Genomic DNA, 115,343 nt, shown 5'->3' with positions numbered 1-115,343 from the left:
CCGTTATGGTGATCCTCGCGCCAAGCATTTAAAAGAAATGTCACGAGAGTTAACGCATATTACTGGCCAGCCAAAATGGTATAACATGTCAGTGGACATAGAAGAATATATTAAAGAAGAAAAAGGCTTGCCGGCAAATGTAGATTTCTACTCTGCATCTGTCTATCATAGTCTCGGAATTGAACATGATTTGTTCACGCCTATCTTTGCGATGAGTCGAGTGGCAGGCTGGTTGGCACATATTCTTGAACAGTATGATAATAACCGATTAATTCGACCACGAGCAGACTACTCAGGTCCACAAACACAAGCGTATGTACCAATTGAAGATCGTTAAATCAAACATCTATTCTATGAATCTATGAGGCTGTTACATCAGTTTAATCTCTTTTGTATCAGCCTTATGTAATGATTTCTAATATAATTTGTAACGTGCAAATGATGAATTAATGGAGGTATTTTAATATGACACAAGGTGAAAAAATTATCGTTGAAAATGGAAAAATGAATGTCCCTAATCGCCCAATTATTCCATTCATTGAAGGTGATGGTACAGGACCTGATATTTGGGCAGCAGCACGTAAGGTCATCGAAGCAGCTGTTGATAAAGCTTATAACGGTTCAAAAGCCATTGAATGGACAGAAGTGTATGCTGGGCAAAAGGCTTTTGATAAAACAGGAGAATGGCTTCCTAAAGAAACGTTAGATATGATAGATGAGTTCAAAATTGCGATTAAAGGACCGTTGACGACACCAATTGGTGGCGGCTTTCGCTCATTAAACGTGGCACTACGTCAGGAGCTTGACTTGTTCACATGCTTGCGCCCTGTACGTTACTTTGATGGTGTTCCATCTCCTGTAAAGCGTCCAGAAGATGTAGACATGGTTATTTTTCGTGAAAACACCGAAGATATCTATGCTGGTATTGAATGGCAAAAGGGAACCGATGACGTCCAAAAAGTCATTCAATTCCTTCAAGACGAAATGGGTGTACATAACATCCGTTTTCCAGAAACGTCTGGTATAGGGATTAAGCCTGTTTCCGAAGAAGGAACGAAGCGTCTTGTAAGAGCAGCAATTGATTATGCAATTAATGAAGGGCGTCGCAATGTAACGCTCGTTCACAAAGGAAACATTATGAAGTTCACTGAAGGTGCTTTTAAAGCATGGGGCTATGAAGTAGCTGAAGAAGAATATGGTGATAAAGTCTTTACATGGGCTGAATATGATCGCATTGTCGAGAAAGACGGTAAAGAAGCAGCTAATAAAGCTCAAGACGCTGCAGAAGCTGCTGGGAAAATTATTGTTAAGGATGCGATTGCGGATATTTTCTTACAGCAAATTTTAACGCGCGCCAATGAGTTTGACGTTGTAGCAACGATGAATTTGAATGGGGACTATATATCTGATGCATTGGCTGCTCAAGTTGGTGGCATTGGTATTGCACCAGGTGCGAACATTAACTATGACACAGGCCATGCTATTTTTGAAGCAACCCATGGTACAGCACCAAAATATGCAGGATTAGATAAAGTGAATCCGTCATCGGTTATTCTTTCAGGTGTGTTGATGCTTGAGCACCTTGGATGGAGAGAAGCTGGTGACCTCATTACAAAAGCGATGGACAAAACAATCGCATCAAAAGTTGTGACGTATGATTTTGCCCGCCTCATGGACAACGCGACTGAAGTGAAGACATCAGAGTTTGGTGAAGCGCTCATTAAAAATATGGGCTAATGAATAAACACAAAGGGGAATATTCATGGGGATCACACGAAAAAAAATATCTGTTATCGGTTCTGGCTTCACGGGTGCAACGACAGCATTAATGGTTGCACAGAAGGAGCTTGGGGATGTTGTGCTTGTAGACATTCCAGATATGGAGGACCCAACAAAAGGTAAAGCGCTCGACATGCTTGAAGCAAGTCCTGTACAGGGGTATGATGCAAACATTATTGGGACATCGGATTATGCAGATACAAGAGATTCCGACCTCGTTATCATTACAGCAGGTATTGCTCGAAAACCAGGTATGAGTCGCGATGACCTCGTTAATACAAATGCGAAGATCATGAAGACAGTCGCCAAGCAAATTGCTGAGTTCTCACCGAACTGTCTCATCATCGTCCTTACCAATCCAGTCGATGCAATGACATATACTGTATTCAAGGCATCAGGGTTTCCTAAAGAACGTGTTATCGGCCAATCCGGTGTTTTAGATACGGCTCGCTTTCGTACGTTTGTTGCTCAAGAACTGAATGTATCGGTAAAGGATGTTACTGGATTTGTTCTTGGTGGCCATGGTGATGATATGGTACCACTCCTTCGTTATTCATATGCTGGCGGTATCCCATTACAATCATTGCTTTCTGAAGAACGGTTAGATGCAATTATAGAACGGACGCGAAAAGGTGGAGGCGAAATTGTTGGACTCCTAGGTAACGGGAGTGCTTATTATGCCCCGGCAGCATCATTAACCGTGATGGCAGAAGCCATTTTAAAGGATCAACGGAGAATCTTACCGTCAATTGCATATCTTGAAGGGGAATATGGTTATGAAGATATGTTTCTTGGCGTGCCGACCGTTATAGGTGGCAAAGGTCTTGAGCAGGTGATTGAACTTGATTTAACTGAAGAAGAACAGACTGCGCTCGATACATCTGCTCAATCTGTCAAAAAGGTCTTAAACCTTCTTAAATAAGAACCGATCATAAAAACTTCCTTCTCCATACACTTGGGGAGGGAGTTTTTTTACATAAAGCGTAAAATATAGCGTAAAATGGTATTTGTAAATTTTTCTTAACACACAATCGGTTCACTTTACGTCTTCTTCATTGTAATATGAGAGTAGAATGCCAAGTTGGGAGTGGTAACGATGACACAGACAGTATTAATCGTTGACGATGAAGAGTCCATTGTAAAATTACTTGAATTTAACCTGGAACAAGCAGGGTTCACAACAGATGTCGCTTATGATGGTTTACAAGCGATTGAAAAAGCTGACCGATATGATTATGACTTAATCATTTTAGATGTTATGCTTCCCGGCATGGATGGCATCGAGGTTTGTCATTATCTACGTAATAAACAGGTATTGACGCCCATCCTTATGCTAACAGCAAAGGACTCGGTAACAGATAAGATTGATGGCTTAGATTCAGGGGCAGACGATTATTTAACGAAACCTTTTAGCCCTAAAGAAGTTCTTGCTCGTATTAGAGCTGTGTTACGTCGATCAAGTGATTTATCTTCAAATCAATCAAATGTTATTCAAATTGGCAAATTATCAATATATCCAGATCGTTATGAGGCAACAATGGATGGACGTGAATTGGCATTTACGAGAAAACAATTTGAACTGCTATACTTTCTTGCCACACATAAAGGTAAGGTGCTTTCAAGAGATCAGCTATTAAAAGATGTGTGGGATTATGAGTTTGCAGGGGATACGAGAATTGTTGATGTACATATTAGTCATTTACGTGAAAAAATCGAGCCCGATACAAAAAATCCTGCCTACATTAAAACGATAAGAGGCTTCGGATATAAATTGGAGGATTTAACATCATGAAAAAAACACCGATCATGTACGGCTTAGGCTTATTTATCCTTCTGGCTGTGACAGGCGGAATATTAAGTACGGTTGTCGAAAATTACTTTATTCTCGTTCTCGTATTAATCGTTCAGTTTATAATATTGTTTTTAGTCGTTCTGCATTTCCTTGATCGTTATACAACACCTGTTCAAAAAGCCATTCATACGGTTGATCAGCTCTTAAATGGCAATTTTAGAGCACGGGTTCATCATCCAGCAAGCGGACTCGTTAATGAACTACATATGAATATTAATAAGCTCGCTCGCAATTTGAGTGAATTGTCTTTTCAAGAGCAAATTCAATCAGAGCAGCTTCTAACAGTTGTAGACAATACAGTAAGTGGTTTAGTACTCGTAGATGAAAAAGGCTATATTCATCTCGTGAACCGTAAATTTTTATCTATGTTTGGTGGAACAGCCGAAGACTATCGCGGATTCTTATATTATGAAGTTCTAGAAAGTGAAGTCATTCATGAAACGGTTCAAAATACATTTTTATACGAGCAAAATGTGAAAAACTCATTTGTAAGGCAGAATGAAACAGATAAAACATATATGGAAGTTGTTGGCGCACCTATTTTTAACGAACGAAAAATGGTCAAAGGCGCTGTGCTCGTTTTTTATGATATTACGGAGCTTAAAAAGCTAGAACGCATGCGTAAAGATTTTGTGGCAAACGTCTCTCATGAATTAAAAACACCAATTACATCTATTAATGGCTTTTCAGAGACATTACTCGATGGTGCGATGAACGATCCTGAAGTGCTTGAAGAGTTTTTACAAATTATCTTTAAAGAAAGTAAACGTCTACAATTGCTAATCCAGGATTTATTAACGCTATCTATGCTGGAGAAGGACGATTTTATTCCAGTTAAAAACAATATTGATATCGATCAGCTCGTTATGGATATTGAACCAATGATAGAACGCAAAGCAGCACAAAAAAATATCACATATACGAAAAACATTCAGGCAGGGCTTTTATTAGAAGGGAATAGCGCGCAAATCAGACAATTGTTTATTAATTTGTTGGATAACGCTGTTTCATATACACCTGAACAGGGCGATGTGACCTTGTCGGTATCAGAGGAAAATGATGATGTTATCATTCGTGTAGCCGATAATGGGATCGGTATTAGCAAGTCTCAGCTGGAACGTGTATTCGAACGCTTTTATCGGGTTGACAAAGCGAGAAGTCGTAATACAGGTGGCACAGGACTAGGCTTGGCGATTGTTAAGCATATCGTTGAAGTGCATAAAGGGCAGATCAATATTGATAGTGAAGAACAGAAAGGCACGACTGTCACGGTTAGATTTCCTAAAAGGACTGTGTACGACGTTCAAAATTAATGCTCACTCTGTTTGGTTTAATGATGGAGATCGTGTAAAATAAATACAATATACGGTGAAATCATAAGGCTAAGATTGAATGGAGGAAAAGGTTTTGACAAACAAACTCGTCCTGATTGATGGAAATAGTATCTTATATCGGGCTTTTTTTGCATTACCATTATTAAACAATGATAAAGGTGTCTATACAAATGCTGTGTATGGCTTTACGACGATGCTTTTTCGTATTTTAGAAAAGGAAAAGCCAACACACATACTCGTTGCATTTGACGCTGGTAAGACGACGTTTCGCCATGAAACGTATCAAGAATATAAAGGGGGGCGTCAAAAAACGCCACCTGAGTTATCTGAACAGTTCCCTGTTATGCATGAAGTACTTGATGCTTTCGGTATATCGCATTATCAATTGTCTCAGTACGAGGCTGATGACATTATTGGTACACTGGCATCCCAAGTGGACAAAGACTGGAAAGTGACAATTGTTTCTGGTGATAAAGATTTATTGCAGCTCGTAAATGACAATGTCGAGGTGACCTTAACTAAAAAAGGGATTAGCGACGTTGAAACGTACACCCCTGAATATATGATTGAAAAGATGGGAATACGGCCACATCAAATTATCGACTATAAAGCACTTATGGGTGATAGCTCTGATAATATCCCAGGCGTTCCAGGCGTAGGCGAAAAAACGGCTATCAAGCTTTTAAAGCAATTTGATACGCTTTCAGCGGTTTATGATGGTCTTGACCAGGTTAAAGGCAAAAAGCTTAAAGAAAATCTTGATACCCATAAAGCAGATGCATTTATGAGCCAAGAACTTGTTACGATAAAGCGGGATACGCCAATTGATATCCAGCTTGAAGATATTGTTTACAACACATATGATTCCAATAAGGTGAATCATATGTTTAAAGAACTCGGTTTTAAATCACTGTTAACGAAGACAACAGCGGCGCAAACTGAAGGACAGGAACAGGATAAGCCCCTTACGGACATTGATTATAACATTGTCGACACACTTGAACCGGATATGTTAATGGATCATAGTGCTCTTGTTGTTGAAATACTTGAAGATAATTATCATACAGCACCTATTATAGGTATTGGTGTTGTTAATGAGGCGCATAAGCTGTTTCTTCCAATAGACGTTATCAAACGATCGGACGTGTTTCAAAAATGGGCTGAGGATGCAACAAAGACAAAGCTCGTATTTGATGCCAAGCAGACGCTCGTATCACTGTTAAACAACGATATCCATATAAAAGGCATTACGTTTGATGCGTTACTTGCATCTTACTTGATTGATCCATCCGAAAATCATCATGACATTCCATCGATTGCACATCGTATGGATGTTGCTGACATCCGTTATGATGAGGAAGTGTATGGTAAAGGTGCAAAATTAAAGCGTCCAGAGAATGAAGTGCTTAGCGAGCACATTGTTCGTAAAGCAGATGCGTTATATCGACTGGAAGTGAACATGACTGACGCATTAAATGAAAACAACCAATATGAGCTTTTGAAAGAGCTCGAAATGCCACTTGCACTCATCCTTGGTGAGATGGAGCACACAGGTGTCTATGTCGATATTGAACGGTTGAACAACATGGGTGAAGACTTAAAGCAACGCCTTGAAGATCTTGCCAATGATATTTATGATCTTGCCGGTGAATCGTTTAATTTGAATTCACCAAAGCAGCTAGGGCCAATTTTATTTGAAAAATTAAAGCTACCCGTTATTAAAAAAACGAAAACAGGTTATTCAACGGCTGCTGATGTGCTGGAGCAGCTTGAGCAAGAGCACGATATTATTCCTAAGCTGCTTATGTACAGACAGTTAGGTAAATTGCAGTCCACTTACATTGAAGGCTTGTTAAAAGTCGTGAATAAAGATACACATAAAATTCATACACGATTCAATCAAGCCCTTACGCAAACTGGACGTCTTAGCTCGATCGAACCTAATTTGCAAAATATCCCAATCCGGCTTGAGGAAGGACGGAAAATTCGTCAAGCTTTTATTCCATCGGAAAAGAATTGGGTTATGTTTGCGGCTGACTATTCTCAAATTGAACTGCGTGTTCTCGCCCATATGGCACAGGATGATAAGTTGATTGCTGCATTTAAAGAAGGTGCAGACATTCATACACAGACGGCGATGGATGTCTTTCACGTTTCTAGTGATGAGGTTACGTCTGATATGCGCCGTCAATCAAAGGCAGTAAATTTTGGGATCGTCTATGGGATCAGTGATTACGGGCTCTCACAAAATCTCGGTATCACACGAAAAGAAGCGAAGACGTTCATCGATCGATATTTTGCCAGTTATCCTGGTGTTAAAGACTATATGGACAACATTGTAAAAGAAGCCAAGCTCAATGGATATGTGACGACATTGAAAAATCGTCGGCGTTATTTGCCAGATATAACGAGTCGTAACTTTAACAGACGCAGCTTTGCTGAACGGACGGCAATGAACACACCAATCCAAGGTAGTGCAGCTGATATTATTAAACAAGCAATGATTGATTTGAGAGAGACCTTAAGACAAGAACAATTACAGGCACGAATCCTGCTACAAGTTCATGATGAACTCATACTTGAAGCACCAGAAAATGAAATCGAACAATTAAAACAAATTGTACCTGCTACCATGGAGCAAACAGTGGCGTTAGATGTGCCACTTAAGGTTGAATATGCTTATGGGTCAAGCTGGTTTGATGCAAAATAAGGAGAATGACGTATGCCTGAGTTGCCAGAAGTTGAAACGATAAAAGAAACGTTAAAGTATTTGGTGCTGGATAAGGACATTATCGACGTTGACATATTTTGGCCGAAAATGATTAAGCAACCTGATGATTGTGCGGTATTTAAAAGCATTTTAACAGGACAGACGATACAGGATGTGACGCGGAAAGGGAAGTTTCTGGTATTTCATCTAAATGATCATGTTCTCGTCTCACACCTTCGTATGGAAGGGAAATATTCTGTCCATCCATCAGATGCTCCGATAAAAAAACATACGCATGTTATTTTCCATTTAAGTACTGGTGAAGATCTAAGGTACAATGACGTTCGTAAATTCGGAACGATGCACGTATTTCCTAAAGGTGATGAATTGACACAAAAGCCATTAATGACTTTAGGACCAGATCCTTTTGAAACTGATTTTACGGTTGATTACTTGTATGGGAAACTACAAAAAACGAATCGATTGATCAAAGTGGCCTTGCTTGATCAATCGATCGTTGCGGGTTTGGGCAACATTTATGTAGATGAGACTTTATATAGGGCGCAAATTCATCCGTTGCGTCGTGCCTGTACCTTGACGAAGCTAGAAGTGGGTGCGGTGCACGAACATGCCATTCAAACTTTGGAAGAAGCGGTATTGCAAGGTGGAACAACCATTCGATCTTATGTGAACACCCAGGGTACAATGGGCATGTTCCAACAAAAGCTTGCAGTTTATGGTCAGACAGATAAGCCATGTCCATCATGCGGAACACCAATTGTTAAGCTGAGAGCTGCTGGACGAGGGACCCATATTTGCACAACATGTCAACCATTTCAGGAGGAACGTTAAGATGACACTCGTAATCGGACTAACGGGTAGTATTGCCAGTGGGAAAAGCACGATTTCGCTCATGTTTGATGACTTTAACATACCAGTTATTGATGCTGATAAATTGGCACGAGACGTTGTTCGCCCAGGTGAACAAGGCTATCATGACATCGTAGAAGCATTTGGGGATTTGATATTACGAGAAGATCGAACGTTGGATCGGAAAAAGCTCGGCAGTATCGTTTTTGCTGATGAAGAAAAGCGGCTTTTGCTGAATCGAATTGTCCATCCTGCCATTCGTAAAAAAATGATCGAACGCCGTGATGCATGTATTCAGTCAGGTGTGCCGGCAGTTGTACTTGATATTCCATTGTTATTTGAGAATGACTTAGTCCATCTTGTTGACCGGACAATCGTTGTAGCGGTTGACCCAATGACACAGCTCGAACGGTTAATGGCACGAGATGGCTTTAATCAAGAAGAAGCCCAACAACGTATTAACGCCCAAATGTCCATTAAAGAAAAAGCGTCTCTCGCTGATGCCATCATTCAAAATGACGGTACGAAGCTTGAATCATATGAACAATTACAACGGCTCTTACATCAATGGCACGTGATTTAACAGACTTAAAAAACACCATTTGTCGTGATGATGCATGTTTCCTATCAATCTATTAAGGAATTGCATAATAAATTACAAATAAACGACACATTTCCTGTTTAATATGCTATACTAATCATGAATATAATCCAAATAAGTGTGACATATACAGGAGGATTAAAAAATGACAAAAACACGCATTGCCATTAATGGATTTGGTCGAATTGGCCGAATGGTTTTTCGCCAAGCGATCAATGATGACCAGCTCGAGGTTGTAGCTGTCAATGCAAGTTACCCACCCGAGACACTGGCTCATCTTATCACATATGACAGTGTGCACGGTAAGTTTTCCAGTACAATTAAAGCGCATTCAAACTTTCTTGAAGTAGATGGCAAAAAAGTATGGCTTGTAAATAACCGCGATCCTAAACAGCTGCCATGGGAAAAGTTTGAAATAGACATTGTCATTGAAGCAACAGGGAAATTCAATTCAAAAGAAGGTGCTAGTGGACATCTTGAGGCAGGCGCTCGCAAAGTTGTAATTACTGCACCAGGTAAACAAGTAGATAAGACAATTGTAATGGGGGTCAATGATGACGAATATGATCCTGACAGTCATCACGTCATTTCCAATGCATCCTGCACAACCAATTGTCTTGCACCGGTTGTAAAGGTACTTGATGACAATTTCACGATCAACAACGGTCTTATGACGACTGTTCATGCATTTACGAATGATCAAAAGAACCTTGATAATCCGCATAAGGATTTACGTCGTGCAAGAGGGTGTACACAATCGATTATTCCAACCTCAACCGGAGCTGCTAAAGCGTTAGGAGAGGTTATGCCACACCTTGATGGAAAGTTACATGGGATGGCACTAAGGGTACCGACTCCAAATGTATCTCTTGTAGATTTAGTTGTTGATGTTGAAGAAACGGTCACCGTACAACGAATTAATGAAGCATTTCGACATGCTGAACGTGTAATGCCAGGCATTATAAAATATAGTGAAGAACCACTTGTATCGATTGATTACACAACAAATGAGCATTCAGCAATTATAGATGGATTATCCACAATGGTAATGGAAGATAAGAAAGTTAAAGTATTGGCATGGTATGATAATGAATGGGGCTATTCAAAACGCGTCATCGATTTAACATCCTATATCGGATCTTTACTTCATGCAGAGCAAACAGCAACCTTATAAGCCTCTTTAATTAAAACGAGTCATCCTTTTATAGATGGCTCGTTTTATTTTTTTGAATAATTGCCGCGCTGCTAAACGCTAACTCAATATAGTAAAATCAGACATAATCGAACCCCATTTTTGTGTTGATAGATTAAACTATAAAACGGTATTAGTCGATTTAAAGAAAACATGTTAAAATAAAGACAATCTATATTAAAATAAGTCACTTTCGAGGTGGATATACATGTCTTTTCGACAAACGATCGCTAAATACTTTAGTAATCATGCAGAAACGCGCGATAAACATGAGGACCCAGCGTTGCAATCACATTATTATAAGGCGACGAAGGATCAAGCGCTTGCGAAACTAGAAGAACTGTTTTCTAATAAACAACTTTATGACTTAAACGCTATTTCAAAAGAGCATGGGGAAATCAGTGTTTATACTAAAAAAGGAAAAAAAGTATTTATTATTACGACCGTTATTATGGTTAGACCTTTTCAAACTGCAATTGATTTATCTGTCACATCTGAATCTGTTCTTCCTTTTGACTTTGGCTACAGCAATAAAGTGATTAAACAGCTATATGATACGTTAGATCAACAATTGCCAAAACTAGACCGTAACTAACGAAGGAAATGAGGTCGAATAGATGAGATGTTCAAATTGTCATTCTAAAAGTACGAAAGTTCTAGATTCAAGACCAATAGAAGAAGGCCGTGCCATTAGACGGAGGCGCGAGTGTGAAGATTGCGGTTTTCGCTTTACAACATTTGAGCGTATAGAAGAAGTACCGCTTATCGTCGTTAAAAAGGATGGTACGCGTCAGGAATTCAGTCGCCAAAAAATTACAGGTGGTTTAATTAAGGCATGTGAGAAACGGCCTGTTTCGCTTGATACAATTGAAAATATCGCCGTACAATGCGAAAAAGAACTACGCAGTGCAGGGTTTTCAGAGGTTGATAGCGATCATATAGGGAAAGTGGTCATGACCCATTTATCAGAGGTTGATGAAGTTGCTTATGTTAGGTTTGCATCGGTATATCGTCAGTTCAAGGATCTTAGTGTTTTCCTTGACGAATTAACAGACCTAATTAAATCAGATAAGCATGAATCGTAATCTATCTCGTTTCACCATGTTGTGGGAGGAACAATGATGAACTATATAGGTAAAATATTACCTGTTGACGGTTACGCAGTCCGTTTAGATGCTTCTATGCCGATTGATTATACAATGTCTTTAACACATTTATATCAGCCATTAATCGGTATTAATGCAATAGCACTTTACCAGACATTGCTCGTCGACAGACAGATGCAAACGAAAGATACACCCCATACGCACCATACGTTAATGAGCTATTTAAATATGCCTCTCGATGACATATATAAAGCAAGATTGAAGCTAGAAGGTATCGGTTTATTGAAAACTTACAAAGTTAAGCGTGCAGAGAACGTGTATATGTACGTTCTTCAACCACCTTTTTCCCCAGCTGACTTCTTTAAAGACGCGATGCTGTCACAGCTGTTATATCACCACCTTGGTCGTGATCGATTTAGCGTCTTAAAGCAACAAGTTGGCTCTCATCAGACTGTACAAGAAGGAGAGAATATTACAGCTTCTTTCCACGATGTTTTTCAAACGTTTGAACCTGGAAATGACGCAATTGACAGTCTCCCAAGCATTGATGCAGTTGATTCATCGCCGCCTGTTGACAAGATTGATTTTACTTGGATGTCCCACATGCTAAAACAACGCATGATTCCAGTTAAGCACGTGTTAACAACACAAAACAAACAACTCATTACTCAGATGCTTGCATTATATGATTTGCCACAGCATGATGTGGAGAAAGCGTTATTGTGGGCATTGACGGAGGACAACCAAATTGATCAAGAAGAATTTAAGTCAGCCTGTCATGATCTCTTTAAAGCAACTTATGCTGAAAAAGCAATTAAACTGACGGAAAAACCTGCACAGCCCAAACCTAGTGAGAATCATCAACAGTTGAAACGGGCAGAAACTAAAGAGTCTCAGTTAATTCAAAGACTGGAGATCATGTCACCTAAGCAATTGCTTGAAGATTTGTCTAGCGGACAACAGGCGAGTGAACAGGATATGAAGATTATTCGTGAAGTGATGACAACGCAAGGCTTGCCATCTCCTGTCATGAACGTTTTAATTCATTATGTTTTATTACAGTCAAATATGAAGCTCTCCAAAAATTACTTGGAAAAAATAGCGAGTCATTGGTCGCGCGCAAAGCTAACGACTGCAGAAGAAGCCATGGCGTTCGCCAAGCAGGAATTAAAGAAATTTGGCCAACAATCAAATAAACGGCCATCATACCGGAAAACGTATAATCAAGAAGTGATACCAGACTGGTTTAAGGCACGTCAGCAAAAGAAGCAACAGCAGGTCAATCAAGAAAATGCCGCTCACGTTCATGAAAATGATGAAGAGAAAAAAGAAGAATTGGCAGAGATGCTTCGGGCCTTTTCTCAAAGCTCAAAGAAATAACCGACAGCTCCGTAGTTGTTCATTGAATGGTATAAGCGGGTTTACTTAAATTTTTGGACGCAAGGATGATCGTAATGAAAAAAATACAGTCTGCATTACAAAAGTGGATGAAGGATAACGAAAGCTTTAAAGAAAATTATTTAAAGATGAAACAGGCCGTATTGAATGACCCAGAAATTAAACAGTTTCTTGCTGGTTATCCAGACTTGCCCGAATCGGTTATTGAAAAAAATCTGATAAAGTTATATGAATTCAGCACCCAATCAAAGCAATGCGATCAATGTGCATCATATCAATCGTGTAAAAACATTCTTAAAGGGTATTCTCCTGTTTTGCATATTGACAACGACGATATACATCTGTCCTATGAAAAATGTCATACGATGATCGCTTATGAACAGGCGCAAAAGCAGCGAGAGATGATTCAAAGCTTGTATGTACCTAAAGATATTTTAGAGGCGACAATGGATAAGCTAGAACCAGAAGCCGCAAGAAGCGATGCAATTACCGAGACGTTGCGTTTTTTACATGATGCTCAGACTGACTTACCTAAAAAAGGTATCTTCTTTTCAGGTCCTTTTGGTGTTGGTAAAACATACTTTCTCGGGGCAATTGCGAATAAACTAAAAGAAAATAACATTTCATCTATGATTATTTATATGCCAGAACTCGTTCGTGAAATGAAGACGTCCATCAAGGATGATTCAATTAATTCTAAAATAGAATACTTCAAAACAGCTGATGTACTCATGTTAGATGACATTGGTGCAGAAACACAATCTGCTTGGTTTAGAGATGAGATTCTCGGCACAATTCTTCAATATAGGATGATGGAAGGCCTACCTGTGTTCTTTACATCAAACTATACACTCGATCAATTAGAAGAGCAGCTCGCTTTTTCAAATCGAGGTGGCATTGAAAAAGTAAAGGCCGGAAGAATGATTGAACGTATCCGCCAAGTGAGTAAAGAAGTGAAACTATACGGCGAAAATCGCCGAGAAGGCTAATTGTTAAACGATTATTTTTCATTGTTCCTAAGCATCTTTGACATCATTTTATACCCCTATCAATACTAGTTTTGTTAGTTGATACATGTTTCATCTTGATTGTCCATATAATGTATCAGTTTGCATATTGGTGAGGGTGATGGTGTTGCTTGAAGTATACTTTGAATCAGACCAGGAGGTCATCAGTTTTTGTGAATGTTTATTTAGGCATAATAAACGAATTGAACTGACTTGGGGAACAAATGAAGAATGGGGGAATCGCATATCATTTGATGATGACATGCCAACGGTTGAGCGGATGGATACCGTAGCAAAATCGATGGTGGATGTATTTATACATCATCGACTATCAAGGATGATTACCGACATTATTAAGTCCGATTATTATTACACAAGTACTGTTGAACTGGAACGTATTCTCGCTTTAACCCACTGGATTTTTGCTGGAGAAGATGAAGACAGTTTGCGTGTTAGAAATTATAAGGATCCGACACAGGTGCTAAAAACGATATTTATGGCAAATATGAAGCAGACTGAAGTGATTCACTTTGATTCCATCGTTCACTTTCGACTTCAAGTGTTCAAGGAGCAGCTCGTTCACTATGTTGGTTTGGCAATCGACGAGTTTAAGAGAGAAGAAGAGCATCAAGCATTTGTCAACTCATTACGTGAGTATGTGATTGGGAAAAAAACAACGTATCCAGTGTTACATGTTGTTCAAGGATCTCGATTTACATTTTTTAAACCGAGTGGTAAACAGTTTTCAACGATGGAATTGAGAATGATGATGCATCAAGAGCCGTTGTATATCGTAGGTCTTGATATTGATGAATTTAACTTAGCACCACTAATCGCAATGGCACCGGAAAAAATTCGTATTTATGGTGATGATCCTTCCGAACCAAAAACGTTAACCGTTATAAATGTGTTCCAGGAACGCGCTCAATTCGAACCATTGGAGAATTTCCCATTTACACAAGAACTGAAAAAGTAATTGACAATACTTGCTTTTAAGTTGTATGATCGCTATAATATTTATAAATCTTTATGAACCACATGTCATGATAAGGACAAGATCAATCGGTTTAGATGTAGATTAGAGAGGGAGGCCATGGGCTGAAAGCTTCCTCTACACAATCATTGATTACCACCTTAGAACACCGTTATGAAAAGTGACGGCGACTCACCTCCGTTAAAAGGTGTCAGAGCCACTGTGTTTTCAGTGGAAATGAGGGTGGAACCACGAGATAACAGCTCGTCCCTTTGCGTTATGCAGAGGGATGGGCTTTTTTATTTATTTTTAAAAGGAGTGTTACCCATGTCAGATATTGAATTCATCTTTCCAGACGGAAATGTAAAGTCCTTTCCAGCTGGAACAACAGGAGAAGCTATTGCAGCATCCATTTCTCCAGGTCTTAAAAAACAAGCATTGGCCATTAAACTCGATGGACAACCAGTAGATCTTCGTCGTGAGTTGAACGAAGGGGGAAAGATTGAGATCTTGACCTATCGTGATCAAGAAGCAATTGAAATTATGCGACATTCAACCGCTCATTTAATGGCACAGGCCATTAAACGGCTTTATAAAGACGTGAGCTTCGGTGTTGGTCCAGTCATTGAAGAAGGTTTTTATTATGATTTCGATATGGCGCATCACATTACACCAGATGACCTTCCGAAAATTGAGAAGGAAATGAAACGCATTATTGATGAAAACCTTGAAATTGAACGCATTGAAGTTTCGCGAAATGAAGCGAAGCAATTGTTTACCGAGATTGGTGATGCCTTCAAAGTAGAGCTTATTGATGATATTCCTGAGGATGAACAAGTGACCATTTACAAGCAAGGGGAATTTATGGACCTTTGCCGCGGTGTCCACGTACCATCAACAAGTAAAATAAAAGCCTTTAAACTGTTGACGATTTCTGGTGCCTATTGGCGTGGGGACAGTAATAATAAGCAACTGCAGCGTATCTACGGAACAGCGTTTGAAAAACAGAAACAGTTGGATGAGTATTTGCATATTCTTGAAGAGCGTAAGGAACGCGATCACCGTAAGCTCGGTAAAGAACTTGACATTTTTACTGTTTCGCAAAAAGTTGGACAAGGTCTACCGCTATGGTTACCTAAAGGCGCGACAGTACGTCGAATGATTGAGCGCTATATCGTTGATCTAGAGGAAAGACTTGGGTACGACCATGTTTACACGCCTGTTCTAGGTAGTGTGGAATTGTATAAAACAAGTGGCCACCTTGACCATTATCAGGATGACATGTTCCCAATTTTAGAGATGGATAATGAAGATTTAGTGCTTCGACCAATGAACTGTCCACATCATATGATGGTTTATAAAAATCAGCTTTACAGCTATCGTAACCTACCTGTCCGTATTGCCGAGCTCGGTATGATGCACCGTCATGAAATGTCAGGCGCACTTGCTGGATTACAGCGTGTCCGGGCGATGACACTTAATGATGCGCATATCTTCGCACGTCCGGATCAATTAAAAGAAGAATTCATTCGTGTTGTTGAGCTTGTCCAGCATGTTTATAAGGATTTTGGTATTGAAGATTACTACTTCCGCTTATCATATCGTGACCCAGAAGATAAAGAGAAATATATTGATAATGATGAGATGTGGGAAAAGGCACAAGCAATGCTTAAAGAAACAATGGATGATATGAACCTTGATTATGTGGAAGCAGAGGGTGAGGCAGCGTTTTACGGACCGAAGCTCGACGTTCAAGTTAAAACAGCCCTCGGTAAGGATGAAACGTTATCCACTGTCCAGCTTGATTTCCATTTGCCTGAGCGCTTTGACCTCACTTATATTGGTGAAGATGGTAAGCATCATCGTCCAGTCGTCATTCATCGTGGTGTCGTATCAACGATGGAGCGTTTCGTAGCATTCTTGATTGAAGAATATAAAGGTGCATTCCCAACATGGCTTGCCCCTGTACAGGTAAAAATGATTCCTGTATCACTTGAAGCTCATCTTGACTATGCAAAGGACATAGAAGATAAGCTTCGTTATGAAGGTATCCGAGTTGAAGTCGATGAACGCGACGAAAAAATTGGCTACAAAATCCGCGCAACCCAAACAGAGAAAATCCCATTCACCCTCGTTGTCGGTGACGCAGAGATTAAAGACGGCAGTGTCAACGTAAGACGTTATGGGGAGAAGGACTCTGAATCAATGTCATTTGATGCATTTAAGAGCATGATTGATACTGTTATTACAAACAAAGAGTCTGTGAAACGATAAGTCTAAGAGAACATAACTGATAAACACCTTGTAATTAGGAAAAGCATGACGACCTAGTTATAAGGTGTTTTATTAAAAAAGGAAAGAGTATTTAACTTCACACCAAAAGCAGAAGGAATCCTCAAACTTTGAAGACTCCCTTCTAACTTTCTGACTTTATACTAATTTCTAGGACAAAACCCCAGCTGGAAAATTATGGTATAATAGATTCAGGCATATTGCGCAGGCAGGGTGACGCTCAAATCCTCCATCGAGAGAGGAGGGGATGAGTATGAGTGGAAATTTCGATTTGCCGACGGCGGTTTTCGTCGTCATGTTCATTTCGCTCATAGTTGCGCTTATCGAAGCACTAAAAAAGTAACCCACCCTGCCCGACAGCTTGTGTGAGTTACTTTTTAGGATCTCGCCCAACTGATGGAAGACCGTTAACCCGGTCTAGCGCAATATGCCACCATCAATAAGGCCTACCAATAGCTTATTCAAAGCCTATCTCTCTAATACATATTATAAGTGATATCCCCCTTTAAAACAAGTAAATACTTAATGTCACCCCATAGAGAATAAATGCCACAAAGCCAGGAAAATAAGAGATGGACTTGATGATGAGGTTCAAAGAGAAAACACCTTGTAATTAGGAAAAGCATAATGAACTAGTTACAAGGTTTTCTTATCGAAAACAAAAATATTAAAATATTGACATTTTATTTTTTTTGATATTTTATTAATAGGCGCCAATATTTAAAAAAAGAGGGTGATTTAATGAAAAAAATGCATCTATAGTTGTAATACTCGCATTATTTTTTGGGGTAGGAGGAATTAGTGTTAGTGCTGCGGCGCATATCAGTCCTCAATATCAAGAGATAGAAGGTTCTTATGCGAAAGCATCATGGACACTATCTTGGTCAGGGGGCAGTTCACCGTGGACTATATCCTTTAATCCAGGTGATGGTTCTGGATTCAAACACAGGTTTCACATCTATGAAACACTCACATCTATATAAAAACAATTCTAGTTGGAAAAATTATTATCCAAGTTTGAGGGTTATGGATAGTAACTTTGTTATTACAGGGGTTGATTCAGCTACAGTGTATCAAGTATGTGCACCTGTATACTAGTGAATTATATATGTACCCTCCATTAATTGGAGGCTCTTTCTTTAAATGGTTCCTAAAAGGAGGCGGAAGTGTATGCATATCAACGTTGAGGGTGCTTCAGTAATATTTGGTGATAATCAGCCAATACAGGCATTAAAAGATGTCTCTTTACAAGTAGCGCCTGGTGAATGGGTTAATATTTTAGGGCCTTCGGGTTCTGGGAAAACAACGCTTTTAAACGTGATCGGTGGACTTGAACAGTTGTATAGCGGATCTATTAAAGTAGATGGAAAAGATATTCATCAACAAACAATTGCTGACAAACAAAACTATAAACGGACGAGCACAGGGTACATATTTCAGGATTATCGCTTGTTTGATCAATTTACTGTTTTAGAAAATGTGATGCTTCCGCAATGGCCATATGAGGATCGTAAAAAAATTGAAAAGCGATCAGAGGAATTGCTCGAACAATTGCAAATGAGTCATCGTAAAGATGCCTTGCCTGAACAACTTTCCGGTGGCGAAAAACAACGGACTGCAATTGCAAGGGCATTATTAGGGAACCCTAGTATTCTGCTTTGTGATGAACCGACTGGTAATCTTGATGAAGCTAATCGAGAGACCATTTTACATATTCTTTTTAATTTACAGTCTAACAACGGTATGACGATTATATTGGTGACACACGATCCAGAGGTTGCCAAGTGGGGGGACCGTAACATGTACATTAGAGACGGTTGTCTTCAAGGAGCTGTCAATATATGAACCGGTTAATTATCAATCAGTTGAAACGAGGGAAGTTACCGAGGCTAATGCTTTTCTTGGCGCTCGTTGTTATTTTTGTCATCATACCATTTGCGGGAGCTTCTTTGGAAACGGTCCAGACTGAAGTTGAATCTGATGTTACGTATTATGCGAGAGGCGTGTATGACATTCTTGTTCGTGCCCCTGGTCATGAACACCCAATGGAACAAGAGCTTGGCTTGGTGCCTGAAAACTATCTTGGTGTTGGTGATGGAGGGATATCGCTTAATCAGTGGGAGCGTATTAAGACAAGAGCAGACATTGAAATTGCGGCACCGGTGTCGTCACTCGGTTATTTTACCGGCCTCTTTACAACAATGGGGGTTTTCCCGCCTGAAACAGCATCACGATACTTGATGCAGTTTCAAACGACTGATGGAATCAATGATTATGATGTTGGACCTGAGTATGCATGTATACAGCTTGACTCTCCTTTGGAGGAGGGCGAATTTCAAGCCATTTACAATGATGATGAACTAAGGAATCGATGTAAAGACAATGTTGTTCAATTTAAGATGCCACCGATATATAGTTTATTAGCGGGTATCGACCCTGAGCAAGAGGAGCGCTTGACAGGTCTACAATTTGAGGGGATTTATCCAGATGCCACTAAAAGTGGTTGGGGCAGGTCTTGGCGCAATGAACATTATCAAGATGCAGCTGTTATCCCTGTACTTGAGGTAGCAGGCCCTGACATTCCGCTTATGAGCACACTTTCTGTGGATCGGTTGGATATCAGTATGGAGGATATTAAAGGATACAGACAGGGCTTAAAACTTGATGTGCCTGATGAAGAAACTCATATTGTTTTTGATCATTATATATATAAATGGTCTGAACCAGAGTATCACAAATTGGTATCTGAGCTGTTGGCTTTAAAAGAAGATAAGAGACGGACTATGGAATTAGAGGTGGGGTCTTTTATAACTGGTTTTAACCAAACAGAGTTTGTCCCTTTTGTAACACAAGAAGGACATATTCAGTCTTTGCTAGACGATCAGTCTGAAATGTTTCGGGAAGGATATTCGCAATTAATTGGATCCAACTATTTAAACGTCCATTATTTTACTGGGTATCCGCAATATAATATTACAAGTGATGAGATTAAAATCCCTATCTTAGGTCATGATGAGGGTGTTCCAACCTATCGACCGATTGAGCAAAAAGGCATTAAAATGACCGATGCTCATTTTGAGGAGAATCGTGATGAGCTGGTCTCTTATATCATTGATCCAATCGGAGAAATTGATGCAGGACGTCATGAAGAGACGCTTTCTTCAAGTCCGCTCGGCATTTACCAATATGCGCCTGTTTTTTATAATGGGGATGAAGGCAAGAAAAAGGAGATCGTGCCTACCATTACACCGGGCAGCTTTGTACCCGCACCCGCTCGAGGTGTTACGAACATTGAAAGTGCTGCGATTATTAAGGGAGAACAGCCAATTGATGCCATTCGTGTGAGAGTGGCAGGGATTGATGGGTATACGAAAGATGCTGCCGAGAAGATTAACCAAGTAGCCCAAGATATTGAAAAAATGGGGTTAAAAGCAACTATTGTGGCGGGAGCATCTCCTCAAACTGTCGAAGTAAATGTTGAAGGGGTAGGGCTTGTAGAACAATCGTGGACAACACTTGGCGCGGCAGGAACTATTATTGAGGAATGGCAAGTTACAAACATCATTTTAGGTGTGCTTCTTATCGTGGTGGCCGTGTTGTATGTGCTCACCCGCTTGTCGTTCTGGCAGGTAACCCATCAAGGACATGTCCGCTTGATGTATCAACTTGGCTGGCAACAAAAACATATCTTTAGATTTTATGTGAATGATTTGTTTCTCGTTATTGGACTAGCGTATGTCATATCAGTACCAGCATTGTTCGTGCTAAAACAAAGCACAGGGCTTTCTGGACACCCGTTTATTTGGCAACTTTCAGGTATGTTGCTTGCTGCTTTGTTTATGTTCGGAATTGTTCGTAGGAGTATTAGACAAGTCGTGTTCACTAATGGTTCAAAGGTATCGAAAACCAAAATACGCAATCATAGGATTCGTTTCCTTGTTGTTAAAAATATGATATATTTTAAGGCTTTTATTCGTGTGCCATTTGTTCAGTTAATCATAGTTAGTATTTTGGCATCGTTTGTTTACCTATCACTAACTGAAACAGTCAATGAAACAAGTGTAACGCTGCTCGGAAATTATGTGAATGTATCTGCCAGCGGTTTGCACGTGCTAGTCATCATAGCCACGTACACTTTGGCGACGTTGACATTAAGTGAAAGTCTGTTATCCTTGTTAAACGTACGGGAAAAAGAAATGATTAAATTTCGTTCCATCGGATGGGAAACACGTCACATCCTCAGCCATTATATGAGAGAGGTTCTATTATGGAGTGCTTTAGCCGTGTTGATTGGAACTGTAATCAGTGGCGCTCTCTATAGTGTTCTGTTTCCGTTTAAAGGAATGGTGCTCGTCATTCTACTAATATCATTTGCAGGCTTTTACCTGTTTCTAGCCTTAGTGTCTTGGTTAATCATCCGACATCATTTAAGAAAAACAATTACGTCCGGTCAAACGGAAAAACGAAAAGCAACATTGTTTTAGAAGGTATAGTCAAAAAACATTCTATGCTACGAACAAAGTGTCTCAGTTAATCTAGTTGAGTAGAGGTTATTCTGGGCGCCTTTTTGTCGGAAGCAGCGAGCCAAGTCCCACTGCAATATCTTATTGATCTATACGCTTTAAAATCAAAGAAGAGATGGTGTTCGTAACGACCTTACAAACCTTCTTTTTCCACGCAAGTCCTTGACAGCCTAACTAGAACATGTTAAGCTATACAAGCTGAAGTTAATATTGATCTCGAGACAAGTAGAAGCACCCGCTTCTCACCTGATCAACGCATATGTGCAGTTGACTGGTTAAATTCTTTTTCATGATAAAAAATGGGAGAAGTGTGGGTGCATGATTGTACCGACACTTTTTTTATGAGCATATGTCACTTGTCAGGATCAGTAACCAAATTATATGGAGGTGGCTGGCTATTAGCAAAGATATGAATGTCAATGAGAAGATTCGTGCACGAGAAGTGAGACTCATTGATTCAAACGGTGATCAGCTTGGCGTAAAATCACGTCAGGACGCATTGGAAATTGCTACGAAACGCAATCTTGATCTTGTTTTAGTTGCACCTAACGCAAAACCACCCGTGTGCCGAATTATGGACTACGGGAAGTATCGTTATGAGCAACAAAAGAAAGAAAAAGAAGCACGCAAGAACCAAAAGATCATCCAGGTGAAGGAAGTCCGTTTTACCCCTGGTATCGGTGATCACGACTTTAATACGAAATTAAAAAACGCACGAAAATTCCTTGAAAAAGGCGATAAAGTAAAAGCTGCTGTTCGTTTCCGTGGGCGTATGATTACGCATAAGGAACTCGGCCGTGAGGTTCTTGATCGTCTTGCAGAAGAAGTAAAGGATATTGCAACGGTTGAATCAAGACCTAAAATGGAAGGTCGTAATATGTTCATCATGCTTGCACCAATTAACGAAAAGTAATTGAACCACATACTAGGAGGAAATGGTTATGCCTAAAATGAAAAGCCATAAAGGCTCACAAAAACGTTTTAGAAAAACAGGAACTGGCAAACTGAAGCGTGCCCATGCGTACACAAGCCACATGTTTGCTAACAAATCACAAAAACAAAAGCGTAAATTACGTAAAAATTCAACTGTTTCGGAAGCAGATTACGGTCGGATTAAAACAATGCTTCCTTACAAATAAACACTACGAAAATTGAAATGGTTTCTATCTAGGAGGGTATAAATATGGCACGTGTCAAAGGTGGTACCGTTACGCGCAAACGTCGTAAACGCGTCCTTAAGTTAGCCAAAGGATATTATGGTTCGAAGAGAACGTTATTTAAAACAGCAAAACAACAAGTAATGAAATCAGGTCAGTATGCTTATCGTGACCGCAGACAGAAAAAACGTGAATTCCGTAAACTATGGATCGCACGTATTAATGCTGCAGCGCGTATGAATGACTTGTCTTACAACAAGCTTATGCACGGTTTGAAGCTTGCTAACATCGATGTTAACCGTAAAATGCTAGCAGATCTAGCTGTTAACGATGAACAAGCATTTGCACAACTCGCTGAAAAAGCTAAAGCTGCACTAAACTAATTTAGGATAGAGTCGGATCATTTGATTGATTCGGCTCTATTTTTGTATAAAGGAGCCTAAGTCATGACATTGTCTTCATTATTCATATACATAAGTGTTGTTTCAGTTTTGTTATTATTAATCATGGGAATTGATAAATATAAGGCGATCCACGGACAATTTCGCATTAGAGAGCGTACAATCTGGATATATGCTGCTATGGGAGGCGCATTAGGTGGTTGGCTGGGCATGTATTTATTTCGCCATAAGACGAAGCATACGTTATTTGTATTAGGACTGCCAGCTCTGACCATTATCCAGTTTATCGGTGTACTTTTCTTGATAAATCAGCTTCAATTGTCATAAAGGCTCGTCTTATGTCATATACATAGGACGTACGTCACCTTAGATAAAGGGGGTAGAGCATGGAAGTGGCCGGTAGCTATTTGATGGCTTTTGTAGAAACGGGTGGTTTATTTGCGCCCATTTTATTTATTGGCTTTCATCTGTTACGTCCATTGTTTTTTCTACCTGTCGTCATCATTTGTATATCAGGCGGTGTGTTGTTTGGAGCGGTGGCTGGCACAGTATATTCCATCATCGGTATCACGTTATCAAGCGTGTTCTTTTACGGTGTTATTCGCTGGATGCCACAGACATTAAATAAATTATTAAACGTGAAAAAAAAGCTACTCGGCGAACATTCACGTTTTACAATGCCACAAATTACCTTGCTGCGCCTCGTTCCGTTTATTCACTTTCATCTCTTGTCTTTATGCTTGATTGAAATAACTGGAGGCTTTAAAGACTATGCCAAATCCTCTCTGTTATCAAACATCCCGCTGGCGCTCATTTATACGTCCATTGGCCAATCTCTCTCCCAGCTTTCTCCTGTGCATATTATGGCCCTATTAGTTGCGATATTATGTTTGCTGTACGTATTAAGGCGGAAGGAAATCATCATTAAATGGCATGATTTCTTTCAAGTTAGCACATAAAAAAAGAGCTTGATCCGGCCTCATTACGGAATCAAGCTCTTTTTTTATTCATCTTTTTTAATAAGCAATTGGTTTATCGGGTGCTTCCATTCAATTTTGGCGTACGGATAACGGATTAGGAGCTCTTTTTCCAAAAAGTAAAGGTCATCCCGAGACAGCCCTCTCAGCTCCATTGGTTCCCGTACAATGACTTGAATGTTGACGACTTCAAATGCATCCTCTGTTGTGCCGAGGTATTTCTCTCCTTCGAAATAACAGCCTTTATAGACGAAATGCATATTTTTAATGTTGTTCTGTGGTTCATCAAGCAGATAAAAATCTTGTGAACGACGCGCCAGATCAAGTTTTCGCTGTGGATTGCGAAAATATTGCAAGATTGTATAAAACAATACGATTAATGCGATGAAAATGAGCATTTGAAACAAAAGGATGATCATAATCAAACCGTCTCCCTGACTGTGTTTATTCTTTGTACGAAAGAGCGGGTAAATAGGTTTCATTATTCAACAGTTTTCTATTCATGCTATAATAATGGGCAATAGAAAGGTGGCATCAATGATGAATTGGTCAGAATTGTACACAATGCAAAAACAATTGGATACGTATATAGAAAAGAATCATAGCTTGTCAAACGCTAATTTGGAAAAGGAAAGAATGCTTGCCTTGTTAGTAGAGCTAGGAGAATTAGCAAACGAAACGAGATGTTTTAAGTTTTGGAGTAACAAACAACCGAGCGGTATTGAAACAATTCAAGAAGAATATGTGGACGGCATTCATTTCCTCATGTCCATCGGTCTTGATCAAGGGTATGAATATCATGAAGAACACGTTACAACACCGACTGTGGATCTAACGACACAATTTAATTTGGTGTTCTCAGGTTGCATCTATTTTAATGAAGCGCCGACGTCCCAGAACTATCAAAAAATGTTTGAGCGCTATATTGAGCTTGGAAAGCTGCTCGGAATTGGAGAAACAGATATTTATAACGCGTATATGGCAAAAAATAAGACAAACTATACAAGGCAACAGCAAGGTTATTAATGCACAATAGTTTGAAAGTGATTTGAAAAGGAGTATAATTATTAGACATAAATATGAGGAGGTTCGATTTACATATGGCAAAATTAGACGAAACAGAGCTAATGCTTAAAGATCTAACGGATGCTAAAGGTATCCCTGGTAACGAAAAAGAAGCACGTGATGTTATGGAGCGCTATATTGCACCATTTGCTGATGAGGTCACAACGGATAACTTAGGCAGCTTAATCGCTAAAAAAACTGGTGATGAATCAGGTCCTAGCATTATGGTGGCAGGGCACCTTGATGAGGTCGGCTTTATGGTTACACGTATTGATGACAAAGGATTTGTTTATTTTCAAACTGTTGGTGGCTGGTGGAGCCAAGTAATGCTTGCGCAGCGCGTTACAATTATGACGTCTAAAGGTGATGTAACTGGTGTTATCGGTTCAAAACCACCACACATCCTGTCTGCAGAGGCGCGTAAAAAGCCAGTTGACATTAAAGATATGTTTATTGATATTGGTGCATCAAGCAAGGATGAAGCAGCTGAATTCGGTGTACGCCCTGGTGATTCAGTCGTGCCTTATTTTGAATTTACGAAGATGAATAACGAAAAAATGCTCCTCGCTAAAGCGTGGGACAACAGAATTGGCTGTGCCATCGCTATTGAAGTGCTTAAACAGTTAAAAGATACAGATCATCCGAATGTTGTTTATGGCGTCGGTGCGGTTCAAGAGGAAGTTGGTTTACGTGGTGCAAAAACAGCTGCACATACAATAAAGCCGGACATTGGCTTTGCTGTTGACGTAGGTATTGCTGGAGATACGCCAGGCGTGAGTGATCATGAGGCTGATAGCAAGCTTGGTGAAGGTCCACAAATTATCTTATACGATGCATCAATGGTCTCCCACAAGGGGTTACGTGACTTGGTCGTCGATACAGCAGAAGAGAACAATATTCCTTATCAATACTCTGCAATAGCTGGCGGTGGTACAGATGCCGGATCAATTCATTTAACGGCAAATGGTGTACCGTCTTTAGCAATTACAATTGCAACACGATACATTCACTCGCACGCTGCGATATTGCATCGTGATGACTTTGAAAATGCCGTTAAATTGATTGTTGCAACAATCAAGAAGATGGACAAAGAGACTGTTAAACAAGTTACATTATCTTAATTGCATGATAAAAAGGGTGCCACTCTATGGTTGGCACCCTTTCTGTTTAACTGTTGTAATATGCTGTCAGTACTTTTTCTACATATGCTTGTGTTTCTTTAAAAGGCGGAATTCCGTTATGTGAATCGACATTACCTGGACCTGCGTTGTAAGCAGCTAGCGCAAGTTTGAGATCACCATCATACCGGTCGAGCATTTGTCTTAAATATTTCGTTCCACCAGCAATGTTTTGCCTAGGATCATAAGGATCTGTTACACCTAGTCCACGTGCTGTTCCTGGCATTAATTGCATTAAGCCTTGTGCGCCTGCATGACTTTTAGCGAAGTTGTTATAATTTGATTCCGTTTTTATAACAGCGCGAATTAATGCTTGATCGACTTGATGTATATGTGATTGCTCCGAAATAATCGTGTCAAAATCAGATTGTGATTGCAAAACGTTCGGTTGAAAGGTGCTACGTGTCATGCCATTATTCAAGTTGACACTGTTTCCTTGTGTGGTTGGCGTTGTGTTCATCGCGCTCGCGAGCATTTGTTCAAATGTGATGTCAAACAGTGGCGAATGCTTGCTGAATGTATTTCCATTTGCCAAAATGGACATTGCTTGTGACTGCATTATCATTTGTAAAGATCTAATATCCATGTTCGAGGCCCCCAACATTACTTGTCCTTCTATTTTACTATAAATGGCATAGAAGGCAAATATTAAAAAAGACAGATGCGCACGGCATCTATCCTTTTCTTAAGTGTTTTGTTGTTGGACGCCTTGCTCTAGTGCATCAATCATTTCCTGGCGGTCATTGTCATCTGATTGATTCCATATAATCTCAAACAATACACCAAGTCCTGGTAGCATTTTTTCTTCGCCACTTTGAATGGCATCGACGATCGTCGCTTCAAGTTGCTTCTGGTCATTGGAAGCAATATTTGATATGATGGCTTTACGTAAATTGAGATCCACACTCATCACCCTTTCGGTCAGTTTAACGTTATTGTGACCAATAAGGGTATGTTTATGTAGTGGACATAAAATAAATCACAGGACTGAAGCAGAATGATTACTTCAAAAAAGAACGAACACATTAAGCAATGGAAAAAGCTCCAAACAAAAAAAGGTCGTGAACAACTACAAGCCTTTTGGATAGAGGGGTTTCATCTCGTAGAAGAGGCGATCACAAGTGAATGGCCTGTTAAGCACATCGTTATTGGCGAACACATACAGGTGCCAACAGTGTGCGCAGATTATCCACTTACAGTTGTATCTGATCACGTGTTTGATTATTTGACGACAACGAAACAACCTCAAAGAATCGGCGCAATTATTGAGTTCAAGGAACCATCTCAAGTAACTGGTCATCATATCTTACTGATTGACGCGGTTCAAGATCCAGGTAACTTAGGTACGATGATACGAACAGCAGATGCAGCTGGCTTTGATGGTGTCATAGTAGGAAATGGCTCTGCTGATGTTTACAATGATAAAGTCATTCGCTCAACGCAAGGGTCGTTGTTTCATATACCAGTTATTCAAGCAGACCTTCACGATCAAGTAAACGCATTACAAGCGGACGGATTTGCTGTTTGGGCAGCTGCGCTAGAACATGCCCATACGTATACGACCGTTCAGCCAGAAGAAAAAGTGGCGCTTATCGTTGGTAATGAAGGGGCGGGTATTTCCGAAGATTTGATTAAGCAAGCAGATCAAATTGTCTCGATCCCAATTCGAGGTCGCGCTGAATCTTTGAATGTGAGTATTGCAGCGGCCATTTTAATGTATTATATTAAAGGATAGCTTGCAACTTCATCTTAATTTAACTATAATAAAGTAAAATTTAATATCATTTGCGTTGAAGGAGCAGGATGGTAGCTATAACCAGATAAAGGGAGGTCATGCCTTGACTGAAAGTATGACAACTGGATGTTATCGTCATTTCACTCTGGAGTAGGCACTTGGACTCTTGTGTAGAGGAAAGGTGTACCGGATTTAAGATCCGTTATCAATCGAAAGTGGACACAATAACTGTGTCAATAAGGGTGGTACCGCGACGAACAGCCTCGTCCCTTCTTTTTAGGGAGTGGGCTTTTTTTATTGGCATAAAAGCAGTGTTAATAGTCGATCGCAAAAATGGATTACTGATAGACGTCAGTCATAAAATGAGGAGGTTTTTAACAGTGAAGGAACAATTGCAGGCACTTCAAAAAGAAGCACTGGATAAGATTCAAACAGTTGAGGGTTCACAAGGCCTACAAGACGTTAAAGTCGCTTATTTAGGCAAAAAAGGATCTCTAACAGGTATATTACGTGGGATGGGTAAGCTTTCAGCGGAAGAAAGACCAGTTGTTGGTGAAATCGCAAACCAAGTTCGCCAAGCGATCACAGAAGCAATTGAAGAGAAGCAGGACCAATTAGAGCAGGTCGCTATGGAGCAAAAACTTGCGAAAGAAGCGATTGATGTTACGTTACCAGGCCGCCCAGTCAACGTTGGTGGAAAGCATTTGTTAACGCAAATGATCGAAGACATTGAAGATTTATTTATCGGGATGGGCTTTGAAGTCAGAGAAGGTCCTGAAGTAGAGACGGATTATTTTAATTTTGAAGCGTTAAATTTACCGAAAGATCATCCTGCAAGAGATATGCAAGATTCATTCTACATAACGAATGAGCTGTTACTCAGAACACATACATCTCCTGTTCAAGCACGAACGATGCGGGAATATGAAGGACAGAAACCTGTGAAAATGATTTGTCCAGGCAAAGTGTATCGCCGAGACACAGACGATGCAACCCACTCGCACCAGTTTACACAAATTGAAGGACTTTATGTCGATAAAAATGTCCGGATGAGTGATTTGAAGGGTGTCCTTGATACATTTGCCAAGCATATGTTTGGTGAAGACCGTGATATCCGCCTAAGACCAAGCTTTTTCCCATTTACTGAGCCATCTGTAGAGATGGATATATCATGTAAAATGTGTGATGGAAAAGGATGCTCAGTGTGTAAACAATCTGGCTGGATTGAAATTCTTGGCGCGGGCATGGTGCATCCAAAAGTGTTAGAAATGGCTGGTTATGATCCGTCAGTTTACACTGGCTTTGCATTTGGCATGGGGCCTGATCGAATTGCCATGCTTAAATACGGCATTAGTGATATCCGTCATTTTTACATTAATGATAAACGATTTTTGACACAATACCATCAAGCTTAATGGAGGGAAATAGATATGCAAGTTTCACTGAATTGGCTCAGTAACTATGTTGATATAAGCGGGCACACCCCTGAAGAACTCGCTGAAAAAATTACGAAATCAGGGATTGAAGTCGATGGCATAGAATACGTGGCAGAAAAAAGTGACCACGTTGTTGTTGGGTATGTTGAAACGTGTGAACAGCATCCGAATGCTGACAAGTTAAATCTTTGTCAGGTGAACGTTGGCACAGAGACATTACAGATTATCTGTGGAGCACCGAACGTCGCTCAAGGGCAAAAGGTTGCTGTAGCAAAGCCTGGTGCTGTGTTACCAGGAAACATGAAAATTAAAAAAGTGAAGCTACGCGGTGTAGAATCCAATGGAATGATCTGTTCATTACAAGAGCTTGGGATTAATGAGCAGTACATTCCAAAAGATGTAGCTGAAGGGATTTTTGTGTTCCCCGAAGATGTGACAGTCGGTGAACCGATTGAATCGCTGTTAAATTTAAACGATGCCATTCTGGAGTTTGACTTAACACCGAACAGAGCAGACTGTCTAAGCATGCTCGGTGTCGCTTATGAAGTGTCAGCAATTTTAGAGCGTCCATTGAATTTACCGGATGAACAGTTACAGACCATTCCAGAACGAGCAGAAGACCTCGTTCGTGTTGATGTGAAGGACCCTGATTTAAACCCTTATTATGCTGCCTTTATAATAAAAAATGCTGTCGTAAAGCCATCTCCGCTTTGGATGCGTAATGCTTTAATGGCTGCCGGCATTCGTCCTATTAACAACGTTGTTGATATCACAAACTATGTGTTAATGGAATATGGTCAACCGCTTCATGCTTTTGATCTTGAGCGATTACAGTCCGATCAAATTGTTGTGAGACGTGCAGAGGATAAAGAAACCATTGTGACACTTGATGGACAAGAGCGTGTTCTATCAAGCGAAAATCTCGTCATTACAAATGGTCAAAAACCAGTCGCATTGGCGGGTGTCATGGGTGGTGCTGACACTGAGGTTCACGATGGAACACAGCATATATTACTTGAGGCTGCTTACTTTAATCCAATTACCGTGCGCCGAACGGTAAAGGAAACGGGACTGCGGAGTGATTCAAGTACACGCTTTGAAAAAGGGATAGATCCAGAACGTGTGTATCGTGCCGGTGTGAGAGCGTGTCAGCTCCTACAAACATATGCCGATGCAGACATCCTTACAGGTGCTGCTGTATTTAATGAATTGGATATTCAACCAAAAACGATCGCTGTAAATATGGATACCGTCAATAAACGACTTGGAACAGAAATAGATCATAGTGAAGCTGGCCATATTTTTGATCGATTACAGTTTGAATATGAACAAAATGAAGCGGATTTCACCGTAACGATTCCAACGCGCCGTGGTGATATTACAATTTTTGAAGATATGCTTGAGGAAATTGCTCGAATTCATGGCTATGACAATTTGCCTTTTACACTTCCAGGAGGAGCCTCGCAATCTGGTCGTCTCACAAATCGTCAACACCTCAAGAGACAGATGAAGGCATTCATGGAAGGCGCCGGCTTAATGGAAACCATTACGTATTCTTTAACAAATGAAGCGGCTGCTACCCGCCTTGTTAGCCCTGAAAATCGTGATGAAGGGTATAAGCCGGTTCGCTTGGCAATGCCAATGACAGCCGATCATGAATACTTACGTCTAAGTATTTTATCAGAGCTGCTTCATTCCTTCTCATATAATGTGGCGCGCAAACAGACGGATATGGCTTATTACGAGCTTGGACGTGTCTTTTTGTCCAAAGAAAGCGAATTGACAGAACAGCCTCAAGAGCAAGAACGGTTAGCTGGAGCGCTAACAGGTCTTTGGTTGAATCAGCCGTGGCAGAACGAGCAGAAGCCAGTTGACTTCTATGTCGTTAAAGGTATTATCGAAGGCTTATTTGATTTTCTAAATTTACCAGTCACGTTTAAAGCGCTGAAGCTAACTGATATGCATCCAGGCCGATGTGCTGCCATTTATGTTGGTGAGAAAACAGTCGGATTCCTTGGCCAAGTTCATCCTAAGCTTGCAAAGGATCTTAATTTAAAGGATACGTATGTATTTGATGTTAACATCGATACGATACTTGAGATGTTCACACATACGTTGGCCTATGAACCGATCGCTAAATATCCATCTATTGCTCGTGATGTTGCTTTTGTTGTTGATGAATCTGTTCAGGCTGCTGATATTAAGCAAACAATCGTACAAACAGGTGCCCCTCTTGTAAAAGATGTATCCGTATTTGATGTTTACCAAGGTGAGCATTTGACAGCAGGTAAAAAATCAATCGCTTACCATCTCATTTACCAACATCCTGAAAAAACCTTGAAGGATGAAGAGGTAGAAGCATCGTTTCAAAACATCATTAAAACAGTTAATGATATGTATAACGCTTACGTTCGTACTTAATATAGTCTGAAGACAAGAAACGAAGAGCAGCTTTCCACGCATTTTAGGAAAGCTGCTCTTCGTGGCTGAATAGATATCTTTTTAACTTTTTACGGTTTCTTTTCTTGTAGGCTAAACCTTATGAATTTTATAGTGTTGTTGTTTCCCAAACCGTCAAGTTCATGTTAATATGAAGTGAGTTATTTTTTGTTTTAGGTGCGGCGAAACCGCATATGTGGCATTTTTTTCACGAAGGAGGAATTCGTGTGACCAGAAACAATCATGAGCGCATTACAGTTGAAATTTATAATCGTACTTATACTATAAAAGGAACGGAGTCAGCACAACACGTGAGACTCGTTGCCAGTCTGGTCGATCAGAAAATGCGGGATATTCAAAATAGAAATCCTGGATTAGACACGACTAAGCTAGCTGTTCTCACAGCTGTTAATTCAATGAATGATTATATGAAACTCAAAGAAGATTATGCGACATTGATGGGGAAACTGAAGCAGAAAGAGGATTAATAAAACATGATAGACGTGTTATTACTCATTTTACTAATTTTTGGCTTTGTAATGGGATTAAAACGAGGTCTTATCCTACAAGCCGTTCATTTAACTGGATTTATTATTGCTTTTATCGTAGCAGCGGCATACTATGACACACTGGCAGCTCAATTATCACTATGGATTCCTTATCCGGAATTGTCGAGTGACAGTACGTGGGCCGTGTTCTTACAGTCGTTACCTTTAGAGGCAGGCTTTTATAATGCCATAGCGTTTGCGATGATATTCTTTGCCGTTAAAATAGTTATACAAATTGTTGCATCAATGCTTGATTTTGTTGCATCACTCCCATTATTAAATTCGGTTAATAGTATTTTAGGTGCAGTGCTCGGTTTTTTGGAAATGTACTTAATCTTATTCGTCGTGCTATACATATTAGCGCTTGTACCGATTGGTAGTGTGCAAGAATGGTTAGGTGATGCATCGATCGCGCAATTTATAATTGAACAAACCCCGGTTTTATCAGAACGTATCCAAGCGATGTGGCTTGGGAATGAATAATTGATGAACATATGGACGACTAGGCTGATTGAGGTGGTATGTTTTAGCGTATACGCTGTGCACAGGGACGCAGAACACACATTTGATCAGCCTGTTATATGTTGTGTCCATTAAAAAGATTACAAAAGGCAGGTGCATATACAATGGGTGACATTAACAAAAAGGATGTCATTAAACTGCTGGAAACAATTGCAATTTATCTTGAGCTCAAAGGGGAAAACCCCTTCAAAATATCTGCTTACCGAAAAGCTGCGATGGCACTTGAGCGGGACAACCGATCGTTAGACGACATAGAAGATGTTAGAAAAATTAGCGGCATTGGCAAAGGGACAGCAGCCGTTATTGAAGAATACGTACACCATAAACACTCAGAAACATTACAACAGCTAGAGTCTGATGTTCCCCAAGGTCTAGTACCTCTGTTAAAGCTTCCCGGACTTGGTGGAAAAAAGTTAGCTAAATTATATCAGCAATTGGGTATTACGGATGCCAAAACACTTAAAGCTGCTTGCTTGGATGGACAAGTAGAAGCGTTAGATGGTTTCGGAAAGAAGTCAGTGGAAAAATTAGTCCAAGCATTAGATGATGCTGGGAAGCGTCCGGAGCGATTGCCGCTTGCAATGTTAATCCCTGTTGCAGAACAAATTGAAGCCTATCTGGATACTATGCCTTCAGTGATCACATATTCTCGCGCAGGCAGTATGCGACGTATGCAAGAAACTGTTAAAGATATTGATTATATTATTTCAACGACCGATCCAGCAACTGTTCGAGATCAATTGTTGCAAATGACGCATGTTAAAGCAGTAATCGCCCAAGGCCTGACTAAAGTCTCACTTACAATGGCACATACTTATGATATTAATGTCGACTTCCGTTTAGTCGAGCCAGAGACATTTGCAACGACATTGCATCATTTTACAGGCTCTAAAGATCATAATGTCGCTATGCGCCAACTCGCAAAAGCAAGAGGAGAAAAAATTAGCGAATATGGTGTTGATGTTGAAGCAACAGGCGAAACATTAACCTTCCGTTCGGAATCGGAATTTTTTAAACATTTCGGTCTTCAATACATCCCGCCAGAAGTACGTGAAGATACCGGAGAAACAAGTGCATTTAAAGCTCCAGTAGACCTTGTCAATCGTACTGATATTCGTGGTGATCTTCATATGCACACGACTTGGAGTGATGGTGGTCAATCTGTAGAAGAGATGGTCAACCAAGCGCGCAAGCTGGGTTATGAATATATCGCAATTACAGATCATTCAAAGTATCTTCGTGTGGCAAACGGTTTAAATGAAACACGCTTACGTCAACAATGTGAAGAAATTAACCGCATAAATGAAAAATATGATGATATTCATGTGTTCTCAGGCGTTGAAATGGATATTTTACCTGATGGCTCACTTGACTTTCAGGACGCATTTCTTCAGGAACTTGATTTTGTTATCGGTGCCATTCATTCAGCATTTAATCAGAGTGAACAAGATATCATGAAGCGACTTTTTGCGGCTATGGACAATCCGTATGTATCGTTGATTGCGCATCCAACCGGGCGCCTAATCGGTAGACGTAATGGGTATGCTGTTGATGTACATCAGTTAATTGACTATGCAGCCAAAACAGGAACAGCACTCGAATTAAATGCCAATCCGAATCGGCTTGATTTATCAGCTGAATGGTTATCCATTGCTCAGAAGGCCAACGTAGCAATTGCGATTAATACTGATGCTCATTCCTATCAAATGCTCAATCATATGACATATGGTGTTGGAACAGCCCAAAAAGGTTGGATTAAAAAAGCGAGCGTTATAAACACGTGGTCACTTAATCAATTACAGGAATTCCTGTCTAAGAAAAGGTGATCAAAAGGGGTAAGTAAAGATGAACGAACGGATTAAATACGTACTCGAGTTCAATAAAATCATTGAACAGCTACAGCAGCATGCGCAAACGACGCTAGGGAAAGATATGTGTAAGCATATTGAACCGTTAACCGATTTAGATGAAGTGCGTCATTTACATGCTGAAACAGATGAGGCTAGTCAAATTTTGCGTTTGAATGAATCGATTCCACTTGGAGGAATTGTTGATATACGTGCAAGTCTTAAGCGAAGTATTATAGGTGGGTTGCTGAATACAGGCGAATGTCTTGATGTCGCTAATACGCTCTATGGTGGTCGACAGGCGAAGCGCTTCTTGAATAATCTTGAAGCAGATATTCCGTTGTTATCAGGGCTTAGCGAGCAAATTGAGCCGTTCCGCGACTTAGAAAGGCATATTACGAATTGTATAGACGATCATGGGCACATGATGGACAGTGCTTCAAGTCGTTTGCGTAGCCTTCGAACTTCGATTAGAACGTATGAGTCGAGAATAAGAGAGAAGCTTGATAGCTATTTAAAATCAAACAGCAATTTATTATCAGATGCGATTATTACCATTCGTAACGATCGGTATGTTTTGCCGGTTAAGCATGAGCATAGAGGCACATTAGGTGGTATCGTCCACGACCAATCCGCGTCAGGTCAAACGCTTTTTATGGAGCCGAAAGCTGTCGTTGATTTGAACAATCAATTACAAGAGCAAAAAGCGAAAGAAAGCCAAGAGATAGAGCGGATTTTACGTGAGCTCACGCATGACATTGCAGAGCATGCGGATGCACTTGAGCATAACGTCTTAATTCTTGCTAAAATCGACGTCATTGCTGCTCGTGCTAAGCTTGGAGGGGACATGAAGGGTGCGATGCCGAAACTTAATGATCAAGGCATCATTAAGATGAAGCAAGCAAGACATCCGCTCATTTCTCAATCAGAAGTCGTTGCCAATGATGTTGAAATAGGGGAAGGCTATTCCGCCATCGTTATTACTGGTCCGAATACGGGTGGTAAAACGGTGACGTTAAAAATGGTCGGCTTATGTACGCTCATGGCACAAGCGGGCTTACAAGTGCCTGCACTCGATGGATGCGAGCTCGCTGTGTTTAAAGATGTTTTTGCTGATATTGGTGATGAACAATCGATCGAACAAAATTTAAGTACATTTTCTTCTCATATGACAAACATTGTTCAAATAATTGATCAAGTAGACGCTAACACACTCGTCTTGTTTGATGAGTTAGGTGCTGGAACAGATCCGCAAGAAGGTGCAGCACTCGCGATTGCGATTCTTGATGATGTGATCTCTCGAGGCGCGCGCGTTATTGCAACAACACATTATCCAGAGCTCAAGGCATACGGGTATAATCGAGATCAGGTCATTAATGCATCAGTTGAATTTGATGTTGCAACACTGCAGCCAACATACCGCTTGTTACTAGGTGTCCCTGGTCGAAGTAATGCGTTTGATATTTCTAAACGTCTCGGTTTGAATGACAGCATTATTCAACACGCCAAAAATCACGTTGGCGTTGATTCAAAAAATGTTGAAAATATGATTGCATCTCTTGATCAATCACGCATACAAGCGGAGCAGGAATTCTCCGAGGCGCATACAATTCTTGAAGAAAGTGAACGGTTACGTCAAGACCTATCTCAAGCGTGGCAAGCCTTTCAGCAGGAGCGAGACACACTTTATCAAAAAGCTGAAGAAAAAGCGGCCAAAGCGTTACGTGAGGCAAAAGATGAAGCTGAAGCGATCGTAGCTGAGATGAGGCAAATGAAAACAGAAACGAGCTTGAAGGAACATAAATGGATAGAAGCACGGAAAAAACTTGAAGCAGCACAGCCAGAATTGACGGATGTTAAAAAGCAATCCGAACAACCAGCTGGTAAAAAGGCTCAACACATACAAGCTGGTGATGATATCAAATTATTAACCGTGAACCAGCAAGGTGTTGTACTTGAAAAAATAGATGAAGATACATTTTTAGTTCAAGTCGGCATTATGAAGGTTAAGGTGAAGCGCAAAGACCTCCAGCTCATAAAACAAAAAAGCCAATCACCGACGAAACCGCTGGCAACGATTAAAGGATCAGCATATCACGTTGGGATCGAATTAGATGTGCGTGGAGAACGCTATGAAGAGGCAATGTTAAAGCTTGAAAAATATATTGATGATGCACTATTGGCAGGCCATTCTAAAGTGTCTATTATACATGGTAAAGGGACTGGGGCTTTACGAACGGGTGTTCAAGATTTTGCAAAGGCACATCCCCATATTAATGATTACCGTGGCGGAAATATGGAGGAAGGTGGCAGCGGTGTCACCATTCTGAATTTAAAATAACCGGAACAGAGATGAAGGAGGCCGTCGTCAATGGAGGTATTTTGGGAGCATGTGCTAGTTGAAACAGCAGCGCGTTATAGTGTTGTTGTTTTGTGTTCACTCGTGTTTATGGCTGTGTTTGAATTAATTACGTCGTATGGTAATTGGACTGAAATTAAAAAAGGGAATATTGCTGTCGCTATGGCAACTGGTGGTAAATTATTTGGTGTTGCAAACGTGTTTCGTTATTCAATTGAACACAATGATACGTTGCTACAGAGCATTAGTTGGGGTGTATTTGGTTTTATCTTGTTGCTATTTGGGTATATCTTATTTGAATTTTTGACGCCAAACATCAAGGTGGATGAAGAAATTGGTCAGGATAATCGAGCGGTTGGATTAATCTCAATGGTTATTTCGATTGGTTTATCGTTTATCATTGGAGCCAGTATCGGATAGGGGGGCGTACATTGGATGTTCTGGGAGTTCTCGCAAAAATTTTAATTGGGGTCGCAGCAATTTTTATCGTAATTGGTATTATTTTTTGGATATAACGTTAAAGGTGCATGCCATCAAATCTTTTTGAATAAGCTAAAATGACCGATCATACGATTGATTTAAAAATTTCAATTCAAATATGTTCAAAAAAAAGAAAGTAATCGGTATAATAGAAATTAAGCTTATTTAAAAAGGAGGAAATGCTATGGAACAAAAAAGGTGGCATGCGCATTACCCTGAAGAAATTCCGATATCAATTGCTTATGATCAGAAGCCGCTCCATCAATTTTTATTAGATAGCGCATATGCATACCCAAAAAAGAAAGCGCTTCATTTTATGGGTAAAGAGATGACGTATGAATCACTTGAGCATGAAGTTAAGCAAATGGCAGGATATTTCCAGTCACTCGGTTTGAAAAAAGGGGATCGCGTCAGTATCATGCTTCCTAACTGTCCACAGGCTGTCATTTCGTATTATGCAGCTTTAATGGCAGGTGCAACCGTTGTTCAAACGAATCCATTATACACAGAGAGAGAACTGGAATATCAGTTGAAGGATTCTGGTGCGACCTACATTGTCTGTCTTGATATATTATTACCGCGTGTTTTGAATGTTAAAGACGACACAGATCTGAACCATGTCATCGTAACGGGAATAAAGGATTACCTTCCTTTTCCTAAAAATAAGATCTACCCCTTCATCCAGAAAAGAGAATACAACATGGTCGTTAAAGTCGAGCCGAATGAAGAGACCCATGTTTGGTCATCCATCATGAAAAACACCCCTGCTACTTATGACCCAACAGAAATTGACCCCGTCAATGATTTAGCTTTGCTGCAATATACCGGTGGAACGACTGGTCACCCAAAAGGCGTCATGCTTACACATTATAATCTTGTATCTAATGTTCATATGTGCCGTTCATGGCTTTATAAAGTAAAAGAAGGTGAAGAGACGATTCTCGGTGTTCTCCCATTTTTTCATGTGTACGGGATGACAACGGTTATGAACATGGCTATTATGATTGGGGCGAACATGGTACTTATGCCGAAGTTCAAGCCAGAAGATGTCTTAAAGACAATCGAGAAGCAACAGCCTACATTGTTCCCAGGCGCACCAACTATTTATATTGGACTATTGAACCATCCTGATTTAAAGAAATATGATTTGTCCTCGATTGAAGCTTGTATCAGTGGCTCTGCTCCTTTACCTGTTGAGGTTCAGCAGCAATTTGAACAGCTGACTGGTGGAAAGCTTGTTGAAGGCTACGGGTTAACTGAAACATCTCCAGTTACACATGCTAATTTTGTATGGTCAAAGCGCGTTAATGGTAGCATTGGTGTACCTTGGCCAGATACGGATTCAAAAGTATTTGATATGGCTACAATGGAAGAAGCCCCAATTGGAGAAGTTGGCGAGATTGCAGTAAAAGGTCCGCAGGTTATGCAAGGATACTGGAACAATGAAGAGGAAACAAATCAAACGTTAAAGGACGGTTGGCTGTTCACTGGAGATATGGGTTATATGGATGAAGATGGCTATTTCTATATTGTAGATCGTAAAAAAGATATGATTATTGCAGGCGGCTACAATATTTATCCGCGAGAGGTAGAAGAAATTTTGTATGAACATGAGGCGATACAAGAGGCAGCCGTAGCAGGTATTCCTGATCCGTATCGGGGTGAAACTGTCAAAGCCTATATTGTTTTAAAGCCGGGTTATCATACGACTGAAGAAGAGTTAAATCAGCATTGTCGAACTCATCTTGCACCGTTTAAAGTACCGCGTATTTATGAGTACATGGAAGAGTTACCTAAAACAGCTGTTGGTAAGATTTTACGTCGTAAGCTAATCGACGAAGATAAAAAGAAGATGCAAAACAATTAGCTTGATACTTTGTTTTTTTTAATCCCAAAAGAGACAGGCCCTAGTTTGACTTTTTATGAGTGAGTGCGTACAATATGTTATGAATGATTATTCATTCATTTTCGGCGACAGTCAGGAAGAGAGAGATGAATATGAGGAAACAAAAGCCTAAATACAAACAAATTATTGATGCAGCCGTTCGTGTCATCGCTGAAAATGGCTATCATAAGTCACAGGTTTCAAAGATTGCTAGTGAAGCTGGGGTAGCAGATGGAACAATTTATCTTTACTTTAAAAACAAAGAAGATATTCTCGTCTCTGTTTTTAAAGAAAAAATGGGGCAGTTTATTGAGCAAATTGTTCAGAGCACAAATAAGAAGCATAATGCAAAAGAAAAATTGTACACATTAATTGAAATGCATTTTCAACAACTCGCCAATGATCATCACTTAGCGATCGTTACACAACTTGAACTTAGACAATCTAAAAAGTCGTTAAGGCTCGATATTAATCATGTTCTGAAACCTTATTTAACAGTGATTGACCGTATTGTTGACGAAGGAATCGAAGAACAGTTATTTCGCCCAGATTTGAATCGTCCGCTTGTTCGACAGATGATCTTTGGAACACTAGATGAAGTGGTCACAAACTGGGTGATGAAGGATCAAAAATACGATTTAATGAATCAAGTATCTAGTGTACATGAGTTGATTGTAAACGGAATTTCATTTAAAAAATAAAAGGGGGTAGAACTTGAGGATGATTCATTATGAATTAACGGATCAAATTGCTGTATTGACGATTCAAAGCCCGCCTGCAAATGCTCTATCAAGTCATTTATTACAAGCACTCAATCAAAAATTAGATGAAATTGAGCAAGTTCCGGCATGTAAAGCGGTTATTTTGCGAGGAGAAGGGAAGTTCTTCTCAGCAGGAGCGGACATCAAGGAATTCACCGCACTGCAGCAGGCGTCAGATTATGAAGTGCTGTCGAAAAATGGTCAGCAGCTATTTGATCGTATGGAACACTTTCATATTCCGATCATTGCAGCCATTCACGGTGCAGCCCTCGGTGGTGGTCTTGAATTAGCGATGGCCTGTCATATAAGAATTTCAACAGAGACGGCTAAGCTCGGCCTTCCTGAATTAACACTTGGAATTATTCCGGGATTTGCGGGAACGCAGCGCCTTCCTTACTATGTTGGGACAGCTAAAGCTTATGAAATGATTTTAAGTGGAGAACCAATTAGTGGCATTGATGCCTGTCGGTATGGACTCGTTAATTTTACGACAGATGAGGAAGATTCATACCGAAGTGCCAAACAACTTGCTGATAAAATTGCTGCGAAAAGCGGTGCAACGATCAAAGAAGTTATGAGGCTCATACCGTTTGCCAAATCCGCCCAATATAAGGACGGAGCGAATCAAGAAGCCGTGGCATTTGGCAATATTTTTGGGACAGAAGATGCGAAAGAAGGCATTTCCGCTTTTATGGAAAAACGCCGACCAAATTTTAAAGGATAATAGACTTACAAGGGGGACATAATCCATGAATATTTATGTATTGCTTAAAAAGACCTTTGATACAGAGGAAAAAATAACCATATCAAATGGTATTATTGAAGAAGATGGTGCTGAATTCATCATAAATCCCTATGATGAATATGCGGTTGAAGAGGCCATTAAGCAACGTGATGAGCATGGGGGAGACGTTACCGTCGTAACAATAGGGGATGAAGACTCCGAAAAACAATTACGTACAGCCTTAGCGATGGGCGCAGATAAAGCCGTCTTAATTAATACTGAGGATGATCTGGAAGAAGGCGATCAGTATACGACAACGGCTATTCTTGAAGCATTTTTCGCTGATAAGGCATACGACTTGATTCTCGCAGGGAACGTAGCGATTGATGAAGCGAGTGGACAGGTGGGCCCACGCCTCGCAGAACGTCTTGATATTGCGTGCGTAACAACGATCACGAATATGGAGATTGATGGCGATATCGTGAAAATTGATAAAGATGTAGAAGGTGATGTTGAAAAAGTGGAAACATCACTACCACTACTTGTTACGTGTCAGCAAGGATTGAATGACCCAAGATACCCATCACTTCCTGGCATTATGAAGGCGAAAAAGAAACCGCTTGAAGAATTGGAAATTGATGACCTTGATCTTGATGAAGACGATGTTGAGCCAAAAACGAAAACGATTGAGATCTTCTTACCGCCTGAAAAAGAAGCTGGTAGAATGATTGAAGGAGAGCCAGCAGAGCAGGTTAAGGAGCTTGTAGGTCTTCTGAAAAATGAAGCAAAAGTCCTTTAGATGAGCAGAGAGCATGACAACTTCTTTTTCATATGAACATGTAAAGACAGAAGGGGGAAGCTGAATATGAGTGATAAATTACTTGTTATTGGAGAAACTAAAGACGGTGAACTAAGGAATGTGTCGTTTGAGGCAGTTGCAGCTGCAAAAAAAATGAATTCTGATGGAGAAGTCATCGGCTTATTATGTGGCCATGGCAATCTTGAAGCTCAAGCAAAGGAAATGATTTATTATGGTGCAGATCGCGTCATAACAGTCGTTCATGAGAAATTGGAAGCCTATACGTCTGAGGGGTATAGTCAAGCTGCTTTGGCGGTAATCGACGATGTGTCACCTGATGTAATTATCATGGGACATACATCGGTTGGTAAGGATTTATCTCCGAAGCTAGCAAGCCGACTACAAACAGGGTTAATATCAGATGTGACAGATATTGAAATTGTTGGTGATCAAACAGTTTTCACAAGGCCAATTTATTCTGGAAAAGCCTTTGAAAAAAAGGTCATTACCGATGGAATCATTTTTGCTACTATTCGTCCAAACAATTTGCCTGCTTTAGAAAGAGATGATGCTCGTTACGGAGAAATCACATCGCAAGCTGTTGATATTGGTGATTTACGAACTGTTATTAAAGATGTTATACGTAAAGCTTCAGAAGGTGTTGATCTGTCAGAAGCAAACGTTATTATCGCCGGTGGGCGTGGTGTTAAAAGTGCAGAAGGGTTTAAACCACTTTATGAGCTTGCCGAATTATTAGGTGGTGCAGTAGGGGCGTCACGTGGTGCATGTGATGCGGAGTATTGTGATTACTCTTTGCAGATCGGTCAGACAGGAAAAGTCGTTACACCGGACTTGTACATTGCAGTAGGTATTTCTGGAGCTATTCAACATCTGGCTGGCATGTCAAACTCGAAAGTCATTGTTGCCATTAATAAGGATCCGGAATCTAACATCTTTAATGTGGCGGACTATGGTATTGTCGGTGATCTGTTTGACATCATTCCAATGTTAATAGAAGAAGTGAAACAACTTAAACAGTCTCAAGGTGTTTAACAGTGTTTCAAATGAGTTGGTAAATGCATAAGCAAACTATTAGCATGGTCATACTAACGGTGATATACTCAATCTAGAGTTTATGAAAAAGGAGGACTTTAAATGGCAATTGTGAATGTAACCGACCAAAACTTTGCAGCTGAAACTGCTGAAGGTCTTGTTTTAGCTGACTTTTGGGCACCATGGTGTGGCCCTTGCAAAATGATTGCACCTGTATTGGAAGACATCGATGCAGAACTTAGCGATAAAGTTAAAATTGTTAAGCTTGACGTAGATGAGAATCAAGAAACAGCAGGAAAATTCGGTGTTATGAGCATCCCAACTCTATTGTTGTTCAAAGACGGTAATGTCGTTGACCAAGTGGTTGGCTTCCAGCCTAAAGAAGCACTTGTTGATGTGATTAACAAACACGCTTAATGTGAGTAGGCACTAAGAAATGTCTATAAACCTTCTTGGTATGACGTTGTCTTAGACGGTCTGTCCATTAACGCGAATGAACATGTCCCCCCGCATATGTTCAAGTGAGTTTTACTTCTTGTTCATGTTCATGCGGTGAAAGGACGTGATTGAACCAGTAACCCCTTGTTGCGTTTGTAACAAGGGTTACTTTGTTTTCTCATCTTTTATAAGGAATGAATATATTATGAATCAAACGATAAAAGATAAATTAGCCGTATTGCCACTTCAACCAGGCTGTTACCTAATGAAAGATAAACACGGGACAGTCATATATGTAGGCAAGTCTAAAAAACTTCGAAATCGCGTCCGGTCTTATTTTACAGGTGCCAATGATCAAAAAACACAACGTCTCGTGCAAGAAATTAAAGACTTCGAATACATTGTCACAAGTACAGAGATCGAAGCACTTATTTTAGAAATGAATTTAATTAAAAAATATGATCCAAAATATAATGTATTACTCAAGGATGACAAAAGCTATCCGTATTTAAAAATTACAGATGAACGACATCCACGTCTTTTAATTACGAGGAACATCAAAAAAGATAAGGGCAAATATTTTGGTCCATATCCAAACGTATTAGCAGCACGTGAGACGAAAAAGCTCCTTGATCGATTATATCCTTTACGCAAATGCAATAATCCACCTGGCCGTCCTTGTTTGTATTATCACATGAATCAATGCTTAGCTTGCAGTCCAAATCCACCAAAGAAAGAAAGCTATGATGCTATTATTAAAGATATATCCTCATTTTTACATGGAGGCTATAAAGGCATCAAACAAAATTTAAAGAAGAAGATGGACACAGCGAGTGAGGCACTTAATTTTGAACGTGCCAAAGAATTACGCGATCAGATTCAACATATAGAAATCGTTATGGAACAGCAGAAAATGACGCTAAATGACCAGAAAGACCGCGATATCTTTGGATACAGTTTCGATAAAGGCTGGATGTGTATTCAAGTCTTTTTCGTCAGACAAGGTAAGCTTATTGAAAGAGATGTAGCAATCTTTCCGTTTTTTGATGATGTCGATGAAGTGTTTTTAAGTTATATAGGACGGTTTTACCTTCATCAGAACCATATTAAACCGCGAGAAATACTTGTGCCGCTCGGTACGAATGTCGACATGTTAGAACAATTGCTTGATGTTCATGTTCATACACCTTATCGCGGTCGTAAAAAAGAGTTGGTTGAACTTGCGATGGAAAACGCGCAGATTGCAATAGAAGAGAAATTTTCGATGATTGAGCGTGATGAGGAGCGTACCATTAAAGCAGTGGAGCAGTTAGGAGAGCATTTGTATATTGAAACACCATTACGAATTGAGGCATTTGATAACTCTAATATTCAAGGCACCGACCCTGTTTCAGCAATGATTGTATTTACGAATGGTCGTCCAGATAAAAAGGAATACCGGAAATTTAAGATTAAAGATGTGAAAGGCCCTGATGACTATGAAACGATGCGTGAAGTTGTTCGTAGACGCTATACGCGGGTTTTAAAGGAACAGCGCCCGTTACCTGACCTGATTGTTGTGGATGGAGGTAAAGGGCAAATGAGTGCAGCAATTGATGTGTTAGAAAATGAACTCGGTTTAGACATTCCTTTGTGTGGTCTTGTTAAAGATGACAAGCATAAAACGAGTGAATTACTTTATGGTATGCCGCCAGAGGTAATCGGATTGGATCGACAATCTCCAGCTTTTTATCTCGTGCAACGCATTCAGGATGAGGTTCATCGCTTTGCAATTACATTTCACAGACAGCTGCGCGGAAAAAATTTAATTCAGTCTGAGCTTGATCATATCCCAGGTGTTGGTCCTAAAAGACGCAGACTGCTATTACAGCATTATAAGACAATTAATGAGATCAAGGCGGCGATGCCTGAGGAACTGATGAAGCTCGGCATTCCTGAACCCGTTGCAAAAGATATACATGATCACCTTAATAAGGTTCAATGATGCTTAAATATCTGTATTAAATATCTGTATAGACGACGGTGAACACGACTTGATGAATTTTTGGATTCACTGATTCTGAACATTCACATGTCCGACCTTTAATCATTCCCAACGTCTCTGATAAAAAACCGGCCTCTAAGCGGAAGTCTGCTTCAAAAGGGGCCTTTAATCGTTGAACGACCGCATCTGACATCAGTGTGAAGATTAATTCTTTACGCTTTTCTTTAACAAAATCTAACCGTCCCCACCCCATCTTTTCAAATAAATAAAATAAGTCGTGCATCGTCTCTGCCTGCAGCTTGCGGGCGAGATTCTTCCCCATAAAATAAAGTAATGTCTCAGCCTCTGTGCCTAGGACGTCAGGTAGACTTATATAGCGGAGGACATCATACCCAGCACCTGTTGTACTGAGCTGATCAAGCTTTGATATGTCTAATCTCGTATGTTTTTTGGCCATTGGTGCCCTCTCCTTTAACGATCAAACGTGTTTCTTGACGCAAGTATGGGTGTTACTGTGTTGCCTTCAAATAAATATATGTTTCCCATAAAATTGCGTATAAAATAAAGCAGACCAAACCGAATAACGGATTGAATGCTGCCACTTTACATTATCCAATGAATAGGTTTGTTATGCAAGCTTATCTTGCTGTTAATTCATCATTTCCCTTTCTTTTTAAAGTGATCGTCATGAAAGAAATCTTAAGTCAATCACTTTATGAAACTAGACTTTTACGCATTGCCCTTTTCTTGACGGTCTGCTAGCTTACAAGTACAATATATGTGTCACAAATTGTACATTGTTTTTCCAAAAAATGTGTTATTCATATATCTTTTTGGGGCATTGTACAGTGAAAATTACAACTTGATGACTGAGGGGGGTAAACATGGCGGAGCAACGCGAGTTTTTTTACAGAAGACTGCATTCACTACTCGGTGTCATTCCGATAGGGATTTTCCTTATCCAGCACTTGATTGTGAATCATTTTGCTGTTTATGGGGAAGACAGTTTTAACAAAGCGGCAGCATTTATGGAAGGCTTGCCGTTCAGAGTCGTTCTGGAAATTTTCGTTATTTTCCTGCCAATATTGTTCCACGCGATCTTAGGGGTTTATATCGTGTTTGTCGCAAAGAACAATCCGGTAAAGTATTCATTTTTTCGAAATTGGATGTTTCTTTTACAGAGACTGACGGGCATTATTACGTTAATTTTTATTGCTTGGCACGTCTGGGAAACAAGGGTTCAAGCGGGTCTTGGAAATGTTGATGTTAATTACAATTTGATGGAAGATATTCTATCCAGTACGTACATGTTTTGGTTTTATATCGTTGGGGTTATATCGACAACATTCCATTTTGCTAATGGACTTTGGAGCTTTTTCGTAACGTGGGGCATTACACAAACGCCGCGATCACAACAAATGACTACATATGCAACGATTGGTGTGTTCTTGGCTTTGAGTTATATTGGCGTAAGGTCACTTATTAAATTTGCTTACGGTATTTAGACAATCACTTTAGAGATTCAGACAGTATATGATTTCTAGAAAGATAATAGGGAGTGAATCATTACTATGAGTAATCGTAAAATTGCTGTTGTTGGCGGAGGGCTCGCTGGTCTCATGGCAACAATCAAAGCAGCAGAGGCAGGCGTTAAGGTTGACCTGTTTTCTGTCGTTCCTGTTAAGCGCTCCCACTCTGTTTGTGCCCAGGGAGGCATTAATGGTGCGGTGAATACGAAAGGTGAAGGCGATTCTCCTTTAATCCATTTTGATGATACAGTTTATGGTGGAGACTTCTTAGCAAACCAACCGCCTGTAAAAGCAATGTGTGAAGCAGCGCCGGGTATTATTCATTTGCTCGAGCGCATGGGTGTTATGTTTAACCGAACACCTGAGGGCCTTTTGGATTTTAGACGGTTCGGTGGAACACAGCATCACAGGACTGCATATGCAGGTGCAACGACAGGACAGCAACTTCTTTATGCATTAGATGAACAAGTAAGGCGCTTCGAGGTAGAAGGTCTCGTGACCAAGTATGAGAGCTGGGAATTTATCGGAGCAATCATTGATGATGATGGCGTGGGCAAAGGAATCGTGGCCCAAGATATCGTGTCTCATGATATTAAATCGTTTCCATCTGATGCAACGATTATTGCGACAGGTGGTCCTGGTATCATTTTTGGGAAATCAACAAACTCTGTTATCAATACAGGCTCTGCTGCTAGCATTTTGTATAAACAAGGGGTCAAATATGCAAATGGCGAATTCATTCAAATTCACCCAACTGCGATTCCAGGGGACGATAAACTGCGCCTCATGAGTGAATCTGCTCGTGGTGAAGGTGGTCGCGTTTGGACATATAAGGACGGGGAACCGTGGTACTTCCTTGAAGAAAAATATCCAGCTTATGGCAACCTTGTGCCACGTGACATTGCCACACGAGAAATTTTCGATGTGTGTGTGAATCAGAAGCTCGGTATTAACGGAGAGAATATGGTTTATCTCGATTTGTCTCATAAAGATCCAAAGGAATTGGATATTAAACTTGGTGGTATTATCGAAATTTATGAGAAATTTGTTGGTGAAGATCCACGTAAAGTACCGATGAAAATTTTCCCTGCTGTACATTATTCAATGGGTGGCTTATGGGTCGATTATAATCAGATGACGAACATTCCTGGTATTTTTGCAGCTGGTGAATGTGATTATTCACAGCATGGTGCGAATCGTCTTGGTGCAAACTCACTGCTTTCAGCGATTTATGGCGGCTCGGTTGCAGGACCGAAAGCGATTGAATACATTGATGGTCTTGAAAAGCATGTTGAGGATTTGTCACCTAAATTGTTTGAAGATCGTGAACAAGAAGAGAAAGATAAATTTGAAGAATTAATGAAGATGGATGGCGGCGAAAACGCTTATGCCTTACATCAAGAGCTCGGCGAGTGGATGACTGATAATGTGACAGTTGTTCGTAACAATGAAAAGTTATTACAGACAGATGAAAAGCTACAAGAATTGTTAGAACGCTGGAACAATATAAGCATGGATGACACATCACGCTGGAGTAATCACGGTGTTATGTTTACCCGTCAGTTAGAAGGTATGATACACCTGGCTCGTGTGATCACACAAGGGGCATACAACCGTAATGAAAGCCGTGGTGCACACTATAAGCCTGAGTTCCCTGAGCGTAATGACGAAGAATGGCTCAAGACGACGATTGCCACTTTTGATAAAGAAAAACAGGCGCCTGTTTTTACGTATGAAGATGTGGATGTGTCGCTTATCGAGCCACGGAAACGTGATTACACGAAAAAAAGCGAAGGGAGTAAATAATCATGTCGAATGCGGCTAAAACAGTGACGTTTATCATAACGCGACAGGATGGCCCAGACGCTGCTCCTTACGAAGAGACATTTAATGTGCCTTATCGCCCTAATATGAATGTGATATCTGGATTAATGGAAATACGTAAAAATCCAGTTAATGCCAATGGGGAACGTACAACCCCAGTACAATGGGATATGAACTGTCTCGAAGAAGTATGTGGTGCCTGTTCCATGGTCATTAACGGCACAGCCCGTCAGTCATGTGCGGCACTTGTCGATCAACTCGAGCAGCCTATAAGGCTTGAACCAATGTCAACATTTCCGGTCGTACGTGACCTTGTGATCGATCGTGAGCGTATGTTTGATGCGATGAAGCAGGTGAAGGCATGGATTCCAATTGACGGCACGCATGATCTGGGACCAGGTCCACGTATGCCTGAAAAGCAACGTCAATGGGCATATGAGCTATCAAAATGTATGACATGTGGTGTTTGTGTCGAAGCGTGTCCGAATGTAAATGATAAATCAAATTTTATTGGTCCGTTTGCACTTTCGTTACCGCGGTTGTATAATGCGCACCCAACAGGTGCCATGAACGCGAGTGAACGTTTAGAAGGGCTAATGGGTGACGGCGGTATTCAGGGGTGTGGCAACTCACAAAACTGTGTTCAGGTTTGTCCAAAAGGCATTCCATTGACGACATCCATAGCAGCTATGAACCGGGCAACCACAATACAGTCATTTAAAAATTTCTTTGGTAGTGACAGTTTATAATACAAACATGATGATCCTGGCTATTCATTTGGTCAGGGTCATTTTAAAAAGGATGGAATGTTCACTTGAAATCAATTGCTTATATCGAAAATATGGCCACTTGGCGTGAGGAATTTTCGTTTTCAATCCCCATCAAGATTCGCTTCTCTGAGACCGATATGTTCGGGCATGTCAATAATGTATCCGCATTCACATACTTTGAAGAGGCGAGAATTGAATTTCTAAAATCTCTAAATCTCTTTTCTAAAGAAACTGAGCAGAATGGGGTTCCGGTTGTTGCTGATTTGCAATGTGATTATCATAAGCAGATGTATTTTGATGATCGGATCAATGTGTATGTTAAGGCTCACCAGGTAGGGACGACGTCAGTTGATCTTCATTACATGGCAATAAATGCGGTAGATGCCATTTGCTTGACGGGGAGGGGTAGACTTGTTTATGTCAATCGCCATACAGGTAAGCCCGTTCCATTAAACGATGATGTGAAACGTCTGTTAATGAAAGGCTAATAAAAGGGAAATGACCCTTTAAATATGTTGTTCAAAAAAAGAACCGGCTTTCCTTGTTATGGAAAGCCGGTCACACGTTAAAGCTTGAGTTCACCCATTCGGATAAGCTCTATCACAGCTTGTGAACGCCCCTTGACACCCAGCTTTTGTATGGCATTGGAAATATGGTTACGAACAGTTTTCTCTGATATAAACAATTCCTGGGCAATGTCCTTTGTTGTATTATCTTGTACCAGGAGCTCGAATACTTCTTTTTCACGTTTGGTTAGTAGCTGCTTCGGTTTGTACGTGTTGTCCTCCAAATGTTAACCCCTCCTTGCTGACATAGAACCGCATGTTTGAGGGACATTATTTAGTCACTAATAGCGTATGTAATCAGAGCTTATCGGGTGCGCACAATTCAGCTAATCTAGGCTACCATTTGAAGCGTCAATTTATAAAGATGTCTCTTTGTCACGGGTTTGCTATACTTGACATAGAGGACAGTCAGTTAATCACTGTTAGACAACCCATAGATTGGAGGACAGCACCATACAAGAATTAATACAATCAAATCAAATTATCCTTTTATTTGCGTTGTTATTAATCGTTAGTGTTATTATTACAAAATTTTCTTCGCGACTCGGTGTGCCGACCCTGGTTTTGTTTATACTCGTCGGAATGATCACAGGAAGTGACGGTCTTGACATTATTTACTTCGATAATGCGGCGGTTGCTCAACTGATCGGTGTTTTTGCACTCGTGATTATTTTGTTTGAGGGCGGGCTACAAACAAAATGGTCACACGTTAAACCAGTCCTACCAGCAGCAACGATTATGGCAACACTTGGTGTTTTTACAACGAGTGCAGTTGTCGCTGTTGCTGCTAAATTTATTTTAGATTTTACATGGCTTGAGGGATTTCTTGTAGGAGCCATTATTGGTTCAACAGATGCTGCGGCAGTATTTTCGGTCTTAAAGGATAAAAATATACAAATTAAAATGAAGTCAACGTTAGAAGCAGAATCCGGTTCGAATGATCCTATGGCAATGTTTTTAACGATATCCGTCATTCAACTGTTGACGAATGACCAGGCAGGGATCGGTTCTTTAATAGCCTTTTTCTTTTGGCAGATGGGGATGGGGCTTTTTCTCGGCCTTGTGATTGGTAAATTAGGGAGTAAGGCGATTAATGTGATCAACCTTGATTCGAGCGGCTTATATCCGTTGTTTGCGATCGCTTTTTCCTTTTTAACATATGGAATCACATCTTTATTTGATGCGAGTGGTCTCCTTGCCGTTTATATCGCTGGTATCATGATTGGGAATGCTGAGGACTTGACGTACCGTTATTCAGTCGTTAGCTTTTCAGGAGGCTTTGCTTGGATGGCTCAAATCATCATGTTCGTCATCCTTGGATTATTCGTGTTTCCTCATAACTTATTTACACTCACGAATGTGTTAAGTGGTTTAATCATATCGCTTGTTCTTATGTTTGTTGCACGTCCTATTGCTGTATTTACCAATTTAATCAAGTCCCGTTACACAGTAAAAGAGAAACTGTTCTTGTCATGGGCAGGGCTTCGGGGAGCGGTGCCAATTGTCTTGGCGATTTTTCCTATGCTCGCTAATCTTGAGAATAGTCAAGTGATCTTCAACATTGTTTTTTTCGTTGTACTTACGTCAACCCTCGTTCAAGGATCAACAATTACTTATGTGGCGGATAGACTTGGTCTTGAAGAAAAGAAAGTTTCTAAGCCGTTACATTCGCTTGAACTCATATCCATTGGTAAAGCGAACGTCGAGATGGTAGAATATCATGTGTCACAGCATAATAGGATTGTTGGTCAATCTCTTGAGCATTTAGTTCTCCCCGAAAATTCCCTCATTAATGCCATTATTAGGAAGGGAAATATTATTACACCAAATGGCCAGACAGTGATTGAACAACAAGATGTTCTTTATATACTCGTATCACGCAAAAGTAAGAAGCATTTAAAAAAGCTTTTAGAAGAAGAACGTCGTTCGTTAGAAGACATACAAGGGAACAAAAACGTATAAAGAGTGGTTTTGTAGCATTTTTCGACAATGCTTTCTTGAAATATGATACACTACCCCTATCTCCAAAACACATAGGGAGGCGGCAGTATGACCGATCGAACAGAACATGTTCCAATAGAAGAGCTCGAGAAGAAACTCCGGTATATTGCCGGGGCAATAAAACTAAATGGAAGAAAAATCTTAAATCATTACCCGATTACTGCACCACAGTTTGCTGCTCTTCAGTGGCTCATTGATGATGAAGATTTAACGATAGGTGCGTTGTCTAAAAAAATTGGACTTGCGTTCAGTACAACGACAGACCTAGTGGATCGTATGGAAAATAATGGGCTCGTGAAACGGTTACGAGATGAAAAGGATCGACGCGTTGTCCGTATTCAAGTTCAGGAAAAAGGAAAAGTGATTATTAAAGAAGTGATCAAAAAACGCCAAGCCTATTTAGGTGAAGTGATGCAATCATTTGCGGATACGGACATATCAGCGTTAAATGATTTGCTTGGTGATTTATATGAACAGATGAATCTTAAACGTAACGATATCGAGTAAAAGAGGCGATGACAGTGCAGCGTGCGATAGGGGTCATTGATTCGGGTATCGGCGGTCTCACTGTGGCACAGGAGCTTATGAGACAGTTGCCAAATGAACGGATTATTTATCTTGGTGACACCGCGAGATGCCCTTATGGGCCGAGAGAACCTCATGAAATACAAACATTCACACGGCAAATGGCTGCATTCTTGATGGAGAAAAAAATTAAAATGCTTGTAATTGCCTGTAACACAGCAACAGCTTTTACATTAGATATTCTACAGGAAGAATTGCCGATACCTGTTTTAGGTGTTATTCAACCTGGTGCAAGGGCAGCGATTAAAACAGCAAGAACGAATCGTGTTGCTGTTATTGGTACAGAAGGAACGATAGCGAGTGGTGCTTATGCGCAAACGTTGCAAACGATTAAACCGTCATTGCACGTTGAGTCGCTTGCTTGTCCGGAATTTGTACCTCTAGTAGAAAAAGGTTTGTTGTCAGGTGCTACAACCGAAAAAATTGTTAAGAAGACTTTACGCCCCTTACAGGAAAGGGGTCGTTTTGATACATTGATTTTAGGCTGTACACATTATCCGCTATTAAAGCCTATCATCCAAGATGTAATGGGTGACGATGTCGCCATTATTTCGTCGAGTGAGGAGACAGCGCGCGAGACGAGCGTGCTTTTATCACTTAATCATTTATTGAATGAAGAAACAGTTAATATTCAGCATCAATTTTATACGACCGGTCATTCTGATGTATTTGCAAAGCTTGTACACATCGTATTTGCAGCAACAGAATTAGAGATGTCTGCAATTTCATCTATCCAACGAGCGATCATTGATCAAGAAACTGATTCAGGCGAATGATAGGGGGTTTCCTCTTGTCGCCTGATATTTTTATGATGAATAATAAGAATTAGGTCTAAAATCTCCATAGGCTCGTATACATGGTAGTACAAACCATCGTAGGAGGTTAATAGACATGAAGATGCGTGACATAATGTTGGTGGCTATATTGTTTGTGATTGCCATCTTTGTAACAGGGTGTTTTCAAGGGGAGCAGACGTCAGAAGAAATCGATCCACCCCCTCAATCAGAAGCAGTTGAAGGTCAAAATGTAAACGGAACAGATGAATCCGACCAAGGAGAACAACAGTCAAAGGAATCGAATCAGGCAGGCAGCCAAACAGAAACAGTTGCACGTCAATTGTACTTGATTGATAGCAACGGAATGGTGGCACCACAAACTTTAGACATCCCATTACCGGAATCAAAAGAGGTAGCAGCACAGGCTTTGGAATATCTTGTTATGGATGGTCCGGTTAGCGCACTTCTACCAAATGGGTTCAGGGCTGTATTACCACCAGGAACAGAAATTCTTGGTTTGAATTTGCAAGAAGACGGTACAATGATTGTGGATGTATCGGAGGATTTTAAAGAATACAACGGTGAGAGTGAACTGCAAATATTACAAGCGATGACGTATACACTTACAGAGTTTGATGGTGTTGATAGGGTTCAGTTATGGATTGAGGGCGAAGAGCAAGAAGAAATGCCTGTTAATGGCACACCTATTCTGGATGGCTATTCAAGAGCGAATGGCATTAATATTATGCCGTTAGCAGCAGGTGATATTATGAACCAGGAAGCTGTAACAGTATACTTTCCAGCTGTGCACCATGAAACACAATACTTCGTTCCGGTGACTCAGCATGTTGAAGGAAATCAAGATAATATGTTTGAGGCCGTTGTAAATGCTGTGCTACAAGGACCAAACTATGAATCGAATTTAAGACATGTTTTTAACATGGAGACGGCACTTTTGAATGAACCAACGTTAAAAGATGGCGTGCTGCAGTTAGAATTTAATCAGGCGATTTTAAAAAACAGAGAAGCAGGAATCATATCTGATGACGTGATGGAAACGCTCGTCAGGTCTTTAACGGAGCACCAAGGCGTCAAATCTGTTGACGTAAAAGTGGATCAGATCGATCAAATTGTGAATGAGAATGGAGACGTCTATAAAGAGCCTGTTAACAAGAATATGTTCGTACCGAAAGATAAATTGTAAGCGGCCTAAGCGGCTCATTCCAATAAAGCTACACAAAACATGGGGAAAATGACTTATCGTATGCGCGGTGTTTCGTTAAAAGCATCGGCTTCGTTAAAGTATTTTTCCTTACTTTTTTGTCGAGGCATTAGCGCATTAATTAGGTGTTTTTTAGCATGTGTATGACATGTATGAACATGACACTTTAGCTAAAAATATGTTAAGCTATTTGTTGCGAGGAGGAAATAAACGAATGAGACATGAAGCACGAAATGTAACACATTTAAGACCAATAAAAATGACCCCACATTTTGTTAAGCATCCTGAAGGATCAGTTTTAATAGAAGTAGGCGATACGAAAGTCATTTGTAACGTCAGTATAGAAGAGCGGGTTCCGCCCTTTTTACGCGGTTCTGGCAAAGGGTGGATTACTGCTGAATATGCGATGCTGCCCCGTGCAACAGATCAGCGTAACATAAGGGAATCTTCGAAAGGAAAAGTGAGTGGTCGGACGATGGAAATTCAACGGTTGATTGGCCGGGCACTCCGTTCAGTAGTAGATTTGGAGAAGTTTGGAGAACGAACACTATGGATTGATTGTGATGTTATCCAGGCTGACGGTGGTACACGAACAGCCTCTATTACAGGTGCGTTTGTTGCGGTTGTTCTTGCTTTTGGAACACTCTTGGAAAAAAAATCAATTAAAAAAATGCCTGTAAAGGACTTTCTAGCAGCGATATCTGTCGGCGTCCTACCTGATGGAACGGAAATTCTTGACCTTGAATATGCGGAGGATTCGATCGCTGCAGTCGATATGAATGTCGTGATGACAGGTAAAGGCGAATTTGTAGAAATACAAGGTACAGGTGAAGAAGCGACGTTTACGCATGCCCAGCTACAAAACATGCTTGCACTGGCAGATCAAGGTATCGAGCAATTAATCGAAAAACAGAAAGCCATTCTCGGACCTCTCGCTGATCGGGTTGGAGAAATCGCAGACAAACAGGATGGTGTAGATACAGAATGAAACAGATTGTCGTCGCTACAAAAAATGCAGGCAAAGCAGTAGAGTTCAAAGACTTCTTTAAAACGTTTGGAATTGAAGCTGTTTCACTTTTAGATATTGAAGGACCGGTTGATGATATTGAGGAAACGGGTCACACGTTTGAAGAAAACGCAGCGATTAAAGCAGAAGCAATAGCCAATTTATTGGGTCAAACAGTTATTGCTGATGATTCAGGTCTCGAAATTGACGCACTTGATGGCAGACCGGGCATTTATTCAGCGCGCTATGCTGGAGAATCGAGCACTGATGCGGAGAATGTCGAGAAAGCTTTAAAAGAGCTTGATCAAATCCCCGCAGAGGAACGTGGTGCTAGATTTGTGTGCGTTTTAGCAGTGGCAACACCGGGCAAGGAAACGGTTTATCGAACAGGCTTTTGTGAAGGACATATTAATCGAGAGCCTAAAGGCGAGAATGGTTTTGGCTATGACCCGATTTTTGTGCCATCAGGCTATGCGAAAACAATGGCTGAGTTGTCCAAAGCGGAAAAAAATGCAATTAGCCATCGAAAACATGCCTTTGATCAGTTAAAGGATTGGATTATGTCAGTTCAAGCAGAGTTGTAAAAAAAGCGGGTGAGTGTATGAACGTTTTAATTGTGAGTGACTCCCACGGATTAACGACCGAATTAGAAGACATTAAACAGCGCCATCACTGTTCGACGATGATACATTGTGGCGATACAGAGCTTGGTATGGATGCTGAACAATTAGAAGGTTTTATAAAGGTTGGGGGCAATTGTGATTTTGATGCGCGATACCCACTTGATCATACAGTGGATATAGGTGGTCTCACCTTTTACATTACACATGGCCATTTACATCGAGTTAATTCTGGTTTACTCCCTTTAGCTTATAAATCTCAGGAAAAATCTGCACAGATTGTATGCTACGGACATACCCATGTAGCCGGTGCTGAAATGGTCGGCAATCAGTTGTTTATTAATCCAGGTAGCATAAAACAACCGAGACGCCATCCAGATAAGACGTATGCCATTATGAGATGGGATACGCCCAAAGACATATACATTGATTTTTATCACATGGACGGTACACTACATCAACACCTTTCCACACGTGTTACGTTTAATTAAAAAGAGCGTGTGGAAGGTGTGGTGCCTGGCGCTTGTCGAAGTGGGTTACATGTTTGTAAAAAACAGAGAGAAGTTCCAGGCACCATACAATACAACCAGTGAAAAAACTATAAAATGGTGTTGACATTATATGCAATGCGACGTATAATAATTCTTGTCCGTTAAAACGATAGCAAATTTTGCGGGTGTAGTTTAATGGTAAAACCTCAGCCTTCCAAGCTGATGACGAGGGTTCGATTCCCTTCACCCGCTCCATTACTGTTTTACATATTTATGTCCCAGTAGCTCAGCTGGATAGAGCAACAGCCTTCTAAGCTGTGGGTCGCAGGTTCGAATCCTGCCTGGGACGCCATTACATAACAGTTTAACCTTTGATATGACAAGGGTTTTGACAGATAAGGGATGCTAACGCAGATTAGAACACTGTGGGAGCATCTTTTTTTATATCTACAATATTTCTGCAAAGTTCTACTGCCTCTAACTAGAATGACTAAAATTGGTAGTCTGAGATTTTGGATAGTTTTACCTATGGCTACAACAATGGGGTTCTAACAAAGGTTATTTAAGGGGAGGAGGAACGCTCGCCCCTACCCCAACATTTGACGTAGAATAAAAAAACAACACAAAAGTTAAGGGTTTTGTGTTGTTTTTATGGTGATTATTTTAATTGAATTTCAAAATCTAATTTTTCTCCTACATCTTCAAAGCTTTCCGTTCCATGTGGTGCAGAAAATACCATGCGAATGGATTCAACATCTTCGGCTTTTGAATTTTCTAGAACATAGAAGAATGTATCATTAGCTTTAGTTCCAGACATTAAATCTCCATCAATATGTCCGCTTAAAAACATGTTTGGATCAAGTTGTTCGCCAGTGTTAGTAGAAATCTTTCCTTGACCAGCATAGAAAGTGATGTCATCTTCTGAAGTGTTTTCTACAGAAATATCAACTTGTATATATTCAAGTTGATCCGTTTCTAAAATTGATGCCATCTCTTCTACTAATTCACCTGATGCAGTAACTACTTTATTAATTGTTAATACAATTGGACCTGTTTTATGAGTTTGTGGTTCTTCAAACTTTGTGTGAGCTGTAAATGTACCAGCTTCATTTTCGATAACATCTGGAGAAGTATTCCCTTCATTTTCTGGTTCTGTTTCTTCCTCAGCGACATTTTCGTTCTCACTAGAGCCAGATTGATCTTCAGTATTATCTGAAGTGTCATTGCTCGAGGAATCATCAGAACCACATGCGGCTAATACAACAACAAATGTTAATGACAATAGCAATAATAAAAGTTTTTTCATTTTAAAACCTCCTAAGAATAAAATTTTTTATATGTTAATAGAAATTAACAACCAAATTAGATCAGCGATAAAAATAAGATTAATAGATTACGTCTATTTTGTTAGCTTTTTTTTCTATGTATTTTCCACTTTCGTACTTAGAAATTGTTCAATGCTAATAGATCACTCGATAAGCGAATTATTTCTTAATTTTTAAATTTATCGCTGAAAGTGTTCGTGTAAACGTGTAGCTGGCCTAAATAAAACATTACTTGAACTCGATAAAATTAACAAATAAAACGATGTCCTATATGACCCAATTAATGCAATTATTTACCAAAAACATAAATTAAAGAGTGCAAAATAATGATTAAACGCGCCTTATCTTGTACTTTCGATACTTTTTTTCTCTTTTCTTCTATACTTAAAAGCCATCCATGTCGTTTTTAAAGATGAGTAGGTTCCTACTGCTGCAGCACCGTAAAAAGCACCCATAAAAAGACCCGCCCATAAATCATGCCGGTGACTAATGAAAATAGAGAAAGCAAAACCAAAAATACTAGCTATAGTAGGGAAATATTGTCTTGGAATTGGTAGCAATTTTAGACATTGCGTCAAGATTACAATAACTGGTACGGCAATGACACCATCCCAGAAATTGGTATGTATTGTTGGAAATTCCATTATATGAAGTCTCCTTTCATTAGATAAAACCCTTCACGATATTATTGTTTTTCTTTGTGATCATATTCTTGAGTTTTAATATTCAATTTCTTTAAATCGATGTGAACACCGAAATAGATTTCACACTTATGTCCCTTAGACAAACCTCAACGCTATGGGAGAATGAAAGACCTTCTAAAGAAAAATCAATAGGTGTTCTTTAAAAAATGATAGGATTAATTTATAATGAAGAGGTGCATTTAACAACATCTTCACACATACATAAGGTTTGAAGGTTTATACGCCTGCAAAGACGTCACACTTAAGGAGCCTATATAACAATATGGGTTTCTTTTTTTCAATAGGAATGGAAAGTCACAAAAGTGCCCAATATAATAGAGATGAGGTGAGGACATGACAGACCAACATAGCAACGTTATTCTGTTTCCTAAGCTACAAGCCACACTGGAACAAGAAAGTTTAGTAGCTTTAACAGATAAAAATTATAGTGAAGCTCTAGAAAAGCTGAATCAACTTATCGAACATGACATTAAGCACCATGACATTATGATGAGTAAGCTTATCTGCTTAATGGAGTTGGATCGAATTGAAGAAGCAGAACAGCTTTGTGAAATACTCATGGGAAAACGAGATGCGCACTATTACGAGTATGTTCATATTTACCTTACGATTTTATTTCAAAGCGCTCAGTATGATGTTTTGATTGAAATAGTAGATGAGGAGCTGGGTCAAAAAGAAAAGGTGCCTTCTCCATTTAAAGACCAATTCAAACAGCTGCAGCAATTGAGTCAACATATGAGGGAAGAACTCATTATCGAACATGCAGCAAAGCTCATGAGAGACTTACATAAAGCCCATCAACATCAGCACCATCATCAGCAATGGTTAATTATTGAGGAGCTTCAGCGAATTGGCGCACCCCCTAGACAAAATATTGACCATTATTTAACAGATGATTCGGTTCATCCAATGGTAAAAACGTCCCTATTTAAATGGTATAGAGACCGAGGGGTGAATCAACCAGTAAATGTCCACAAATTAGGCTTGTCAGGTGAATTCACACCAATGAACGTTCCACGTATCGAAAATCATGTGACGATAAAAGAAACAAGGGCACGATTGAACGAGATGGATCAAAGCAACCCGACAATGTTTCAACAACTGCATACATTGTTACTTAGATTCGCCTATGTGAGGTATCCTTTAATCCCTGATGAGGATCAAGCACCAGCACTTGCGGAAGCACTTATCTCTATTGGCAATAACCTATTATCCATACATAATGAAACAGATGAGCATCAAATGGTTTCTCGCTATGTTGAAGAATTGAATTTATGTGACGGATTATACTTGTCAATTATAGATGCATAATGCCTAATCGTGTGTAAATGCTTGAAAGGGCCAACAATTATGTTATAATGTAATGGTTGTAAATTTGAATTGAGAGCGATCTTAACGTAAATCAATGTGTAAACACTGAAATAATAGATTTTTGGAGGTAATTCTATGTCAGCAAAATGGGAAAAACAAGAAGGTAATGAAGGTATACTTACGTTTGAAGTCGAGGCTGAGCAATTCGACAAAGGTCTAGATCAAGCGTTTAAAAAGGTTGTTAAGGATGTCCAAATTCCAGGCTTTAGAAAAGGCCGTATTCCACGTATGATTTTTGAAAATCGTTTTGGAGTTGAATCACTTTATCAGGATGCTGTTGATATTCTTCTTCCAGAAGCATATTCAAAGGCAGTAGATGAAGCTGGTATTGAACCTGTTGATCAGCCAGAAATTGACATTGAACAAATTGAAAAAGGTAAAGACGTAATTTTCACAGCTAAAGTAACGGTTAAGCCTGAAGTGAAGCTCGGTGAGTATAAAGGTCTTGAAGTTGAAGCTGAAGACACAACAGTGACGGATGAAGATGTTGAAGCAGAGCTTAAAGCATTACAAGAACAACATGCTGAACTCGTTGTAAAAGAAGAAGGTCAGATTGAAAAAGGCGATACAGCCGTTATCGACTTTGAAGGCTTTATCGATGGTGAAGCATTTGAAGGTGGAAAAGGCGAAGATCATCCACTTGAAATTGGATCTGGTCAATTTATTCCAGGCTTCGAGGATGAATTAATCGGTAAAGACATTGACGCTGAAACAGAAGTTAATGTTACTTTCCCTGAAGATTACCATGCAGAGGAATTCGCTGGTAAAGACGCAACGTTCAAAGTAAAAGTTCATGAAGTCAAAGCAAAAGAATTGCCTGAGCTTGATGATGAATTTGCAAAAGATGTCGACGATGACATTGAAACGCTAGATGCATTACGTGCAAAGAAAAAAGAAGAATTACAATCTCAGAGAGACCAAGATGCAGACAACAAAAAGCGTCAAACGCTCGTTGAAAAAGCATCAGACAACGCTGAAGTTGACATTCCTGAAGCGATGGTTGATACTGAAACAGATCGTATGGTCCAGGAATTCGAACAACAGCTTCAAATGCAAGGCATGACCAAAGAAATGTATTTCCAATTCTCCGGTCAAGACGAAGCTGCGCTTAAAGAGCAAATGAAAGGCGATGCAGAAAAGCGTGTTAAAACAAACTTAACACTTGAAGCAATTGCGGTTGCCGAAAACGTTGAAGCAAGTGAAGAAGACGTTAATGAAGAACTTGAGCGTATGTCATCAATGTACAACATTGAAATTGACCAATTAAAACAAATGCTTGGTGGAAATGCCAATGCCATTAAAGAAGACTTGAAACTAAAGAAAGCAATTGACTTCCTCGTAGAACATAGCAAAACGGTTTAATTTTGCTGTAAGTTGGATATGATAAGTCAATATAACAAGGTGCGAAGCATTCGCACCTTGTTTTCAAATTCATGACGTTGTTTGAGTATGAATTGTATGTTTGTAGGGTTATCTTTTACCTTATATACATATACTAGTCATACATCTCCTTCATGGTGTACGGTGTAATCGTTACGATTCTAGAAATATAGGTGATTCGGAACAGTCATTAGCATAAAAAGTTGACATTTATGGGGAAAACTTCATAATAATGACATGTACAACATGAGTGAATTGTTTTGTTTTCTGTTATTGTTCTGATATGATGACTGTGAAGCGATTGAAGCAACCTGAACGATCAGATATGATTTGAAATATGGAGATTAACGTTTAGAGGTGAATAAAGTGTTTAAATTTAACGAAGAAAAAGGACAACTGAAATGCTCGTTCTGTGGTAAAAGTCAAGAACAAGTACGCAAGCTTGTTGCTGGACCGGGTGTTTATATATGCGATGAGTGTATTGAATTATGTACAGAAATCGTTGAAGAAGAATTAGGGACGGATGAAGAAGTTGAATTCACCGATATTCCAAAGCCTAAAGAAATTTGTGACATACTTGATGACTATGTTATTGGCCAGGAAAAGGCGAAGAAAAATTTATCTGTTGCTGTATACAACCATTATAAGCGGATTAACTCTCCGAAAACGACTGGCGATGAAGTTGAGCTTGCTAAAAGTAACATAGCAATGCTTGGACCAACTGGTAGTGGTAAAACATTACTCGCTCAGACGTTGGCTAGAGTCATCAATGTCCCATTTGCAATGGCAGATGCAACATCATTGACAGAAGCTGGTTATGTAGGCGAAGATGTTGAGAATATTCTTTTAAAGTTAATTCAGGCAGCTGATTATGACGTTGAAAAGGCTGAAAAAGGGATTATTTACATTGATGAAATTGATAAGGTTGCGCGTAAATCAGAAAACACATCTATTACAAGAGATGTATCAGGTGAAGGCGTACAACAAGCACTCTTGAAAATTCTCGAGGGTACAGTGGCAAGCGTTCCACCTCAAGGCGGTCGTAAGCATCCACATCAGGAATTCATTCAAATTGACACAACAAATGTTTTGTTTATTGTTGGTGGTGCGTTTGATGGAATTGAGCACATTATTAAACGCCGTCTCGGAAAGAAAGTCATTGGCTTCGGCTCAAATCAAAAGCAAAATGATATGGATAAAGGTGAATTGTTATCCAAAGTGTTGCCTGAAGATTTATTAAGCTATGGCTTGATTCCTGAATTCATCGGCCGAATTCCCGTTATTGGCAGTTTAGAGCCACTTGATGAGGATGCACTCATTTCCATCTTGACGAAACCGAAAAATGCGCTTGTGAAGCAATATATGAAGCTGTTTGAGATGGATGATGTTGAGCTTGTCTTTGATGAAGATGCGCTTACAGAAATTGCTAAAAAAGCAATTGAACGTAAAACAGGTGCACGTGGGTTACGGTCCATTATTGAAAACATTATGTTAGACGTCATGTTTGAACTGCCGTCACGTGAAGACATTGAAAAATGCATCATTACAAAAGAAACAGTTATAAATGAACATGGCAGTCCAAAACTTGTGTTTAATGACGGTACAGTCAAACAAGGTAACGAAAAACTCCCTAAAGAAAGTGCCTAAAAATCATAAAGAAGACGACTTATGGGCTATTTTAATAATGACTGGCTTGCCTGATTAAGACTTCCTGAATTTGATCTCAGGTTGTCCTTTCACGGTGCAAGCCAGTTTTTTGTACAAAAACGTTTCTCACGCTTAAGCCATTTAGAATGAATGTTTACGATCCTTTCCGGTGGCCATAATAACAAATGGTTTATGAAGCTACATAACTTAATTTGAACGACCTCATACATATCACTCATATTTGACACACACTTTTCTGGAGGTTTAAGTCATGCCAAATATAAGCATAGAATTACCATTACTACCATTGCGAGGAGTGCTCGTTTTTCCTTCTATGGTTATGCATCTCGATGTTGGACGAGATAAATCTATCGCTGCTCTGGAAAAAGCAATGATGGGAGATGAACGGATTTTTCTCGTTGCCCAAAAGACAGTTGCCCAGAGTGAGCCGACGCCTGAGGATATTTACCGGGTTGGGACGGTTGCTAAAGTGAAACAGATGCTTAAATTACCGAATGGAACGGTGCGCGTGCTCGTTGAAGGCATTGAGCGTGGGGAAATTATTCGGTATCTTGAAGAAACAGATATATTTATAGCAGAAGTCCAAACGATTCAAGATATTGCTGGAAATGCTTACGAAGATGAAGCGATGAAACGCTCATTGCTTCGTCAGTTTGAACAGTACATAGACGTGTCTCGGAAAATTACGAAGGAAACATATGCATCTGTTGCTGATATAGAAGAACCCAGTCGGTTAGCCGATATGATCGCATCCCATCTCACTGTTAATATGAAGGACAAGCAGGATTTGCTTGAAACAGAGCACACGACAGAACGGTTACGAAAATTACTTAAGCTGATTTCGAATGAAAAAAAAGTGCTTGATCTGGAGAAAAAGATTGGTGATCGGGTCAAAACCTCAATGGAGCAGACGCAGAAGGAATATTATTTAAGAGAACAAATGAAGGCCATTCAGAAAGAACTAGGAGACAAGGACGGTAAGCTTTCTGAGATAGACAGGCTTCAAGAAAAAATTGACAAAGCAAACATGCCTGATAGAATTTATCAAGCTGCGATGAAAGAACTCAAACGTTATGAGCAAGTCCCAAAATCGTCAGCAGAAAGTAATATCATTTATAATTATTTAGATTGGCTCATTTCGTTGCCATGGACAGCTGAGACAGAAGATAATATTGATATTGATCGAGCAGAAACGATTTTAGATGAAGATCATTATGGGTTGAAAAAAGTAAAAGAACGCATTCTTGAGTATTTGGCTGTAAAAAAACTGACTGAGACGATAAAAGGACCCATTTTATGCCTCGTAGGACCACCAGGTGTTGGTAAAACATCACTTGCTAGATCCATTGCAACGTCTATTAATCGGAAGTTTGTTCGAATGTCTCTTGGGGGTGTCCGTGACGAAGCGGAAATTCGTGGTCACCGTAGAACTTATATCGGCGCAATGCCTGGGCGCGTGATTCAAGGAATGAAAAAAGCGAAGACAGTCAATCCTGTTTTTTTACTTGATGAGATTGATAAAATGGCTAATGATTTTCGTGGTGACCCTTCAGCGGCTATGCTTGAGGTCCTTGATCCAGAGCAAAACAATACATTTAGTGATCATTTTATTGAAGAGCCGTACGATCTTTCTAATGTCATGTTTATTGCAACGGCCAATTATGTGAATCATATTCCAGCGCCACTTTTGGATCGGATGGAGCTCATATCGATTGCGGGGTATACAGAGGTTGAAAAGCGTCATATTGCCCAAGAGCATCTTTTACCAAAACAGCTGAAAGAAAATGGCTTGAGCAAAGGACAGCTCCAAATACGTGATGACGCCTTTATGCAATTAATCCGTACGTACACAAGAGAAGCGGGTGTTCGGAACCTCGAAAGGCAAATTGCGACGTTATGTCGTAAAGCGGCGCGAGTGATCATCTCAGGCGAGAAAAAGCGTGTTGTAGTGACTGTCAATAATTTAGAGGATATACTAGGGAAGCCTCTGTATCGTTATGGCCGAATGGAAGAAGAGGATCAGATTGGGACAGCGACGGGTCTCGCATATACAGCAGCAGGTGGCGATACATTAGCGATTGAGGTGTCACATTATCCCGGTAAAGGGAAATTAACGCTCACCGGTAAACTCGGCGATGTGATGCAAGAGTCTGCACAAGCTGCATTTAGTTATATTCGGTCACGAGCAGATGAGTTAAATATCGATCCGGATTTTTATGAACAATACGACATTCATATTCATGTGCCTGAAGGTGCGACACCGAAAGATGGGCCTTCTGCGGGAATTACAATTGCGACAGCACTTGTTTCATCATTAACCGGTCGAGCTGTTAAGAAAGAGGTCGGCATGACGGGTGAAATTACGTTAAGAGGACGTGTGCTGCCAATTGGTGGTTTAAAAGAAAAGTCTCTTAGTGCACATCGCGCAGGCATTACAACGATTATCCTTCCAGAGGATAATAAGAAAGACATAGAAGACATACCTGAAAGCGTTCGTTCCGAGCTGACATTTATTCCTGTTCAGCATCTGGATGACGTCTTAAAGGTTGCATTGGTGGGGAAAAATAATGAAAATTAATCAAGCAGAAATTGTCATTAGTGCTGTTAGTGAGGCGCAATATCCAAACGATCAATTGCCGGAGATTGCCTTGGCTGGTCGTTCAAACGTAGGAAAATCATCCTTTATTAATAAGATGATCAATCGAAAAAACTTAGCACGCACATCATCAAAGCCAGGTAAAACAAGAACATTGAACTTTTATAAAATTAATGAAGCATTTCATTTCGTTGATGTACCTGGCTATGGCTATGCGAAAGTGTCTAAGAAAGAGCGTGATAAATGGGGCACAATGATGGAGACGTATTTCGAGTCGCGTCAATCACTAAAAGGTGTTCTTCTTATTGTAGACTTAAGGCATGAACCAACAAAAGATGATATTTTAATGTACGATTATCTTAAGCACTTTGATCGACCAATTATAGTTGTAGCTACCAAACTTGATAAAGTTCCTAAAAGTAAACAAGCGAAGCATATTAAACGTGTTAAGCAAACGTTGAATTTAGATCAAGAAGATGTACTACTCACCTTTTCAGCAGAAACAGGAGACGGCAAAGAATTAGCATGGCGTCATTTAGAGCGTCTTATTAAATCATAAAATAGTGAGCTTTGGACATAACCAAAAGTTTAACTCAGAAAACGATCAATACTCAACATTAGCTCTGGAAATATACGTAGACCCCGCAGTGCGTGGGGAAGGAAGGCTAAAGTCACGACGACAATCGCCACGCCTTCATGACCAACGTCCTGTTGGCCCGAGGCTCACCGAGGGGATGGTCGACTAAGTTCGGCGCGTCCTGCGCCAACGTCGACACTAAACCGTCCTGGTTGTCGGTCGTTAAGTTCGGCGCGTCCTGCGCCAACGTCGACACTAAACCGTCCTGGTTGTCGTTCGTTAAGTTCGGTGCGTCCTGCACCAACATCGAACGACTAACCTCCTGTTAGCCCACGGTCACCTAAGTTCGGTTACGTCCTGTGACCAACGCCGACACTAAAACATCGTGTTCGTCGGTCGCTTAAATACGGTGCGTCCTGCGCCAACATCGACACTAAACCGTCCTGGGTGTCGGTCGTTAAGTTCGGCGCGTCCTGTGCCAACGTCGACACTAAACCGTCCTAGTTGTCGTTCGTTAAGTTCGGTGCGTCCTGCTCCAACATCGAACGACTAACCTCCTGTTAGCCCACGGTCACCTAAGTTCGGTTACGTCCTGTGACCAACGCCGACACTAAAACATCGTGTTCGTCGGTCGATTAAATACGGTGCGTCCTGCACCAACATCGACACTAAACCGTCCTGGTTGTCGTTCGTTAAGTTCGGTGCGTCCTGCACCAACAGCGAACGACTAACCTCCTGTTAGCCCACGGTCACCTAAGTTCGGTTACGTCCTGTGACCAACGCCGACACTAAAACATCGTGTTCGTCGGTCGATTAAATACGGTGCGTCCTGCACCAACATCGACACTAAACCGTCCTGGTTGTCGGTCGCGTAGTATATTTCCGGAGCGGTTGTATTGTTCGTATTTTTATTCGGTTAACTCTATATCCTTGGCTCATTTCTTTTTTAAAAAATAAATACCGAGTATGATTAATGCGACAGGCCAAAATCTCTCCAAAAAGCTCACAATATCGTAAACCCACGAAAGCTGCTTTGGAATGTCCACAGAAAAAATGAATAAGAGCGAGAAACCAATGAGTATGCCAGCAGGTAACAGTCCTCTTTTAGTCCGCATATATCTTATAAAGAAGGCTATACCGACAATTAACGTGTACATTGCCCAATGATCCGGCCAAAACGGATAATGCTCTAATCCATGAAAATGAATACCAATCCCCATTAAAAAACTACCTGTAAAAAGATTTTGATGTTGCCGTGATTGGATTGCATGTATCAAAAATGCCAATCCTATGATGATAAGAAGCGTAGGCCATGAATAAAAGTCGGTGAAAATAGGGATTTTAAGCTGTCTCAATAAAAAGTAAGTCCCAATTCCGATAAGCAGATAAGCTGTAAATGTATGTTGTTTCTTCAATAATACGCACAACTCCTTTGATCTATTTTTACCTAGATACGATTTACTTGCCTTACATTTGGGCGTATGTTAAGTTAGCAACGGTATCTATCTGTACGTATTATCGTATCATAATGTTCATGCCTTGTTCATATTTAACGGGAAAACAAGTTATCGAGTGTGTTAAAATGAATTCGAGTATGTGTTCCAATTATGGGGGGATTATTGTGCACATCATAAGGGTCGGATTTAATTATAAGACAACCCCTTTGGAGATAAGGGAAGCATTTACATTTTCAGAGCAACGCCTAAATGAGGCGGTTAAGCAGCTATCTACAGAAAAAAGCATTTTGGAAAATGTCATTATCTCTACTTGCAACAGGACAGAAATATACGTTGTTGCAGATCAACTTCATACAGGTCGCTATTACGTTAAGCGGTTCTTAGCAAATTGGTTTCAAGTTCCTATGGAAGATTTCGCTATTTATTTGCAAATTGCTGAAAATGATGAAGCAATTGAGCATCTTTTTAAAGTAACAAGTGGTTTAGATTCAATGGTCCTTGGTGAAACACAAATTCTCGGTCAGGTCAGGGACGCATTTATGGTTGCTCAAAACGAACAGGTTACAGGTACGATTTTTAATGAGTTGTTTAAGCGTGCCATTAGCTTTGCCAAGCGTGCACATAGTGAAACCGGTATCGGTGCTCAAGCTGTATCGACGAGTTATGCTGCCGTAGAATTAGCAAAAAAAATATTTGGCGACTTGAGCGCAAAGCATGTCACGATATTGGGTGCTGGTGAGATGAGTGAGCTGTCTGCAAAAAACTTACAAGGAGCTGGTGTCGATCAGATAACCGTCGTGAACCGCTCAATGTCGAATGCAGAAGCGCTTGCTGCTAAGTTTGGTGCTCAAGCTGATACGATCGACCATATATCGCACGTATTAAAAGAAACGGACATTGTCATCAGTTCTACGGGAGCACATGTAGCAATTTTGACCAAAGATATGGTTCAAGCCATTCAAGTTCAAAGAAAAGGTGCTCCTTTATTTATTGTCGATATTGCTGTCCCAAGAGATGTTGAAGCTTCAGTTGAGACGATTGACAATGTCTTTTTATATGATATTGATGACTTACAGCATATTGTGGATGAGAATTTAGCAGCACGACAAGCCGCGGCGACCAAAATTGATCTATTAATAGAAGAGGAAATGGTGTATTTCACCGAATGGATTCAGACGCTCGGTGTCGTTCCTGTTATAACAGCTCTTAGACAAAAAGCTTTATTGATACAGGCAAACACAATGGAAAGCATCGAAAGGAAAATGCCTGATTTGACTGCGCGGGAAAAGAAAGTGTTGAATAAACATACGAAAAGTATTGTTAATCAACTTTTAAAAGAACCGATTAAGCAGGTTAAAGAATTGGCTGCATCTGATCAGCGTGAAGACGCCTTAAATTTATTTATGAACATGTTTGATATTCATGATGATGTGCAAGCTTTGCTGAAAGAGCAATCTAATACTGATGGTAAGATCAAGCCAGCTAACCATAACAACATATCCTTTCCTTTATTAAATCATCTTACCTCTAAATAAGAAAGGGTATTGCGATGTTTGAAACAGTTAGGTTTATCGAAATTGTATTATTAATATATGGTCTGAGCTTGATTGGATATTTCTTGGATTTTCTTCAGCATAACCAGAGGGTGAATCAATTCGCCTTCTGGTTACTTGGCATTGTATGGGCCATACAGAGCATTTATTTACTCGACAGTTTGTTTCAAGCACAGAGCTTACCGATTGCCAACTTGCGTGACGGGCTATTTTTTTATTCTTGGATTTTAGTAACGTTTTCCCTTGTTATTAATCGGCTGTTTAAAATCCATTTCATTGTCTTGTTCACAAATGTATTTAGCTTCTTTATTCTTTTGTTATATATGTTTTCCCATGCAGAACAGCAATCTGTCAGGATGAGTGTTCAACTGGCGAATGAGATTTTAATCATACATATTGCCTTATCAATTATGTCCTATGGTTTTTTTACAATTGGCTTTTTATTATCAATGATGCACGGCTTACAATATTACTTCTTAAAGCATAAAACAGGTCTTCGCTGGATGTGGCGTTTCGGTGATTTACATCGTCTTGACCAGTTGTCATTTTGGGCTAATGCTCTTGGGATACCTTTGTTGATGATTGGTCTTATGTTGGGAGTTGTGTGGGCGTATACATCGGGTGCAGAATTTTATTGGTTTGATATGAAAACAATCGGATCTTTTGTATTGTTGGGCGTGTATATCATCTATTTGTTTGTGAGAATGGGCTGGCGATATGAGAAACAAAAAACATCGTATTTTCAGCTCTTGGCATTTTTGTTGTTGCTCATTAACTTTTTCTTATTTGGTGTTTTCTCAGATTTTCATTTTTAAGTTTATGGAGGTATAGACATGCGAAAAATAACAGTAGGCTCCAGACGAAGTAACCTCGCATTAACTCAGACGAACTGGGTTATTGATCAACTGAAACAAGCTGGTGTTCAAAATGAGATAGAGGTGAAGGAAATTGTTACGAAGGGGGACAAAATTCTTAACGTAACGCTTTCAAAGGTCGGTGGAAAAGGCTTGTTCGTCAAGGAAATAGAGGAAGCAATGTATCATAAGGAAGTAGATTTGGCTGTTCATAGTATGAAGGATATGCCGTCAGTTATGCCAGACGGATTAACAATCGCTTGTATTCCAGAAAGAGAAGATCATAGAGATGCTTACATAGCGAAAGATCATCGTTTACTTAAGGACTTACCAGCTGGTGCGATTGTGGGCACGAGTAGTTTAAGGCGGTCGGCACAAATTCTGGCAATAAGACCAGATCTTGAAATCAAGTGGATCCGTGGCAATATAGAAACACGGTTAAGAAAGTTACAGGAAGAAGACTATGATGCCATTATTCTGGCTGTTTCAGGCTTGAAACGTGTTGGGTTAAGTGAAACATTAATTACCGAATATTTAGATGCGGATTTATGTGTGCCTGCAGTTGGACAAGGTGCACTTGCGATTGAATGTAGAGAGAATGACGTTGAACTGAAGGAAATACTCGGTTTAATACATGATGAAGATACAGCTCGGACAGTTCGAGCTGAACGCACATTTTTGAGGCTCCTTGAAGGAGGATGTCAGGTTCCTATTGGTGGTTATGCTTACCTTGATGGTGATGACATCGTTTTAACAGCTCTTGTTGGAACGCCTGATGGCAAAACGATACTTAAAGAAACAGTGCGCGGAAAAGATCCTGAAGTGGTTGGTGAAGAAGCAGCACGTTCTTTAATTGACCAGGGTGCAAAGCAAATCGTCAATGATGTACTTGAGGAGCTCGACACCTGATGTGTGCATCTTTAAAAGGACGAACGGTTTTAATTACACGGGAACAAAAGCAAGCACAGATATTTGCAAAACAGATCGTATCTCGTGGTGGCGTGCCGTTAGAAGCACCTTTGCTTCGTATTCAATGTACATGTACAGAAGCTAAAACAAAGCAACACGTGCCATTTAATCAATATGATTGGCTGTTCTTTACGAGTGCGAATGGTGTCCATTGCTTTTTTCAGGCCGTGCAAGCGTACGGTGTTGATTTAAGTGTGTTAAAAAACGTTCATATCGCTGCAGTTGGACCAAAAACCGATGCAGCGATACAAGCCTATGGTCTAAAGAGCGCATTTATACCGTCAGTTTACAATGCTGATACAATGACAGCAGAATTTCTGCCGCAAGCCGAGCACAAGAGCCGTATATTACTGATTCAAGGGAACTGGTCTAGACAGATTTTACCTGATTTTTTTACGGCACAATCGTTAGAATTTGATGTCCTTGAAGCTTATGAAACGTCTATAGATGCTTCAGCTGCTGATAATCTGAACGCCGTTTTAAAAACGAAACGGATTGATTTCTTAACATTCACCAGTCCTTCAACTGTTAGCGCATTTGTTTCAATGGCTGATCAAATGCTTTATAGCCTTGAAGATGATGTCTGTGTGTGTATCGGAACGACGACTGAACATAAGGCACGTGCACTAGGGTTTAAACACATATTAACACCAAAGCAGTTTACAATAGATGGGATGCTTAATGAAATGACTGCTTATATTGAAAGGATGGAAGACAATGGATGAACAGCTTCAGTTTAAACGTCATCGTCGCTTGCGCTCTTCACAAGCAATGCGGGCGATCGTACGTGAACATCATGTGCGAGTGGATGATTTAATTTATCCTTTATTTATAAAAGAAGGGCAGCAAATTAAACAAGAAGTTCCGTCAATGCCAGGTGTTTATCATCTATCACTTGATCAGCTAGCAGAAGAAATTATTGAGATCAGTCATAGTGGGATTAAAGCTGTTTTATTATTTGGCGTGCCGAATGAAAAAGACGAAATAGGATCTGGTGCTTATGCCGATTCAGGGATTGTTCAACAGGCCATTCAACTCATCAAACAGAACGTACCTGAAATGCTCGTCATTGCCGACACATGCCTTTGCGAATTTACTTCTCATGGTCATTGTGGTGTCATACATCATCATGATGTAGACAATGATGCTTCACTTGAGTTACTTGCCCGTACGGCTGTTAGTCAAGCGGAGGCAGGCGCTGATATTATTGCGCCCTCAAATATGATGGATGGATTCGTGACGGTTATTCGTCATGCTTTAGATCGGGCAGGTTATACGAACATCCCTATTATGTCCTATGCTGTCAAATATGCGTCATCATTCTACGGACCATTTCGCGACGCAGCAGAAAGTACACCACAGTTTGGTGACCGTAAAACATATCAAATGGATCCGGCTAACCGTAAGGAAGCGATACGGGAAGCAACGTCAGATGTTGAAGAAGGCGCAGACTTTTTAATTGTGAAGCCTGCTTTATCATATCTTGATATTGTTCGCGACGTTCGTAACGAGACGAACCTGCCTGTAGTGGCATATAATGTAAGTGGTGAGTACTCCATGGTTAAAGCAGCTGCTCTTAATCAATGGATTGATGAGAAGGCCATCGTCATGGAAACCTTAACCGCTATGAAACGAGCTGGCGCAGATTTAATCATTACTTATTTTGCTAAAGATGTCGCGAACTGGCTGAAACAATCCTAAAATATTAATTCGAGGTGTTTATGAATGAAATCATTCGATCGATCAAAAGCTGCATATCAAGAAGCTGTTGAATTAATGCCTGGTGGCGTTAATTCTCCAGTACGTGCTTTTAAATCTGTCGGTATGTCTCCAATTTTTATGTCGCACGGAAAAGGCTCTAAAATATATGATATCGATGGTCACGAATATATTGATTACGTTTTGAGCTGGGGACCGCTTATCCTTGGTCATGCGGAAGAGAATGTTGTTCGAAAGCTTCAAGAAACAGCAGCACTTGGAACAAGCTTTGGTGCACCAACAGAGCTGGAAAATAAATTAGCCGAGCTTGTGATCGACCGCGTCCCATCAATTGAAATGATTCGGATGGTCAATTCAGGTACTGAAGCAACAATGAGTACGCTTCGGCTTGCGAGAGGCTATACTGGCCGGAATAAAATACTTAAATTCGAAGGTAATTACCACGGTCATGGTGATTCATTACTAATAAAGGCCGGATCGGGCGTTGCGACACTAGGGCTGCCAGATAGTCCTGGCGTACCGGAATCGATTGCGCAAAATACGATAACGGTTCCATACAATGATATGGCCAGTGTAAGAGCAGCATTTGAACAATATGGTGATGATATTGCTGGTGTCATTATTGAACCTGTATCAGGAAATATGGGCGTCGTACCTCCACAAGAAAACTTTTTACAAGAACTTCGAGATATTACACAAGAATATGGAACAGTCCTTATTTTTGATGAGGTGATGACCGGATTTAGAGTCGGTTATCATTGTGCCCAAGGTCATTTCGGTGTGACCCCTGACTTAACCTGCCTTGGAAAAGTGATTGGTGGTGGCTTACCTGTTGGCGCTTACGGAGGAAAAAGAGAGATTATGGCTCATGTGGCCCCGAGCGGTTCGATTTATCAAGCGGGTACATTATCAGGCAATCCATTGGCCATGACAGCTGGATATGAAACATTAAAGGCTTTGACTCCAAAAACGTATGAAGCCCTTGGTGAGAAAGTAGATCGTCTTGTAACGGGTTATAAGAATGCAGCTGAAAAACATGGTGTTGATTTGCAAGTTAACCGTGTGGGATCAATGGTTGGAGTGTTCTTCTCTGCAGAACCCGTTATCAATTATGCAACTGCACAGCAAGCAAATCTTGAGCATTTTTCACAGTATTATCGCACGATGATTGAAGAAGGGGTTTTTCTACCGCCTTCTCAATTTGAAGGGTTATTCTTATCTACAGCTCACACAGATGAGGATATTGACCATACAATTAAAGCAGCAGATCGGGCATTTGCTTCCATAAAAGCATCTCTGTAAAGACGGCATAATAGGAAAAAGTCTGGCATTTATATGCCAGACTTTTTCTATTGGTCAATTTTTATCTTAACGCATATACAAAGGGTCGAGGTCATATAGTGGAATTAGGCGTATGAAGTAAAATAGAGCTTGCTTGTCCAGGAAGGAGGATCTAAATTGAACAACGAGGATGCCGTTTTTACGTTTGATTTACATGAGTCGCTTTACTTTCAAAGCGGACAGGAAGTTGCAGAGATGAGAGGGATATCGCTGGATCCAGAGATTGCCATTCAAGATTATGGCGATTATATTGCGATTCGCGGTGTGATTGAATTACAAGGAGAGTATTTGAAGCATCTCCCTATGGCTGATAGTAATATGGTGGATGATTTTGCAGATGATCATTCAAAGCGGTACGTTGAACGTGTGATGGATACAGAGGATCATGCAGCTACATTTATGCATCGTTTCCCTGTCGAAATATCAGTTCCTTCGTACAGAGTAACGGGCTTAGATGATGTTTCGGTCAGCATTGATACATTTGATTATGAGCTGCCAAATCCCACACATTTAAAATTTTCGTCTAAAATAGCCATACATGGTATTCAAGATGAACCGGAAGAAGATGGATATGACGAAAGAGACAGTGAGTTTTCAGAGCGAACAGAGCCAGAGTCCATTGAACAGTTTTCATTTGAAACGAAAAGGCCTTTAGAAGAACCAGAGTCAGTGGAGTCAGAATCATCTTCATCAAATGATGAGGATCTGCAAAATGAGTCAGTATCATCTGAATCCGAAGATAATGTTCTTCATCAAGAATCTGAATCGTCATCGGATGAAAGCAGTTCACGAAATGAATCAGCATCTCATGAAGATGAACAAACAGATAAGGAACGCTGGCAGTGGAAGCAATCACAAACATTAGGGGAATTTTTCGCGAAAGATTCGTCGCCCGAGTCGACGTCAGATGAATCTAGTAACGTTTCAATGGAAGATGCCTATGAATCAAGTGAAATAGAACAAAGCAGTGACTATGACGATGTTTATTTAACAACATCTTCTGATGATTATGAGTCTAGCTCGGAAAATGTAAGAGATGTTATGTATCTTGCTAATATGTTCAAAGAAGAAGAGGAGCATTATGCGAAGATGCGTGTTTGTATCGTCCAATCAGATGATACACTCGATGGAATAGCGTCAAGATATAATGTATTACCTGATCAAATCAGACAAAGTAATCAACTTGAGAGTGATCATGTATCAGAAGGTCAGCTCTTGTTTATTCCATATCAGAAACAAAAAAATAAACAATGACCATGAGGCTGGGACAAAACAAAATTAAATCAAATGACTAAATTTTAGGTTATGTCCCAGCCTCTTATCCTTCCTTATACATATCGGTGGCTATCATTGGAGGGGATTATGTATGGAAGATGATTTGCGAATTCAATCAGTATTGAAGTCATATCACATTCAACCTAGTCACATAACGGCGATAACTGATCGTCTCTTTTACGTAGAGGATGGAAGACAGCAATATGCCGTTAAACAGAGCCGTATGTCGCCTCATACGGCTTTAATGTGGCGTCATGTATATGATGTTGCACACACAAAAGGGTTAAAGTATGTGCTTCCTGTATTTGTCACAAAAGAAGGCATGCTATTTGAACGACGATCTAATACGATTTATTATGTAACCCCTTGGCTTGAGGAGCGATCCGTTCACGAGCAACAGCGAATTCGCAGCATTTATGATGCTTTCGGCTATTTGCATGAAACGACTCGCCAAACTGCCGATGTTGATCATACAGAGACATTAGAGGCTTTTGTTCAATATGAGCAGCTTCTAATCCAAAAGCATAACCGGCTATTGCAGCTCGTGACAACATTTGAACAACAACATTATATGTCGCCATTTCAATTACAAGTATGCACACATTTTGTACATATTGATATAATCATGAACGTTGTATTAGAGCGTATTAACACGTTAGCAGAAGCATTAAAAACAGATCCAGCACAAACAGTCTGTTTATGTCATGGTCAATTTGAGCCAGATCATGTGATTTATCGTCACCAGCCTTATATCATTAATTGGGAAGTTGCCCACTATGGCCATCCGATGCAGGACCTTGCCGACTTTTTACATCGGCGAGGAACAATGCATCGAACTGATGATCATCTTTGGATAGAGGAATTAGAAGCGTATTTTAAATCGTACACGTCAACACATGCTGAACGTGTGTTACTATCCATCTATTTACTTGACCCGCTTCCTTATATCACGATGGTAGAAGATGAGGTGGCATCGCCAAAACATGTATCAATGCTTGAACGTGTTCAACAAATAGAACAGATCTTTCGACGGTTACGCTTCGGAATGAGTTTAGTTGAACAAATGGATCAAATGACGATATTTAATGAATTAGAATCAGATGATGATTGGTATAGTGACGACTAAATCCATTTAAGGTAAAATGCCGTAAAGATAAACACGAGTAAGCCGAGCAAAAGCACATCTAACGTTGTTGGAAAGAACAACGTGCGAATCAGTTGGAAAATGAGAATCGGTAATGTAGCATGTTCACAAATGATGAGACAACGTCGTGCCCATGGTGGGAGACGGTAGCGATAATACCTTGCCATTCATATCACTCCTGCATAATTTATGACGTATGTACAGCATTATATGTATTTGGGTGTGGTTATTGTGATATAATGGTTGCTATAACTTGTGAATATGAGTAAAATAAAAACACATAAGAAACACGTATTAATTTAAATATGTACAATGCGATGATAGGGAAGAGTACTTAACAATAGCCAACAGAGAAGGAATGTAAGCTGAGAATTTCCTGGGAAATGTTGTTAAGGAAGGTCGCCCTTGATGCAGCCAATTCGAACCAATTGCCTTACGACATGTGGGAATTACAGTAAAATTGGCCGGACCTTTGACCGTTATTCAAATTGAATGAGAGTGTACAGTCTGCCAAGCAGTCTGTAAACAAAGGTGGTACCGCGGAAATAATGTCTTTTCGTCCTTGTTGGATGAGAAGGCATTTTTATTTTTTATAGGGAGGAAAAAACATATGTCAGAACAGAATGAACATGTATTGCCGCCAAAATACAATCCTACTGATGTTGAAAATGGCCGGTATCAATTTTGGCTTGATGGTGAATTCTTTAAAGCGGGTAAGGACCAAAGCAAGCCACCCTTCACGGTTGTGATTCCACCACCTAACGTGACAGGAAGACTTCACCTTGGTCATGCTTGGGATACAGCGATGCAGGACACAATTACGCGCATGAAACGGATGCAGGGATATGATGTCCTATGGCTTCCTGGTATGGACCATGCAGGTATCGCAACTCAAGCAAAGGTCGAAGCTAAGTTACGTGAACAAGGCAAGAGTCGTTATGATCTGGGCCGGGAGAAATTTTTAGAAACGGCTTGGGAATGGAAAGAGGAGTATGCGCAATTTATTCGTGATCAATGGGAAAAAATTGGTCTCGGTGTTGATTATTCAAGAGAACGTTTTACCCTTGATCAAGGCTTGTCAGATGCCGTTAAAGAAGTGTTTGTTAAATTGTATGAAGAAGGCCTGATCTATCGAGGCGAATATATTATTAACTGGGATCCTGCTACGAAAACAGCTTTGTCAGATATCGAGGTTATTTACGAAGAAGTGCAAGGCCATTTTTATCACATGCGTTATCCGATCAAGGACAGCGATGAGACGATTGAGATTGCCACGACACGTCCAGAAACGATGCTCGGCGATACGGCAGTTGCTGTACACCCTAAGGATGATCGGTATAGTCATTTAATTGGCAAAAAAGTTATCTTGCCAATCGTCGGTCGTGAAATTGAAATCGTAGCAGATGATTATGTTGATATGGAATTCGGTTCTGGTGCTGTTAAAATCACACCAGCCCATGATCCAAATGATTTTGAAATCGGTAATCGCCACAATTTGGACCGTGTACTCGTCATGCATGAAGACGGAACGATGAATGCAAATGCCGGAAAATATGAAGGTATGGATCGGTTCGAATGTCGCAAACAAATTGTTCGTGACTTACAAGATATGGATGTTCTCTTTAAAATTGAAGACCATGTTCATCAAGTTGGTCATTCTGAGCGCAGTGGTGCCGTCGTTGAACCGTACTTATCAACACAATGGTTTGTTCACATGCAGCCACTAGCTGATGGTGCACTCGACATGCAGCAAGGTGAAGATAAGGTTGACTTTTTCCCTGCGAGATTTGAGCGAACGTATCAAAACTGGATGGATAACATAAGAGATTGGTGTATTTCTCGACAGTTATGGTGGGGGCACCAAATACCAGCTTGGTATCATAAGGAAACTGGTGAAGTCTATGTTGCGAAAGAGCCACCAGCGGATATTGAAAACTGGAAGCAAGACGAAGATGTACTTGATACGTGGTTTTCATCGGCATTATGGCCATTCTCTACAATGGGCTGGCCTAACGAAGAAGCTGAAGATTTTAAACGTTATTTCCCGACAGATGTACTCGTTACGGGGTATGACATTATTTTCTTCTGGGTTGCACGTATGATCTTCCAATCGAATAAATTTACTGGCGAGCGTCCATTTAAAGATGTCTTGCTGCATGGCTTAATTCGAGATTCCGAGGGTCGGAAAATGAGTAAGTCGCTTGGCAATGGTGTCGATCCAATGGATGTTATTGATCAGTATGGTGCTGATTCATTACGGTATTTCCTCTTAACTGGCTCTACACCAGGTCAGGATTTACGTTTTTATTGGGAAAAGGTTGAGTCAACGTGGAATTTTGCCAACAAAGTATGGAATGCGTCACGTTTCTCATTAATGAACATGGAAGGATTCACTTATGATGACATTGATTTAACAGGTGAATTGTCATTAGCTGACAAATGGATTTTAACCCGTTTAAATGAGGCGATTGAGCATGTGACTGAGAACAGTGATAAATATGAATTCGGTGAAGCTGGTCGCCATCTATACAACTTCATCTGGGATGACTTATGTGACTGGTATATTGAAATGGCTAAGATTCCGTTATATGGCGATGATGAAGTGGCTAAAAGAACGACACAATCTGTTCTTGCCTATGTACTTGATCAGACAATGCGTATGCTGCACCCATTTATGCCATTTATAACAGAGGAAATCTGGCAAAAGCTGCCACACGAGGGACCGTCAATTACCGTCGCAAGTTGGCCACAAGTGCGTAAAGACCTCCATGATCATCAAGCGGCGACAGAAATGAAGCGACTCGTTTCAATTATTAAATCAGTTCGTAATATCCGTGCAGAGGTCGATACACCGATGTCAAAACAGATCAAGCTGTTCATTAAGGCGGAAAATGAAGCGATCGCTGATGAATTACAAAGTGAACGTTCTTATATCGAACGGTTCTGTAATCCAGGTGAATTAATCATTGATACGTCATTCGAAGTTCCGGAAAAAGCGATGTCTGCAGTGGTGACAGGTGCTGAATTGTTTTTACCGTTAGAAGGGTTGATTGATTTCGACAAAGAAATCGCACGCCTTAATAAAGAATTGGAGAAGTGGACGAAAGAGGTAGAACGCGTTCAGAAGAAATTAGGCAATGCCAAGTTTGTTGAAAAGGCACCAGAAGCAGTTGTGAATGAGGAAAAGGCAAAAGAAAAGGATTATTTAGAGAAACAGGCGAAAGTGAAAGCCCGTATTGAAGAATTGCAGCAATAGCAATATTAAACGCGCACGACCTCCTAATTGACGTGAGGTTGTGCGCGTTTGTGTGTTTATGCAATAACTTCGTTTCAGGCGGGTGTTCCCGTTCGTGGTTAGACTGCAAAAAATGTCAAAATGTTTTCGGGTTATTTGACATAGCTCGTCTTACTTTTCAAAGATTGTATGCTAGAGTGAATAAAAGCGCGTAAAGTGAGGGGAGATTGTGAGACGACGAAAACATGATATTGAATTGTGGATTAATGGAAAAAAAACATATGCCAAACGGGATAAGACTTCTGATCATCATCAATCATCCTTACGAGATCCGTCGAACTTTTATGAGGAGGCAGCGAGTGTTGAAGAAGAACGACATAATGATGTCCCTGTCTATTCAAGGACGTATTCAGGTCATAGATTTATGAAGAAAAGTCGATATTTTGGACATTTTCAGCTTAGATCGATCGTGATTGCTGTATTTTCCGCAGTTGCAATTGGACTTTGTCTAGGATTTATTATGTTGTTTATCATGGGAGGGGGAACAGATGACCAATCAACAGCATCAAATGGTTCAAATGGTATGTCTGATCAAGGTACTGACAACCAAGATACGGAGGATACAATCGGCGGAAATAGTGAGCGAACGATGAAGCCGATGCAAGCATTTGTTTTGCAAGGTGGTGTGTTCAGCTCCGATGAAAACGCCCAGTCATTTGAGCAGTCGTTTCGAGATAGTGGTTTTTCACCTGTTATTTGGGAGCGGGATGGCACCTTTTATTTGTTTTTAGGGGTGACTCAGACGAAGCAACAAGGCTCTGCAATTACGGAGGCCTATTCTGACCACGATATTTATGTGAAGGAATGGAATTTAGAAGCCGCAACCCTTAAATTAGATTCCCATATGTTTGCGTGGCTTGAAGCTGTGCAGTCAACATGGCAGCAATCTCTTCAAAAAGTAAGTGAAAAAAACGTCATAGATGCTTCAGCTTGGCAAGCGATTATTAATGATTATCCGAATCAGAGTGAACGCTTTTTAGAACTCTACAACGTAATCAAGAATGGGCAAGAAGAGATGCAAACCTCAGATTCCATGAGCCAACAAGCATTTCTGTTGAAAATATGGAAGCAATGGGAAAAGAGTATGTTAGAGTGAAAATAAGGAACAGTTTATGATGCCTGCTGTCTATATTTTCATTTTGATTCCAATGATCCCTCTTAAAATGATTGTTTCGCATCCATAAAACGACAGTTTCTCATCGTTTAGAAGATTAAATTCGGTTTTTCACGATTTGCTGCTTGGGGGCGATCTCGCTAAACTAGAGGCTATTAGTAAAGGAGCTGATCATATGTCTCAACCATCCATTATGATTAAACATGTCCCTAAGGAAGATCGTCCCCGTGAACGATTAATACAATACGGAGGGACACATCTGTCGAATTCCGAGTTATTGGCAATCTTGCTCGGGAGTGGAACGAAGGATGAGTCTGTAATGGCATTAGCCAATCGTGTTCTGATGCATTTTGAAGGGATCAACTTGCTAAAAAATGCTACAATTGAAGAGTTAACAGCTATTAAAGGAATTGGCGATGCGAAGGGGGTTGTCATTTTAGCCGCCCTAGAGCTTGGAAAGCGTATCAATCAATTTAAACCAGATGAAAGATATGTTATTCGATCACCAGAAGATGGTGCGGATTATGTTATGGAAGAGATGCGACAACTGAATCAAGAACATTTCGTCGTTTTATTTCTCGACACTAAAAATCAAGTCATTCATCGGCAAACCATTTTTATTGGCAGTCTTAACGCCTCTATCGTACATCCTCGAGAAGTTTTTCGTGAAGCGGTAAAACGCTCTGCGGCCTCTATCATATGTGTCCATAATCATCCTTCCGGGGATCCGACACCTTCACGAGAAGATATCCATGTGACCAAACGTCTGGCAGAGTCCGGAAAGCTCGTTGGCATTGAATTGCTCGATCATATCGTCATTGGAGATCGTAAGTTTGTTTCACTAAAAGAAAAAGGCTATTTATAAGACTATCAATTTGTATTGTTTTTTCGTATAATTGAATAGACAACCTATTAGTTGGCGCCGCTTTTCATTAAAATGTGTGTATGATGCATAACGTTGATCACAACACATGATCCATAAGGAACATTAATGAAAAATGGCGCCTGTTATATTCATTAAATTTTAAATCAAATTAAATTACGGTAAAGCTGTATCGTCCTCATCAAAGGAAGAGGCGTTACATAATATATTGTCAGGTAAGCGAAACTAATAGCAACCAATGAATGGCAGATTGGAAAGGGAGATCATGTTTGGGTATATTTAGTTTGTCTCAAGATCTTGGTGTTGATTTAGGCACTGCGAATACGCTTGTTTTTGTAAAAGGAAAAGGTGTCGTGCTCAGAGAGCCGTCCGTTGTAGCTAAAAATTTAGAAACTGGACAGATTGAGGCTGTTGGCAGTTCTGCCAGAAATATGATTGGTAGAACCCCAGGTAACATATCTGTCATTCGACCAATGAAAGACGGCGTGATTGCCGATTACGATACAACAGCTGTCATGATGAAGTACTTTATTAAAAAGGCAATGAAAAAGCGTTCTCTAATAGCAGGTAAGCCAAATGTGATGATATGTGTCCCATCAGGCATTACGATGGTTGAAGAACGCGCTGTTGTCGACGCATCAAAACAAGCGGGTGCTAAAGAAGCGTATCCAATCGCAGAACCATTCGCGGCAGCAATTGGTGCAGGATTACCTGTTTGGGAACCAACAGGTAGTATGATCGTTGATATAGGTGGCGGGACAACAGAAGTAGCGGTCATTTCGCTTGGTGGAATCGTTACGAGTCGTTCTATTCGTACAGCTGGAGATAATATGGATGATGCGATAATGACCTATATACGCAAGCATTATAACTTAATGATTGGAGAACGAACGGCAGAGTCGATTAAGATGGATATCGGTATGGCGGGAGAAATAATAGAAGACCGTGAAATAGACATTAGAGGACGTGACCTTCTGACAGGACTTCCTCAAACAATATCGATTCGTTCATCCGAAATCCGCGATGCTTTAAATGACACATTTGATGCAATTGTTAATGCAGTAAAGGATACATTGGAACAAACACCACCAGAGCTTGCGGCTGACATTATGGATCGTGGAATTGTATTATCAGGTGGAGGGGCTTTGCTCCATAACCTTGATCAGATGATTAGTGAAGCAACAAAGATGCCAGTATTTGTGACAGAGGACCCATTAGACAGTGTGGCGATCGGAACAGGAAAATCTCTCGACTATATCCAGCATTTCCGCACACATCCGAATGTTTCAACACGATCCGCTCGTGATTAAGTAAGTAGGTGTAAAGATGAATTTTTTTCGAAAAAAACGTTTATTTATTTTTTTAATGAGCATGATCTTGCTCGTTGTAATGATCGGCTTTTCTATAAATGGGCGATCTTATTTAACAACACCAGAACAATTTATTAATGATACGGTTGGCTGGGCACAAAACTTGGTGAAAGCCCCTGTTGATTATATTACAACGCTTGTGTCTGATGTAGAACATATCAAGAATACGTATGAAGAAAACAAAATTTTAAGAGAGAAACTGTCAGAGTACAAAAATTTAATATATCAGGTACAAGAGATCAAGAAAGAGAACGATGAATTAAGGGATACACTTGATAAGACGGAATCTATACGAGATTTCAAGCCAATTCAAGCAACAGTGGTTGCCCGCTCACCCGAGAGATGGATTGAGCAAGTCACAATAAATAAAGGATTACAAGCAGGTGTTGAGCCTAATATGGCCGTCATTACTGCGGATGGGATGATTGGTAAAATTCAGACCGCATCCGAATTCACATCGACTGTTCAATTGTTATCAGGTTTCGATCAGTTGAACCGGATATCTGCAACGATTTCTCGTGAAGAGGATCCTATTTTTGGATTGATTGAAGGATACGACAAAAAAACAGATACATTAATGTTTAAGATTATTGATCACTCTGGTGGGGCGATAGAAAAAGGAGAGCTTGTTGTATCATCTGGTATGGGCGGCGTTTTTCCAGCGGGTTTATCGATTGGAACCGTTAAAGATGTCGTACCTGACCAATACGGCTTGACAAACACTGCGCTCGTTAAGCCAGCAGCGAACATGTATGAAGTGAACAATGTAATTGTCGTTAGTAGAACAATGGTTGGCAACGCGGATAAAGATCAGCAGGAGGGGGCAGAATGAAGCGCTTATACGTCCCTTTACTATTGTTTTTTTTGATCGTGGTAGAAGGTATTGCTTTGGAAATTCTTCCGGCTGATGTCGTTGCTGGTGAATCAATGATTATACCGCATTGGTTATTAATTGCATTGGTATTTTCCAGTATTTTCTATGATCGAGAACAATCTTGGCTAAGTGTTGGCTATGCGCTCTTATTTGGATTTCTATTTGACATTGCATATACAGGCATTTTAGGGGTGTATATGTTTAGCTATGGCGTCGCTATTTATGTAACGCATAGTTTAAAGAAATACTTGCAATCCAATATATATACAGCAATGATGATTGGTACTTTAGCAATCATTGTTGCTGATGGCATTATAGAAGTTATTTTCAGCTTGGTTGGCTTCGCTAACATTTCTTTATCCGAATATATAATGTTCCGTCTTGTGCCTACAATATTGGCCAACCTACTATTTTTAATTGCATCTTATCCAATTTTGAAACATTGGCTGATGAAATGGGGAAGCGATTAACAGATTGCTTTAAGTAATTGCGTATATGAACGATATTTAAAGTATACTTATAGCACCACATAAGTGTGAAGTTTTATAAATTATTTTCTTGGAAAGATCTGCCTGGGGGGACATGAGGTGAATAGCGTGCTACAAAATAACCAAGCGATTACGATCAAGGGAACAAAAGAGGGGCTGACCATTTTCATGGATGATATGTGCTCATTTGAACATGCTTTTGCTGAATTACATGATAAAGTAACAGTTAAAGATCCCATTAAGGATAGCCCACCAGCAAAAGTGACCCTTAAGCTCGGAAATCGCTATATAGATGACCATCAAAAAGAAAGACTACAAGACCTTCTTGGCAGTGAGAATAACTTACAACTTATCGCGCTTGAATCCGATGTTGTACATAAACAAGACGCTCTCGCATGGAAGGAAGAGAGTGAAGTTAAGGTGATCAATAAAATCATCCGGTCTGGACAGGTTTTAAATGTAACTGGAGATTTATTGCTCATTGGAGATGTGAATCCAGGTGGGAAAGTGACTGCTTCTGGTAATATATATGTATTGGGGAAACTTGCTGGTATTGCTCATGCTGGTATGACAGGCGATCAAGAAGCGATTATAGCAGCCTCCTACATGAAACCAAGTCAGCTACGAATTGCTCATTATATTAGTCGGGCTCCAGATTATGAAGCAGATGGCGTGTATATGGAGTGTGGATTTATTGATACAGAGAAAAACAAGATTGTTATTGACCACATACGGGCCATATCGAAAAAGCGGAAGGATCTAAGCGGATTCGAAAGGAGAATGTACAATGGGTGAGGCAATCGTTATTACGTCCGGAAAAGGCGGAGTCGGCAAAACAACGACGACAGCAAATGTTGGTACCGCGCTCGCTTTAATGGATAAGAAGGTTTGTTTGGTTGATACAGATATTGGCTTACGTAATCTTGACGTCATTATGGGATTAGAAAATCGAATTATTTATGATATTGTTGACGTTATTGAAGGACGCTGTAAACTTCAGCAAGCTTTAGTCAAAGATAAACGGTTCAACGATCTGGTGCTGCTGCCGGCAGCTCAAACGACGGATAAAGCAGCTGTAACGAGCGAAGGCATGATTGAACTCGTTGCAGAGTTGAAACAGACATATGATTATATTGTGATTGATTGTCCAGCGGGCATTGAACAAGGCTTCCAGAATGCAATTGCCGGGGCTGACAAAGCAATTGTTGTGACGACGCCTGAAAAATCAAGTGTGCGTGATGCAGATCGCATTATTGGTTTGCTAGAAAAAGAAGAGCATATCGCACCTGCCAACCTTGTCATAAACCGAATTCGTCATCATATGATGAAAAATGGTGATATGCTTGACATTGAGGACATTGTTCAAATACTATCGATAGACCTTATTGGCATTGTCATAGATGATGATGAAGTGATCAAAGCGTCTAATCAAGGTGAGCCCGTTGCATTCCAACCAAATTCCAAAGCATCCATTGCTTACCGCAACATTGCGCGAAGGATTTTGGGTGAGTCAGTGCCATTACAATCCTTGGAGGATGAAAAAGGCATGTTCCAAAAAATGAAGCGCTTTTTCAGTTTGCGCTCATAACATATTACACCATCGTAATCCAATTCAAATTCAATGATTAAAAAGGCGGAAAATCATATGATGATTCATGCCTTTTTTTATTCTATTTTCTAAAACATGGTCATAGACTTGTACAAATGTACGATATGGGGATGTGATCATAATGAATGAAAATATTAAAAAAGTACGTAAATCTATTGAAAGCCGCAGAAAAAATCGTGAATGGCCAGTTAAAGCGGATCGGTCACATCAAATATATCCGTCTTTGCCACAGGAAGAGGAGAAGCATGGCTACTTTCCTTTGTTTTCAAACAGTGGATTAAAGAAGAGTGAGCAAGAAAAAAAGTCATACGTCACACGTTTTATGATGAAAGGCATTTTAGCTGTCATGCTATTTTTGAGCACAGCCATTTTAATGGAGGCTGACGCTACAGTTTTTTCTGGAACTCAACAATGGACAAGTACAGCGTTGTCGGAGGAGTTTCCGTTTGCTAAAGTTCATCTATGGTATCAAGAAACTTTTGGTGCGCCGTTAGCTTTTGATCCAAATCATGAACCAAATCAGGAGAAGCTTGCTCTGCCTGTAGGTGGTCAGGTTGTGGAGACGTTTCAGTCACACGGTTCAGGTATTATGATTGCCCCAGATGAAGCAACTACAGTGAGTGCTTTGAAATCAGGCATGGTTATATTCGCTGGAAATGACCGACAAACAGGTAAAACAATCGTCGTTCAACATGCTGATAATAGCATTTCAACATATGGTTTTCTAAGCTCTATCGATGTCCATGTGTACCAGTCTGTAACCGCTGATGATCAAATGGGATCCTTTAATCCAACATCTGAACATGCAAGTCTTTACTTTGCCATAGAAAAAGACAATCAACCCATCGATCCGATACAGGTGATTCAAGTTGATGAACGTCCTTAAATACGTCCCGCCAATACACATCCATCCGATTATGTTTATATTTATTGTACTGGCTTTTTTAACTGGAACGTTTGTTCATCTCCTGACGATATTTTGTATTGTATTGTTTCATGAGCTTGGTCATTATGCAATGGCTCGTTTTTTCGGCTGGCGTATTAAAGGAATCGTTATTTGGCTATTTGGTGGGATAATGGAAACAGATGAACATGGAACAAAGCCGGTGTACGAAGATGTGCTCGTAACTATTGCGGGACCATTTCAGCATATTATCATTTATATATTTTGCGGTATTATTTACCCATTTGCACTTTTACCGACAGCTATTCTTGAATCGGTGTTGTATTATAATACTGTTATCCTTCTATTTAATTTGTTACCGATATGGCCATTAGATGGTGGAAAGCTATTGTTTTTAAGCTTTTCAAAAAAATGGCCTTATAAGAAAGCACACAAAATGACAGTCATTTTTTCAAGTATTATGATTGTCCTCTCTTTAGGAGGCTATTTAATCATTGAGTCATTTTCACTTGGTATATGTTGTTTAGCTCTTTTTTTACTTTTTGAAAACCATGTTGAGTGGAAACGACGATCTTACGTTTTTCTGCGCTTTTTATTAGATCGATACGAAAATAAAGGCTATGTTGGTGGTGTCTCACCTATTGCTGTGCCATCACATTGCTCGATGATGGACGTCTTTGCGCTGTTTAAGCGGGAAAAAAGACATCAGATATATATTGTGTTTCCTGATGATACACGTAAGGTCGTTGATGAGATGGAATGTTTACGAAGCTATTTCCATGATAAACAATATGACCAACATATGGCAGACGTAGCTTATCGTATAACATAAATCGCTTAAGTATAATGTAGGACTTCCTTGACAGACACTAGGATACGTGATAATATCATTACGTTATTGAAAAAGTAGCACCAGTGCTACAACCGCGCAGAACAGGTTTAAACTCGTGATAAGAGTACCTGCATGGCGAGTCTGAGTTAATAGGAGGTGCAAGTATGTACGCAATTATTGAAACAGGTGGCAAGCAGATCAAGGTAGAAGAAGGCCAAGAAATTTACATTGAAAAAGTGGCTGGTGACAAAGACGAAACAGTGACATTTGATAAAGTTCTTTTCGTTGGCGGAAGCGATGTTAAAGTAGGTGCACCATACGTCGAAGGTGCAACTGTAACTGCAAAAGTTGAAAAACATGGCCGTCAGAAGAAGATTACTGTCTTCAAGTACAAGCCAAAGAAAAACTATCACCGCAAGCAAGGTCATCGTCAGCCATATACAAAGTTGGTTGTTGAAAAAATCAATGCATAAGGATACGTGCAAATGATTCATTTGACTGTTTGGCGATCACATAACCGTATAACGGCGTTTGAGCTATCAGGACATGCTGAAAGTGGTCCTTATGGATACGATCTCGTATGTGCTGGTGTCTCGGCAGTTTCCTTTGGAGCGGTTAATTCAGTGATCTCAATATGCGGAATTGATTTGGATATTGAACAAAAACAGGATGGTGGCTTTTTACACGTCGCCATACCCGATAACCTTGAGCGTAAAGTGGCGGATAACGTACAGCTCCTTTTTGAAGGTATGCTCGTATCGATGGAGACCATTGAACGCGATTATCATCAGTTTATTAAAATTGAACAGAAGCAAGGAGGTTAAGAATATGCTACGTCTAGACTTGCAGTTTTTCGCTCAGAAAAAAGGAGCCGGTAGTACGAAAAACGGCCGTGATTCTGAATCTAAGCGTCTTGGTGCCAAGCGTGGAGATGGTCAGTTTGTAACAGGCGGATCAATTTTATACCGTCAGCGCGGTACAAAGATCTATCCTGGTGAAAACGTTGGTCGAGGTGGAGACGATACATTGTTCTCTAAAATCGACGGCGTGGTCAGATTTGAACGTCTTGGCCGTGACCGCAAAAAAGTTAGTGTTTATCCTGTTGCTCAAGAAGCATAATGGACATATACGAATCGACATCCGTTTATGGGTGTCGATTTTTTTGATGTGTGGCATGCGTGTTCTTCTAACATTTGGTATAATTAAGGTTGCAAATCATAAGGTCTTCACTAAGTGAAATAGGGGGCGCAGGTATGCAACCGAAAGACGTTATTGATGTACTGTCACACTATCGCCATGATATTATGAATCAGCTTCAACTTATTCAGGGATACTTAAGTATGGGGAAGCTTGAAAGTGTTCAAGAGAAAATGACGCAGTATATTGAGCAGCTTCACTCTGAAAGTAAGCTCGTTAATCTCGGTTTGCCAGGGTTTGCACTATGGCTGATTCGTTTTAACAGCACGCATACGAATTATCGTTTAACATACAGTATATATGGTGATCAACAATCTATTCGATCCAGTTTTATTGATGATCAACTCGTATTTGCTTGTAGCACGGTGATACATACATTTCAAGAAATCACTGACGATGACACGTTGTATCACGGACATTTGTCTTTAAGCTGGGATGACATTAATAAACAGTATCAGGTACATATTTCATTGAATGATGTATTTGAAAAGAGTGCGCAACTTGAAAAAGCATTGCAACACGTCCTGCCGTCTGTTATTGTTCATAAGGAAGAACAACAGTTAAGCTGTACAATTACAATTGAAAGCAATGAATAGGGTGAGTATATGTTTGTAGATCAGGTTAAAGTATATATAAAAGCAGGCGATGGCGGTGACGGGCTCGTCGCCTACCGTCGTGAAAAATACGTTCCAATGGGTGGTCCTGCTGGCGGTGATGGTGGAAATGGTGGCGACATTATTTTCAAAGTAGATGAAGGCTTAAATACACTTATGGATCTCCGTTATAACCGCCACTATAAGGCAAAACGCGGTGAAAATGGAATGAGTAAAAACCAGCATGGTAAAAACTCTGCACCGCTCGTTGTATCTGTTCCGCCGGGAACGACCGTAACAGATTCGGCTTCAGGTGAAGTTCTTGCTGACTTGACACAGCACGACCAGGAAGCAGTTATAGCTCAAGGTGGCCGCGGTGGCCGTGGTAACGTGCGCTTTGCAACAGCTCGTAATCCTGCGCCAGAGATTGCCGAAAAAGGTGAGCCAGGTCAAGAGCGAGAAGTTAATGTAGAATTGAAGCTTATTGCTGATGTTGGACTTGTCGGCTTTCCGAGTGTGGGAAAGTCAACACTTTTGTCAGTCGTAAGTGCTGCAAAGCCTAAAATAGCTGATTATCACTTTACAACCCTGGCACCAAATCTTGGTGTTGTCCAAACAAAAGATCAACGTAGCTTTGTAATGGCTGATTTACCAGGGTTGATTGAAGGTGCACATGAGGGTGTCGGATTAGGGCATCAATTTTTGCGCCATGTTGATCGAACGCGGGTGATTGTTCACGTCATTGATATGGCGGGTACTGAAGGCAGAGACCCGTATGACGATTATGTAAAAATCAATCATGAATTATATCAATATGATGATAGTCTGCGAAACCGTCCACAAGTTATTGCCGCCAATAAAATGGACATGCCTGATGCTGAGGCGAATCTTGACGCATTTAAAAGTCAACTGGAAGAGGATTATCCGATTTTTCCAATATCAGCTGTGACTCAGACGGGGTTAAGAGATTTATTATTTGCTGTTGCAGATACGTTGGATACGATTCCGAAATATACACTTGAGCTAGAAGACGAAAAAACTGAGGAAAAAGTGGTATATAAACACGAAAAGAAATCTGATGCATTTAAGATTACCCGTGATCCCGACGGTGCTTATGTATTATCCGGTGAAAAGATTGAAAAACTATTCAAAATGACCGACTTAACACGAGAAGAATCTGCTCAACGCTTCGCAAGACAATTACGTGGCATGGGCATTGATGACGCTTTACGAAAACGTGGTGCGAAAGATGGGGACACGATTCGTCTCCTTGAATTTGAATTCGAATTCATCGATTAAGGTCATGTGTACCAACAATTAAAGAGACTGTTTTTATGAACTAACCTCAAAGGTAGATCAAGTCCTACTTTTGGGGTTGTTTTATTTTAGCGCATTTTTGTTTTGTTGAAGAAATGTTCAACATTTAATCCATTTATGCATATGTTGATAGAGAGTAAAACGCCCAGAAATGAAAGGAGTCATGATTAGATTGAAAATCCACGTCGTACAAAAAGGCGATACGTTATGGGAAATTGCTGAGAAATATGGTGTGTCATATGAAGAACTCAAACAACTCAACACACAGTTATCCAACCCGGATATGATTATGCCTGGAATGAAGATTAAAGTTCCATCATCTTCTAAAGCGGTTAAAACAAAACAGATGACGAAAATAGAGCCGTCCGCAAAAAAACCTTATAAACCTATGTCACCAAAGCCGATGCCTGTTATTCAAGAGGATGATCATGAAAAACCAAAAAAGGTTAAAGTAGAAATGCCGAAGCCACCTATCCCAAAACCACCCATGCCACCAAAGCCACCTCAACCGAAGCCAGAAGCACAACCGAAACCATCTTATCAACCCCACTTTCAAACAAATATGACGGTTCAGCACATATGCATGTATTGCGGACAGCCGTACCCGAAGATGCCAGAGCCAGAAACGTCTAGCGAACAGATGTCTGAAGAGTCTTCCGAAAGTATGGAAATGCCAAAGAAACCGGTGCAACAGATGCCTATGCAACAACAAATGATACACCCTCAACCAATACCATGTCATATGCCAAAGCCACCTATGCCAATTCACAAAAGTGGGTGTGGATGTGGTTGTCATTCTACAGCGGGGATGCCTACTTGGTATGATCAAGGGATGGGACCAGGAAATTTTGGACCAATGCCGGGCATGCAACCATATCCGCAATCTATGCAGCCACAGCAAATGCAGCTACAACAAATGCAACAACAGCAAATGCAACCACAGCAAATGCAACCACAGTCAATGTCAATGCCAATGCACCCTCAACAACCAGCACTTATGCAACATATGCAAATGCCCAATTCACCTTACCCAACACCTCCAGGCTATCGAATGCAGTATGAACAGTTTGAAGAGGAAGACTCAAATCGTGAATAATGACTATAAAAGAGGCGATGTCATTAATGATCGTCTCTCTTCTTTTCTATTGTCATCAGGTCAGATTCACGCTCGGTCGATTCGGTTTATAAAACAACACGTTTATAAATTAAAAACAGAACATGACCAGAATTACATTTTAAAACGACATACACATGAACAACAAGTAAAGCAACAAAGAGACTTCTTTCAACAAATAAAACTGCCCCATATTGCAAAATTTGCTGTTTATCCGAATGGGAAAGAGTGGATTTATGATACAGAGGGTGGATTATGGACGATTACCCCGTTTATTAAAGGTCGATCACTTAATTACGCACATCATAATGACAGAGTCGAGGCAAGTCAATTGCTTTCTCATTTTCATAACTATGCCCGTCACATCCACGTGCCCCAACCTGTTAAACGACAGATTTTTTTTATGAAATGGCTTCATCGTCTTTTGTCTTTTAAAAAGACAGCGCATATTTTCAGCGAATATGGCTATAACACGTTATTTCATGATATTGTCCAAACGACTGAACGTCATATACAAGACTTAGCCATATACCCGTGGGAAAAACTGCTAAGTGATGCAGAACGCAATGGTTTATGGATACATGGCGATGTCGCATCACATAATTTTTTGAAAGGAGATCGTACGTATTTAATTGACTTTGATCTATTAACACAAACATGTCAGCTTTATGATGCGATCCAGCTTGGACAACGGTTTTTACCATACATTGACTGGGATTTGGAGACGTTGCTATCGTATGATTTGGCGGGAAATCATAAGGAAATGTGGCTGGCTGCCGTCATTGTTCCTGGAGATTTACTACGTGAGTGGCTGCATAAGCTGAGGAAAAGTGATGTGTCCGACATTCCAGAACTTCTTTCTGAACTCGATCGGGTGTGGACAAAGCGACAAAAATTTTTAAAAGAAGCGACAAACATGATAAAATCATCATAGTAGAATATGGACTTAAGGAGCGAAACCAATGGAACAGACAATTGAAGACATCATAGCATGGCTACGTCATAAAGTGAAAGCATCAAAAACGAACGGGTTAATCGTCGGTGTGAGTGGTGGATTAGATTCAGCTGTTGTTGCTTATTTGATTCAACGGGCTTTTCCGACACAGTCTCTCGGTTTGATTATGCCAATCCAAACAAAAGAGCCTGATTTAAAGGATGCAGAAGCTGTCGTTCATGGCTGCGGCATTGATCATATGACGGTCGATTTAACGACTATTCATTCAAACATGTATCACACAATTACCGAGCAACTGCATAAAAAAGGAACGTTCCAGCATCAGCAAGATCAGCTGGCAAACGCCAACCTTAGAGCTAGATTACGTATGAGTACATTGTATGCGACGGCTGCGCACTATAATTACCTCGTTGTTGGGACAGATAATGCGAGCGAATGGCATACGGGATACTTTACGAAGTATGGAGATGGCGGTGTAGACATTCAGCCGATCACAGATTTCACAAAAGAGGAAGTTCGCAAGCTTGCTGTGACACTTGGGGTGCCAAATGAGGTTATTGAAAAACAGCCGAGTGCAGACCTCTGGGAAGGACAAACAGACGAAGCTGAAATGGGTACAACATACGCACACATTGATGCGTATTTAACTGGTCAGGCGGTACCAGATTCTGACCGTATGATCATTGAACGGATGCATAACGCAACAGCTCATAAACGTGAACCATTACCACGTTTTCAAAGAGACTGAGTCTAAGCATATAAACACCTTTCTAAACCAAACTAAGGTCTAGGAGGTGTTTTTTTCTGTGAAAAAGCGAACCTATGTCTATAGTGTCCTGATGATCATAATCATCATGACAGGTTGCCAAAAAGAACAGGAACCACCAGATCACGATGCTCCAACGACAGATCCAATTCATTATGAGTCAAAAAAACCGTGAAAATGGCTTACAAGGACTTGAAATTTATGGTTTATGTATTGAATAGGCTCTGTTAAAATTAGATGTTAATTATCGTTTTAGGAACTTTGTTCTGTAGTTAAACTATCTACAATAGGGTTGGTGATGATTGTGAGAGCGATGTCCTGATTGTGAATCAGAGCATATTATTCTTGGTGTGCATTGAAAACATAAAAACATATGCTGCTGAAAAGGGAATAGATATTTACCATATCAAGTCCGATGGTAAAATCGTACTAAGGGGCTTTACCACATCCAGAACGTGAATAATTATCATAAAAAGATTAAAAGGATGGATACAACGAGTTAATGGTGTTGCAATCAAGTATTTATCTATGAATCCTTTAATAAATTCAAACGTAGTAAAATTAAGGGCATACAGCAGAAGAAGTGAGAAGTTATATCTTACATCATCGTTTTTACTTCATTTACTGAATTTGCATACTTACCTATGTGAATTTTAAGGGAGGGTTTATTATGAAATTTCACGCGAAAAAAGACATGACTTTTCGAATCTTGATTTGGGGGTCGGTATTACTTTTCTTGGGACTTTCTGTTGGACTATTCATACCGATTTACCATGAAGCAGGATTCGCCGCGAGTATAACTTTTTCTTTCATATTTGGGATTTTTGTCATCATCATTTTATGGCTGTGGTATCGAACATTTTACGTTGTAACAAATGAACATTTAATTATACATATTGGCCCATTTAAACGCCGAGTTGAGCTGAATACCATTAAAAAAATCGAAAAATCAAATGTCCCATTAGCATCAGTCGCACTGTCAAAAGAACGTTATTTTTTATATTATAATGCAAATGATTACACTATTATTGCACCTGAAAATATTGAAAAATTCGTTGAAGTTGTCAATGAAAAGAGAAAAGAGCCGATTAGGTTCTTAAAATAATTACAACTTAAATTTGCTTCTGCTACCGTTAGTATGGTCTTGGAAATTATAGTATAAGAATAAATTATATACGATTCTTCTTATGGAATTTATACAGCTTTATTGAGCTAAATGGTGCTTTAGTGGAATAAAACATTATTACTAATCTTAGGATGTTTTTTATCTCTCTATATCAACATAGCCATTGAATAATATAAAGGCGGACAAGGCGTATTGCATGAGAAACGAAATTTTTACTTTATAGGAGCGGCTTTATTTGGTATAGTTTATAAGAGATCGTTTGAGAGGAGCATGCGCAATGGCTGGACATTCTAAATGGAAAAACATACAACGCAGAAAAAATGCGCAAGATGCAAAACGCGGAAAAATATTTATGCAGCACGCTAAAAACATATATACAGCTGCCAAGCAAGGGGGCGGCGATCCGGATATGAATCCGGCCCTGAGAACGGCCGTTGATAAAGCGAAAGCCGACAATATGCCGAATGACAATATAGATCGTGCGATCAAAAAAGCAACTGGTACACTTGATGGCGCCAGCTATGAAGAAGTTACTTATGAAGGATATGGACCAGGTGGGGTCGCAATTATTGTTCATGTCTTAACGGATAATAGAAATAGAACAGCTGCTGAGGTTCGACACGCCTTCAAAAAGAATGATGGTAATCTCGGCGAAACGGGCAGTGTATCCTTTATGTTCGATCGTAAAGGTTATATCATCATTGTTGATGAAGAAGGCAAAATAGACGAAGATACGATGACACTTGCTGCGATTGAAGCAGGCGCTGACGATATTGTTAATGCAGATGGCGCATACGAAATCTACACATCGCCAGAAGAGTTTTCAGCTGTTTGTCAAAACCTTGAAGCAGATGGATACGAGCTTGAGCAGGCAGAATTGACACTTATTCCACAAAATTACACCGAGCTGTCAGACGAGCATGCAGACAAAATGCTTCAGCTATTGGATATGCTAGAACAGGATGAAGATGTTCAGGATATCCATCACAATATGAAAGAAGATGAATAATTAGGACGAACTTCCATTGCTATCGATGGAAGTTTTCCATTTCTATACGTATAATTCGGTTATATGTTAAAATGGGATTTGAGGAGAAGATCATATGATTGCATATATTCAAGGTACGTTATCAGAAATCCACGATGAAACAGTTGTTGTGGATGTTCATGGTATCGGATATGAAATTATTTGTCCGAATCCATATATTTATCAAGGGTCATTAAATAAGTCTGTGAAAATACATACATATTATCACGTTCGTGAAGATGTAATCGCCCTTTACGGCTTTAAAAATGAGGCGTTAAAGTCTTTATTTATTAAGCTTATTTCCGTCTCTGGTATTGGGCCAAAAGGGGCCGTCAACATACTTGGTACTGTTGATGTCAATGAATTTGCTGCTGCAGTCGAACGTGAGGATAAAACGTTTTTGACTAAGTTTCCTGGTGTAGGTAAAAAAACGGCACAACAAATTATTTTAGATTTAAAAGGGAAACTAACGTCAATGCTTACATCCATGGATGGCATTTTTGAACAAATCCCTAAAGCGGATACACCAACAGATGCTGCTTTAAACGAAGGAATCGAAGCATTAAAGGCGCTTGGCTATACGGAACGGGAAATTGACGGTATCATGCCTGACTTGCGGAAACTCGCCGTTCAAACCACAGATGAAGCGGTTCGGACAGCGCTAGCATTGCTAATGAAAAAATAACAGGGAGTCATGATGAATGGATGAGCGAATGGTAACGGGCGCTTATCAACAGGAGGATTCTGTTGAGTTAAGCTTGCGTCCTGAAACGTTAAATCAATATATTGGGCAGCATAAAGTGAAGGAAAATCTAAGCATTTTTATACAAGCTGCGAAAATGCGTAATGAACCCCTTGATCACGTCCTTCTGTATGGTCCCCCTGGATTAGGGAAAACGACTTTAGCGGGCATTATTGCTAATGAAATGGGCGTGGAATTTCGCTCAACATCTGGTCCTGCAATTGAACGTGCTGGTGATTTAGCAGCTATTTTGTCGGCTTTAGAGCCTGGAGACGTCCTGTTTATTGATGAAGTACATCGTTTACCACGATCGGTTGAGGAAGTCCTTTATCCAGCGATGGAAGACTTCTTTTTAGATATTGTCATTGGGACTGGTCCAAGTGCTAAGTCTGTACGTATTGACCTTCCACCGTTTACACTTGTTGGAGCCACAACACGTGCAGGCTTGTTGTCTGCCCCTTTGCGGGATCGGTTTGGTGTACTTTCGAGGCTGGAATTTTATGATACAGCTGATTTATGTGCGATTATAGAACGCACAGCAGATATATTTAAGACGTCCATTATGAAAGATGCTGCGCTTGAGGTCGCGAAACGCTCAAGAGGAACGCCGCGTATTGCCAACCGACTCTTAAAGCGTATTCGGGATATTTCTCAAGTAAGCGGTGAGGAAGAGATTCGTTTTGAAACAGCACAACGTGCACTTGACATGCTTCAAGTTGATGCGGTTGGTCTTGATCATATTGATCACAAATTATTAAAGAGCATTATTGAAGGCTTTAACGGTGGCCCTGTTGGACTTGATACGATTGCTGCTACAATCGGTGAAGAATCACAAACCATTGAAGACGTATATGAGCCTTATTTATTGCAAATTGGTTTTATCCAGCGGACACCACGAGGGAGAGTTGTGACGGCGAAGGCCTATCAACATTTTGGACTAGAAGGATTGATTTAGGATGAGTCCAGGTAAACTATTTATTGTGATCGGCATTGTGTTTCTTCTCATCGGTCTATTATGGACATTTGTCGGGAAGCTTCCAGGGGATGTGAGTTTTAAACGCGGAAATGTGAGCTTTCATTTTCCGATTATGACGTCTATCGTCGTGAGCATTGTATTATCCTTAGTGCTGTTTATTATAAATAAATTCAGGTAAAACTGTGATTAGGAGACACATCATGAACATAAATGATTTTGATTTTGATTTACCAGAGCACTTAATTGCCCAGACACCATTAAAAGATCGAACAGCATCCCGTTTGCTCGTTATGGATCGTAAAACAGGCGATCTAACACATACCCATTTTCCACATGTGTTAGACCATTTAAGCGCTGGCGATTGCCTCGTATTGAATGATACCCGTGTACTACCAGCACGTCTATATGGTGTTAAGCAAGACACGGGTGCAAAAGTAGAAATATTATTGCTGCATCAAATTGAGGGCGATAAATGGGAAACTTTGGCGCGTCCGGCTAAAAAAATTAAGCCAGATACAGAAATTGTCTTTGGTGATGGTCAACTACGCGCACGTTGCACAGGAATAAAAGATCATGGCGGTCGCATTTTGGAGTTTTCTTATACGGGTATTTTTTATGAAGTGCTTGATGCGTTAGGAGAAATGCCTTTACCGCCGTATATTAAAGAACAATTACCGGAAAAAGAACGGTATCAGACTGTTTATGCGAAAGAAGAAGGCTCTGCAGCTGCACCAACAGCGGGCTTACACTTCACAACAGATTTGTTGGAGCACATTCAACAAAAAGGTGTTAAACTCGCATTTATAACCCTGCATGTTGGTTTAGGTACTTTCCGGCCTGTCAGTGTAGATGAGGTGGAATCTCATGATATGCATTCAGAATTTTATTCGATGACGGCGGAAACAGCTGATTTGTTAAACCAGGTAAAAGCAGATGGTGGACGCATCATTTCTGTCGGGACAACCTCTACACGTACGCTTGAAACAATAGCGCGTGATCATCATGGGGTGTTTAAGGAGACGAGTGGCTGGACGGATATTTTTATTTATCCGCCGTATCAATTTAAAGCGATCGATGGGCTAATTACTAATTTTCATTTACCTAAATCAACATTGATCATGCTCGTTAGCGCATTTAGCTCGAGGGAACATGTTATGAACGCCTATCATGAAGCTGTTCAAGAGCAGTATCGCTTTTTTAGCTTTGGGGATGCTATGCTCATTTTGTAGAATGCTCGATTTACATGAAGAGACATCAATATAGATCACGTCTCGTCAAAATGAACTGAAAAAGAGGGAAAAATAGTCATGTCAGCTATCACATACGAATTGATCAAAACATGTAAGCAAACAGGGGCTCGGCTTGGTAAGGTCCATACACCGCATGGATCGTTTGATACGCCAATCTTTATGCCAGTTGGCACACTTGCAACTGTTAAAACGATGAGCCCTGAAGAACTAAAAGAAATGGATGCGGGCATCATTCTATCAAACACGTATCACTTGTGGCTCCGACCAGGTGAAGACATTGTCAAAGAAGCAGGCGGGTTACACAAGTTTATGAATTGGGATCGCCCTATACTAACAGATTCTGGCGGTTTTCAAGTGTTCAGCTTAAGCGAAAGACGTAAAATTGAAGAAGCAGGTGTACATTTTCGCAGTCATCTGAATGGGGAAAAATTATTTTTATCGCCTGAAAAAGCGATGCACATTCAAAATGCGCTTGGTTCAGACATTATGATGGCACTTGATGAATGCCCACCATATCCAGCGGAACATGCGTATATGAAGAAGTCGGTAGAACGTACGTCGCGCTGGGCAGAACGCTGTTTAGCAGCGCATGAACGTAAGGGCGACCAAGGGTTGTTCGGTATTATACAGGGTGGAGAATATGAAGATTTGCGTAAACAGAGCGCACAGGATCTTGTATCTCTTGATTTTCCGGGCTATGCTGTAGGTGGATTATCGGTTGGTGAGCCAAAAGATGTGATGAACAGAGTCTTGGAATTCACAACACCATTGATGCCGACGAATAAGCCACGTTATTTAATGGGGGTAGGCTCACCTGATTCTTTAATTGACGGTGCGATTCGGGGCATTGATATGTTTGACTGCGTGCTACCAACACGAATTGCCCGCAATGGGACATGCATGACATCTAATGGCAGACTCGTTGTGCGTAATGCTAAGTTTGAAAGAGATTATCGTCCAATTGATGAGCAATGCGATTGCTATACGTGTCGGAATTACTCTCGTGCGTATATTCGCCATTTAATAAAATGTAATGAAACATTTGGATTTAGACTTACCACTTACCATAACTTATATTTTCTGTTAAACTTAATGAAGCAAGTTCGAACAGCGATAAGCGAGGATCGACTTGGTGATTTTAAACAAGCATTCTTTGAACAATACGGATTTAATGAACCGAATGCTAAAAATTTCTAAATGAAAGGAGTGACACACATGGATCCGAATCTTTTAAGTGGATTGTTACCAATCGTATTAATGATTGCGGTCTTTTATTTCATTTTGATTCGCCCGCAGCAAAAACGTCAAAAGCAAGTTAGACAAATGCAGGCAGATTTGCAAAAAGGAAATAAAATCGTAACGATTGGTGGCATGCATGGTACTGTACATGCACTTGATGAACTCACCGTTGTTTTACAGACGGAGGACGGTACGAAGCTTACATATGATCGTTCTGCTGTTCGTGAAGTTAAAGATCAAACTTCTAACTAATTATAAAAACAGATCAGCTGGCAAAAGCCGACTGGTCTGTTTTTGCTTGAAGAGGAATCATAGTTAATACCCACTAGAGCTGTTTGTTAGATTAACACCGATCACGCCACCCGTTAAGGCTGCTAAAATATAGCCGAGATGATAAAGAGCCTGCTCAAGTGATAAGCCTTGTTGATAACCGAGGTATTGAACGAGCACGACAAATAATGTGAAACCAACCCCTGTCAGTCCCCCAATGAGCCAACCTCTTTCTTTTCCTTTCATACCTGCAACCAATCCGCCCATGAACAGAGAAAGAAGTCCAACGATGAGTGTAACCCAAAATAATACCGATTCATTCATCGACGTCAATTTAAGTAATAGTCCAAGTATCAGACTTGTGATGAGTATAGAGCCTAACACAATAATCCACCCATACATCAGCGCTGTCATTTGCTTTCCCAAGTCACCATCCCCCTTGTTTGTCCAGTTATAAAATGTGTATGCACATACATGGAATATAGACTATAAATATTTAAAGACGTACAAGCATATGATTTGGAGTAAATAGGACAAAGTTTACTCAGGGGGCGTGGACATATGGCGATTGTTTTTGCCGTCCTTGTATTTTTAATCAGTTTCGTCTTGATTATGACCGAGAAGATCAATCGTGCAACGGTGGCACTGGCTGGTGGTACCGTCTTTCTCTTAACAGGTATTTACGATACGTCAGATGTATTTATTAAATATATTGACTGGGATACGATTGCGTTAATTTTTTCGATGATGGTCCTTGTGTCTATTACCCAGAAGTCTAATTTTTTTTCGTACGTTGGTGTACGTTTTGCGCAAGCTATTAAGGGCTCACCGATACCATTGTTAATTGGTACAAGTCTCCTAGTCGCAATTGGCTCGGCCTTGCTAGATAATGTGACAACGGTATTAATCTTCGTTCCAATCATATTGCATATTACAAGGTTATTAAACTTACCATCATTTCCTTATTTACTGTTAACGATTATAAGCTCAAATATTGGTGGTGCAGCTACATTGATTGGTGATCCACCAAATATTATGATTGGACAGGCGGTCGATCACCTCGGTTTCTTATCGTTTATTGTTCATTTAGCGCCGCTAGCTATGCTCAATCTCGTTATTGTTATCGGACTTGCTGTTTTGGTCTTTAGAAAAGAAATATTGGTGCGTCAAATTAATCCAGACACATTAATGGCAATTGATGCTAATGTGTATTTGCGAAAAACACCACTTCTCTACAAATCACTTATCGTATTAGGTGCAACATTACTTGGCTTTAGCTTGCATACTGTATTAAATGTTGATATTACGACCGTTGCCTTGTCCGGTGCTGTTTTACTTCTATTATGGACAGATGATGAAATGGATACAGAAGCTGTTTTCTCCCAAGTAGAATGGGTAACATTATTTTTCTTTGTGGGCTTATTTACAATTGTAGGAGGCTTAGAGGAGGTCGGGGTCATTGCTTGGATTGCGGAAGGAATTATGAGTTATACGAATGGCGCCCTCGCGGAGACGTCAATTATGATATTATGGACATCAGGAACGTTATCTGGTTTCGTTGATAACATCCCCTTCGTAGCGGCTATGATCCCTGTCATTGAACAGTTTTCCGGCTATGGCGTCGAGCATCTTGATCCGATCTGGTGGTCGCTTGCCCTCGGTGCGTGTCTAGGAGGAAATGCGACATTATTAGGTGCATCAGCAAACATCGTCGTAGCTGGCCTTGCTGAGGGTGCGAAACAACGTATTCCCTTTGTTCGATTTATGTTATACGGTGTTCCGTCGGTTGTGATCTCTCTTGTATTGTCAACTTTATATGTGTATGTTCGCTATTTATAAACATATGTGAGATCCAAATACAAAGCACGTATCGCCAAGTTGCTAAAGCGCAATCTGGCGGTACGTGCTTTTAAATAAGATGCTTAATAACTGGTATTTGACTCAGTTCTTCTTTCGAAATGAATCGAAAAGCGAGTAAAAGTAACCAATAAATGAGTAATAAACCGATTAAAGCGAGGATAAAACCGAAAAAGTTATTTAGAAATTGTACATAGGCTTGCTTGAGTGCCTGTCCAAATATCCATGTCGTCAAAAGCAGTGCAACCATCTTAAAGAGATCAACGATTGGAATCGAAAAGCGAATGGTCTTACTTAATGAAAACAGATGGAGTAATGTGACGAGCACGACACCAACAGACATTGAAATCGCAACGCCATATATGCCGAAGTTCGGGTTTGAAGCAAGCATGATTAAAACGGTAAATTTAACAATCGCGCCAATTAAGCTATTCCACATCGCTGGTCGCGCAAGATCAAGTGCTTGTAATGCCGCCTGCAGGGGACTTTGGATGTAAAGGAGAAGGAAGAAAGGCGCCATTAATATGAGAAAGCCTTGCGCATGATCTGTACCGTACATATATGACAAGATGGGTGATGCAAATAATGTTAAGACAACAGTTGAAATTGCACCTGAAGCAAATGATATTCGGATAGATTGGTGAATCCGATAATGGACAAGTCGATTGTTCTGTTTTGCCTCTGCTTCGGAAATAGATGGTACAATGGCAATTGATAGTGATTGCGTTATAAATGTCGGCAAAAACAATAAAGGGAGCACATATCCAGTTAATTCACCATAAGCTTTTGTCGCAACAGCGGTTGTAATGCCAGCAATTGCAAGCGTCTGTGCGACAAGAATTGGTTCTAAGAAGTGTGAAATTGAACCGATCATCCGACTTCCCGTACTTGGAAGGGCAATGGATAATAATTCTTTTGTAGTCTGTTGACTGGCTTTTAAATACTTAAAAAAGTGTGTTCGCACCTTGATCGTCTTCTTGCGTTTAAACAAGATCATCATGTACAATAAAGAAACGAGTTCCCCTAGAACAACACTGATCATGGCGCCTGCTGCAGCGTATTCGATACCGAATGGCATGAGAAGCTTCACGAAAAGAGCGACACACGTTATCCTGACTATCTGTTCAATAACGATGGCATAGCTTTGTGGCTTCATGTTTTGTTTGCCTTGAAAATAGCCCTTTATAATAGATGACATAGCAACGATTGGAACGATGGGGCTAATCGCGATCAGTGGTAACGCTGTTCGTTCATCTGTTAATAACGTATGACTAATAAATGGTGCAGCAAGGATCATGCCTATCGTGAAGATCACGCTTGTCGTCATTGTCAATAGAATGGATATGACAAGGATGCGTTTAATTTTATGCGTATCCCCTCTTGCATCAGCTTCAGCTACGCGTTTAGATATCGCAACAGGCAGACCGAATTGCGTCAACGTGATGACTAAAAACAAGGTAGGTAAAGCCATCATATAGAGGCCAACCCCTTCTTCACCCATCAAGCGTGCAACGACGATTCTGTTAATGAATCCAAGGAAGCGTGTAATCATACCCGCAATAATTAAAATAATTGTTCCTTGTAAAAACGTTTGTTTCGTCAATGTGCAGGACCTGCCTTCTCAAAAAAATAAATATGTTATACAATGATATATATGCATATAAGTTGGTCAAGCATGACAAGTATTACATTGAACGTTAAGCATTTAGGAGGGATTGTCCAGTGGAAACGCGATTGGTGAATGAATGGAGAGCAGAGTTAGGGTCTGTCCTCGAAAGTAAAGTGTATGAATTTAAGTCGATGGGCTATGAAGAAGTAACGGCTGATGACATATGGCAATGTCTCAATCGAAAAGTGTGGACAGAACACCCTTGTCAAAAACGACTGCATGAAGTGGTGCAGGATATCTTTCACCTAGCATCCTCTACATATATGAGCTACTTGACTGTTAGTGCATTTGAGGAAGATGATTTAATGGCGTCAATTGCAGCATTATCCTAAAAATAAGGATAAGCCTGTTATTAAAAGGGAGGCAATTTTATAAATGAACAAGCGAGGCAGATTAGTTGCCTTTTTCCTAATCGTTTTGTTGTTTGCAGGTGCGATGGGAACGACGGTAACAGATATTACAAAGAACATTAACCTTGGTCTCGATCTTCAAGGCGGCTTTGAAGTGCTTTATGAAGTCGAACCTGTTGATGAATCGCAAGATATTACCCGAAATCTAATGGAAGATACGGTCAAAATTTTAAATGATCGTGTAAACGGACTCGGGATAAGTGAAGCCAATATCAATATTGAAGGAGAAGACCGAATCAGAGTTCAGCTGGCGGGAATTGAAGATCAGTCTCAAGCCCGTGATATGCTGGCAACGTCTGCGCGCCTATCTTTTAGAGATGTCAATGACAATAAACTATTAGACGGTTCTGATATTCAAGAGGGTAGTGCCAGACAAGATTTTGAACCGGATACGAATGCTCCAATTGTGACGCTAAAGTTAAAAGATGCGTCCAAGTTTGCTGAAGTCACTGAACAAATTAAAAATATGGGTGAACCAGACAATCGACTCGTAATATGGATGGACTATCAAGATGGTGATTCATTTGCAGAAGAAGTGCAAAAAGAAGAGCCTAAATATGAATCTGCCCCGAGGGTAAGTAAAATCATTAACTCATCAAATGTCCAAATTGACGGCTATACAATTGATGAAGCGAAGGATTTAGCGAGTGTCATCAATGCTGGGTCATTACCTGTTAATATGACTGAAAAATATTCTACTTCCGTAGGTGCTCAGTTCGGAGAGCAAGCTTTAAATAAAACGGTTTTTGCAGGTATGATCGGTGTGGGGCTTATTTTTGCATTTATGCTAGCCGTTTATCGTTTTCCTGGTGTCATAGCTGTTATTAATTTAAGCATTTATATTTATTTGATCCTTCTCGTATTTAATTTGATGAATGGTGTCTTAACATTACCTGGTATTGCAGCATTAATACTCGGTGTCGGTATGGCGGTTGATGCGAACGTCATTACATTCGAACGGATTAAAGAAGAACTGCGAGCTGGAAAATCTGTCGTTGCTGCCTTTAAAGCAGGGACAAAAAACTCATTATCAACAATATTTGATGCGAACATTACGACGTTAATTGCTGCGTCCATTCTCTTTATGTTTGGTACAAGCTCTGTTAAAGGGTTTGCGACAATGCTGATCGTTAGTATTGTAATTAGCTTTATAACGGCAGTGTTTGGTACACGCCTATTACTGAGCCTCTGGGTGAACACCCGTATGCTGAATGATAAAAAAGGTTGGTTCGGTGTGAAACAGGATGAAATTGCTGACATAGCAGCATCCGATAAAGAACCAGAAGCAACATTTATGAATCGTTCATGGAATGTCGTTGATTACCGGAAAATATTCTTTGTAGCATCCGCATCAATGATCATTATTGGAATCGTGTCACTCGGCTTTTTCAAGCTGAACCCGGGCATTGATTTCACAAGCGGATCCCGAATAGAGGTTTTAGCTGATCAGACACTCACAACTGAACAGGTTAATGAACATTTAGAAATACTTGAGCTGAATGCCAAATCAATTGTGATTTCAGGTGACGACAATGACATTGCCGTTATGCGGTTTGACAAAGTGTTATCAAAAGACAACATTGAAGAGATTAAGTCGTATTTTTATAATGAATACAACAATGAGCCAAATGTAAGTGTCGTTTCACCGATTGTAGGTGAAGAACTTGTTAAAAATGCGATTTATGCTGTCGCGATTGCTTCAATCTTTATGATTATTTACGTAACATTGCGCTTTGAAATGTTCTTTGCCGTTACTGCATTGATCGCGCTCTTGCATGATGCATTTTTCGTTCTTGTCGTGTTTAGTGTGACCCGAATAGAATTTGATGTAACAATTGTCGCAGCAGTGTTGACGATCGTTGGTTACTCGATTAACGACACGATCGTTACATTTGATCGGATTCGGGAAAATCTCCGCAAGAAGAAGCGTGTTAAAACATTCCAGGAATTGGCAAAAGTTGTGAACCAAAGCCTTGTTCAAACGTTTACGCGAAGCTTGAACACAACGATAACGACAATGATCGCTGTTTTAGCATTTTTGTTCCTTGGCGCTCAATCAATTACAGGATTCGCCCTTGCACTTGCCGTTGGTTTGCTTGTCGGAACGTATTCATCTCTGTTCCTTGCATCTTTATTATGGCTTGTGTGGCGTGGCAAAATGATTAAACAAAAACCAGTCGTTTTTGAGAAGAAAAAACGTGTTGAAGGCCCACAAGTATAATTCCAACAACCCTTGTGTCAATTGTTGATACAAGGGTTGTTTATCTAACGGTTTGATTAAAAATAATCCGGGTATACTGGGAAACAATGGAGGTATGTAATGTGAAAAACCAATACACCGTCATACTCGCTATCGTTGTGTTTATGATTGTCGCAATCTTTGCAGTTATTAATGTGGAAGCTGTCGAAATTAACTATTTATTCGGGACGGGTAAAGCGCCGCTCGTATTAATCATATTAAGCTCTGTTTTAATGGGAGGAATTCTAACAGCCTCTGCAGGTGCTGTTAGACTCTTTCGCTTGCAAAGAGAAAACAAGAAGCTCAAAGCAAAGCTGCGTCAATTCGAATTTGAGGTAGAAGATGAGGGAAAAGCTAGTTCTTCGCTTGAAAAAACGGACTCAATGTCATCTAACAATCATTCTGCTGAATAAAAAAGCTTTTTAAGAGTAAATCAGATTGCACCCTATTAATGTCTTTTGTATAATAGATAAGTCAGGGGTGAATCTATGCTACAAAGCAAAGCGAAGTGGATGACTTTCGATCGAAAAGCGGATTGTGAGCATCTACAAGAACTTTCACATACAATGTCACCTGTTATCATTGATCTGCTCGTTCAACGTGGCATAACACGTGCCGAACAGGCGGAGGCATTCTTGTCTCCTAAGCTATCTAACCTGTTTGCCCCTACGTTGCTAAGGGATGTTGAAAAAGCGGTTCATCGTGTACAGCAAGCGGTGACGAATCGTGAAAAAATATTAGTGTTTGGAGACTATGATGCAGACGGTGTGAGCTCAACGACTTTAATGCTTGATGTCTTGCGTGAACTTGGTGCTGAATGTGACTATTATATACCCAATCGCTTTACAGAAGGATATGGACCAAATAAAGCTGCGTTTACTTATGCACAGGAACAAGGCTTCGGACTGATTATTACAGTTGATACGGGAATTGCTTCTGTGGAAGAAACGACATATGCTAATGAAATCGGTTTGGATATCATTATTACAGATCACCATGAAATTCAAGACGTTGTACCAAATGCCTATGCTGTCGTTCATCCAAAACATTCACCAGACTATCCATTCAAGGAATTAGCTGGTGTTGGCGTGGCCTTTAAGTTTGCAGAAGCCCTTCTTGGTTATTGTCCGACACACTTACTTGATTTAGTTGGACTCGGAACAATTGCCGATATGGTGCCACTTCTAAATGAGAATAGAATCCTTGCTTATTATGGGCTAGAACGACTTCAGTCAACTGAACGCCCAGGATTAAAAGCACTGAAGAAGGTTTATAAAATTGAAGGACACGTTACAGAAGAGTCCGTTGGTTTTCAATTAGCGCCAGCGCTAAACGCTGTCGGTAGATTACAAAGTGCTGATCTCGCTGTTGAATTATTGCTTACGGAAGACGAAACGGAGGCAATGTCTCTTGCAAAAGAAATTGAAGCCTTGAATGAACAACGAAAAAGCATTGTGAAGCAAATTGTTGCAGAGGCTGAACAAATGGTTCAGTCAGATGAGAAAAGTGCCATTGTTGTTGCACATAAAGCATGGAATCCTGGTGTTCTAGGAATCGTTGCTTCTAGGCTGGTCAGGCAGTTTAATAGGCCGGCAATTGTCTTGGCTATTGATGAAAAGGAACAAGTTGCAAAAGGTTCAGCAAGAAGTATCCCAGCATTTGATATTTTTAAAAATGGTATGATGATTAGAGATGTTTTTACACATTTTGGTGGACACGCCCAGGCTGCTGGTATGACGCTACCAGTAGATCATATCTCTCTACTACGGGATAAGCTAAGTGAGCAATTGCAAGATCAATTAAGTGAGGATGACTTTAAGCCTGTCATAGAGGTGAGTGGAACATTAGCATTGGCTGATGTTAACGAAAAACTGGTCTATGACTTGAAAAAGCTTGCCCCTTTTGGAATGAAAAATCCAAAACCACTTTTTCGTGTCGAACATATGCCATCAGATGTGCGACAGATCGGAAACACGAAGCGGCATTTAAAAATGCAGTTTCAGTCTTCTGAAGGACGTATTGATGCGATTGGATTCGGAATGGGTTCGCTTTATCCACATATTTCTCAAAGGACTCCTGTTTCAATCATCGGAGAGCTCGGTTTAAACGAATGGAACGGACATAGAAAAGTCCAAATCGTTTTAGAAGATATGAAGATAGATCAATGGCAATTATTTGATCATCGTGGCAAAACACTTAAACATGTATATGACCAGCTGACAAATATGGGCCAGGTTGGTATGATATGCAATGCGCCAACACATCAATATGCGAATGCTGTTGAGATATTATATAATGAAAGCACAGATCACATAGATATGAATATCGATACACTTATGATTGTTGACTTACCACCAAATCTGGAAGCCCTTGGGCAAATGATTAGGCGATTAAAACCGCAAAACATACATGTTTGTTATAATGTCCAAGATAGCGTATATTTAAAGCCTTTTCCATCGCGGGAAGATTTTAAATGGTTTTACGGATTAATTTATAAGCGTAATATTGTAGACTTGCATAAAGAATTAAGACCAATTATGGCTGCTAAGTCTTGGCCTAAGGATTATATTATTTTTATGGCTCAAGTGTTTAGAGAGCTTGAATTTATTCACATTAATAAAGGGATCATTAAAATGAATCCTCAACCGATTAAAAAAGACTTACATGAATCAACATTATACAACGAACGTTTGGTAAGATGTGATGTTGAAAAAACGCTATACTATTCACAGTATGATCAATTGAGGGCGTGGTTTGCCGAAAGTATGGAAGACGTGCAATCCACCAGGGAGGCTGTAACAGATGGATTACAAAAAGCATATTAAAATAGTAGAAGATTGGCCAAAAGAAGGCATTAAATTTAAAGACATTACCCCATTAATGGAAAATGGCGCTGCATTTAAAAGTGCTGTTGATGAGATTGTTCAATACGCAAAAAATAAAGAAGCTGATGTTGTTGTTGGTCCCGAAGCGAGAGGATTTATAATCGGATGCCCTGTTTCGTATGCGCTCGGAATAGGCTTTGTTCCGGTTCGTAAGGAAGGTAAATTACCAAGAGAAGTCATTAAAGTTGATTACGGTCTCGAATACGGTGAAAATGTCTTGACCATTCATAAAGATGCGATTAAACCTGGCCAGCGCGTCCTCATTACAGATGATTTGCTTGCGACAGGTGGTACGATTGAGGCGACCATTAAATTAGTAGAGCAATTAGGAGGCGTCGTCGTCGGCTGCGCATTTCTCGTTGAATTGACTTATTTAAATGGACTCGAGAAATTAGAAGATTACGATGTTCAAACACTCATTTCGTACTAATTAAAAGACGAAAATAGGTCTGGGACATAGCTTGAAGTTTAACGCAAAAGACGAACAATGCGTAACACTAGCTCCGGAAATACACGTAGACTCCTGTGGGAGGAAGGCTAAAATCGCGACGACAATCGCCACGCCTTCATGACCAGCATCGTGTTGGCCCGAGGCTCACCGAGGGGAGGTTCGATTAAATTCGGCGCGTCCTGCGCCAACATCGACACTAAACCGTCCTGGTTGTCGGTCGCGAAGTGTATTTCCGGAGCGGTCATATTGTTCGCATTTTCATTTACTAAACCTCTTGTCCCAGACCTATTCTTATACACTTATTTACAATTTTCGATGTGTATGTCTTTACATTCCATCAAAAATTTTTAATACTAATAAACAACAGGATCATGCGACATAGAATTTGGGTGATAATATGGCAAAAGATGATGTTTTAACAATTAATGATATATTAACGAAGGCGCGGCACTATCTTCCAGAAAAAGATGTCGATTTTTTGCGTCGCGCCTATGATTTTGCTGCCGAAGCACACGACGGCCAATTCAGAAAATCTGGTGAAGCTTACATCGTTCACCCTGTTCAAGTTGCCGGCATTTTAATCGATTTACAGCTCGATGCAGAAACGGTAGCTGGTGGCTTTTTGCATGATGTCGTTGAAGATACAGACATCACTCTCGACGTGTTAAGAGAGACATTTAATGATGAAGTTGCGCTCCTCGTTGATGGTGTCACAAAGCTCGGGAAAATAAAATATAAATCAAAAGAAGCGTTGCAGGCGGAAAACCATCGAAAAATGTTCGTCGCTATGGCGAAAGACATTCGTGTCATTTTGATTAAGCTCGCTGATCGGTTGCACAATATGCGCACCCTCAAGCATTTGCCGCCCGTTAAACAAAGACGTATTGCGAATGAAACGTTGGAAATTTTTGCGCCATTAGCACACCGTCTCGGTATTTCCACGATCAAATGGGAGCTTGAAGATACTGCGTTAAGATATATGAATCCACAGCAGTATTATCGAATTGTCCATTTAATGAAGCAAAAACGTGACGAACGTGAATCATATATTACAGAAGTCATGGATGAGGTTGGCCAACAACTGAAAGAGGTTCATATTTCAGCTGATTTATCAGGTAGACCGAAACACCTTTACAGTATTTATAGAAAAATGACAAAGCAAAACAAACAGTTTAATGAAATATATGACTTACTGGCTGTGAGGGTCATTGTGGATAGCATTAAGGATTGTTATGCGGTGCTTGGCATCATTCATACGTGCTGGAAACCTATGCCTGGTCGATTCAAAGACTATATTGCAATGCCTAAGCCTAACTTGTATCAATCATTGCATACAACGGTTATCGGTCCTAAGGGAGACCCGCTCGAGGTTCAAATTCGAACAAAGGATATGCATGAAATAGCAGAGTATGGAATTGCTGCACACTGGGCTTATAAAGAAGACAAACAAAACACTAAAAAATCTTTTGAAGAAAAACTCAGCTGGTTTAGGGAGATTCTTGAATGGCAAAATGATACACATGATGCTGAAGAATTTATGGAATCACTAAAAGTCGATTTGTTTTCGGATATGGTTTATGTGTTTACACCAAAAGGTGATGTCATTGAGCTACCTTCAGGATCAGTACCACTTGACTTTGCTTATCGTATTCATACAGAAATTGGCAATCAAACCGTTGGCGCTAAAATTAATGGCAAAATGGAGCCTTTAGATTACCAGCTTAAAAACGGTGACATTGTAGAGGTCATGACGTCAAAACACTCATATGGTCCATCACAAGATTGGCTTAAAGTCACACAAACATCCCAGGCAAAAAATAAAATACGCCAGTTTTTTAAAAAGCAGCGTCGTGAAGAGAACATTAGTAAAGGTAAGGAATGGGTTGAGAAAGAAATACGGGCACTCAATATTGAACCAAAGGACGCATTAACACAAGATAATTTGCGTCGTGTCTATGAAAAATTTAATTTTGTAAATGAAGAGGATCTCTATGCAGCTGTTGGATACCAAGGCATTACCGCAGCTTTAATTGCTACGCGTTTAACCGAAAAAATTAGGGCGTCGCGAAAACAAGAGCAAGGCATAGAAAAAACAATAGAAGATGCGATTACAACACCAGCTAATAAGCCGAATCAGAAGGGTGATTCCGGTGTCCGTGTTGAAGGTGTGGACAACATGCTCATTCGCCTGTCTAAATGCTGTAATCCAGTTCCTGGTGACCAAATCGTAGGGTACATTACGAAAGGTAGAGGCGTGTCAGTTCATCGTGCTGATTGCCCAAATGTGAAGACGTCTGAAGCGAAAGAACGTAAATTAGACGTGTACTGGAGCAATGATCAGCGTGATAAAAAACAGTATCACGTTGATTTGGAAATATCTGGCTATGATCGACACGGTTTATTGAACGAAGTGTTACAAGCTGTTAATGAAACAAAAACGCTTATTACACATGTTACAGGACGTGCAGACCGCAAAAAAATGGCAATCATTAACATTACTATTCTTATACACAACACAGATCATTTGCGAAAAATTGTTGAACGTATCAAGCGGATCAACGATGTCTACACTGTGACACGAACATTGCAATAGATGGGAGGGTTCTGTATATGCGTGCTGTTATACAACGTGCAAACGATGCATCCGTCCAAGTAAAGGATGACATTGTTGGTCGAATTCTTTTTGGACTTGTTGTTCTTATTGGCGTCACTCATGAGGATACAATTGAGGATGTTCAATATTTGGTGAAAAAAATTATTAACTTACGTATTTTTGAAGATGAGCACGGGAAGATGAACCACTCTCTGAAAGATATAGACGGCGAACTGTTATCGATTTCTCAGTTTACACTTTACGGGGATACACGAAAGGGAAGACGACCTAGCTTTATTAAAGCTGCTCGCCCTGATCATGCAACAGCACTTTACAATGCATTTAATGATATGGTGAGGGCTGAAGGGATCAAAGTAGAAACAGGACAATTTGGTGCGATGATGGACGTTAGGTTCACGAATGTCGGACCTGTTACAATTGTTATAGATAGTGAAGATCAATAAACGGGTGCTGACTCTCAGAAGGGTCAGCACCCGTTTTGATAGGTCAATCCAACTGTTTAAAATATTTCTGAATACCGATCGTAATCCCTTTTACGAGCTTTTGTTGATAACGTTCTGTCTGTAATAATTGCTCGCTTCTTGCGTTAGAAATAAAACCGAGCTCAATGAGAATGGAAGGCTTGAATGTTTGCCGAATGACAAGATAATTCTCTTGTGTCACGCCCCGATCTCTATTACCACTTTCTTGTATGAGACCTTGTTGAATAAATGTCGCAAGCGTTTCGTCTTGAGCGTGATAATAGTAGGTTTGGATCCCTGTAGCGGTTGGGTATTCAGGAAAGCTGTTGTAATGTAGACTGATGAATATATCCGTATCAGTTGTATTCGCGAGTGATGCTCTGCTTGCGAGCGATTTGAAGTGGTCCTCTGACCGTGTCATTACAACATCGGCTCCAAGATACTCCAATTCTTTTGCTAATTCAAGAGCCGTTTTAAACGCGAAATTCTTTTCGTATGTTCCCCCAACACCTATGGCTCCGACATCTCTACCACCATGTCCAGGATCAATTACGATCGTTTTATTTTGCAGTAAATCATTAGAACGATGTGGTTTGGCTATTAAAGCTTCATAAATATATCCTGACATCTGTTCGTTTGTAACTTTTAGCCAATCGCCGGTTTGAGATTCTACCATCAAATGGTCACCTTGTTGAGCATAGGAAACGATGTCATATGATGTAGATGGTCCATTTCGGAGGTGTACGCGTTCACTTTTAATCGTGATCTCTTTTGCATGATTAGGTGTCGTTTCGTTCTGTTCTGTGGTATCGTCATTTTTTTCTTCGTTTTCTATTGACACATAATCCGCACTAACCCAGCCTGTTTGCTGATTAAAGCGGATTTTAACCCATCCATCTTCTGTAGCTTCAACTGGTACAACCTCGTTTGAATGAACTTGTCCAATTTTATCGTAGTGTGTCCCAGGGCCGGATCTCACATTTAAATTGTCATATTTGATCACCGCTGTATCTGCAAAAAGCTGTCCAGAGCCAAAAAACGCTAATCCGAACATGCACATCATACTCAATAAAGCAAACCATTTGAAACGCATAAAATGTCCTCCTTATAAATGTCTGCTCCACTTATTTTAATAAAAAATGAGTGAACTGGCAAAGCTAAACATTAAATGAGACCTGCGGTAATATGTCAAAAGAAAAATAAACACGTATGAAGTTATCAATGTTCAACTTATTGAAAAATGGCATCACTAAACAAACCCAGTAAATATTGCTGAAAATACTGGTAAATAACTTAAGGATTAGAAGCTATTTATGCTCCATGTATTTACGCTCCTTTCGGCGTGTAGATTTGGTTTTTGCGTAGTAGCGCATCAACCAAACGCACAAATTTTCTTGCGGTTAGGGCGAGGGCTCTTTTATGCTGATGCTTTGGGACTTCTTGATACTTCTTTGTGTAATAGTCTTTGTATTCGGGGATATGCCTTCTTACCGAGTTGGCGGCTTCAACTAGATAATATCGCAAGTATTGATTCCTGTTACGTGATAAAGAAGTGTCATCGGCAGTAAAACGTCCAGATTGGTGTTTTCGCCAATACAAGCCAGCGTATTTGGCAATTTTGGTTTCATCCTCAAAACGCTCTATTTGACCGATTTCAGCGATGATACCAGCGGCAAATACCGGTCCAATGCCAGGAATTGACTGAAGTGTCTGCGGCATCCCAGCCATAATGCGCTTGATGGATTTATCAAGTTCTTTGATTTGTTTCTCAAACGTCCGGATCAAAGTAATCGATGTTGCCAGTATAGTGTCAATCGAATCTTCAACAACTTTATCCAGACGAAAAGATGATCTGGCGGCTTTTTGAATAGCCTTGGCAACCTCCACGGGATTTTCAAATCTGTTTCTTCCTTTGGAGCGCAGGTAATCAGCCAAATCTTTTAAACTGATTTGCGCCAGTTCATCCAAGCTATATCGCTCAAAGAACAAGTCCATCATGGCCTTGCCAAAAACAGATGAATCAACTTCTTCAGTAAACGTGTTGCACTTATAACTCAAATACTGAAGG

Annotated in this window: 112 protein-coding genes, 2 tRNA genes, 1 pseudogene and 3 other annotated features (2 of these 118 running past the window's edge); of the genes and pseudogenes, 101 read left to right on the top strand and 14 right to left on the bottom strand. The window is 40.2% G+C overall.

The features are described from left to right. The 22 genes from citZ to HPC67_RS07670 form a co-directional block, all read left to right on the top strand. Positions 1-337, top strand: partial view of a citrate synthase gene (gene citZ, locus HPC67_RS07775; RefSeq protein WP_217586953.1) — the 3' end only. 779 nt of this gene lie to the left of the window's left edge; 337 of the gene's 1,116 nt are visible here — the last part of the coding sequence; its start codon lies beyond the left edge, outside the window; it ends in the stop codon at positions 335-337. Between the two features lie 128 nt (positions 338-465). After that, positions 466-1,737: an NADP-dependent isocitrate dehydrogenase gene (gene icd, locus HPC67_RS07770; RefSeq protein WP_217586950.1), complete on the top strand. Its 1,272-nt coding sequence runs from the start codon at positions 466-468 to the stop codon at positions 1,735-1,737. Positions 1,738-1,762: 25 nt separating this feature from the next. Next, a complete protein-coding gene (mdh, locus tag HPC67_RS07765; RefSeq protein WP_217586948.1) occupies positions 1,763-2,701 on the top strand; it encodes a malate dehydrogenase in 939 nt (312 codons plus the stop codon). 174 nt (positions 2,702-2,875) lie between these two features. After that, positions 2,876-3,571: a response regulator transcription factor gene (locus tag HPC67_RS07760; RefSeq protein ID WP_217586946.1), complete on the top strand. Its 696-nt coding sequence runs from the start codon at positions 2,876-2,878 to the stop codon at positions 3,569-3,571. Further along, entirely contained in the window at positions 3,568-4,944 is a 1,377-nt protein-coding gene (gene pnpS, locus HPC67_RS07755) for a two-component system histidine kinase PnpS (protein ID WP_217586944.1), read from the top strand. Before HPC67_RS07760 ends, pnpS begins: the two co-directional genes overlap by 4 nt. A 94-nt stretch (positions 4,945-5,038) precedes the next feature. Next, positions 5,039-7,675: a DNA polymerase I gene (gene polA / locus HPC67_RS07750; RefSeq protein ID WP_217586942.1), complete on the top strand. Its 2,637-nt coding sequence runs from the start codon at positions 5,039-5,041 to the stop codon at positions 7,673-7,675. A 12-nt stretch (positions 7,676-7,687) separates the two neighbouring features. After that, complete coding sequence (gene mutM, locus HPC67_RS07745; RefSeq protein ID WP_217586941.1) at positions 7,688-8,527, top strand: DNA-formamidopyrimidine glycosylase; 840 nt, start codon at positions 7,688-7,690, stop codon at positions 8,525-8,527. 1 nt (position 8,528) lies between these two features. Then, positions 8,529-9,128, top strand: a complete 600-nt coding sequence (coaE, locus tag HPC67_RS07740; protein ID WP_217586940.1) for a dephospho-CoA kinase — start codon at positions 8,529-8,531, stop codon at positions 9,126-9,128. A gap of 163 nt (positions 9,129-9,291) precedes the next feature. Next, complete coding sequence (locus tag HPC67_RS07735) at positions 9,292-10,320, top strand: glyceraldehyde-3-phosphate dehydrogenase (protein WP_217586939.1); 1,029 nt, start codon at positions 9,292-9,294, stop codon at positions 10,318-10,320. A 226-nt stretch (positions 10,321-10,546) separates the two neighbouring features. After that, positions 10,547-10,933: a cytosolic protein gene (locus HPC67_RS07730; RefSeq protein ID WP_217586938.1), complete on the top strand. Its 387-nt coding sequence runs from the start codon at positions 10,547-10,549 to the stop codon at positions 10,931-10,933. 22 nt (positions 10,934-10,955) lie between these two features. Further along, positions 10,956-11,423 (top strand): transcriptional regulator NrdR, encoded by a 468-nt coding sequence (gene nrdR / locus HPC67_RS07725; protein ID WP_217586937.1) that lies wholly within the window; start codon positions 10,956-10,958, stop codon positions 11,421-11,423. Positions 11,424-11,459: 36 nt separating this feature from the next. Then, a complete protein-coding gene (locus HPC67_RS07720) occupies positions 11,460-12,824 on the top strand; it encodes a replication initiation and membrane attachment family protein (protein ID WP_217586936.1) in 1,365 nt (454 codons plus the stop codon). Positions 12,825-12,898: 74 nt separating this feature from the next. Next, on the top strand, positions 12,899-13,831 hold the full coding sequence (gene dnaI / locus HPC67_RS07715) for a primosomal protein DnaI (RefSeq protein ID WP_217586935.1): 933 nt from the start codon (positions 12,899-12,901) through the stop codon (positions 13,829-13,831). Between the two features lie 142 nt (positions 13,832-13,973). Next, a complete protein-coding gene (gene ytxC / locus HPC67_RS07710; protein ID WP_343327823.1) occupies positions 13,974-14,825 on the top strand; it encodes a sporulation protein YtxC in 852 nt (283 codons plus the stop codon). A gap of 324 nt (positions 14,826-15,149) precedes the next feature. Continuing rightward, positions 15,150-17,096 (top strand): threonine--tRNA ligase, encoded by a 1,947-nt coding sequence (gene thrS / locus HPC67_RS07705; RefSeq protein ID WP_217586933.1) that lies wholly within the window; start codon positions 15,150-15,152, stop codon positions 17,094-17,096. Between the two features lie 1,188 nt (positions 17,097-18,284). Next, a complete protein-coding gene (locus HPC67_RS07700; RefSeq protein ID WP_217586932.1) occupies positions 18,285-18,959 on the top strand; it encodes an ABC transporter ATP-binding protein in 675 nt (224 codons plus the stop codon). Beyond that, entirely contained in the window at positions 18,956-21,598 is a 2,643-nt protein-coding gene (locus HPC67_RS07695) for an ABC transporter permease (protein WP_217586931.1), read from the top strand. The genes HPC67_RS07700 and HPC67_RS07695 overlap by 4 nt, the downstream gene beginning before the upstream one ends. 256 nt (positions 21,599-21,854) lie before the next feature. Beyond that, positions 21,855-21,983, top strand: a sequence feature (ribosomal protein L20 leader region). A gap of 63 nt (positions 21,984-22,046) precedes the next feature. Further along, entirely contained in the window at positions 22,047-22,550 is a 504-nt protein-coding gene (infC, locus tag HPC67_RS07690) for a translation initiation factor IF-3 (protein ID WP_217587082.1), read from the top strand. Positions 22,551-22,578: 28 nt separating this feature from the next. Beyond that, entirely contained in the window at positions 22,579-22,776 is a 198-nt protein-coding gene (gene rpmI / locus HPC67_RS07685) for a 50S ribosomal protein L35 (RefSeq protein WP_217586930.1), read from the top strand. 44 nt (positions 22,777-22,820) lie between these two features. Beyond that, on the top strand, positions 22,821-23,177 hold the full coding sequence (gene rplT / locus HPC67_RS07680) for a 50S ribosomal protein L20 (RefSeq protein WP_217586929.1): 357 nt from the start codon (positions 22,821-22,823) through the stop codon (positions 23,175-23,177). 63 nt (positions 23,178-23,240) lie between these two features. Then, positions 23,241-23,522, top strand: a complete 282-nt coding sequence (locus HPC67_RS07675) for a DUF1294 domain-containing protein (protein WP_217586928.1) — start codon at positions 23,241-23,243, stop codon at positions 23,520-23,522. A 59-nt stretch (positions 23,523-23,581) separates the two neighbouring features. Next, positions 23,582-24,154, top strand: a complete 573-nt coding sequence (locus tag HPC67_RS07670; RefSeq protein ID WP_217586927.1) for a TVP38/TMEM64 family protein — start codon at positions 23,582-23,584, stop codon at positions 24,152-24,154. A gap of 44 nt (positions 24,155-24,198) precedes the next feature. Here HPC67_RS07670 and HPC67_RS07665 read toward each other — a convergent pair whose 3' ends face one another. Beyond that, complete coding sequence (locus HPC67_RS07665; RefSeq protein WP_217586926.1) at positions 24,199-24,591, bottom strand: sigma-w pathway protein ysdB; 393 nt, start codon at positions 24,589-24,591, stop codon at positions 24,199-24,201. Between the two features lie 121 nt (positions 24,592-24,712). Between HPC67_RS07665 and HPC67_RS07660 the strand changes: the two genes are divergently transcribed. Both HPC67_RS07660 and HPC67_RS07655 read left to right on the top strand, forming a co-directional pair. After that, positions 24,713-25,198, top strand: coding sequence for a dUTP diphosphatase (locus HPC67_RS07660; RefSeq protein WP_217586925.1), 486 nt, complete (start codon positions 24,713-24,715; stop codon positions 25,196-25,198). A 74-nt stretch (positions 25,199-25,272) separates the two neighbouring features. Beyond that, positions 25,273-26,358 (top strand): M42 family metallopeptidase, encoded by a 1,086-nt coding sequence (locus HPC67_RS07655; protein ID WP_217586924.1) that lies wholly within the window; start codon positions 25,273-25,275, stop codon positions 26,356-26,358. Between the two features lie 46 nt (positions 26,359-26,404). Here the strand turns inward: HPC67_RS07655 and HPC67_RS07650 are convergent, their stop codons facing one another. Both HPC67_RS07650 and sspI read right to left on the bottom strand, forming a co-directional pair. Next, entirely contained in the window at positions 26,405-27,001 is a 597-nt protein-coding gene (locus HPC67_RS07650) for a lytic transglycosylase domain-containing protein (protein WP_217586923.1), read from the bottom strand. Between the two features lie 99 nt (positions 27,002-27,100). Next, positions 27,101-27,319 (bottom strand): small acid-soluble spore protein SspI, encoded by a 219-nt coding sequence (sspI, locus tag HPC67_RS07645; protein ID WP_217586922.1) that lies wholly within the window; start codon positions 27,317-27,319, stop codon positions 27,101-27,103. Positions 27,320-27,412: 93 nt separating this feature from the next. On the opposite strand from sspI, the gene HPC67_RS07640 reads away from it, so the two are divergent. The 15 genes from HPC67_RS07640 to uvrC all read left to right on the top strand — a co-directional run bounded on the left by HPC67_RS07640 (position 27,413) and on the right by uvrC (position 45,425). Further along, a complete protein-coding gene (locus tag HPC67_RS07640; protein ID WP_217586920.1) occupies positions 27,413-28,150 on the top strand; it encodes a TrmH family RNA methyltransferase in 738 nt (245 codons plus the stop codon). A gap of 380 nt (positions 28,151-28,530) precedes the next feature. Further along, positions 28,531-29,565 (top strand): phenylalanine--tRNA ligase subunit alpha, encoded by a 1,035-nt coding sequence (gene pheS, locus HPC67_RS07635; protein ID WP_217586919.1) that lies wholly within the window; start codon positions 28,531-28,533, stop codon positions 29,563-29,565. A gap of 15 nt (positions 29,566-29,580) precedes the next feature. Then, positions 29,581-32,007, top strand: coding sequence for a phenylalanine--tRNA ligase subunit beta (gene pheT, locus HPC67_RS07630; RefSeq protein ID WP_217586918.1), 2,427 nt, complete (start codon positions 29,581-29,583; stop codon positions 32,005-32,007). Positions 32,008-32,219: 212 nt separating this feature from the next. Beyond that, a complete protein-coding gene (zapA, locus tag HPC67_RS07625) occupies positions 32,220-32,513 on the top strand; it encodes a cell division protein ZapA (protein WP_246569821.1) in 294 nt (97 codons plus the stop codon). 6 nt (positions 32,514-32,519) lie between these two features. Further along, on the top strand, positions 32,520-33,056 hold the full coding sequence (locus tag HPC67_RS07620) for a CvpA family protein (RefSeq protein ID WP_217586916.1): 537 nt from the start codon (positions 32,520-32,522) through the stop codon (positions 33,054-33,056). Between the two features lie 143 nt (positions 33,057-33,199). Beyond that, complete coding sequence (polX, locus tag HPC67_RS07615; RefSeq protein WP_217586915.1) at positions 33,200-34,921, top strand: DNA polymerase/3'-5' exonuclease PolX; 1,722 nt, start codon at positions 33,200-33,202, stop codon at positions 34,919-34,921. Between the two features lie 19 nt (positions 34,922-34,940). Further along, positions 34,941-37,283 (top strand): endonuclease MutS2, encoded by a 2,343-nt coding sequence (locus HPC67_RS07610; protein ID WP_217586914.1) that lies wholly within the window; start codon positions 34,941-34,943, stop codon positions 37,281-37,283. Between the two features lie 30 nt (positions 37,284-37,313). After that, positions 37,314-37,721 carry a DUF350 domain-containing protein gene (locus tag HPC67_RS07605; protein ID WP_217586912.1) on the top strand — a complete coding sequence of 136 codons (408 nt, stop codon included), beginning with the start codon at positions 37,314-37,316 and terminating at the stop codon, positions 37,719-37,721. 244 nt (positions 37,722-37,965) lie between these two features. After that, complete coding sequence (locus HPC67_RS07600; RefSeq protein ID WP_217586910.1) at positions 37,966-39,648, top strand: long-chain-fatty-acid--CoA ligase; 1,683 nt, start codon at positions 37,966-37,968, stop codon at positions 39,646-39,648. Between the two features lie 131 nt (positions 39,649-39,779). Beyond that, positions 39,780-40,367 (top strand): fatty acid metabolism transcriptional regulator FadR, encoded by a 588-nt coding sequence (gene fadR / locus HPC67_RS07595; RefSeq protein WP_217587081.1) that lies wholly within the window; start codon positions 39,780-39,782, stop codon positions 40,365-40,367. 13 nt (positions 40,368-40,380) lie between these two features. Beyond that, the gene (locus tag HPC67_RS07590) at positions 40,381-41,151 is read left to right on the top strand and encodes an enoyl-CoA hydratase (protein ID WP_425514306.1); all 771 of its coding nucleotides are present in this window, start codon (positions 40,381-40,383) and stop codon (positions 41,149-41,151) included. Positions 41,152-41,176: 25 nt separating this feature from the next. After that, positions 41,177-41,950, top strand: coding sequence for an electron transfer flavoprotein subunit beta/FixA family protein (locus tag HPC67_RS07585; RefSeq protein WP_217586908.1), 774 nt, complete (start codon positions 41,177-41,179; stop codon positions 41,948-41,950). Between the two features lie 66 nt (positions 41,951-42,016). Beyond that, positions 42,017-43,003 (top strand): electron transfer flavoprotein subunit alpha/FixB family protein, encoded by a 987-nt coding sequence (locus HPC67_RS07580; RefSeq protein WP_217586906.1) that lies wholly within the window; start codon positions 42,017-42,019, stop codon positions 43,001-43,003. A 102-nt stretch (positions 43,004-43,105) separates the two neighbouring features. Further along, positions 43,106-43,420, top strand: a complete 315-nt coding sequence (trxA, locus tag HPC67_RS07575; RefSeq protein ID WP_217586904.1) for a thioredoxin — start codon at positions 43,106-43,108, stop codon at positions 43,418-43,420. A gap of 226 nt (positions 43,421-43,646) precedes the next feature. Continuing rightward, complete coding sequence (gene uvrC / locus HPC67_RS07570) at positions 43,647-45,425, top strand: excinuclease ABC subunit UvrC (protein ID WP_217586902.1); 1,779 nt, start codon at positions 43,647-43,649, stop codon at positions 45,423-45,425. Positions 45,426-45,441: 16 nt separating this feature from the next. Here the strand turns inward: uvrC and HPC67_RS07565 are convergent, their stop codons facing one another. Next, a complete protein-coding gene (locus HPC67_RS07565) occupies positions 45,442-45,882 on the bottom strand; it encodes a YslB family protein (RefSeq protein WP_217586901.1) in 441 nt (146 codons plus the stop codon). 427 nt (positions 45,883-46,309) lie between these two features. Between HPC67_RS07565 and HPC67_RS07560 the strand changes: the two genes are divergently transcribed. The 4 genes from HPC67_RS07560 (at position 46,310) to HPC67_RS07545 (ending at position 50,036) form a co-directional block, all read left to right on the top strand. After that, positions 46,310-46,930: a succinate dehydrogenase cytochrome b558 subunit gene (locus HPC67_RS07560; protein WP_217586900.1), complete on the top strand. Its 621-nt coding sequence runs from the start codon at positions 46,310-46,312 to the stop codon at positions 46,928-46,930. 66 nt (positions 46,931-46,996) lie between these two features. Next, the gene (gene sdhA, locus HPC67_RS07555; protein WP_217586899.1) at positions 46,997-48,760 is read left to right on the top strand and encodes a succinate dehydrogenase flavoprotein subunit; all 1,764 of its coding nucleotides are present in this window, start codon (positions 46,997-46,999) and stop codon (positions 48,758-48,760) included. A gap of 2 nt (positions 48,761-48,762) precedes the next feature. After that, positions 48,763-49,527, top strand: a complete 765-nt coding sequence (gene sdhB / locus HPC67_RS07550) for a succinate dehydrogenase iron-sulfur subunit (RefSeq protein WP_217586898.1) — start codon at positions 48,763-48,765, stop codon at positions 49,525-49,527. A gap of 65 nt (positions 49,528-49,592) precedes the next feature. Then, the gene (locus tag HPC67_RS07545) at positions 49,593-50,036 is read left to right on the top strand and encodes an acyl-CoA thioesterase (RefSeq protein WP_217586897.1); all 444 of its coding nucleotides are present in this window, start codon (positions 49,593-49,595) and stop codon (positions 50,034-50,036) included. Between the two features lie 77 nt (positions 50,037-50,113). Here HPC67_RS07545 and HPC67_RS07540 read toward each other — a convergent pair whose 3' ends face one another. Further along, a complete protein-coding gene (locus HPC67_RS07540; RefSeq protein WP_217586896.1) occupies positions 50,114-50,338 on the bottom strand; it encodes a helix-turn-helix domain-containing protein in 225 nt (74 codons plus the stop codon). A 214-nt stretch (positions 50,339-50,552) separates the two neighbouring features. Here HPC67_RS07540 and HPC67_RS07535 point away from each other — a divergent pair, with 214 nt between their 5' ends. The 9 genes from HPC67_RS07535 to HPC67_RS07495 all read left to right on the top strand — a co-directional run bounded on the left by HPC67_RS07535 (position 50,553) and on the right by HPC67_RS07495 (position 57,167). Beyond that, positions 50,553-52,076, top strand: a complete 1,524-nt coding sequence (locus HPC67_RS07535; RefSeq protein WP_246569819.1) for a potassium/proton antiporter — start codon at positions 50,553-50,555, stop codon at positions 52,074-52,076. An 87-nt stretch (positions 52,077-52,163) separates the two neighbouring features. Further along, entirely contained in the window at positions 52,164-52,622 is a 459-nt protein-coding gene (locus HPC67_RS07530; RefSeq protein ID WP_217586895.1) for a MarR family winged helix-turn-helix transcriptional regulator, read from the top strand. A 14-nt stretch (positions 52,623-52,636) separates the two neighbouring features. Further along, positions 52,637-53,476 carry a glutamate racemase gene (racE, locus tag HPC67_RS07525; RefSeq protein WP_217586894.1) on the top strand — a complete coding sequence of 280 codons (840 nt, stop codon included), beginning with the start codon at positions 52,637-52,639 and terminating at the stop codon, positions 53,474-53,476. A 115-nt stretch (positions 53,477-53,591) separates the two neighbouring features. Then, positions 53,592-54,680 (top strand): GerMN domain-containing protein, encoded by a 1,089-nt coding sequence (locus HPC67_RS07520; protein WP_217586893.1) that lies wholly within the window; start codon positions 53,592-53,594, stop codon positions 54,678-54,680. Positions 54,681-54,912: 232 nt separating this feature from the next. Next, the gene (gene rph, locus HPC67_RS07515) at positions 54,913-55,686 is read left to right on the top strand and encodes a ribonuclease PH (RefSeq protein WP_217586892.1); all 774 of its coding nucleotides are present in this window, start codon (positions 54,913-54,915) and stop codon (positions 55,684-55,686) included. After that, positions 55,683-56,288 (top strand): XTP/dITP diphosphatase, encoded by a 606-nt coding sequence (locus tag HPC67_RS07510; protein ID WP_217586890.1) that lies wholly within the window; start codon positions 55,683-55,685, stop codon positions 56,286-56,288. Before rph ends, HPC67_RS07510 begins: the two co-directional genes overlap by 4 nt. A gap of 17 nt (positions 56,289-56,305) precedes the next feature. After that, entirely contained in the window at positions 56,306-56,815 is a 510-nt protein-coding gene (locus tag HPC67_RS07505) for a metallophosphoesterase family protein (RefSeq protein ID WP_217586888.1), read from the top strand. A 181-nt stretch (positions 56,816-56,996) separates the two neighbouring features. Beyond that, a tRNA-Gly gene (locus HPC67_RS07500) sits at positions 56,997-57,070 on the top strand. A 20-nt stretch (positions 57,071-57,090) separates the two neighbouring features. Then, a tRNA-Arg gene (locus HPC67_RS07495) sits at positions 57,091-57,167 on the top strand. A 306-nt stretch (positions 57,168-57,473) separates the two neighbouring features. On the opposite strand, the gene HPC67_RS07490 is transcribed toward HPC67_RS07495, so the two are convergent. Continuing rightward, positions 57,474-58,121 (bottom strand): DUF4352 domain-containing protein, encoded by a 648-nt coding sequence (locus tag HPC67_RS07490; RefSeq protein WP_217586886.1) that lies wholly within the window; start codon positions 58,119-58,121, stop codon positions 57,474-57,476. 360 nt (positions 58,122-58,481) lie between these two features. After that, the gene (locus tag HPC67_RS07485; RefSeq protein WP_217586884.1) at positions 58,482-58,784 is read right to left on the bottom strand and encodes a hypothetical protein; all 303 of its coding nucleotides are present in this window, start codon (positions 58,782-58,784) and stop codon (positions 58,482-58,484) included. Between the two features lie 393 nt (positions 58,785-59,177). Here HPC67_RS07485 and HPC67_RS07480 point away from each other — a divergent pair, with 393 nt between their 5' ends. The 5 genes from HPC67_RS07480 (at position 59,178) to yihA (ending at position 66,418) form a co-directional block, all read left to right on the top strand. Next, positions 59,178-60,155: a tetratricopeptide repeat protein gene (locus tag HPC67_RS07480; protein WP_217586882.1), complete on the top strand. Its 978-nt coding sequence runs from the start codon at positions 59,178-59,180 to the stop codon at positions 60,153-60,155. A gap of 135 nt (positions 60,156-60,290) precedes the next feature. After that, complete coding sequence (tig, locus tag HPC67_RS07475; protein ID WP_217586880.1) at positions 60,291-61,577, top strand: trigger factor; 1,287 nt, start codon at positions 60,291-60,293, stop codon at positions 61,575-61,577. A gap of 384 nt (positions 61,578-61,961) precedes the next feature. Further along, positions 61,962-63,242, top strand: coding sequence for an ATP-dependent protease ATP-binding subunit ClpX (gene clpX / locus HPC67_RS07470; RefSeq protein WP_217586878.1), 1,281 nt, complete (start codon positions 61,962-61,964; stop codon positions 63,240-63,242). 271 nt (positions 63,243-63,513) lie between these two features. Beyond that, entirely contained in the window at positions 63,514-65,841 is a 2,328-nt protein-coding gene (gene lon / locus HPC67_RS07465; RefSeq protein ID WP_217586876.1) for an endopeptidase La, read from the top strand. After that, positions 65,831-66,418, top strand: coding sequence for a ribosome biogenesis GTP-binding protein YihA/YsxC (gene yihA / locus HPC67_RS07460; RefSeq protein ID WP_217586874.1), 588 nt, complete (start codon positions 65,831-65,833; stop codon positions 66,416-66,418). Before lon ends, yihA begins: the two co-directional genes overlap by 11 nt. A 112-nt stretch (positions 66,419-66,530) precedes the next feature. On the opposite strand, the gene HPC67_RS07455 is transcribed toward yihA, so the two are convergent. After that, the gene (locus HPC67_RS07455; protein WP_217586872.1) at positions 66,531-66,743 is read right to left on the bottom strand and encodes a hypothetical protein; all 213 of its coding nucleotides are present in this window, start codon (positions 66,741-66,743) and stop codon (positions 66,531-66,533) included. Between the two features lie 628 nt (positions 66,744-67,371). Continuing rightward, positions 67,372-67,851 carry a LiaI-LiaF-like domain-containing protein gene (locus tag HPC67_RS07450; RefSeq protein WP_217586871.1) on the bottom strand — a complete coding sequence of 160 codons (480 nt, stop codon included), beginning with the start codon at positions 67,849-67,851 and terminating at the stop codon, positions 67,372-67,374. Between the two features lie 206 nt (positions 67,852-68,057). Here HPC67_RS07450 and hemA point away from each other — a divergent pair, with 206 nt between their 5' ends. The 8 genes from hemA to HPC67_RS07410 all read left to right on the top strand — a co-directional run bounded on the left by hemA (position 68,058) and on the right by HPC67_RS07410 (position 76,730). Next, positions 68,058-69,428: a glutamyl-tRNA reductase gene (gene hemA / locus HPC67_RS07445; protein ID WP_217586870.1), complete on the top strand. Its 1,371-nt coding sequence runs from the start codon at positions 68,058-68,060 to the stop codon at positions 69,426-69,428. Positions 69,429-69,442: 14 nt separating this feature from the next. After that, the gene (locus tag HPC67_RS07440; RefSeq protein ID WP_217586869.1) at positions 69,443-70,261 is read left to right on the top strand and encodes a cytochrome C assembly family protein; all 819 of its coding nucleotides are present in this window, start codon (positions 69,443-69,445) and stop codon (positions 70,259-70,261) included. An 18-nt stretch (positions 70,262-70,279) separates the two neighbouring features. Then, positions 70,280-71,209, top strand: coding sequence for a hydroxymethylbilane synthase (gene hemC / locus HPC67_RS07435; protein WP_217586868.1), 930 nt, complete (start codon positions 70,280-70,282; stop codon positions 71,207-71,209). Further along, entirely contained in the window at positions 71,209-71,994 is a 786-nt protein-coding gene (locus HPC67_RS07430; protein ID WP_217586867.1) for a uroporphyrinogen-III synthase, read from the top strand. The genes hemC and HPC67_RS07430 overlap by 1 nt, the downstream gene beginning before the upstream one ends. After that, positions 71,987-72,970, top strand: coding sequence for a porphobilinogen synthase (hemB, locus tag HPC67_RS07425; RefSeq protein ID WP_217586866.1), 984 nt, complete (start codon positions 71,987-71,989; stop codon positions 72,968-72,970). The genes HPC67_RS07430 and hemB overlap by 8 nt, the downstream gene beginning before the upstream one ends. 24 nt (positions 72,971-72,994) lie before the next feature. Beyond that, positions 72,995-74,290 carry a glutamate-1-semialdehyde 2,1-aminomutase gene (gene hemL, locus HPC67_RS07420; RefSeq protein WP_217586864.1) on the top strand — a complete coding sequence of 432 codons (1,296 nt, stop codon included), beginning with the start codon at positions 72,995-72,997 and terminating at the stop codon, positions 74,288-74,290. A gap of 156 nt (positions 74,291-74,446) precedes the next feature. Next, complete coding sequence (gene spoVID / locus HPC67_RS07415; RefSeq protein WP_217586862.1) at positions 74,447-75,583, top strand: stage VI sporulation protein D; 1,137 nt, start codon at positions 74,447-74,449, stop codon at positions 75,581-75,583. A gap of 112 nt (positions 75,584-75,695) precedes the next feature. Continuing rightward, positions 75,696-76,730 carry a phosphotransferase gene (locus HPC67_RS07410; RefSeq protein WP_217586861.1) on the top strand — a complete coding sequence of 345 codons (1,035 nt, stop codon included), beginning with the start codon at positions 75,696-75,698 and terminating at the stop codon, positions 76,728-76,730. Here the strand turns inward: HPC67_RS07410 and HPC67_RS07405 are convergent. Beyond that, positions 76,727-76,915 (bottom strand): hypothetical protein, encoded by a 189-nt coding sequence (locus tag HPC67_RS07405; protein WP_217586860.1) that lies wholly within the window; start codon positions 76,913-76,915, stop codon positions 76,727-76,729. The genes HPC67_RS07410 and HPC67_RS07405 overlap by 4 nt on opposite strands. A gap of 141 nt (positions 76,916-77,056) precedes the next feature. Next, positions 77,057-77,315, top strand: a binding site (T-box leader). 43 nt (positions 77,316-77,358) lie between these two features. Here HPC67_RS07405 and HPC67_RS07400 point away from each other — a divergent pair. From HPC67_RS07400 to yajC, 28 genes and pseudogenes are all read left to right on the top strand, one after another. Beyond that, positions 77,359-80,004, top strand: a complete 2,646-nt coding sequence (locus HPC67_RS07400) for a valine--tRNA ligase (protein ID WP_217586859.1) — start codon at positions 77,359-77,361, stop codon at positions 80,002-80,004. A 208-nt stretch (positions 80,005-80,212) separates the two neighbouring features. Continuing rightward, positions 80,213-81,139 (top strand): hypothetical protein, encoded by a 927-nt coding sequence (locus tag HPC67_RS07395; RefSeq protein ID WP_217586858.1) that lies wholly within the window; start codon positions 80,213-80,215, stop codon positions 81,137-81,139. A gap of 193 nt (positions 81,140-81,332) precedes the next feature. Continuing rightward, positions 81,333-82,022: a RadC family protein gene (gene radC / locus HPC67_RS07390; protein ID WP_217586857.1), complete on the top strand. Its 690-nt coding sequence runs from the start codon at positions 81,333-81,335 to the stop codon at positions 82,020-82,022. Between the two features lie 287 nt (positions 82,023-82,309). Next, a complete protein-coding gene (locus HPC67_RS07385; RefSeq protein WP_246569817.1) occupies positions 82,310-83,350 on the top strand; it encodes a rod shape-determining protein in 1,041 nt (346 codons plus the stop codon). Between the two features lie 16 nt (positions 83,351-83,366). Next, the gene (gene mreC, locus HPC67_RS07380) at positions 83,367-84,242 is read left to right on the top strand and encodes a rod shape-determining protein MreC (RefSeq protein WP_217586855.1); all 876 of its coding nucleotides are present in this window, start codon (positions 83,367-83,369) and stop codon (positions 84,240-84,242) included. Beyond that, complete coding sequence (mreD, locus tag HPC67_RS07375; RefSeq protein ID WP_217586854.1) at positions 84,239-84,754, top strand: rod shape-determining protein MreD; 516 nt, start codon at positions 84,239-84,241, stop codon at positions 84,752-84,754. Before mreC ends, mreD begins: the two co-directional genes overlap by 4 nt. Positions 84,755-84,871: 117 nt before the next feature. Then, positions 84,872-85,567, top strand: a complete 696-nt coding sequence (gene minC, locus HPC67_RS07370; RefSeq protein WP_343327822.1) for a septum site-determining protein MinC — start codon at positions 84,872-84,874, stop codon at positions 85,565-85,567. Beyond that, on the top strand, positions 85,560-86,360 hold the full coding sequence (gene minD, locus HPC67_RS07365; RefSeq protein ID WP_217586853.1) for a septum site-determining protein MinD: 801 nt from the start codon (positions 85,560-85,562) through the stop codon (positions 86,358-86,360). The genes minC and minD overlap by 8 nt, the downstream gene beginning before the upstream one ends. A gap of 142 nt (positions 86,361-86,502) precedes the next feature. Further along, complete coding sequence (locus tag HPC67_RS07360; RefSeq protein ID WP_217586852.1) at positions 86,503-87,267, top strand: peptidoglycan DD-metalloendopeptidase family protein; 765 nt, start codon at positions 86,503-86,505, stop codon at positions 87,265-87,267. After that, complete coding sequence (locus tag HPC67_RS07355; RefSeq protein WP_217586851.1) at positions 87,254-88,117, top strand: M50 family metallopeptidase; 864 nt, start codon at positions 87,254-87,256, stop codon at positions 88,115-88,117. Before HPC67_RS07360 ends, HPC67_RS07355 begins: the two co-directional genes overlap by 14 nt. Positions 88,118-88,197: 80 nt before the next feature. Then, positions 88,198-88,270: a sequence feature (ribosomal protein L21 leader region), on the top strand. 11 nt (positions 88,271-88,281) lie between these two features. Then, entirely contained in the window at positions 88,282-88,590 is a 309-nt protein-coding gene (gene rplU, locus HPC67_RS07350; RefSeq protein WP_217586850.1) for a 50S ribosomal protein L21, read from the top strand. Between the two features lie 12 nt (positions 88,591-88,602). Then, positions 88,603-88,941, top strand: a complete 339-nt coding sequence (locus HPC67_RS07345; protein ID WP_217586848.1) for a ribosomal-processing cysteine protease Prp — start codon at positions 88,603-88,605, stop codon at positions 88,939-88,941. Between the two features lie 4 nt (positions 88,942-88,945). Then, positions 88,946-89,236, top strand: a complete 291-nt coding sequence (rpmA, locus tag HPC67_RS07340) for a 50S ribosomal protein L27 (protein ID WP_217586846.1) — start codon at positions 88,946-88,948, stop codon at positions 89,234-89,236. Positions 89,237-89,370: 134 nt separating this feature from the next. Continuing rightward, entirely contained in the window at positions 89,371-89,910 is a 540-nt protein-coding gene (locus tag HPC67_RS07335; RefSeq protein WP_217586844.1) for a Spo0B domain-containing protein, read from the top strand. Between the two features lie 9 nt (positions 89,911-89,919). After that, on the top strand, positions 89,920-91,206 hold the full coding sequence (gene obgE, locus HPC67_RS07330) for a GTPase ObgE (RefSeq protein WP_217586843.1): 1,287 nt from the start codon (positions 89,920-89,922) through the stop codon (positions 91,204-91,206). A 181-nt stretch (positions 91,207-91,387) separates the two neighbouring features. After that, the gene (gene safA, locus HPC67_RS15870) at positions 91,388-92,320 is read left to right on the top strand and encodes a SafA/ExsA family spore coat assembly protein (RefSeq protein ID WP_281417506.1); all 933 of its coding nucleotides are present in this window, start codon (positions 91,388-91,390) and stop codon (positions 92,318-92,320) included. Continuing rightward, positions 92,313-93,272, top strand: coding sequence for a phosphotransferase (locus HPC67_RS07320; protein WP_217586842.1), 960 nt, complete (start codon positions 92,313-92,315; stop codon positions 93,270-93,272). Before safA ends, HPC67_RS07320 begins: the two co-directional genes overlap by 8 nt. 28 nt (positions 93,273-93,300) lie before the next feature. Further along, positions 93,301-94,041, top strand: a complete 741-nt coding sequence (nadE, locus tag HPC67_RS07315; protein ID WP_217586841.1) for an NAD(+) synthase — start codon at positions 93,301-93,303, stop codon at positions 94,039-94,041. Positions 94,042-94,099: 58 nt separating this feature from the next. Beyond that, on the top strand, positions 94,100-94,234 hold the full coding sequence (locus HPC67_RS15865; RefSeq protein ID WP_281417505.1) for a hypothetical protein: 135 nt from the start codon (positions 94,100-94,102) through the stop codon (positions 94,232-94,234). Positions 94,235-94,425: 191 nt separating this feature from the next. Beyond that, positions 94,426-94,587, top strand: a pseudogene (locus HPC67_RS15975) (IS1595 family transposase); the annotation flags it as partial. Positions 94,588-94,729: 142 nt separating this feature from the next. After that, on the top strand, positions 94,730-95,164 hold the full coding sequence (locus HPC67_RS07305) for a PH domain-containing protein (protein ID WP_217586840.1): 435 nt from the start codon (positions 94,730-94,732) through the stop codon (positions 95,162-95,164). A gap of 298 nt (positions 95,165-95,462) precedes the next feature. After that, entirely contained in the window at positions 95,463-96,194 is a 732-nt protein-coding gene (locus HPC67_RS07300) for a YebC/PmpR family DNA-binding transcriptional regulator (RefSeq protein ID WP_217586839.1), read from the top strand. Positions 96,195-96,288: 94 nt separating this feature from the next. Beyond that, a complete protein-coding gene (ruvA, locus tag HPC67_RS07295; RefSeq protein ID WP_217586838.1) occupies positions 96,289-96,897 on the top strand; it encodes a Holliday junction branch migration protein RuvA in 609 nt (202 codons plus the stop codon). Between the two features lie 16 nt (positions 96,898-96,913). After that, positions 96,914-97,909 carry a Holliday junction branch migration DNA helicase RuvB gene (gene ruvB / locus HPC67_RS07290; protein WP_217586836.1) on the top strand — a complete coding sequence of 332 codons (996 nt, stop codon included), beginning with the start codon at positions 96,914-96,916 and terminating at the stop codon, positions 97,907-97,909. A gap of 1 nt (position 97,910) precedes the next feature. Next, the gene (locus HPC67_RS07285; RefSeq protein ID WP_217586834.1) at positions 97,911-98,108 is read left to right on the top strand and encodes a DUF2905 domain-containing protein; all 198 of its coding nucleotides are present in this window, start codon (positions 97,911-97,913) and stop codon (positions 98,106-98,108) included. Between the two features lie 22 nt (positions 98,109-98,130). Beyond that, positions 98,131-99,159, top strand: a complete 1,029-nt coding sequence (gene queA / locus HPC67_RS07280) for a tRNA preQ1(34) S-adenosylmethionine ribosyltransferase-isomerase QueA (RefSeq protein ID WP_217586832.1) — start codon at positions 98,131-98,133, stop codon at positions 99,157-99,159. A gap of 78 nt (positions 99,160-99,237) precedes the next feature. Next, positions 99,238-100,377, top strand: coding sequence for a tRNA guanosine(34) transglycosylase Tgt (tgt, locus tag HPC67_RS07275; protein ID WP_217586830.1), 1,140 nt, complete (start codon positions 99,238-99,240; stop codon positions 100,375-100,377). Between the two features lie 18 nt (positions 100,378-100,395). After that, complete coding sequence (yajC, locus tag HPC67_RS07270) at positions 100,396-100,671, top strand: preprotein translocase subunit YajC (protein WP_217586828.1); 276 nt, start codon at positions 100,396-100,398, stop codon at positions 100,669-100,671. Between the two features lie 63 nt (positions 100,672-100,734). Here the strand turns inward: yajC and HPC67_RS07265 are convergent, their stop codons facing one another. Next, positions 100,735-101,115 carry a TIGR04086 family membrane protein gene (locus tag HPC67_RS07265; RefSeq protein WP_246569811.1) on the bottom strand — a complete coding sequence of 127 codons (381 nt, stop codon included), beginning with the start codon at positions 101,113-101,115 and terminating at the stop codon, positions 100,735-100,737. A gap of 135 nt (positions 101,116-101,250) precedes the next feature. Between HPC67_RS07265 and HPC67_RS07260 the strand changes: the two genes are divergently transcribed. Continuing rightward, positions 101,251-102,528 carry an ArsB/NhaD family transporter gene (locus HPC67_RS07260; RefSeq protein WP_217586826.1) on the top strand — a complete coding sequence of 426 codons (1,278 nt, stop codon included), beginning with the start codon at positions 101,251-101,253 and terminating at the stop codon, positions 102,526-102,528. A gap of 70 nt (positions 102,529-102,598) precedes the next feature. Here HPC67_RS07260 and spoVB read toward each other — a convergent pair whose 3' ends face one another. Then, positions 102,599-104,149, bottom strand: a complete 1,551-nt coding sequence (spoVB, locus tag HPC67_RS07255; protein WP_217586824.1) for a stage V sporulation protein B — start codon at positions 104,147-104,149, stop codon at positions 102,599-102,601. 119 nt (positions 104,150-104,268) lie between these two features. Here spoVB and HPC67_RS07250 point away from each other — a divergent pair, with 119 nt between their 5' ends. The 7 genes from HPC67_RS07250 (at position 104,269) to dtd (ending at position 113,257) form a co-directional block, all read left to right on the top strand. Continuing rightward, positions 104,269-104,547 (top strand): post-transcriptional regulator, encoded by a 279-nt coding sequence (locus HPC67_RS07250; protein WP_217586822.1) that lies wholly within the window; start codon positions 104,269-104,271, stop codon positions 104,545-104,547. Positions 104,548-104,590: 43 nt separating this feature from the next. Continuing rightward, positions 104,591-106,846 carry a protein translocase subunit SecDF gene (gene secDF / locus HPC67_RS07245; RefSeq protein WP_217586821.1) on the top strand — a complete coding sequence of 752 codons (2,256 nt, stop codon included), beginning with the start codon at positions 104,591-104,593 and terminating at the stop codon, positions 106,844-106,846. Positions 106,847-106,947: 101 nt separating this feature from the next. Then, a complete protein-coding gene (locus HPC67_RS07240) occupies positions 106,948-107,277 on the top strand; it encodes a LapA family protein (RefSeq protein WP_217586820.1) in 330 nt (109 codons plus the stop codon). A gap of 75 nt (positions 107,278-107,352) precedes the next feature. After that, the gene (recJ, locus tag HPC67_RS07235; protein ID WP_217586819.1) at positions 107,353-109,689 is read left to right on the top strand and encodes a single-stranded-DNA-specific exonuclease RecJ; all 2,337 of its coding nucleotides are present in this window, start codon (positions 107,353-107,355) and stop codon (positions 109,687-109,689) included. Continuing rightward, the gene (locus HPC67_RS07230; RefSeq protein WP_217586818.1) at positions 109,667-110,179 is read left to right on the top strand and encodes an adenine phosphoribosyltransferase; all 513 of its coding nucleotides are present in this window, start codon (positions 109,667-109,669) and stop codon (positions 110,177-110,179) included. Before recJ ends, HPC67_RS07230 begins: the two co-directional genes overlap by 23 nt. Before the next feature lie 418 nt (positions 110,180-110,597). After that, positions 110,598-112,793 carry a RelA/SpoT family protein gene (locus HPC67_RS07225; protein ID WP_217586817.1) on the top strand — a complete coding sequence of 732 codons (2,196 nt, stop codon included), beginning with the start codon at positions 110,598-110,600 and terminating at the stop codon, positions 112,791-112,793. 17 nt (positions 112,794-112,810) lie between these two features. Further along, entirely contained in the window at positions 112,811-113,257 is a 447-nt protein-coding gene (gene dtd / locus HPC67_RS07220; protein ID WP_217586815.1) for a D-aminoacyl-tRNA deacylase, read from the top strand. Positions 113,258-113,300: 43 nt separating this feature from the next. On the opposite strand, the gene HPC67_RS07215 is transcribed toward dtd, so the two are convergent. Together HPC67_RS07215 and HPC67_RS07210 are read right to left on the bottom strand one after the other, a co-directional pair. Further along, entirely contained in the window at positions 113,301-114,368 is a 1,068-nt protein-coding gene (locus HPC67_RS07215) for an N-acetylmuramoyl-L-alanine amidase family protein (RefSeq protein ID WP_217586813.1), read from the bottom strand. Between the two features lie 233 nt (positions 114,369-114,601). Beyond that, a protein-coding gene (locus tag HPC67_RS07210) for an IS110 family RNA-guided transposase (protein WP_217586811.1) crosses the window boundary here: on the bottom strand, positions 114,602-115,343 show its 3' portion. 476 nt of this gene lie beyond the right edge of the window; only the last 742 of its 1,218 coding nucleotides appear in the window; the start codon falls outside the window, past its right edge; its stop codon occupies positions 114,602-114,604.

It is taken from the genome of Lentibacillus saliphilus, from assembly GCF_019093865.1.
Lineage (GTDB): Bacteria > Bacillota > Bacilli > Bacillales > Amphibacillaceae > Lentibacillus_B > Lentibacillus_B saliphilus.
This window is presented reverse-complemented; position numbering and strand designations above follow the sequence as displayed.

Bases quoted from the DNA above. Each gene is read 5' to 3' on its own strand.
- polX (WP_217586915.1), top strand. From the start codon at position 33,200: ATGGGTGACATTAACAAAAAGGATGTCATTAAACTGCTGGAAACAATT.
- sdhA (WP_217586899.1), top strand. From the start codon at position 46,997: ATGAGTAATCGTAAAATTGCTGTTGTTGGCGGAGGGCTCGCTGGTCTC.
- yihA (WP_217586874.1), top strand. From the start codon at position 65,831: ATGAAAATTAATCAAGCAGAAATTGTCATTAGTGCTGTTAGTGAGGCG.
- rplU (WP_217586850.1), top strand. From the start codon at position 88,282: ATGTACGCAATTATTGAAACAGGTGGCAAGCAGATCAAGGTAGAAGAA.
- HPC67_RS07260 (WP_217586826.1), top strand. From the start codon at position 101,251: ATGGCGATTGTTTTTGCCGTCCTTGTATTTTTAATCAGTTTCGTCTTG.
- HPC67_RS07605 (WP_217586912.1), top strand. From the start codon at position 37,314: ATGGAGGTATTTTGGGAGCATGTGCTAGTTGAAACAGCAGCGCGTTAT.
- HPC67_RS07430 (WP_217586867.1), top strand. From the start codon at position 71,209: ATGTGTGCATCTTTAAAAGGACGAACGGTTTTAATTACACGGGAACAA.
- HPC67_RS07335 (WP_217586844.1), top strand. From the start codon at position 89,371: ATGCAACCGAAAGACGTTATTGATGTACTGTCACACTATCGCCATGAT.
- radC (WP_217586857.1), top strand. From the start codon at position 81,333: ATGTCTCAACCATCCATTATGATTAAACATGTCCCTAAGGAAGATCGT.
- HPC67_RS07300 (WP_217586839.1), top strand. From the start codon at position 95,463: ATGGCTGGACATTCTAAATGGAAAAACATACAACGCAGAAAAAATGCG.
- mutM (WP_217586941.1), top strand. From the start codon at position 7,688: ATGCCTGAGTTGCCAGAAGTTGAAACGATAAAAGAAACGTTAAAGTAT.
- HPC67_RS07650 (WP_217586923.1), bottom strand. From the start codon at position 27,001: ATGGATATTAGATCTTTACAAATGATAATGCAGTCACAAGCAATGTCC.
- ruvA (WP_217586838.1), top strand. From the start codon at position 96,289: ATGATTGCATATATTCAAGGTACGTTATCAGAAATCCACGATGAAACA.
- HPC67_RS07440 (WP_217586869.1), top strand. From the start codon at position 69,443: ATGTTTGAAACAGTTAGGTTTATCGAAATTGTATTATTAATATATGGT.
- pnpS (WP_217586944.1), top strand. From the start codon at position 3,568: ATGAAAAAAACACCGATCATGTACGGCTTAGGCTTATTTATCCTTCTG.
- thrS (WP_217586933.1), top strand. From the start codon at position 15,150: ATGTCAGATATTGAATTCATCTTTCCAGACGGAAATGTAAAGTCCTTT.
- rpmA (WP_217586846.1), top strand. From the start codon at position 88,946: ATGCTACGTCTAGACTTGCAGTTTTTCGCTCAGAAAAAAGGAGCCGGT.
- hemL (WP_217586864.1), top strand. From the start codon at position 72,995: ATGAAATCATTCGATCGATCAAAAGCTGCATATCAAGAAGCTGTTGAA.
- rplT (WP_217586929.1), top strand. From the start codon at position 22,821: ATGGCACGTGTCAAAGGTGGTACCGTTACGCGCAAACGTCGTAAACGC.
- HPC67_RS07580 (WP_217586906.1), top strand. From the start codon at position 42,017: ATGAGTGATAAATTACTTGTTATTGGAGAAACTAAAGACGGTGAACTA.
- rph (WP_217586892.1), top strand. From the start codon at position 54,913: ATGAGACATGAAGCACGAAATGTAACACATTTAAGACCAATAAAAATG.
- secDF (WP_217586821.1), top strand. From the start codon at position 104,591: ATGAACAAGCGAGGCAGATTAGTTGCCTTTTTCCTAATCGTTTTGTTG.
- HPC67_RS07655 (WP_217586924.1), top strand. From the start codon at position 25,273: ATGGCAAAATTAGACGAAACAGAGCTAATGCTTAAAGATCTAACGGAT.
- infC (WP_217587082.1), top strand. From the start codon at position 22,047: ATGAATGTCAATGAGAAGATTCGTGCACGAGAAGTGAGACTCATTGAT.
- HPC67_RS07490 (WP_217586886.1), bottom strand. From the start codon at position 58,121: ATGAAAAAACTTTTATTATTGCTATTGTCATTAACATTTGTTGTTGTA.
- recJ (WP_217586819.1), top strand. From the start codon at position 107,353: ATGCTACAAAGCAAAGCGAAGTGGATGACTTTCGATCGAAAAGCGGAT.
- mreD (WP_217586854.1), top strand. From the start codon at position 84,239: ATGAAGCGCTTATACGTCCCTTTACTATTGTTTTTTTTGATCGTGGTA.
- sdhB (WP_217586898.1), top strand. From the start codon at position 48,763: ATGTCGAATGCGGCTAAAACAGTGACGTTTATCATAACGCGACAGGAT.
- HPC67_RS07730 (WP_217586938.1), top strand. From the start codon at position 10,547: ATGTCTTTTCGACAAACGATCGCTAAATACTTTAGTAATCATGCAGAA.
- dnaI (WP_217586935.1), top strand. From the start codon at position 12,899: ATGAAAAAAATACAGTCTGCATTACAAAAGTGGATGAAGGATAACGAA.
- ruvB (WP_217586836.1), top strand. From the start codon at position 96,914: ATGGATGAGCGAATGGTAACGGGCGCTTATCAACAGGAGGATTCTGTT.
- hemC (WP_217586868.1), top strand. From the start codon at position 70,280: ATGCGAAAAATAACAGTAGGCTCCAGACGAAGTAACCTCGCATTAACT.
- HPC67_RS07600 (WP_217586910.1), top strand. From the start codon at position 37,966: ATGGAACAAAAAAGGTGGCATGCGCATTACCCTGAAGAAATTCCGATA.
- HPC67_RS07640 (WP_217586920.1), top strand. From the start codon at position 27,413: ATGATTACTTCAAAAAAGAACGAACACATTAAGCAATGGAAAAAGCTC.
- HPC67_RS07230 (WP_217586818.1), top strand. From the start codon at position 109,667: ATGGATTACAAAAAGCATATTAAAATAGTAGAAGATTGGCCAAAAGAA.
- HPC67_RS07670 (WP_217586927.1), top strand. From the start codon at position 23,582: ATGGAAGTGGCCGGTAGCTATTTGATGGCTTTTGTAGAAACGGGTGGT.
- HPC67_RS07585 (WP_217586908.1), top strand. From the start codon at position 41,177: ATGAATATTTATGTATTGCTTAAAAAGACCTTTGATACAGAGGAAAAA.
- HPC67_RS07660 (WP_217586925.1), top strand. From the start codon at position 24,713: ATGAATTGGTCAGAATTGTACACAATGCAAAAACAATTGGATACGTAT.
- tgt (WP_217586830.1), top strand. From the start codon at position 99,238: ATGTCAGCTATCACATACGAATTGATCAAAACATGTAAGCAAACAGGG.
- mdh (WP_217586948.1), top strand. From the start codon at position 1,763: ATGGGGATCACACGAAAAAAAATATCTGTTATCGGTTCTGGCTTCACG.
- HPC67_RS07530 (WP_217586895.1), top strand. From the start codon at position 52,164: ATGACCGATCGAACAGAACATGTTCCAATAGAAGAGCTCGAGAAGAAA.
- tig (WP_217586880.1), top strand. From the start codon at position 60,291: ATGTCAGCAAAATGGGAAAAACAAGAAGGTAATGAAGGTATACTTACG.
- dtd (WP_217586815.1), top strand. From the start codon at position 112,811: ATGCGTGCTGTTATACAACGTGCAAACGATGCATCCGTCCAAGTAAAG.
- uvrC (WP_217586902.1), top strand. From the start codon at position 43,647: ATGAATCAAACGATAAAAGATAAATTAGCCGTATTGCCACTTCAACCA.
- HPC67_RS07665 (WP_217586926.1), bottom strand. From the start codon at position 24,591: ATGATCATCCTTTTGTTTCAAATGCTCATTTTCATCGCATTAATCGTA.
- minD (WP_217586853.1), top strand. From the start codon at position 85,560: ATGGGTGAGGCAATCGTTATTACGTCCGGAAAAGGCGGAGTCGGCAAA.
- HPC67_RS07405 (WP_217586860.1), bottom strand. From the start codon at position 76,915: ATGGCAAGGTATTATCGCTACCGTCTCCCACCATGGGCACGACGTTGT.
- zapA (WP_246569821.1), top strand. From the start codon at position 32,220: ATGTGGCATTTTTTTCACGAAGGAGGAATTCGTGTGACCAGAAACAAT.
- trxA (WP_217586904.1), top strand. From the start codon at position 43,106: ATGGCAATTGTGAATGTAACCGACCAAAACTTTGCAGCTGAAACTGCT.
- HPC67_RS07520 (WP_217586893.1), top strand. From the start codon at position 53,592: ATGAAGATGCGTGACATAATGTTGGTGGCTATATTGTTTGTGATTGCC.
- HPC67_RS07675 (WP_217586928.1), top strand. From the start codon at position 23,241: ATGACATTGTCTTCATTATTCATATACATAAGTGTTGTTTCAGTTTTG.
- rpmI (WP_217586930.1), top strand. From the start codon at position 22,579: ATGCCTAAAATGAAAAGCCATAAAGGCTCACAAAAACGTTTTAGAAAA.
- HPC67_RS07700 (WP_217586932.1), top strand. From the start codon at position 18,285: ATGCATATCAACGTTGAGGGTGCTTCAGTAATATTTGGTGATAATCAG.
- HPC67_RS07455 (WP_217586872.1), bottom strand. From the start codon at position 66,743: ATGTTGGTGCAGGACGCACCGAACTTAACGAACGACAACCAGGACGGT.
- yajC (WP_217586828.1), top strand. From the start codon at position 100,396: ATGGATCCGAATCTTTTAAGTGGATTGTTACCAATCGTATTAATGATT.
- HPC67_RS07355 (WP_217586851.1), top strand. From the start codon at position 87,254: ATGAACGTCCTTAAATACGTCCCGCCAATACACATCCATCCGATTATG.
- HPC67_RS07735 (WP_217586939.1), top strand. From the start codon at position 9,292: ATGACAAAAACACGCATTGCCATTAATGGATTTGGTCGAATTGGCCGA.
- HPC67_RS07345 (WP_217586848.1), top strand. From the start codon at position 88,603: ATGATTCATTTGACTGTTTGGCGATCACATAACCGTATAACGGCGTTT.
- HPC67_RS07695 (WP_217586931.1), top strand. From the start codon at position 18,956: ATGAACCGGTTAATTATCAATCAGTTGAAACGAGGGAAGTTACCGAGG.
- HPC67_RS07560 (WP_217586900.1), top strand. From the start codon at position 46,310: ATGGCGGAGCAACGCGAGTTTTTTTACAGAAGACTGCATTCACTACTC.
- HPC67_RS07480 (WP_217586882.1), top strand. From the start codon at position 59,178: ATGACAGACCAACATAGCAACGTTATTCTGTTTCCTAAGCTACAAGCC.
- HPC67_RS07610 (WP_217586914.1), top strand. From the start codon at position 34,941: ATGAACGAACGGATTAAATACGTACTCGAGTTCAATAAAATCATTGAA.
- nrdR (WP_217586937.1), top strand. From the start codon at position 10,956: ATGAGATGTTCAAATTGTCATTCTAAAAGTACGAAAGTTCTAGATTCA.
- fadR (WP_217587081.1), top strand. From the start codon at position 39,780: ATGAGGAAACAAAAGCCTAAATACAAACAAATTATTGATGCAGCCGTT.
- HPC67_RS07215 (WP_217586813.1), bottom strand. From the start codon at position 114,368: ATGCGTTTCAAATGGTTTGCTTTATTGAGTATGATGTGCATGTTCGGA.
- HPC67_RS07225 (WP_217586817.1), top strand. From the start codon at position 110,598: ATGGCAAAAGATGATGTTTTAACAATTAATGATATATTAACGAAGGCG.
- HPC67_RS07360 (WP_217586852.1), top strand. From the start codon at position 86,503: ATGAATGAAAATATTAAAAAAGTACGTAAATCTATTGAAAGCCGCAGA.
- coaE (WP_217586940.1), top strand. From the start codon at position 8,529: ATGACACTCGTAATCGGACTAACGGGTAGTATTGCCAGTGGGAAAAGC.
- HPC67_RS07285 (WP_217586834.1), top strand. From the start codon at position 97,911: ATGAGTCCAGGTAAACTATTTATTGTGATCGGCATTGTGTTTCTTCTC.
- obgE (WP_217586843.1), top strand. From the start codon at position 89,920: ATGTTTGTAGATCAGGTTAAAGTATATATAAAAGCAGGCGATGGCGGT.
- HPC67_RS07400 (WP_217586859.1), top strand. From the start codon at position 77,359: ATGTCAGAACAGAATGAACATGTATTGCCGCCAAAATACAATCCTACT.
- HPC67_RS07620 (WP_217586916.1), top strand. From the start codon at position 32,520: ATGATAGACGTGTTATTACTCATTTTACTAATTTTTGGCTTTGTAATG.
- HPC67_RS07505 (WP_217586888.1), top strand. From the start codon at position 56,306: ATGAACGTTTTAATTGTGAGTGACTCCCACGGATTAACGACCGAATTA.
- HPC67_RS07565 (WP_217586901.1), bottom strand. From the start codon at position 45,882: ATGGCCAAAAAACATACGAGATTAGACATATCAAAGCTTGATCAGCTC.
- icd (WP_217586950.1), top strand. From the start codon at position 466: ATGACACAAGGTGAAAAAATTATCGTTGAAAATGGAAAAATGAATGTC.
- HPC67_RS07720 (WP_217586936.1), top strand. From the start codon at position 11,460: ATGAACTATATAGGTAAAATATTACCTGTTGACGGTTACGCAGTCCGT.
- nadE (WP_217586841.1), top strand. From the start codon at position 93,301: ATGGAACAGACAATTGAAGACATCATAGCATGGCTACGTCATAAAGTG.
- HPC67_RS07305 (WP_217586840.1), top strand. From the start codon at position 94,730: ATGAAATTTCACGCGAAAAAAGACATGACTTTTCGAATCTTGATTTGG.
- mreC (WP_217586855.1), top strand. From the start codon at position 83,367: ATGAATTTTTTTCGAAAAAAACGTTTATTTATTTTTTTAATGAGCATG.
- HPC67_RS07510 (WP_217586890.1), top strand. From the start codon at position 55,683: ATGAAACAGATTGTCGTCGCTACAAAAAATGCAGGCAAAGCAGTAGAG.
- safA (WP_281417506.1), top strand. From the start codon at position 91,388: ATGATTAGATTGAAAATCCACGTCGTACAAAAAGGCGATACGTTATGG.
- lon (WP_217586876.1), top strand. From the start codon at position 63,514: ATGCCAAATATAAGCATAGAATTACCATTACTACCATTGCGAGGAGTG.
- HPC67_RS07410 (WP_217586861.1), top strand. From the start codon at position 75,696: ATGGAAGATGATTTGCGAATTCAATCAGTATTGAAGTCATATCACATT.
- HPC67_RS07485 (WP_217586884.1), bottom strand. From the start codon at position 58,784: ATGGAATTTCCAACAATACATACCAATTTCTGGGATGGTGTCATTGCC.
- queA (WP_217586832.1), top strand. From the start codon at position 98,131: ATGAACATAAATGATTTTGATTTTGATTTACCAGAGCACTTAATTGCC.
- HPC67_RS07760 (WP_217586946.1), top strand. From the start codon at position 2,876: ATGACACAGACAGTATTAATCGTTGACGATGAAGAGTCCATTGTAAAA.
- pheT (WP_217586918.1), top strand. From the start codon at position 29,581: ATGCAAGTTTCACTGAATTGGCTCAGTAACTATGTTGATATAAGCGGG.
- hemB (WP_217586866.1), top strand. From the start codon at position 71,987: ATGGATGAACAGCTTCAGTTTAAACGTCATCGTCGCTTGCGCTCTTCA.